This window comes from Streptomyces sp. NPDC018045, from assembly GCF_044327445.1.
In the GTDB taxonomy this organism is placed as follows: domain Bacteria; phylum Actinomycetota; class Actinomycetes; order Streptomycetales; family Streptomycetaceae; genus Streptomyces.
On sequence record NZ_JBIRFL010000001.1, the window covers coordinates 114,349 to 229,691 of the forward strand.

Genomic DNA, 115,343 nt, shown 5'->3' on the forward strand with positions numbered 1-115,343 from the left:
GGCGCGGCCCTGCTCTTCCTCATCCCCGCCAAACTCGACTTCCTCCAGGACTACCAACTGCTCCTGTTCGGCCTCGCGCTCGTCCTGCTCATGCGCTTCCGCCCTGAGGGCCTGATCCCCGACCGCAGGAAGCAGCTCGAATTCCACGAGACCGGCCAGCTCGACGTACCCGATACGCGCCTGCCCGACGGGGACCAGGCCCTCGGCGGCGGCACCCAGGCGAAGGCGTGACGAGACCATGACCCCACCCACGGCATCCACCAGCACCGCCGACACCGTCCTCGAAGCCGCCGGCGTGACCATGCGCTTCGGCGGCCTGACCGCCGTACGCGGCGTCGATCTCACCGTCCGGGCCGGCGAGATCGTCGGCCTCATCGGCCCCAACGGCGCCGGAAAAACCACCTTCTTCAACTGCCTCACCGGCCTCTACGCCCCCACCGAAGGCACCGTCACCTACCGGGGCACCCGCCTCTCCCGCAAACCCCACCTCGTCACCGAAGCCGGTGTCGCCCGCACATTCCAGAACATCCGCCTCTTCGCCAACATGACTGTCCTGGAAAACACCCTCGTCGGCCGCCACACCCGCACCAAAGAAGGGCTCTGGTCCGCCCTCCTGCGCGGCCCCGGCTTCCGCAAGGCCGAACGCTCCTCGACGCAACGCGCCATGGAACTCCTGGAGTTCACCGGACTCGCCGCCAAACGCGACCACCTCGCCCGCAATCTGCCCTACGGCGAACAGCGCAAGCTGGAGATCGCCCGCGCCCTCGCCAGCGACCCCGGCCTGCTCCTCCTCGACGAACCCACCGCCGGCATGAACCCCCAGGAGACCCGCGCCACCCGGGACCTCGTCCTCGCCATCCGCGACCAGGGCACCGCCGTCCTCGTCATCGAGCACGACATGCGCTTCATCTTCAACCTCTGCGACCGCGTCGCCGTCCTCGTCCAGGGCGAGAAGCTCCTCGAAGGCACCTCCGAAGTCGTCCAGGCCGACCAACGCGTCATCGCCGCCTACCTCGGTACGCCCTTCGAGGACGCCCCCGGCGCCGAGGAAGCCGCCGAAGTACGGGCCGCGGAGGAACAGGCCCGCGCCGCCGGCCACGGCCCCGGCGCCCGGGAGGACACCGCCCGCACGGACTCCCCGCCCGAAGGCCGCCCACCGGGCGACTCCGCACCCGGACACTCCGCCCCGGAAGGAGACGCCCGATGACCACGCCCCCACTCCTCCAGGTCGAGGGCCTGCGCGTCGCCTACGGCAAGATCGAAGCCGTCAAGGGCATCTCCTTCACCGTCGAAGCCGGCCAGGTCGTCACCCTCATCGGCACCAACGGTGCCGGCAAGACCACCACCCTGCGCACCCTCTCCGGCCTCCTCAAACCCCTCGCCGGGAAGATCAGCTTCGACGGCGCGCCACTCACCGGCGTCCCCGCCCACAAGATCGTCGAACGTGGCCTCGCCCACTCCCCCGAAGGCCGCCGCCTCTTCCCCCGCCTGACCATCGCCGAGAACCTCAAGCTCGGCGCGTTCCTGCGCAAGGACCCGGCCGGCATCGAGGCCGACATCCGGCGCGTCTACGACCTCTTCCCCATCCTCGGCGAACGCAGCCGCCAGGCGTCCGGCACCCTCTCCGGCGGCGAACAGCAGATGCTCGCCATGGGCCGCGCCCTGATGTCCCGGCCCAAACTGCTGATGCTGGACGAGCCCTCCATGGGCCTGTCCCCCATCATGATGCAGAAGATCATGGACACCATCCGCGAACTGCGCACCCGAGGCACCACCATCCTCCTCGTGGAGCAGAACGCCCAGGCCGCCCTCTCCCTCGCCGACCACGGCCACGTCATGGAAACCGGCACCGTCGTCCTCTCCGGCACCGGCCAGGAACTCCTGCGCGACGAGTCGGTACGCAAGGCGTATCTGGGCGAGGACTGACCGGGGGCACCGGGCACTGCGCGCATCGCGGATGAGGAAAGGGCGTACCGGCCGGCCGCCGGTACGCCCTTCGCACAGGAAAGGAGGAGCTACTCCTTCCCTTCCTTCTCCTTCTTCTGCTTCTTCTCCTCGGCGTCCTCGATGACCGCCTCGGCGACCTGCTGCATGGACAGCCGGCGGTCCATCGACGTCTTCTGGATCCAGCGGAAGGCAGCCGGCTCGGTCAGCCCGTACTGGGTCTGCAGGACGCTCTTCGCCCGGTCCACCAGTTTGCGGGTCTCCAGCCGCTGGGTGAGGTCGGCGACCTCCTTCTCCAGCGTCTTCAGCTCCGTGAAACGGCTCACGGCCATCTCGATCGCCGGCACCACGTCGCTCTTGCTGAACGGCTTGACGAGGTACGCCATGGCCCCGGCGTCCCGCGCCCGCTCCACCAGTTCGCGCTGCGAGAACGCGGTGAGCATCAGGACCGGGGCGATGCTCTCCTCCGCGATCCTCTCCGCGGCGGAGATCCCGTCGAGGACCGGCATCTTCACGTCCAGGATCACCAGGTCCGGACGGTGCTCCCGGGCCAGCTCCACGGCTTTCTCACCGTCCCCGGCCTCACCGACGACGGTGTAGCCCTCTTCCTCCAGCATCTCTTTGAGATCGAGACGGATGAGGGCCTCGTCCTCGGCGATGACCACACGGGTCGTCTGCGGCGGGACATGCGACTGATCGTCGTCGGCGACGGGCTGCTCGGGCTCGGCGGCGCTCACGGGTCTCCTCGTTCCAGGCAGGTGGTGCCCTTGTAGCCTACCTAGCGGCACCCTCTGACACGTACACGGTATGCTGCTGACAGCCCACCCCGGCCGGGTTGGTGGAATGGCATACACGGATGTCTCAAACACATCTGCCCGAAAGGGCTTGCGGGTTCGAGTCCCGCACCCGGCACCCCATCGCGAAGCGGCCTTTCCCGTTCGCGCGCCGTATCCCGTTTTCACTCCACGGGATCAACGCATCACGCCGAGTCATGGCAGGTCGGTCCATGACTCGGTCCTCCCCCTCACGGCGCTCTCCCCCCTCCGGTCAGTCCGCAGCGACACCTGGGCTGCCCGTGTTCCCGGTATTCCGATGGACGCCCGTGCCGGCCCGAAGCACCGGCCGCCCCTAGGCCGACGAGTCGTCCTCACCGATGCGGTGGACGCGGACGAGGTTGGTGGAGCCGGCCACCCCGGGTGGGGAGCCGGCGGTGATGATGACGACGTCGCCGGGTTCGCAGCGGCCGATGCGCAGGAGTTCTTCGTCGACCTGGGCGACCATCTCGTCGGTGGAGTCGACCTTGGGGCCGAGGAAGGTTTCCACACCCCAGGTGAGATTGAGCTGGGAGCGGGTGGCCGGTTCGGGGGTGAAGGCGAGGAGGGGGATGGGTGAGCGGTAGCGGGACAGGCGGCGGACGGTGTCGCCGGACTGGGTGAAGGCGACGAGGAACTTGGCGCCGAGGAAATCGCCCATCTCGGCGGCGGCGCGGGCGACGGCACCGCCCTGGGTACGGGGTTTGTTGCGGTCGGTGAGCGCGGGCAGGCCCTTGGCGAGGATGTCCTCCTCGGCCGCGGTGACGATGCGGGCCATGGTGCGTACCGTCTCGGTGGCGTACTTGCCGACGCTGGTCTCGCCGGAGAGCATCACCGCGTCGGTGCCGTCGATGACGGCGTTGGCGACGTCGGACGCTTCGGCGCGGGTGGGCCGGGAGTTCTCGATCATGGAGTCGAGCATCTGGGTGGCGACGATGACCGGCTTCGCATTGCGTTTGGCGAGTTTGATGGCGCGCTTCTGGACGATCGGGACCGTTTCCAGGGGCATTTCGACGCCGAGGTCGCCGCGCGCGACCATGATGCCGTCGAAGGCGGCGACGATGTCGTCGATCGCGTCGACGGCCTGGGGCTTTTCGACCTTGGCGATGACGGGCCGGAAGCAGTTCTCCTGGCGCATGATGCGGTGGACGTCGTCGATGTCGTCCCCGCTGCGGACGAAGGACAGGGCGATGATGTCGGCGCCGATGCGCAGGGCCCAGCGCAGGTCTTCGCAGTCCTTCTCGGAGAGGGCGGGGACGGAGACGGCGACACCGGGGAGGTTGAGGCCCTTGTGGTCGGAGACCATGCCTCCTTCGACAACCTCGGTGTGGACCTCGGTGCCGCGGACGTCGGTGACCTGGAGGGTGACTTTGCCGTCGTCGACGAGGATGCGCTCGCCGGGGGTGACGTCGTCGGCGAGCCCTTCGTAGGTGGTGCCGCAGCAGTGGCGGTCGCCTTCGACGCCGGGGCGGACGGTGATGGTGAAGGCGTCGTCGCGTTCGAGAAGTACGGGACCTTCGCGGAACCGGCCGAGTCGGATCTTCGGACCTTGAAGATCCGCGAGGATGCCGACGCTGTGGCCGGTCTCCTCGGAAGCTTTGCGTACCCGCTCGAACCGCGCCTCGTGGTCGGCGTAGGTGCCGTGGCTGAGGTTGAAGCGGGCCACGTCCATTCCGGCTTCGACGAGTGCCTTGATCTGCTCGTACGAGTCGGTGGCGGGTCCCAGTGTGCAGACGATCTTTGCTCGGCGCATGGTTCCGACCCTACGACCTACTCATAGGTAGGGAACTGTGGGGAAGTGACTGCCCAACGGCCTTTGCGTGAAAGGCTCTTGACAAGTAGTTGAATGCGCGGAGCGGCGCTCCTATGAGCGGATAAGCGGGGGCTCGCGAGGTGCGGAGGCCCCTGCGGCGCCAGTGGTTCGGAGGTTCGAGCCATGTGGGGTCGCCAGGCGGCGCCCGTGGGTCACAGAGTGGGGCGCGTCATCGTGAAGCGGGCGTTGATCTGTGCGTACACCTCTTGGCGTGCGGGTTCCAGGTCGAGTGCGGGGGCGCTTTCAGCCGCGCCGGCTCCCCCGTGGGCGACGGAGCGGAACGCGCCGCCGGGGACGGGCATCGGGGAGGCGTCGTCGGCGCCGGTGTCGGCGAGTTCGAGGACGGCGTCGAGGCGGGCGCCGAGGGCTTCGGCGTATTCGCGGGCGCGCTGGACGGCTTCGCGCACGGCCTGCCGGCGGGCTTCGCGGTGGGCGGGCGAGTCGGGGCGCAGAGCCCACCAGGGGCCGTCGACGCGGGTGAGGTCGAGGTCGGCGAGGCGGGTGGTGAGTTCGCCGAGGGCGGTGAAGTCGGCGAGGGTGGCGGCGACGCGGACGCGTCCGTGGTAGGCGCGTACGCGCTCGTGGCGGCCTTTGGCGGTGATTTCGGGGGTGACGGAGAAGGCGCCGGTGTCGAGCTTCTCGACGGCGTCGCCGTAGCTCTTGACGAGGGTGAGGACCTGGTCGTTGCGGTGGGTGAGGTCCTTGAGGGTGGCGGCGCGGTCGGTGCCGCGGGCCTGGACGGTGATGTCGATCCGGGCGATCTCGGGGTCGGCCTCGATGCGGGCCTCGCCGTGGACGGCGAGGCGGGGTGCGTCGGGGGTGCCGTACGGGAGGGTGGCGGGCCGAGTGTCGGGGTCGGTCATGGGGGCAGCCTGGCACGGGGCGGGGGGTTTGTCAGGGAGGAGCCGGGCGGGCGGTCATCTGATCGCAACCTGTGAGGGCTGTTGCGGGTGGGGCTGCTGAGCCAGAATCTACGCGCGTTGTCCATGAGTGTCGTGGTGCTCGTCGGTTCCGTCGCCGTCGCCGCGGCCCGCTGTCGTGTTTCGTCGAAGGAGATGTTCATGCCGCTCGGGCGCAGGAAGTTCCTGGGGAGTTCGGTCGCCACCGGTGCGGGGGCCGCCCTCATCGGTACGGCGGCGCCGTCGGCGGCGGCCGCCCCGGTGTCCGGTGGCGGGGCGCGGCCCGCGCGGCGTTACGCCTTCACGGTCATGGGGACCACGGATCTGCACAGCAATGTCTTCAACTGGGATTACGCCGCCGACGCGGAATTCGACGACAAGGACCACAACGATGTGGGGCTGGCGAAGATTTCCACGCTGGTGCGGCGGGTCCGGGAGGAGAAGGGAGCCCGCAATACGCTGCTGATCGACGCGGGTGACACGATCCAGGGCACCCAGCTCGGGTATTACTACGCGAAGGTCGATCCGATCACCGGTCCGAACGGTCCGGTGCATCCGATGGCGAAAGCGATGAACGCCATCGGTTACGACGCGGCGGCGCTCGGCAATCACGAGTTCAATTACGGACTGGCGGTGCTGCGGAAGTTCGAGGAGAGCTGCGACTTCCCGCTGCTGGGGGCGAACGCGGTGGACGCGAAGTCGCTGCGGCCGGCGTTCCCGCCGTACTGGATGGCGCGGTTGTGTACGCCGTGCGGCGGTCAGGTGAAGGTGGCGGTGCTGGGGCTGACGAATCCCGGGGTCGCCATATGGGACAAGGCGCATGTGCAGGGGAAGCTCGCGTTTCCCGGGCTGGAGGAGCAGGCGGCGAAGTGGGTGCCGAAACTGCGGTCGATGGGGGCGGATGTGGTGATCGTGGCGGCGCATTCGGGGACGAGCGGCACGTCGTCGTACGGGGACCAGCTCCCGTACGTGGAGAACGCGGCGGCGCTGGTGGCGGAGCGGGTGCCGGGGATCGACGCGATTCTGGTGGGGCATGCGCATGTGGAGGTGCCGGAGCGGCGGGTGGTGAACCGCGAGACGGGGCGTGCGGTGGTGCTGTCGGAGCCGTTGAAGTGGGGGCAGCGGCTGACGCTCTTCGACGTGGAGCTGGTGCGGTCGCGGGGCCGCTGGTCGGTGGAGTCGGTGTCGGCGAAGGTGCTGAATTCCAACACGGTGCCGGAGGATCCGCGGATCACCCGGCTGCTGCGTTCCGAGCAACGGAAGGTGGTGGCGTACGTCAATCAGGTCATCGGGCGGTCGAAGACGGAGATGACGGCGGCCGAGGCGCCGTTCAAGGACACGCCGGTGCTGGATTTCATCGCGTTCGTCCAGGCGGAGGCGGTACGGAAGGCGTTGGCGGGGGGCGCGTACGCGAAGCTGCCGGTGCTGTCGCAGGCTTCGTGTTTCTCGCGTTCGGCGGTGGTTCCGGCAGGACCGGTGACGATCCGGTCGATGGCCGCGCTGTATCCGTTCGACAATACGCTGGAGGCGCGGATTCTGACCGGGAAGCAGGTGCGGGAGTACCTGGAGTTCTCCGCGCGGTATTACGTACGGACGCCGACGGGCGGTCCGGTCGATCCGGCGCACCTGACGAACGCGGACGGTATTCCGGATTACAACTACGACGCGGTGAGCGGGGTGTCGTACGAGATCGACATCGCGCGGGAGCCGGGGCGGCGGATCACGAAGTTGTCGTTCGAGGGGAAGCCGGTGGCGGACGACGCGCGGTTCGTGCTGGCGGTGAACAACTACCGGGCGAGCGGTGGCGGCAATTTCCCGCATGTGGCGCGGGCGCCGCAGGTGTGGTCGACGTCGGAGGAGATCCGGAATGTGATCATCGGGTGGGTGCAGGAGACCGGGGAGATCGACGGGGCGCGGTTCGCGTCCGTGGACTGGCGGCTGACCCGGGACGGGGTGCCGGTGTTCTGATCAGGGCCCGGTGTCGGGTCCCGGCCCGGTGTCCGATTCCGGCTTGGTGCTCGGCGGCCCAGGTGTCCGTAGGGGCGGAGCCTGGGCCGTGCCGGTCAGGGGTTCTCGATGAGGGTGGAGGTGGGGCGGGGGATGTCGCCGAGGCCGCGGGGCGGTGCGGGGCGCAGGCCGAAGGTGGTGAAGGCGGTGCGTGACGGGAGGGGGTAGACCGTGCTGTCGGTGAGGGAGTTGAGGATGGTGGCACTGCGCCAGGCGGAGAGACCGAGGTCGGGGGTGCCGACGCCGTGGGTGTGGTGTTCGGCGTTCTGCACGTAGACCGAACCGGTGACGCAGGGGTCGAGGAGGAGTCGCTGGTCGGCGTCGATGCGGGGGCGGCCGGCGGCGTCGCGGCGCATGTACGGGTCGAGGGCGGCGAGCAGGGTGTCGGTGCGGGCTTCGCGGTAGCCGGTGGCGAGGACGACGGCATCGGTGGTCAGGCGGCTGCGGGCGCCCTGGTGGGGGTGGTCGAGGTGGAGTTCGACCTTGGTGGTGCCGACGCGGCCCGCGGTGCGGACGGTGACGCCGGGGGTGAGGGTGGCGTCGGGCCAGCCGCCGTGGAGGGTGCGGCGGTAGAGCTCGTCGTGGATGGCGGCGAGGGTGGCGTGGTCGATGCCCTTGTAGAGCTGCCACTGGCCGGGCAGGAGCTGGTCGCGTACGGGTTCGGGGAGGGCGTGGAAGTAGCGGGTGTAGTCGGGGGTGAAGTGTTCGAGGCCGAGTTTGCTGTATTCCATGGGGGCGAAGGCGGCGGAGCGGGCGAGCCAGTGGAGGCCTTCGCGGCCGGTGCGGCGGGCGCGCAGCAGGTCGAGGAAGACCTCGGCGCCGGACTGTCCGGCGCCGATGACGGTGATGTGGTCGGCGGTCAGCAGGCGTTCGCGGTGGGCGAGGTAGTCGGCGGCGTGCAGGACGGGGACGGCGGGGGCGTCGACGAGGGGTTTGAGGGGGTCGGGTACGTGGGGGACGGTGCCGATGCCGAGGGCGAGGTTGCGGGCGTGGGTGCGGCCGAGGGCTTCGGCTTCGCCGTCGTCACCGAGCTGGGTGTAGTCGACTTCGAAGGCGGCGCGGTCGCTGTTCCAGCGGACGGCGTCGATCTGGTGCCGGAAGTGCAGACCGGGGAGGTTTTCGCTGACCCAGCGGCAGTAGGCGTCGTATTCGGCGCGGTGGATGTGGAAGCGTTCGGAGAAGTAGAAGGGGAAGAGGCGTTCCCGGTACTTGAGGTAGTTCAGGAAGCTCCAGGGGCTGGCGGGGTCGGCGAGGGTGACGAGGTCGGCGAGGAAGGGGACTTGGAGGGTGGCGTCCTCGATGAGGAGTCCGGAGTGCCAGTGGAAGGCGGGGCGCTGGTCGTAGAAGGCGGTGCGCAGGTGGGTGAGGGGCTCGGCGAGGGCGGCGAGGGAGAGGTTGAAGGGGCCGATGCCGATGCCGGCGAGGTCCAGGGGTTCGTCGGTGTCGGCGGGTGGCCGGGTGGTGGCGGGGCCGGGGTCGGGGGGCCGGGTGCTGGTGGTGCGGTGGCCGGCGGGGGCGGGGTGTCCGGGGTCCGGGGACGGCAGTTGGAGGGTGACGGCTTCGGGGTGGGGGGTGGTGCTCATCGGGGGGTGTGGCCTTCCACGAGTTTGAGGAGCGAGGCGAGGTCGTCGGTGGTGGTGTAGGGGTTGAGGAGGGTGGCTTTGAGCCAGAGGCCGGTGGGGGCGGTGGCGCGGCCGAGGACGGCGCGGCCGTGGTGCAGGAGGCGGCGGCGGATGGTGGCGACGGTGGTGTCATCGGCACCGGTGGGGCGGAAGAGGACGGTGCTGAGGGTGGGGCGGGAGTGGAGTTCGTAGGCGGGGTGGTCGTCGATGAGGCCGGCGAGGGTGCGGGCGGCGGCGAGGGTGCGGTCGACGAGGTCGGCGAGTCCCGTACGGCCGAGGGCCTGGAGGGTTACGGCCATCTTGAGGATGTCGGGGCGGCGGGTCGTACGCAGGGAGCGGCCGAGGAGGTCGGGAAGGCCGGCTTCGGTGTCGTCGTCGGCGTTGAGGTAGGCGGCGCGGTGGGTGAGCGGGGCGAGGTCGGTGGTGCGGGGAACGGCGAGGAGGCCGGCGGCGACCGGCTGCCAGCCGAGTTTGTGCAGGTCGAGGGTGACGGTGTGGGCGCGGTGCAGACCGTCGAGGAGGGGACGGTGGGTGGTGCTGAACAGGAGGGGGCCGCCGTAGGCCGCGTCGACGTGGAGACGGGCGCCGTGGGCGCGGGTGAGGTCGGCGAGGGCGGGCAGCGGGTCGATGGCGCCGGTGTCGGTGGTGCCGGCGGTGGCGCAGACGAGGACGGGGGCGCCGCGTGTGCCGGGGTGGCAGAGGCCGGTGAGGGCGGTGTGGAGGGTGTGGGGGTCGAGGGTGCCGTCAGGGGTGGGGAGGGTGAGGGGTTCGGGGAGGCCGAGGAGCCAGGCGGCGCGGTGGATGCTGTGGTGGGCGTTGGCGCCGCAGACGACGCGCAGGGGCTCGGTGTGGTGGGTGCGGGCGTGCTCGCGGGCGAGGAGGAGGCCGAGTTGGTTGGACTCGGTGCCGCCGGTGGTGACCAGGGCGTCGGGTTGCTCGTCCTCGGGTGTGCGTCCGGGGCCGGCGGGCGTGTCGGATCCGTACGGGCGGGCGGGGATCGCGGGCGCGGGCGGTGTGGGCGGGCGCGCGGCGCCTGGCGGTGGGCCGGTCTCGTACGGGTGGGGCGCGGCGTCGGGGCCGTACGGGTAGACGAGCGCGGCGAGTTCGCGGGCCGTGCGGGCTTCGAGGGCGGAGGCGGCGGGGGCCTGGTCCCAGGAGTCCATGGACGGGTTGAGGGCGGCGGCGGCCAGGTCGGCCGCGGCGGCGAGGGCCAGCGGGGGGCAGTGCAGGTGGGCCGCGCAGTGCGGGTCGGCGGGGTCGGCGGCACCGGCGGCCAGGGCGTGGACCAGGGCACGCAGCGCTTCGTGGGGGCCGCGGCCGGTCTCGGGAAGGACCGGCCCGGTGGCCTCCCGCAGCCGCGCGGCGACGCGGCCGGGGCCGCCGGCGGGCAGCGGTCCGCCCCGGGCTTCCGCTCCGTCGCGCAGCGCGTCGAGGACGGTGCCGAGGAGGGGCCGCAGGGCGTCGGGGCCTGCGGCTCCGCCGGCGAGGGGCGGGGTGTTCATGGGCGGTCCTTCGGGTGCGCGACAGCGGGCACACCACAGACTGGCCGGGGCCGGGTGGTGTGCCTGCCGAGCTGAGCGAGCTCAACCCGAAAGGGGTACTGATGTGCTGGGCGGGGCGGTGATGATCGGATTGCCTGCTATGCAGTCCGTACGGCCTGACCGGCGGGGCCGGAGCCCGGGGTCGGGGCGCGACGGGCGGGCGCCGGATCCTTTCCTCCCGGGCGCCCGCCGGGACCGCCGCCGGCCCGGCGCGTGTCACGGCCCGGCGGGTCCGCCGCTCCCCCGCTCCTCGCTGCCCCGTCGGGTCCGCCGCCGCGCGTGAGCCGCCGCTACGCGCCCCGTACCCGGAGTGCCCTCCCCAGATCGTCGAGCTGGTCGATGAGCTTACGGCGCAGGGCCGGGGACGGGTCGGCGGTGCGCAGGCACTCCTCGCCCAGTCGGAGGGTGGTGGTGTCGACGAACGGGGTGGGGAAGGCGTAGCGGCCGGCGGACTCGGCGAGGGCGGGGCCGCGGCGGGCGGCGAGGGCCACCGCGTCGGGGAAGTACCGGGTGACGTACGGGCGCACCAGGTCGAGCTGTTCGGGGGCCCAGAAGCCGGCGGCGGTGGCGTTGAAGAGGTAGTTGGACAGGTCGGTCTGCTCGTCGGTGGCGAACAGTGCGTCCCAGGCGGCCCGCTTGGCGGCGGGGTCGGGCAGGGCGGCGTGGCAGGTGGCGGCGCCCTGGCGGCCGGTGGCGCTGGGGTCGCGGGCCAGTTCGTCCTCGATGGCGGCCGGAGTGGTGGCGCCGAGGACGGCGAGCCGGCCGAGGATGCGCCAGCGCAGCTCCGGATCGAGGACGGGGCCGCCGGGGACGCTGCCGCCGGAGAGCCAGTCCTGTATGCCGTCGGGGGTGGTGGCACTGTCGATGAAGGTGCGGACGGCGGCCAGGCGCAGTCCTTGGCCGTCACCGTTCTCCGAGCCTTCGGTGCGGCGCAGGATGTCGCGGGCGACGGTGCCGAGGGTGGTCAGGGCGGCGGGCCGGTCGGCGGCGGGGAGGTAGCGGTCGGCGATCTGGGTGCGGGCGAAGGTGAGGGTGCCGGAGACGATGGCGATGTCGGTCTCGTACGGAAGGTGGGCGCGGGCGGCGTCCAGGTAGGCGGCGGGCGGCAGCTCGCCGTCGCGGACCATGTCACGCGCGGCGTTCCATACGACGGCGCGGGTGAGGGGGTCGGGCAGGCCGGAGAGCGCTGCACGGGCCGTGTCCCAGGAGGTGGGGTCCAGACGGATCTTGGTGTAGGTGAGGTCGCCGTCGTTGAGGAGGACCAGGGCGGGGCGGGGGCCCGGACCGGTGTGGAGGCGCTGCGGGGCGCCGGACCGCGCGCCGGTGTGTGCGGCAGTATGTCCGCCGGCGTGTGCGGCGTCGGCGTCCGGTGCGGTGGCGGGGCCACCGGGGGACGGTGCGGCATCGGAGGCCGGTGCCGCACCGGAAGCGGGTGCGGCACCGGACTCGCCGGGAGGCGGTGTGGTCCCGGGGGACGGTGCGGCATCGGAGGCCGGTGCCGCACCGGCGGAAGCCCGCGCCGTGTCCTGGTCCTCGGGGCCCGGTGCGGGAATGTCCCAGGCGAGGTGGTCGCGGGCGACGAGGCGGGCGGGGTCGGTGGGGTCGCGGTCGTACAGTCCGGCGGTGAGGTGGTGGGGGCGGCTGCCGTCCCGGTCGACGCGCAGCGTCCAGCCGCCGTCGGGTGTGGTGCCGAGAACGGGGGTGAGGGTGTCGACGCCGGTGGTGCGCAGCCAGCTTCCGGCCCAGGCGGGCACGTCGCGGTCGGTGGCCCGGGCGAGGGAGTCGACGAAGTCGGCGAGGGTGGCGTTGCCGAAGCGGTGGCGGGTGATGTGGTCGTTGACGCCGGCGAGGAAGTCCTTCTCGCCCATCCAGGCGACGAGCTGGCGCAGGGCGGAGGCGCCCTTGGCGTAGGAGATGCCGTCGAAGTTGAGGAGGGCGGAGGCCGTGTCGGGCACGTCCTCGGGGGCGGGGGCGACGGGGTGGGTGGAGGGGCGCTGGTCGGCGTCGTAGCCCCAGCTCTTGCGGGCGATACCGAAGTCGGTCCAGGTGTCGGTGAAGTGCGTGGCCTCGGACAGGACCTGGTAGCCCATGTACTCGGCGAAGGACTCGTTGAGCCAGATGTCGTCCCACCACGCGAGGGTGACGAGGTCGCCGAACCACATGTGGGCCATCTCGTGGGCGATGACCATGCCGCGGGACTGGCGTTCGGTGTCGGTGACGGCGGAGCGGAAGACGAAGTCCTCGCGGAAGGTGACCAGGCCGGGGTTCTCCATGGCGCCCGCGTTGAACTCGGGCACGAATGCCTGGTCGTAGGAGTCGAAGGGGTAGGGCTCGTCGAAGAGGGCGTGGTAGCGGTCGTAGCAGCGGCGGGTGATGTCGAGGATCTCTTCGGCGTCCGCGGTCAGGTGGGGGGCCAGGGAGCGGCGGCAGTGGATGCCGAAGGGCAGTCCGGCGTGCTCGGTGCGGACGGTGTGCCAGGGGCCGGCGGCGACGGCGACGAGGTAAGTGCTGATGGGCGGGGTGGGGGCGAGGGCCCAGCGGCCTTCCGCGCCGTCGTCACGGGTGGCGATGCCGTTGCCCAGGACGGTCCAGCCGGGGGGCGTGGTGACGGTCAGTTCGAAGACGGCCTTCAGGTCGGGCTGGTCGAAGGCGGCGAAGACGCGCTGGGCGTTGTCCAGGAACAACTGGGTGTAGACGTAGGTCTCACCGTCCACGGGGTCGGTGAAGCGGTGCATGCCCTCACCGGTGCGGGAGTAGGACATGGCGGCTTCGAGGCGGAGTTCGTGGTCGCCTTCGGTGAGGCCGGGCAGCGGGAGGCGGTTGCCGTCGAGGGTGGCCCGGTCGAGGGGGTGGCCGTCGAGGGTGGCGGAGCGCAGCTCGTGCGGTGCGACGTCGATGAAGGTGTCGCCGGGGGTGCGCGCACCGAAGCGGACGGCCGTGCGGGACACGAAGTGGTCGGGGCCGTGGGTGAGGTCGAGGTCGATCGCGTAGCGGTGGACGTCGAGGAGTCGGGCTCGGGTCTGCGCCTCGTCGCGCGTCAGTGCGGGCATGTCCTCATGCTGCCGTACGGCACTGACACCGCGCACTCGGCCCGTGCTTTTCCCGGCCGGGCCACGCCCCGCGCGTGGGCCGCGCGCCCCGCCGCCGGCTCGTGGCCGAACCGTGGCCGGGCCGGTTCAGCCGATCCGCGGCGGGTCGTCGGGGTCGGGTACGCGGGTGGACCAGCCGCCGGGGACGCTGTGCCCTTGGAGGGCGCGGAAGCGGACGGGCGCGGTGCCGACGCGGCGGGTGAACAGGCGGCTGAAGTAGGCCGGGTCGGTGTAGCCGACGCGGCGGGCGACGGCGGCGACGGGGAGTTCGGTGGCGGCGAGCAGCTCCTTGGCGTGACCGAGGCGGATGGCCAGGAGGTAGTCCTTGGGGCTGCACCCGGCGCCGCGGCGTACGGCGGTGCGCAGGGCGGCGGGGGTCATGCCGTGGCGGGCGGCGTGTTCGGCGACGGTCAGCGGCAGGAACGCGTCGCGGGCGAGCGCCTGGAGCACGGGGTCGCCGGCCGCGTCGGTGTCGGCTCGGGCGCGGCGCAGGGCGACGAGGAGCTCGTGGACGGCGGCGGCGGTCTCGACCTCCAGGAGGGGGTTGCCGCGGTGGGCGGCGCGGGTGATGCGGCCGATGGCGGTGCGGGCGGCGGCGGTGTCGGCGAGCGGGACGAGGGGGCGGTCGGGTTCGATGTAGCCGAGTTCGGTGTAGGTGGTGGCGGCGGGGCCGGTGAAGTCGACGAAGCTCTCGTCCCATCCGGTGTGCGGGTCGGCGCCGTAGTGGTGGGGGACGCCGGGAACGAGCCACAGGAGGGCGGGGGCGGTGACCGGCGTCCGGGTACCGTCGGGGCTGGTGAACCAGCCGCGGCCGGCGCCGACGACGACGGCGACGTGGTGGTCGAGGACGCGCGGGCCGACGGGTGGCAGGGTGCCGTGCTGGAGCCCGACACCGAGGCACACCAGGCCGAGCCGGTGGTGGGCCGGGCTGGGCGTGAAGTACCGCATCCAGGTGTGGTACATGCGGGCGTCCTCCCGTCTCCTCGTGCGGGCCTTCTCGTGTCCGTCTTCTCGTGCCGGGCCGTGTCCGTGCGGGGCGGCACGGGGTGCGCACATGGCGGGCCGCCGCGTCCGTACGACGGGCCGCCCGTTCCCGTAAGCGGCGGACCACCATGCCCGTACGCGGCGGGTCACCGAGCCCGTACACGGCGGGCCGCCATGTCCGTACCAGCTCGGAGGCTGTCGCTTTCTGCCCGGCGCGCTTCCTTCCTGTCATGTTTTCTGCCCGGTCCGGTACCTGCTCCGTCCAATCAACGTCGATCTTTGTCCATGGACCCGCGCGCCGCCAGAGGTGAGGGTGAGCCGAAGGCCAGGTGGGCGGAGGGGACGGGCGGCGTGGGCGAGTTCGTGGTGGGCGGGCGGGAGTTCGAGCGGGACGGGCGGCCGGTGCGGCTGCTGTCGGGTGCGCTGCACTACTTCCGGGTGCACGAGGCACAGTGGGGGCACCGGCTGGCGATGCTGCGCGCCATGGGCCTGAACTGCGTGGAGACGTATGTGCCGTGGAACCTGCACGAGCCGCGGCCGGGCGCCTACCGTGACCCGGAGGCGCTGGGCCGCTTCCTGGACGCGGCGCACGCGGCGGGGCTGCTCGCGCTGGTCAGGCCGGGTCCGTACATCTGCGCCGAGTGGGAGAACGGCGGGCTGCCGCACTGGCTGACCGGCCCGCTGGGACGGCGGGTGCGCACCCGCGACCCGGAGTATCTGCGGGCGGTGGACGCGTGGTTCGGGCGGCTGCTGCCGCAGGTGGTGGCGCGGCAGTACGACCGTGGCGGTCCGGTGGTGATGGTGCAGGCGGAGAACGAGTACGGGTCGTACGGCAGCGACCGGGAGTACCTGGCGCACATGGTGGACCTGCTGCGCGACCTCGGGGTGGGCGTGCCGCTGTTCACGTCGGACGGTCCCGAGGACCACATGCTCACCGGGGGCTCTGTGCCGGGTGTCCTGGCCACGGCGAACTTCGGTTCCGGGGCGCGGGGGGCGTTCGCGGCGCTGCGCCGGCATCAGCCGGACGGTCCGCTGATGTGCGGGGAGTTCTGGTGCGGGTGGTTCTCCCACTGGGGTGACGCGCCGGTGGCACGCTCCCCGGAGGACGCGGCGGAGGCGCTGCGCGAGATCCTGGAGTGCGGTGCGTCGGTCAACGTCTACATGGCGCACGGCGGGACGAACTTCGGCGGGTGGGCGGGGGCGAACCGTTCCGGCGAGCTGCACGACGGGGCTCTGCGGCCCACCGTCACGTCGTACGACTACGACGCGCCGATCGACGAACGCGGGCGCCCCACGGAGAAGTTCCGCCGCTTCCGCGAGGTGCTGGCCCCGTACGCCCCGGGTCCGCTGCCCGAGGTCCCCGTACCGCCGCCGGTCCTCGCCGCACCCGTACGGGCCGAGTCCGGCGGGTGGGCGCCGCTCGCCGACGTGCTGGACGCGCTCGGCGGGCCGGAGGTGACGGCGGGTGTCCCGCCGGCGTTCGAGGAGCTGGACGTGGACCGGGGCGTGGTGCGGTACCGCTTCGAGGTGCCGGGGCCGCGTGGGCCGTTCCCGCTGCGGGTGACGGGGCTGCGCGACCTGGCGGTGACGTACGTGGAAGGGGTGCGGGGGCCGGACCTGGCCGAGGAGGAGGCGGAGATCGGTGCGGCGGTGACCGGGCCCGCCACCGTGGAGCTGTGGGTGGAGTCACTGGGGCGCGTCAACTACGGTCCGCGGCTCGGTGAGCCGAAGGGCCTCACGGGTGGGGTGCTGCACGAGCGGCAGTATCTGCACGGCGTACGGGCGCGGGGGCTGCGGCTGGACGCGCTGGAGGACGCGGCGGCCGTGGGGCGGGTGCCGTTCGGGGACGTCGGCGGGTGTGCTTGCGGTGCCGGGCGGCAGCGCCCCCTCACCGGCGAGCAGCCGGGCCTGTACCGGGCCACGCTGCCGGTCCCCTCCCCCGGTGACGCCACGCTCGAACTGCCCGGCTGGAAGCGCGGCTTCGCCTGGATCAACGGCTTCTGCCTGGGACGCTACTGGGCGACGGGGCCGCAGCACACCCTGTTCGTCCCCGGCCCGGTGCTGCGCCCGGGCGCCAACGAGCTGCTCCTGCTGGAACTGGCGGGCGCCCCCGCCCTTGAGGGGAAGCGGGCGGGGGCGCCTCGCCTGGTGCCCTGACGCGCGGGTCCGCCGCGCCCGGGCGGACCGGGTTCCGGTGCCCGGCGGGTCAGGCCTCCCGTACCTCGAAGGTGTCCAGGACGAACTCCGCCTTGCCGTCGTCGCCCGTCTTGCGCAGCCCCACCCACGCCTCGCCGCTCTCCGGTGCGGTGAACTCGTAGGTGTGCGTGGTGGGCCGGGTGGCGGCGGGCAGCGGGATGCGGCTCAGTTCGCGGGCGGCCGGCTCGTCGGTGGCCGTGACCCAGGCGTACTGGCCCGCCTTCTCGTTCTGGTGGCGGAAGCTGACCCGGTAGCGGCGTCCGGGGACGAAGCGCACGGTGTGCGGCACGGTCCGGTAGACCAGGCCCTTGTTCTCGCCACGGGACTTCAGGGACTGGCCGCCGTCGATGACGTCGTCGACGGCCTTGCCGTTCCAGCCGCGCTGGGTGAACGGCGCGTGCCGCTGCGCTATGTGCGTGCGCGGGTCGGTGACCTGCCCCGCGTCGCCCTTGACGAAGGGGCCCCAGCCCTGCGGTACGTGCTCGAAGTCCTCGTACGCGACGGTGCCCGGCCGGCGGGCGGGAACCGCGGCGACCACCCGCACGTTGTCGAATCGAATACGCGGAGTGCCCGCCGCGGCGCGGAGGGTGAGGGTGACGGGACCGCCGCCCTCGGGGACGGTGAAGGGGGTGAACATCCGTTGGAAGCGGGTGCCGTGCTTGCGGTCGGCGGCGACGAAGTTCCCGGCGGTGGAGGTGTCGGTCCAGTTGGCGGCCGTGACACCGTCGCCGGTGCGTACCTCCAGCGTGGCCCGGCGCCGCTCGCCCGGCCGCGCGCCGACCTCCACCTGCACGGAGGCCGCGTAGGTGCCGGGCGCCAGGCGGGTGAGCCGCTGGCCGACGGCTGCCGCGCCGCCCGCTTCGATGACCAGTTCGTAGTCGCCGAGCGCGCTCGGCCGGACGGTGGCGGGCCCGGTGACCTGCCAGGCGTCGAGGGTGCCGGAGTGGAAGCCGGGGTCGGCGAGCGGCGTGCCCTCGCCCCAGCCGGGCCCGCTCCGGCCCGCGCCGTGGCGCTGCCCGGGACCGCTCCTCCGGCCCCAGCCGCGGCCGCCCTGGGCCGGTGCGGGCCGTCGGTACAGGACGTACGGCACTCCGGCCGCGGCGGTGACGGTGATCTTCCCGTCGCGTACGGCCAGCCGCTGCGGACGGCTCCTGCCCTGGTCGGTGAGCCGGTAGAGGTACCCGCTCCGGGCGCCGGACCAGCCGCGCGGCAGCGTCCAGGTGGTCGTGCCGCCCTCGGGGTTGTAGTGGTAGAGCTTCTCGGGGTCGGTGGCCCGGCGGGGTTCCCAGGGCAGCAGGTAGGTGCCGCCGTCGTAGACCAGGCGTCCGTCGGTGGTGATGCGGCGGACGCCGCCGCTGTCGGTGACGCTGGTGGCGGTCGGCCCCTCGAAGGTGATCTCGTGGTCACGCCAGGTGCGGACCGGGTATGCCTGGAGGTATTTGGCGGGCAGCGCGTCGACCCAGATGATCGCGTAGAAGGCGTGCCAGTCGGTCTTGCCGACCCAGCCCTCGAAGTTGCCCATCCGGGCGCCGCCCAGCAGCGTGGGCCACTTGTTCGCGAACACGTCCTTCTGGTGGTTGCGGATGAAGCGGATGAGCCGGGAATTGATGCCGCGGGAGGTGTCGCCGCCGTAGTCGGTCTCGTTGGCCCAGTGCGACCACAAGGCGGAGCGCTCCAGGCCGTGGCCCCATTCGGTGGTCACCTGCCAGCCCTGGTCGCGCAGGTGACGCTGGAGGCGGTCGGAGTTCCAGCCGGACTCGCGGAAGACGTCGATGTAGAGGGTGTTCAGGGCGGGGTCGGTCTCGTCGCGCAGATGCCGGAAGCGGCGGACGATGTCGCCGGAGACCAGGTCGCGGCGGGCGTCGATGCGGTAGGACTGGTCGAGCCAGTCCCACTGGGCGTCGTTTTTGTCGACGAGGGTTTCGGAGAAGGCGTGCGCCACGGGGTAGGACTCGGTGGCGTTGACGTGGACGGCGAAGTCGCTGTGCCACGTCTTTCCGGCGCGCAGCAGGGTGTTGAGGTCGGCGAGGCCGCCGGCGCGTTCGTTGTGGTTGCCGCCGTAGTCGGGGTGGGCGGAGTCGTGCCCCTCGGACTGGTAGCCCTTCAGGAGGGTGAACTGCCGCAGGCCGTCGGTGGCCAGCGCGATCCGCTTGACGTTGTCGAGGGTGGCCAGAAAGGGGTTGGTGGCCTGGCTGGCGAAGTTGAAGGGGATGTGGGCGACGACACGCAGGTGCTGGTCGTCGGCGCCGAGCGGGCTGACCATGATGTCGCGCAGCGCGATGGCCGCGTCCTGCCAGTCGGCGGTGCCGTCGCCGTTGCGGTCGCGGGTGAGGACGACGGTGGCGTACGGCAGGGGTTCGGTGTCGTCCAGGGGCGCGGTGGCCGCGCGGTGGGTCCACTGGCCGCAACCGAGGCGCGCGTAGCGGTGGCCGCCGCTCGCGGTGGTCTGCCGCCACAACCGCCCGTTCTCCCAGGTGGTGGCCCCGCTGGGCGTGTCGTACACGGTGTTGGTCTCGATGGCGGCGGCCACTCGGCCGGTGGCGGCGACCGCGTACGCGCAGCCGGCGGGCGCGGTGTCCACGGGGGTCGCCGGGGTGATCCGGACGAGGGTGTCGCCGCTCCCGGCCTTGTTCAGGTCGATGCGGGCGGTGAGGACGGCGGCGCCCGGCTGATCGCTGCGGACGCTCAGCAGGGCGAGCCCGGGGATCTGGAGGGTGCCCACGCGGAGGGCGGGGGTGTCGGCGATCCTGGTGACGCGCCAGTCGACGCGCCATCCGCTGACGGTGATCTCGGCGTCGATCTCGGTACCGCCGTCGAAGGCGAGGGTGTAGGCGATGCGCCCGGCGGCCGGGCGGGAGGTGACCCGGGGCGTGCGGGCGGTGCCGTCGACGAGGAGCTGGGTGACCGGGTCGGGCTGGCCGTACAGGACGGCGCCGGTACCCCGGTCGGTGTAGGAGAGGACGCGGGGGAAGGCGGTGTCGACGCGGACCTCCAGCGCGCCGGACCGCAGCACCGCTGCACCGGCCCGGGGCCGCGGGAGCGGGCCGGTGCTGTCGGCATACGCGCTGCCGCCGCCGAGCGGAAGGGCGCCGGCGATCCCGGCGAGCGCGGAGCCGATGACGATCTTCCTGCGGGTGGGGCCGGGCTCCGCGCCTTCCGTCGCGTCCTGCCGTGTTCCGGTGTCGGCCGGCTGCTCCGCGCCTGTCGGTCCGTTCACGTGCGCTCTCCGTCCTTCGCGCCGACTCTGCCCGTCGCGGGACAGGCTGCTGGGTGCGCGGCAGGCACGCCCATGGACAAAGGGGCGGGAGGTGTTGGACTAACGGGGCGACGGGGCGGGGCCCGGGGCTCGTACGGGTCGGCTGCCGCGGACGGCCGAGGCAGCCCGCCCGGCCCACAGGCTCAGCCCTCCTCACACCCCCCGTCCTCCCCCACCCCCGCGGCCCCCGACGGCAGTACCGCCCGTACCTCCCATCCGCCCTCCGGTGCGGGGCCCGCGGTGAGTCGGCCGCCCATCGCTTCGGCCCGTTCGGTCAGCCCGGCCAGGCCGAAGCCGCCGCCGCGGGCCTGTTCGGAGAGGCGGGCGGGGTGCCTGCCGTCGTCGGTGATGCGCAGTTCCAGGCCGGACGGTACGGCGCGGAGCCCGATACGTACGGCGGTGGCGTCCGCGGCGTGCTTGCTGACGTTGGTGAGGGCCTCGCGGACGATGCGGTGGACGGCGGCCGCGACCTCGGCGGGGACCGTCTCGTCGAGGCCCTGGTCGATGTGCAGGGTGACGGGCGGGCCGGTGCGGGCATACGTCTCGGTGAGGGCGCGGACTTCGGCCAGCCCGGCGAGCGGCCGGCTGCGCGCGGTGCCCTCCCGCAGGACGCGGACCAGGCGGCGCATCGCGCTGAGCGCCTCGCCGCCGGAGGCCTCGATCCGTTCGAAGGCGGCGTCCGCCCGGGGTCCGCTGAGCGAGGTGAAGCGGGCGGCGCGGGCCTGGACGACGATGCCGGTGACGTGGTGGGCCACCAGGTCGTGCAGTTCGCGGGCGAGTTCCAGGCGTTCGGCGGTCCGTACGGCGGCCAAATCCCGCATGCGCTGGGCGTCCTGCCAGCGCAGGATCATCGAGTAGGCGCTGACGACGACGGTCAGCACACCGTAGACGACGGTCCACAGGCCCAGCCGGACGTCACGCATCGGGGCGAGGACGCAGGCCAGGCCCAGCATGGGGCCGAGGACCGCGGCGGTGCGGCCGGGCGCGTGGTGCACCACGCCGGTGAGCAGGACCAGCAGGGCGACGCCTTCACCGAGGCCCCACACCTCCAGGGCATGCTGTCCGGCGATCAGGATGACCGAGGCGGTGAGGGAGACGCAGGCGGCGGTCCAGGCGCGGACCCGCGGCGGGATCCGTGCCTGGGGTACGGCGCACAGGCAGACGACGACGGCGGCGGCCACGACGGTCGCGTGCGGGCGGGTGGGCTGGCGGGCCAGCGCGACGGTCTCGAAGCCGACGAGGAAGAGCAGGACCGCGGCGAGGGCGGTCTTGGCGGCGGTGGCCTTGCGCGGGTGGGCGCGGGCCCACCCGGACATCGGGCTCACGGTACGGCCGGTCCGCCGCCGGGGCCGCTCGCGGCGAGCCCGCTCTCCCAGGCCCAGGCGGCGATCTCGACCCGGTTGCGGGCGTCCAGTTTGGTCTGGACGTTGGCGAGGTGCGACTTGACGGTGGACAGCGAGACGTAGAGTTCGGCGGCGATCTCGGCGTTGGTCCGGCCGCGGGCGAGGGCCCGTACGACGTCCTGCTCGCGGTCGGTCAGCGGCTCGGTGAGGGTGCGGGTGGTGCCGCCGGCCGCCGTGGGGGCGAGTTCGCGCAGCAGCCGTACGGTGATCGCGGGCGAGACCAGGGCGTCGCCGGCCGCGGCGGCGCGTACGGCCTCCACGAGCATGGCGGGGCTGGCGTCCTTGAGCAGGAAGCCGGAGGCGCCGCCGTGCAGCGCGGCGTGCACGTACGCGTCGAGGTCGAAGGTGGTGACGATGACGATGCGCGGCTTGTGCGCGGTCTCGGGGTGAGCGGCGGCGCGCTCGGCGATCCTGCGGGTGACCTCCAGGCCGTCGATCTCGGGCATCCGGATGTCGAGCAGCAGGACGTCGGGGCGCAGCCGCTCGACCGCGGACAGGGCCGCCGCGCCGTCCACGACATCGGCGAGGACCTCGATGTCCGGCCGGCTCTCCAGGATCATCCGGAAGCCCGTCCGGACCATCTCCTGGTCGTCCGCGATGACCACGCTGATCGCCATGTGTCCTTCGCCCTGTCCGTGCGCCGTGCGCGGCAGCGGTCCGGGCCGCTCCCGCTGTTTCCCATCTGACCTGCGATGATCGCGGCCCGCAACCGCTGGGATGGCCTTGCCGGTGTCACCGGCGGGCGGCGCGTACGGCCGGGTGGCTGTCGCGGTGCGGGGGCCGGCAGCAGGTGGGCGGGCGCGGGTACGCGGGGCCGGTGCCCGCGCAGCCGCGGTGCCGGGGGCCCCGTGCGGCACAGTCGCCGCCGGTGCGGGTGGCACCGTCGCGGACGGCGGTGTGGCCGACGGCGGTGGGGGACGCCGTGGGGCCGTCGGTCCGGAGGCTGTGTCCGTGGCCGCCGAGCAGCAGCCAGGTGACGGCCGCGGCGGAGGCGGCCAGCAGCAGGGCGGCGGTCGCGGTCGCCCGGTGGTCGCCGGCGCGGGCCGGGCCGCGGGCCGGGGTCTGCGGGGTGCGGCGGGAGCGGGGCTCGGTGGTCACGCCGCCCACGCTAGGAAGGGGACGTGCGGGCGGGCATCGGCTTTCCGGCCATGTGTCGGCGCCCGTGCCCCGGCCGAAAGGACGAGCCGGGTCCCTCTTCGGTAGGACCCGGGGCCGGGGTGCGCGGCCGCGCCCCGGTGCCGTGCGGCTCCGGGGCGCGGCGTGCGCGCTCTGTGGTGGCCGTCAGCCGGCCAGGCCGTCGGCCGCCTTCTTGATGTCCGCGGCGAAGGTGCTCACCTCGGTGTAGACGCCGGGCTTGCCGGGCCGGGCGCAGCCCTCGCCCCAGCTCACGATGCCGACCTGGAGCCACTGGCCGGCGTCGTCCTTGCGGAACATCGGGCCACCGGAGTCGCCCTGGCAGGTGTCGGTGCCGCCGGTGTCCAGTTGGCCGGCGCAGATCTCCTCGCCGGGGGTGAGCTGGTCGCCGTAGGCCTTCTTGCAGGTGGCGTCGTCGACGAAGGGCACCTTGGCCTTGAGCAGGTGGCGCTGCTGCTGGCCGCCCTCCTTGTCGGCGCCCCAGCCGGCTATGTCGAACTCGCCGGTGGTGAGCTTGTCGTCCGTGGCGATCTTCAGGGTCGGCAGGTCGATGGGCTTGGCGAGCTTGATGAGCGCCCAGTCCTTGCCCTTGCCGTTGTAGCCGGGGGCCTGGAGGACCTCGGTGGACTTGACGCTGACGGCCTTGGGGTCCTCCAGGTCGACCACGCCCGCGGTGGCGGTGATGGAGGTGTTGGGGCCGCTGCCGTCCACGCAGTGGGCGGCGGTCAGCACGATGTCCTTGGCGTAGAGGGCGCCGCCGCAGCCCATCGACAGCCGGACCATGAAGGGGAATTCGCCCTGTTCGGCCTTGGTGCCGCCGACGATCTTGGTGTGTACGCCGTCGGGCTGGGGGGTGGGGGCGGCGTTGGCGGCGGCGGGCTGGAGGCTGACGGCCGCGAGGGCGACGGCCGCGGTGGCGGTGGCTCTCTTGAGGTGCTTCAGGTGGCTTCGCAACGGGCTTCCTTTCGTGGGGGGTTGCACGTCGATGTCAGGCCCATGCCAACGCGAGAACCGGAAAGGGCCGCCGAAAGACCGCGCGGGAAAGTCGGCAGCACGCCACAAGGCGTCCGGACCCAGTGGGGATGAGCCCGCAAAGCACCCTTGGATTATGTGGAGTCGACGATCACAGTGGCAAGGGTGTACATCTGACCAACTCCTGTTCTACCCACGCCTCGTACGCCCCATACCGGACGTTCCCGACGAGACGTACAGTGGTCGGGTGGCGGCGACGGGAAGGCCGGGCGGTTCCGGCGGGGACATCGAGCACGGCTATCCGCATCTGGACACGGTCCGCGCGGCCCTCACCGCGCTCTACAAACGCCTCTCGACCGACACGGTGCACGCCTTCGGAACGAGCGTGCTGCCCGCGGAAGTCGCCTTCGACGACGACGAGGAGCTGTACGCGGGCGCGCAGCGGGTGGCCCACGCCCTGGTGCGGCACCTGCGGCTGCCCGACGCCCGGGTGATCGTCGCCTTCCGCGAGATGGACCTCGCCGCCAACGTCGAACTGACCGCGGGCCCCGAGTACTTCGTCGAGCTGAACGCCCGCTTCAAGTCCCACCGCCGGGACATCGGCGCCGCCCTCGCCCACGAGGTGATGCACGTCTACCTGCACCGCCTCGACCTGTCCTTCCCCGGCACCCGCGACAACGAGATCCTCACCGACACCGCCACCACCTACCTGGGCGCGGGCTGGCTGCTGCTCGACGCGTACCGCGAACACGGGCCGTTCTCGCAGAAGCTGGGCTATCTGACCCCGGAGGAGTTCGGTTACGTCCTCGCCAAGCGCGCGCTGCTCTTCGACGAGGACCCGGCACCGTGGTTCACCAGCCCACAGGCGTACGACGCCTACAAGGCGGGCCTGGCGCTGGCCCGCCGCGACGCGCGGCAGCCGCCGCTGGCCGCGGCCGGCTGGGCGGACCGCCGCCGCTACGCCAAGGACCGGCGCGCGGCCCGGGACCCGCGGCACGCCGGACGGCCCGGCGGCCCGGCGGCGGGCGGTGGCTACGCCTTCGAGGGCAACGCGCCGCTGCGCGTGTCGTTCCCCTGCCCGACGTGCCGCCAGCGCATCCGCGTCCCCGTGCGCGGTCCGCTGCGGGCCCGCTGCGCGCTGTGCCGTACGGAGCTGGAGTGCGACACGTGACGGCGCGCGCGGCGGGCCCCTGACCGGGCGTCAGTCGTGGCAGACGACCTTGACGGCCCCGGCCCCGTGGTGGGCGCGGTCCCGGCCCGGCGAGTGGTTGTCGCCCCGGTCCATCAGCTTCACGCCGATCTTGTTCTGATGCACCGGGAAGGTGCCCGCCGACTGCCAGCTCCCCCGGTGCGCGACCTGGTCGACGACGAAGCCGCCGACCTTCGTCCCCGGGTTGAAGGGGTCGGTGAGCACCTGGTAGTGGGTCGGGCTGCCCTGGACGTCACGTTCGCTGGGGCCGCTGGGGACGTAGACCGACACCTGGCAGCTACGGGACTGCGGGCCCGGCTCCCACCACCACATGATGTTGTTGTCGGTGTCCTTGTTCGGGTCGCCGGACATCGGTACGGACGTGAACTGACCGCTGCAGCCGCCCTCGCGGGTGCTGCCGCCGGTGAGGCCGTACCAGCCGACGCCGACCTCGCCGTGCACACCGGCCTGGTGGTACCCACCGCTCGGGGGCGTCGGGCAGCCCGGGCCCGCTATCCCCTCGTAGGTCACCTTGGCCACGCGCGGCGCGGCGGGCTTCTTGGGCTCGGACTTCGGGCTCTTCTTGGCCGACGGGGTGGGCGCGGGAGCGGCGGGCGACTTCGCCCCGCCCCCCGGCGAGGGGTCACCGGCCTTCTTGCCCGGTGCCTCGCCGGGCGCCTTGCCGGGCTTGGCCGTCGGCAGGGGCGAGCCCGTCTTGGTCTGCTGCGGCTGCTTGGCGGCGACCGCCTGCTCCTGGCCGTCACCGAAGCGCACCTGGGAGACGCCGAGGGTGGCGAGCGCCACCGCGCCGACGCCGACGCCGGCCAGGACGGGCAGGCCCAGGGCCGTCTTCCACACCCGGCGGCCGGGTGCCAGGCCGCGCTTCGGGGTCCGCGCGCCCTTGGCGAAGGTCTCCGCGAAACCGGACCCGGACGGGTCGGACGCACCGGAGCGGTCCGGTCCGGCGCTCTTGTTCGGCTGTGACAACGGGGGTTCCTCCTGGGGGGTGGTCGGGGTGTCGGGCCGGGCCCGGCGGGGCGCTGGTCAGGCCCGCTGGACGGGCCCGCCGGAACCGGACGGGTACGGCTGCGGCCCGGCGCCGCCTTGCGGCGCCGCCTGGGGCCCGTCCTGGGGCGGTACGGCCAGTTCCGGTACGTCCAGTTCGGACAGGGTCCGCAGGTCCGCCTCGGACGGCGCGTCGTTCTCCGCGACGCGGTACGCCTGCCGTTCGGTCATCGCCTGGAACGTCTGCCGGGCGGAGCGCCCGTTGCCGAACCGGCCGTCGCGCGGGACGTGGTCGAAGTAGCCGACGAGGGTGTCGCGGGCCGCGTCGGTCAGTTCGTACTGGTGGGCCGCCGCGTGCTGTTCCACGATCCGCACCAGGTCCTCGGTGCCGTAGTCCTCGAACAGCAGCGTGCGGTTGAAGCGGGAGGCGAGGCCGGGGTTGGAGTCGATGAAGTGCTCCATCTCCACCGGATACCCGGCGACGATGACGACGACCGCGTCGCGGTGGTCCTCCATCAGCTTCACGAGGGTGGCGATGGCCTCCTGCGCGAAGTCGTTGCCGCCCGAGGCGTGCGCGGGCGCCAGGGAGTACGCCTCGTCGATGAAGAGCACGCCGCCCATCGCCTCCATGAAGACCCGCTGGGTCTTCGGGCCGGTGTGGCCGACGTACTCGCCGACCAGCGCGGAGCGGTCGGCCTCGACGAGGTGGCCGCGCTCCAGCAGGCCGACGGCGGCCAGGATGCGCCCGTAGAGCCGGGCCACCGTGGTCTTTCCGGTGCCGGGGTTGCCCGCGAAGACCAGGTGGCGGCTGAGCGGCGGCGCGGCCAGCCCGGCCGCCTCCCGGCGCTGGACCATGCGCATCAGCTTGACGAGCGAGGCGACGTCCTGCTTGACGCGCTCCAGGCCGATCAGTTCGTGCAGTTCGCCGAGCAGGTCGTCGAGGTCGGCCTCGGTGGGCGGGACCGTCGTCGTGGTGCCGTCGCCGGACGGCGCGCCGGCGGACTGCGTGGCGGTGGCGACGGCCGCGGCCTTGGCCGTGACCGGCGCGAAGGGCGCGGGCCACCGCGCGTCCGCGACGCGCCAGGAGACGCAGTCGCGTACGTCCGGCTCGGCGCCGTCCTCGGCGCTCAGGTCGGCCTCGGCGTCCTGGACGCGGATCCGGCTCAGGACGGGGGCGGCCGCCTCGCCCAGGTGGACGGCGGGGAAGCCGGGCCCGGTGATCTCGCAGTCCTCGAAGGAGCCGGCGCCCTTGGCGTCGACGATCAGGCCGTTCTTGCCGGGGCGGACGATCCGTACGGACCGCACGTCGGGCGCGGCGCCCGCCGCCACCACCATGCCGGACCCGGCCGCTTCGGTGATCTCCACGTCCTCGGCCCGTACGGTGGCGCCGCCCTGGAAGACCAGTCCGGCGGTGCCGGCGCGCAGGATCCGGCCGCCGGCCAGTTCGGCGTCGCCGCCGCCGAAGGTCAGTCCGGCGCGTTCGGCGTCGGTGACCGTGCAGCCGGTCAGCCGCACGGTGCCGCCGGAGGCGGCGACGACGCCGTTGCGGCAGCGTACGACGGACAGTTCGGCGGCTTCGGCGGCGGCCGCGCCGGACAGGTCCAGGCCGGACATGCCGCAGTCGGCCAAGTGCACTTCGGTGAGGGTGAGGCGGCTGTCGGCGACGGCGTGCAGTCCGTGTTCGGGGGTGTTCCCGGCGCGCAGCCGGGTCAGCGTCAGCTCGGCGCCGCCGCCGGCGTGCACGGCGCTGAACCGGCAGTCCGTCACCTCGCCGTCGGTGAGCAGGACGGTGGCGGAGCCGGTGGCCAGCAGGCCGTTGGCCGTGGAGCCGCGTACGGTCGTGCCGCGGGCCTCCAGCCGGGCCGTGCCGTGGGCGGTCAGGGCCGCGGCGGCGGTCCGGACGATCCGGGTGTCGGCCAGCCGTACGCGGGCCCGCTCCCCCGCGGTGGCGCCGGAGCCGGCGCCGTCGCGCAGCACGCAGCCGTCGAGCACGGCGTCGCCGGACCCGGCGACGTGCAGGGCGTCCGCGCCCGCGCCCGCCAGTTCGCAGCCGTACAGCAGCAGTCCGCCGCGGGCCTGTTCGGGCACGGGCGCGTCCGTCGCCTCGTAGGGGTCGCCGTCCCGCGGCACCGGCGAGGAGTCCAGCACCCGTACGGCCTCGCCGCCGCAGTCCCGTATCCGGCAGTCGACGAGCAGGGCCGCCGACCGGTCCTCGAACAGCAGCCCGCTGCGGCCCACGCCGTCGATCAGACAGTCGCGCAGCACGATGTGCGCGTCCTCGCGGACGCGCACTCCGGAGCCGGTGGCGCCCTTGATGCGGGTGCCGGTCAGCTCCAGCCGGGAGTCGCCGCCCACCACCACACCGGTGCCCTGGGCGCCTTCGAGGACGCAGTCCGTGAGCCGGACCGCGCCGGTGGTACGGATCAGCGCCCCGGCCAGGGCCGCGCCGGTCAGGCGGGCACCGGTCATGGTGAGCGCGGCCTCGCGCAGCACCTCCAGGCGTCCGCGGTCGGTGCCGCCGCCGTGCCAGTGCGTGACACCGCCGGACAGCAGAACGGCGGGCCGGTCCGCGGCGCCGCCCCGTACGGTCAGCCCGTGCAGCGTCAGCCGCGCGCCGGCCAGGACTTCGAGTACGGGGGCGTCGCCGCCGGGGGTGGCCAGGGTGACGCCGCCGTCCGCGGCCCGCAGGGTCACGTCCTGGTCGACGCGGAGCGACTCCTCGTACGTCCCGGCGGCGACGCGGACCTCGTCGCCGGGCGCGGCGGCATGCAGCGCGGCGGCCAGGGTGGCGTGGGCACCGGGGCGGCCCGGGGCCACGTGGTGTACGGCGGCGCCCGCGCCGGCCCGGTCGGTGGTCATTGGACGTCTCCCATGAGCGTGTCCTCGTCGCCGGGCGGGTCGGCCCGGCCGTTGCCCTTGCGCGGGCGCTTGTGGTCGTCGTCGCCGCTGACCGACCCGTCGGGGCTGCTGCGCCCGCGCTTGCCGCCGGCGTCCGGGGCCGGGCCGGTGTCGACCACGCTCCAGTGGCCGCCGTCCGGATGGTGCACCGTATCGGTACTGGTCGTCCAGACGATCTCCACCGGGGGCGGCAGCCGCTTGATCCTCTTCGGGAGGTTGTCGGGCCTGACGGTGGTCATGCTGCCGTCGGCGAAGGTGATGTGCAGTTCGCGGCCGAGGGCGTTGGTGTAGCGCTGGAGGGCGAGGTTCTCGGCCGCGGTCCTGGCGGCCCGGCTGCCGGAGCCGTTCAGGCCGTCGGGAAGGAAGTCCTCGCGGCGCAGCCGTCCGGTGGCCACGGCGATGGACAGTTCCTGGGGCGTCATACCGATGTCGCCGTGGTCCCTGAGCACGCCCTTGATCATGTTTTCGATCGCGGTCTTGGAGGCGGTACCGCCGCGTCCCAACTGGCCCCGTACCCCGCGCAGGATCTCCTCCGGGGTCGGCAGGCCCAGGTGGCCGGGTGCGGTCTCGAAGGCGTGGAGCACCGAGGTCGGCGACGTCCGGCGCGACGTGTGCACGATGGCGTAGTCGAGCAGGTCCAGGAACCGCGAAGCGTCCTCGTTGTGGGCGTAGCCGTGGGTGACGAACCGCAGGTCCTCCTGCCGGATGCCGGCCCGTATCGCCGGTTCGCCGGGCAGCGGGGCGGAGACGTTGCGCCCCAGCGGGTTGGCGTCCGTGCCCATGGTGTCGCTCAGCCGCGCGGCGATGTCGCGGGGGCCCTCCTGATCCGGGCTATCGACCGGCCGGAACGGGTTGTCGCGGTCCGCCGCCGTCGGGGGCAGCTTGAAGCGGTCGTCGCGGACGTCCGCCAGCTCCAGCCCGCGCTTGACGTCCTTGTTCTCGACCAGCCGTTCCACCTGTGCCAGTCCGGCGTGGTCCTGGAGCAGTTTCCCGCTCTTGCCGTAGAGCCCGGCCATGACCCGGGACAGGTCGGTCGGGATGGCCGCCTTCTCGTACTCGGCGACGAAGGCCGTACCGCGGTCGGGCAGGGCGTGATTGCCGGCCGCGATGACCCGCTGGGCGCCGCGGTCGGTGATGCCGTCGTCCATCCGCTTGAGCCAGTCGTCCTGGCTCTCGCCCGGCAGCCGGGGGAAGTCGGCCTCGGTGAGCCGCGGCAGGGTGGTGTCCAGCTCCCAGGCGTTGAAGTTGTTCAGCGCGCGGCTCATCTGGTGGAACTCGGCGCCCCGCGGGCCGAACCGCAGCGGCGTCCAGTTGCCGACCGGCACGGAGTCCACCAGCGTCGCCGAGGCGTCCACGAACAGGTTGGGCTCGGGCGCGTACGGCAGCAGCGGGTGGCCGGCGGTGATGCCGACCCGGGCGCGCATGTCCGCGCGGACCCGGGCGGCGAAGATCTCCCGGTGCTCCGGCGTGACCCGCAGTTCGCCCGGCAGGCGCGGCGTCTCCACCGCCTTGGCCTTGCCCTTCCCCTTGCCCTTGGACCCGCCCGGGCCGGCGGCGGACGACGGTCCGGCGTCGTCCGCGGGCAGCTTGTTCACCGCGGTCTGCGCCTTGGGCGCCGCCTTCGCCTCCTCCTCGGCCAGATGCGCGTCGGTCTTGACCAGGAGCGGGTCGGGCAGGCCGCCGCCCGGCGGGTCGGGCACCCGGTAGCCGCCGGTCATCATCAGCGGGCGCAGCGGCGGGGCGGCCGACGGCTCCCCCGCCCGTTCGACACCACGCATCTCGAACTTCTTCTCGAAGTAGTCGAAGATGTGCCGGCCGCTGGGCACCGTGTGCGGGAAGTTGTCGAAATCCATGAAGGCGATGTACGGATGGGTACGGCCGCCCTCGGCGCCGCCGTCCATCATGGCGTGGATCATCGACCTGCTGGCCGGGCTGGTCATGACGGTGTTGCGGACGGTGCCGTAGGGGAACTTTCTGCCGGGCCAGCCGACACCGACGACGGCGAGCGGGAAGTCGGCGTGCACGTCGTCCAGGACCCGGTTCACCGCGGCGTTGACGCGGCCGATCTCCCCCGCCGGACCGTTGACGCCGACGACCACGCCGAACCGCCCGTCGAAGCTGTCCGGCATGTTGGTGCGGACCGCCCGCAGGAAGTCGCGGAGCTGGTCGGCGCCGAAGTCGTCGACCTTGACGACGGCGTTGACGACATAGGAGACCGGGCGTCGTTCGTCGAGGCTCTGCCGCAGGTTGGCCAGGTACTCCGCGTCGGACAGCGGCCGCTGGCTGTGTCCGTGGAGGTCCCGGAACGCGGAGTTGACCCGGATGTCTCCGGTGGTGGTGCCACGGCTGAGGTCACGGTCCCACCGCAGCCCGGACAGGGTGTGGTTGCCGCCGGCCGTCTCGATGTCGTACGAGCCGCGCGGGGTGCCGGTGGGCCGGTGCGGCGCGCCGCCGAGCGGAGCGACGTACTTCCCGCGCCGCGCGCGGTCGATGGCGACCGCGGTGTTCGCGTCGTCGATCTGCTGCCGGATGGCGTCCGGGTCCATGCCCAGCTCGCCGAGCCGGTCCTCGGCCTCGGTGAACCGGGCGCGCTTGACGTCCAGGTCGTCCAACGCGCCGCGGGCCGTGGCGGACGGCTTGGACGGGCCGGGCTGTCCGCCCTCGGGCGGGAGCTCGTCCACCTTGCGCTCGGCCCATGCCAGGTCGATCGACGCGCGTTCGTACCGCTCCCAGGCGGCGAGCCGCAGTCCGGCCTGCGGCCCGCCGGTACCGCCGGTGATGATGTCGTGCCGGTTCGCGGACCGCTCGCCGATCCCGGAACCGGGTTCGGAACCGAGCCGTACGGGCGGCGGCGCCGTGTCGCCCGCCTCCCAGTGCCCGGGGCGCGGGCCGCCGTGGTCCGGGACCCAGGTCAGGTACAGCGGCGGGCCCGGCCTGCGGGCGTCGACGCCGACCGTGTGGGTGGAGCCGTCCGCGCCCCGGATCTCCAAGGGCCGGTTGAACGCCTGGGCGTAGCGCTCCAGCATGATGTGCTCGACCGGCCCGAGGTGCGACACGTCCGGGCTCAGGCGTCCGGTGACCAGGCCGACGGTCAGCGCGCGGCCGTCGATGCCCCGTGTGTAGGCGTCGTTGATCAGGTCCTCGACGCCGCCCTTGCCCATCTGCCGCTGCATCTGCGTCAGCAGCGCCTGGGCGTCCGGGATCGCGCCGGGCGTGATCCTGGGTCCCTTCGGGCCGTACCCGCCCGCGGGCGGTTCCGGGAGGGCACGCAGCAGCGAGTCGTGCGGCAGACCGCCCTGGGGCAGCACCTCGGCGATCACATAGTTCTGCAGCCGCTTGTACGCCGCCTCCTCGGTGGCGGTGGCCACCGCATGGCTGACGAACCGCTTCTCCGCCGGCACGATGCCCACCACGAGCCCGTCCGCGCGGCCCGGTACGCGGATGGAGATGTGCAGGCCGAGGGTGTTGCCGTCGCCGCCCAGTCCGGCGCCCAGCCGGTTGAGGGTGGCCCGGGGGTGTTCGTTGAACCCGGGCCGCCGGCCGTCGATGCCGATGGGCTTCAGCGGGTCGTCCCGGAACCCCTGCTCCGGCGTCTTCCCCTTCAGCAGGTCGTCGCGGATCTTCTTGATGTTCGTGTCGTCCTTGGCCCGCGACATGTTCGGGTCCAGGTCGAAATTGTCCCGGGCGAAGACGTGCTCCACCACGTTCTTCGGGGTCAGGTGCTCCTGCGGCATGTTGCCGACGCCGCCGGCCTTGCCGTGCTTGTAGTAGCCGGACATGAGGCGGGAGAGGTCGGTGGGGACGGCGCCGCCGACGAAGTCGGCCACGAACGCGGTGCCGCGGTCGGGCAGCGCGGAGTTGGCGGCGGCGATGTCCCGCGCGACCGCGTTGCCCGGGACGTCCGGCAGGGTCTGGTCCAGTTCCCAGGCGTTGAAGTGGTTCAGCCGCTCCCGCAGCCCCTTGTACTCACCCGTGCCGCCGCCGAACCGCACCGGCCGCCAGACGTCCCCGGCCAGCTTCACGTCGTCCACCATGGTGATGGCGGCGTCCACGAAGAGGTTCGGCTCGGGCCCGTACGGCAGCAGCCCGTGGAAGCCGGCCATCAACGCGCGGATGCGCATGTCGGAGTCGACGACGGACGCGAACTTGTCCACGTCCTGCTGGGTGAAGACCATGCCGTCGGGGGTGTCTCCGCGGGTCTTGGTCGCCTTGATCAGGTCCGCGACCGAGCGGTCCACCGCGACGCCGTCGACGGTCACCGTCTCGCCGGTCTTCCCCGGCACCCGGTAACCGCCGGTCATGACCAGCGGGCGCAGCGGTGCGGTGTCGGGAACGTCCGGAACCACCACGGAGTCGTCGGCCGCCTTCGCCGCGGCTCCCGTGTCGTCGGGGAGCTTCTTGGCCCAGTCGTCCACGGCGCCGCCCGCGCCGAGGTTCAGCTCCCGGTCGAAGTGGTCGAAGACGTGCCGGCCGCTGGGGACGGTGTGCTCGTAGACGTCGAAGTCCATGAAGGCCCAGTACGGGTGGCTGGGGCCGCCCGCCCCGCCGCCGTGCATCATCGAGTGCGCCATCGACCGGGCCGCCGGGCTGGTCATGGTGGCGTTGCGGATGGTGCCGTAGGGGAACGTGTCGCCGTAGAAGGTGGTGGCCACCATCGCCAGCGGGTGGTCGAAGTGCACCGAGCCGAGGGCGTCGTCCATCGCGCGGTGGATGGCGGCGAGGTCCTCCAGCTTGCCGTTGACGCCGATCACCACGCCGAGGCGGCCGTCGTAGCCCTCCAGGCCGCGGGTGATCGAGTTGAGGAAGTCCTGGAGCCGGCCGCCCCCGATCTCGCCGTACGAGACGATCGTGTTGACCACGTAGGACAGCGGCCGGCCCTCTCCCGTGCTGGCCCGCATCCAGCTCAGGTAGTCCTCCGCCGCGAGCGGCTGGTGGCCCGCGTACGGCAGGTCGCGGAAGGACTGGTTGACCAGGGTGCGGCCCGCCCCGTACGTGCCCGGCTCGGGCCACAGGGCGTGCGGCGCCCGCGGGTCGGGGGACCAGTCGTGCGGCCCGAGCGGCAGCGGCTCGCCGGAGTGCGGGGCCGGCGCGCCGCCGAGCGGACCGACGTACTCGCCGCGCTGCGCACGGTCGACGGCGATCGCGTGGTTGGCGTCGTCGATCTGCTGCCGGATGGCGTTCGGGTCCATGTCCAGTTCGCCGAGGCGGGCCTCGGCATCGTGGAACTCGGCGCGCTTGACGTCCAGGTCGGCGAGCGCGTCGACGGCCGCCGCGGACGGCTGGGACGGGCCGGGCCGGTCCGCCGTGGGCGCCAGTGCGTCCGCCTTGCCCTGGGCACGGGCCAGGTCGGCCGAGGCCTGCTCGTACCGCTCCCAGGCACCGAGCCGCAGCTCGGCCTCCGGCCCGCTCGCGCCACCGGTGACGATCTCGTGCCGGGCCGCGGCCCGCTCGCCGATGCCGGAACCGGGGGTGTGGCCGAGCCGGTCCTGCGCCGGGGGCCGCGGGACGTGCGTCTCCGGGACGGGCCCGAAGTCCGCGGAGTCGGCGAAGTCGGCCTTGGCCTTGCCCTTGTCGATCGTCGGGACCGGCTCGAAGTCCGCCTCGCCCTTGCCCTTGTCCGTCGTCGGGACCGGCTCGAAGTCCGTGGAGCCCGCTGTGCCCTTGCCCTTGTCCACGGGCGGCACCGGCTCGGTGTCCGCGAGGTCCGCCGTGCCCTTGCCCTTGTCCACGGACGGGACCGCCTGCGTCTCCGGCCGCGGGTGCGGCCGCGGTCCGCCGCCGAGGCCGTGTTCGCCGAAGATGCCGCCGGTGAGGGCGTTGATCTGGGTGCGGGTGCGCGCGGCGTCGATGCCCAGCTCGTCCAGCTTGGCCTCCGCCTTGGCCACCTCGGCGCGCTGGACGCCCAGGTCGTCCAGGGCCTCGGCCAGCGCGGGCGAGGGCTCGCCGGCGGTCACGCCGGGCGGCGGCGCCAGCTCGTCCACCTTGCGCTCCGCCTTGCCGAGCTGCGACAGCGCGTTCTCGTACCCGGCCCACGCGTTGAGCTTGGCCCCGGCCTCCGGGCCGACCGAGCCGCCCAGGATCAGGTCGTTGCGGACGCGCAGGCGGTGGTTCATGGCCGCGGCGCCCGAGAAACCACCGAAGCGGCTGCCGGGGGGCGCGGTGACGGTGCCGGGTTCCTTCGCCCCGGGCGCGGGGGTGGGCGTCTCGGCCTTCGGCGCGGGTACGGGCGTCGGGGCGGGCGCGGTGTCGGTGGCCCTCACGGCGGCCGGTACGCCGGCGGCGGCCTCGTCCACCGCCTTCGCCGGGCCGCCCGGGTGGGCGATCAGGTCGAGGACGCTGTTGTCCGCGGGGCCGGTGGCGCCGCGGGCCCCCGCGCCGTCCAGGTCGGGGAGGGCGGACACGCCGGAGGGGCTGCCCGGGGTGGCGCTCCGGCCGGCGGCCGGGACCGGCTTGCGGTCGCCGCTGTCGAGCAGGCTCATCGCCAAGTCGTGTTCGTTGACGGCGGGTTGGGGCGTCACCTTGGCCGGGACACCGGTGCCGGTGGCCGCGGCCTTACCGGTTTCCGGGGTCTTCAGCCGCAGCGGGTCCTGCGCCCCGGCCGCCACCGGTACGTCGACGGGGCCCTTGGCGAGGTTACGGGGCGGGGGTACGGCGCCCACGAGGGCGGACAGGTCGCCCGGCGCGCCCACCCCCGTCGGCCGAATCGTTTCCGCGACGCCGTGCGCGCCCGGTACCTGCGTGGCGCCGCCGGGCACGTGCTGCGTACCCACCAGGTTCTGCGTACCCGGAAGATTCTGCGGGCCCGTCAGGTTCTGCGTACCCGGCGTGTCCACCCGTGCGGGAGCCCCGGGCACCGTATGGGCCAGGTCGTCCGCGGTGAACGTGCGCGGCGCCGCGTCGCCGATGCGGATGCTGACGCCGTCCCCGTGGAAGGCGGTCACCGCCACGTCGCCCGAGGCCAGTGCCTGTAGCTCGGGGAAGGTCATGTCCTCCAGCGCCTCGCCGTGCCCGATCGCGCCGCGGGCCATGGAGTGGCCGTCACCGATGCCGTGGACGAAGCCGCTGTCGAACGAGACCTCCGGGACGTGGACGTTGGTGGCCTCCGTCCCCACGTGCGCGGCCGGGGACGCCACGTGGGTGTCCTTGAGCAGGTCGATGGCGGTGTCGGCGGACAGCAGCAGGTTGTTGTCCATCCGCACGTGTCCGGCCGCGAAGTCGGTCCGCTGGATGAGCTGCGTGGCGCCGGAGCCGTGCACGTCCGGGACGCTCAGGCCGTTGTCGAGCGTGGTCATGCCCGGCATGCCGGGGGTGGTCACCAGCGCCGGCTGCTCGAACCGCACGCCGGTGTGCGTGAAGGAGCCGCTGGGCACGGTGATGCCCTGCGGCATGTGCACACCGGTGTGCGGCACGTTCACGCCGGCGTGCGTGACGGTGCCCAGCCCCTTCGGCGTCAGGCCCCCCGGGGTGCCGGGGAGGGTGAGGTTCAGGCCGCCGTGGCCGAACGAGCCGAGACCGTTGGGGACCAGGTTGCCGACACCGTTGGGAATCAGGTTGCCGACACCGTTGACGGGGAACGTCCCCGGCCCGGCCGGCCGGAACGCTCCCAGCCCGTCCAGGGTGAAGCCGCCGATCCCGTTGGGCATGGCGGCACCCGGGAACCTGGTGAGCCCGCCCGGTGAGACGGTGGGCAGGTGTACCGGCGGGAAGGAAACGCCGGTGAAGCCGCCGGGCACGAAGTGCAGACTCGACAGGTCCACGAAGCTGCCCGGCACGACGTGCGTGCCGATCCCGCCGACGGGCCGGAACGGCACCATCGCGCCGCGTACGTCGAAGGTGCCGATGGGGACGCCGTTGCGCAGCGCCGCGTCCGTACGTCCCGCGTTGGCCAGCAACTGGTGCAGGTCCGGCTGCTTGATGCCCAGCACCCGTTCGGCGAAGGCGAGCCGCGCGGCGCCACCGAAGCCCAGCACGCCCATCTCGGTGAAGTCCAGCGGCACGACGGTGGCCACGCCCGCCCGGCCGAGCCGCTCGAAGTTGACCTTCGCGTACGCGCCGATCTTGCCCCAGTCGCCGCTGACGCCCTTGGTGACGTCCGCCCAGTCCTTGGAGACGGTCTTGACCAACGACTCCCAGCCGCCCTTGCCGAGGTTTCCCAGTCCCTTCACGCCGTTGACGACGTTGAAGGCGGGGAGCGCGTGGATGCCGAGCACGATCGGCGCCACCACGAACTTCGGCACGCCGTGCAGCGAGGAGAAGTGGCCGATCTCCTTGATGATGTTCTTCCCGGCGCCGGCGATGCCCTCGACGCCGCCCTTGAGGACGCTGCCCAGGCCCTTGATGATGGAGCCGACCGGCAGCGCCTTGGTGGTGGGGAAGAGCACGCCGAGGAAGGCGAGTCCGAGTTCCAGGCCGCCGGCCTTGCCCTGGCTGAAGTCGACGATGGTCTTGATCAGCAGGACCGCGTTCATGCCCCAGGCGAGGACCGCGAGGACGCCGCCGGTGAAGATGGCGATGACCGACAGGACGATGGTCAGCCACTGGAAGACTTCCCAGAACAGGTCGCAGTCGCTGACCGGCTGGACCATCAGCGATCCGGCCGACGTCAGCGCCTTGTCCAGGGCGCTCGCCGCGCTGCTGAGCGTGGTCTTCGCCTCGTCGGCCCGGTCCTTGTGGGTCTGGCGTTGCGGATCGTCCTCGTCCAGTCCCTGGGCGGCGGTCAGTGCGGCGTCGGCGTCGGACTGCGCGTCGGTGACGGCGGTGGCGTACTTGCGCAGCGCCGCCTCGGCCTGGTGGAAGGACTCCTCGACGTGGCCGACGAAGTTGTGCAGGTGGTCGTCGACCATGTCGCGCAGTTGGTCGGCGGTCTTGCCGATGAAGCGCTGTCCGTCGCCGGCGGTCTGCTGGAGCGCTTTGAGGCCGTTGTTGATGGTGCCCGCGTGGGTGGCGAGGTCGCGCATCGCGTCGGCGATGGTGGTGATGGCGGAGGCGTCCCCCGGGGTCGGGTCGCCGTCGAGGCCGAGGGCCCCCCAGTCACCGGGACGCGTAGCCAAGCCTCTTCCCTTCGCGCAACAGACCGTTCACTCGTGTCACGGCCGGCGCGCTCCGCGCACCCGGCTCATGGGACACCACACCTACGTTCACGTATCAGCGGCACGATCGGTTCATCGTGTGAACGACATCACTTCGCGCCGCTTCCGCGGTCCGGGGATGAACCGATCCGCTTCCGGTTGCGTTTGACCATGCGAGACGTAAGTGATCTCCGAACCGCGCGAGGGGTGTGACCGTGTCCGACATAGCCGTTGACTACGAGCTGCTCAACGATGTCGCGCAGAAGTCCGGCAAGCTGAAGGACGAGGTCAAGCAGGCCCGCGAGAGCAAGCAGGAGTACTCGGTCGACGAGGTCGGCTCACGGGTGGCCGTCGCGGCGATCCGCAAGTACTACTCGACGTGGAAAGGCTCCTTCAAGCGCTCCGAGGAGAAGCTGGAAAAGCTGAAGAACCTCTACGCCGGCGTGGCGCAGAAGTGGGCCGACTGGGACTTCGACCTGGCCAACAAGGCGGCCAAGCAGAGCGCCCAGATCTCCTCCGACCTGTGGAAGGCCCGCGACAAGGAGTGGAACGCCTGGCACGAGGCGGTCGAGAAGGCCAAGAAGGAGCACCCGGACCTCGACCCGAAGCTGCTGCCGAAGGAGCCCGAGAAGCCCGGTGAGCGTCCCCACGAGTGGACCACCGACGACGGGCACGGCAACAAGACCACCACGACGTACGAGTACGGGCCCGACGGCAAGCCGACGAAGGTCACCACGACCATGGAGACCAAGACCGGCCTGAAGGCGACCGACACCACGAACTACCACGCCGACGGCACCTACGACTCCGAATCGACGGACGTCTTCGGCAGCGTCACCAAGACCACCGGCACCTCGACGATGACCGAGACGCCGGAGCACAAGACCACCACGGACGACTTCACCAGCAAGACGAAGGACACCGAGGGCAGCGAGAGCACCACGACCGGTACCACCACCTCGGTCACCGACCAGAAGACCGGTCACCGCGACACCAAGACCACCTACAAGACCGTCGGTCCCGACGAGGACGGCAACGAGCAGACGGTGAACGGCACGACCCACTCCTCCGTCGACCTCAACGGCCACGAGGTGACCACCACCATCGAGGTCAACGAGGACGGCAGCGGCACCAAGACCGTGGTGACCGACGGCAAGACGGAGGAGTGGACGAGCGACGACGCCGAGGGCGACACCGGCTGGAAGCCGAAGAAGTCCGACGACTGACGGCCCCGCGCCCCGGACCCCGTCCGGAATCTCCACCCATTCCCCACCCATCCCACACCGATCCAGGGAGTCAGCACCATGCCCGCAGGCAACATCAACCTCGACTACAACGAGATCCAGCGCGTCTCCGGCGTGATGAACCAGGCCGTCAACGACATCAACCCGCTGCTGCTGAGCACCAAGTCCACCGTCGAGGGCCTGCTGGACAACGGCATGTTCATGCAGCAGAGCAGCCCGGCGCTGAAGGAGTCGTACAACAACCTCACCGCGTCGCTGCAGAAGGCCGTGGAGAGCATCAACTCCTTCGCCAACCAGTTCAACCAGATCAAGAACAACATCGAGAAGATCGACGCGGACATCGCGGCCGGCACCAAGAAGGCCGGCTGACCGGCCGCGCGACGCGACGGTGCCCCGCCGCCGGACCTCTCGTCCGGGGGCGGGGCACCGTCGTATGTGCCGGTCCGCCGGTCAGCCGGCGTCCCCGTCGCGCAGCACCGTCTCCGGCACCAGCACCGACACCAGCGCGCCGGAGACCGGGTCGACGGTCAGCCCGCGGCCCGGCGTCGGACGGCCGCGCAGCAGGTCGTACGGCACCCGTACGCCGAGGATGTCGCCCTCGCCCGGCGACTGCGGCGACAGCAGCACGCCCTTGCGCACCCGCCGTACGAGGCCGAGCCAGCCGATGCCCACCGAGGTCAGCGTCTCGGCGGTGGCGGCCGCGACCAGGCCGATGCCGCGGTCCCGTCCCGTGGTGGCCACCTCGCGCAGCGCCGCGTCGGCGGCGGGGAGCTGGGAGAGCAGATCGGCGTCGTCCACCAGGACCACGGCGGGCCCCGGTTCGGCGGTCAGCGCCGCGGTCACCTCGTCGGCCAGCGGGTCCGGGTCCTGGATGACCACGGCCCGCGGGTGCCGGGCCAGGCCGCGCAGCGGCGATTCGCGCGGGGTGAGCGCGACCACCCGGGTGCCGCCGGCCAGCAGGGACACCGCGAGGGTGGTGAGCGCGGTGGACCGGCCGCTGCCGGGCGGGCCGCTGATGAGGAAGGACGGCGCGTCGGCCGCGAAGTCCACGCCGATGGCGGACAGTTCGTCGCCGCCGACACCGAGCAGACCCCACAGGGGGCGCCGGTCGGCCGCGGGGACCTTCTCGTACGCGTCGGTGAAGGACACCTGACGGGGCAGGCTCAGCACGCGCGCGGGGCGGCGCGCGGCGGGCACGTCCCGGTCGCGCCGTTCGGCCTGCTCGCCGATCCGCTTGAGCGCCTCGGCCTGGTCGCGGCCGGTGACCGGCGCACCCTCTTCCCGCAGGGCCTGCTCGCCGAGCAGCGCGACCTGCACCTCGGTGGCGCTGCCGCCGCGCCAGCCGCGGCCCTGCGGGACGACGGCCGGCACCTGCTTGGGCGGGACGCCCGCCAGGCTGTACTCGTTGCGGTCGGTCAGCCGGAGCAGCAGGCGCTCGTCGTTGAGCGAGGCGACCTTGCCGGTCATCAGCGCGCGTTCGGACGTGGCGATGACGTGCAGGCCCATCGGCGCGCCCTCGCGCAGCAGCGCGGTCAGCTCCTGGACCGGGCGGCCGCCGTCGTGGTCGCCGAGCAGCGCGGCCAGTGAGTCCCAGCCGTCGATCAGGACGACCACGTGGGCGGGGCGTTCGGCGGGCGGCAGCAGGTTGCGCAGTTCGGTGAGGTTGGCCGCGCCGTGCGAGGTGAGCAGTTCCTGGCGGGCGCTCATCTCGGCGGTCAGCCGGGACAGCAGCCGGCCCAGCCGTTCCAGGTCGGCGCGCGGTACGACGGCACCGCAGTGCGGCAGCGCGGACAGCGCCGCCAGCGCGCCGCCCGCCGCGTCGATGCCGTACAGGTGCACGTCGGCGCTGGAGTGGCGCCGGGCCAGGGCACCGCCGATGGTGCGCAGGACCTGGGAGCGGCCGGAGCGCGGGGTGCCCAGGACGTACAGGTGCCCGAAGCGGGTCAGGTCCAGTTCCAGGGGCTCCTGGCGCTGGGCGCCCGGCAGGTCGGCCAGGGCCCAGGCGACCGGCGCGAGGCGCCCGTCGGCCGGGTCGGGCCGCTCGGGGAGTTCGGCCAGGCTGACGGCGGGCGGCAGCGCGGGCAGCCAGGGGCTGGGCTGGCGCTCGATCTCCAACTGCGCGGCGGCCTCCTGGACCGCGTCCACCAGGGCCGTCAGGTCGGTGGGCGCGTCGCGGTCCTCCATCGCCTCCTGGATGGCATCGAAGAGGTCCGCGGTCTCCTCGGCGGGTTCGGCGGCCGTACGGCCCAGCAGCGACCAGGTCAGTTCGCTGGTCCACACGTCGGCCTCGGCCCGGGTTCCCGCCCGGGCGCCCTGGCCCGCTTCCCCGGCGTCCTGGGGCGCGGCCTGCGCGCCGTCGCGTACGGCGCCGACGAAGGCGGTCTGGAACGGCAGCACCGAGCGGTGCCCGATGCGCGCCAGGGCGCGGCCCGGGGTGTCGCTGGAGATGCTCACCGCGTCGTTGACCTCCAGGACGTCCTGGCTGTCGAGGGCGTCGGTGACACGCAGCGAGATCCGCAGGTTGGTGTTGGCGCGGATGTCGGCGGTGACCACACCGGCCGGGCGCTGGGTGGCGAGCAGCAGGTGCAGGCCGAGCGAGCGGCCGCGCTGCGCGATGCCGACCAGGCCGGGTACGAATTCGGGCACGTCGCGGGCGAGGGTGGCGAACTCGTCGATGATGAGCAGCAGTCTCGGCAGCGGCGCCATCGCGGGGTCGCGGCGGCGCATCGCCCGGTACTCGGTGTGGTCCTTGGCGCTCGCGTCGGCGAGGACGCGCTCGCGGCGGGTCAGTTCGGCGGTCAGTGAGGTCAGTGCCCGCTCGACCAGGTGGCTGTCCAGGTCGGTGACCATGCCCAGCACGTGCGGCAGCCGTTCGCAGCCTGCGAAGGCGCTGCCGCCCTTGTAGTCGACGAGCACGAACGTCATCTCGTCCGGCCGGTTGACCGCCGCCAGGGACGCCACCAGCGTCTGGAGCAGCTCGGACTTGCCGGCACCGGTGGTGCCCGCGATCAGGCCGTGCGGCCCGTCCTTGACCAGGTCGAAGGTGACCGGGCCGGTGTAGCCGGCGCCGAGCAGCACGCCGGTGGAGGCCGGGCGTTTGGTCCAGCGGGCGGCCAGTTCGGCGGCCTGCGGCGGTTCCAGGTTCAGCAGGTCCAGCAGCTTGACGCGGTCCGGCAGGCCGTCGGAGCCGTCGGGGGTGACGTCGCGGACGGGGGCCAGCGACCGGGCGATCCGCTCGCACCAGCCGGTGTCCACCAGGTCGGGCCGGATGCCGGTGAGGTCGGCGCTGCCGGTACGGCGCAGTGTCACCTCGCGGGCGCCGACCGCGCACACGGTGACGCACTCCTCGGGGAGCATCCGCTCCTCCTGGTCCAGGCAGATCAGGAAGACCCGCACGGCCGGGCCCTCCTTGAGCACCTGCACCACGCCGGGCACGTCCCGCAGCCGCCGCGCTCCGTCCAGGACGACGACGAGGTCGGGTTCGGCCAGCAGGGCGCCGCCCATCGCCGACTCCCGGGAGCGGGCCCGGGAGCGGATCGCGGAGACCAGTTCGGAGACCCGGTTGGCGACCGTCTCCGGGTCGTTGCCGACGGTCACGGTGGGCCCGCCGGCGGTCGGCGCGGCGACGCCGCCCTCGCCGGGGCGGGCGTGCGGCAGCCAGCGCACCCACCCCCAGGATGGGGCGCCCGCCGCGTCGGTGAGCACGGTGATCCGTACGTCGCGTGGGCTGTGCAGGATCGCGGCCTGCGCCACCGTCCAGCGGGCCAGCGCCCGGGCGCCGTCGGTCTCGCCCGAGATGCCGACCACGCCGTCCCCGCACAGGTCCACGCCGATCGGCATGTCGGGGATCTGCCAGTTCACCGAGCGGTGGTTGTCCTCGCGGGAGCTGTCCTCGATCGTCAGCAGCGACGCCTGGCGGACGGTGCCGACGCGCAGCAGCAGGTGGTCCGGGTGGCCGCGGCGGCGCTCCCACAGCCGGGCGCCGGGGCCGACGGCCCACATGCCGGCGGCGGCCGGGTCGGGGCCGGCGGCGACCCGCAGGCCGCGCTCGCGCTCGACCATTCCCTTGACGTCCTGCTCCAGCGAGGCGCGCCGGGCGCGGTAGTTGGCGACCGAGGTGAGGAAGTCGCGCCAGCCGCTGCGCTTGGAGCTGATCCAGTTGCCGATGGCGAGGACCGGGCTGAAGAACGCGAACATCAGGTAGAAGTACGAGTGCAGGAAGACGACCATGCCGATGCCCATGAACATCGGCGCGATCACCACCAGCAGCGGGATGGTGCGCCGGGGCGGCGGTACGGGCGGCGAGGGCAGCGTGAACCGCTCCGGCACCAGCGGCGGGACGATCCGCGGCGGCCGGTTGAAGTCCAGGTGGGCGCCGTCCTCGGAGGACGTCACGGCGGCGTCCGCCTCGGTGGGCTCGGCCACCCGCAGCAGGTACGCGCCCAGCCGCAGCTCGCCGCCGAGCGGCCACTCCACCCAGCCTTCGGGGACGGGCCGGTGGGTGTCGGCGTAGGGGTCGGGCAGTTCGGGGGGCGGCGGGGGCGGCAGCGGGGCGGCGTCGGCGCGGGGCCGGGCGGGCGGCGGCTCGGGCACCGACAGGGCCACGTCGGAGCGGTGGCCCGGCGTGGGCCTGCCGCCGGCCGGCGGCAGGCCGTCGGCGGACGGGCGGGCGGCCTGGGTGGCGTCCAGCAGCACGGTGCCGTCCGGGCGGACGGTGATCCGGATGCCCGCGCCGGGCACGTCGCGGCCCCGGAGGCGTACCGAACTGCCCGCTGCCGGGCCGACGGTGTGGGTGCCGACGTCCAGCGGCCAGACCCGCCCGGCGCCCCGGCCGCCGATGAGCTGGAGTTCCACGCGGGGCGCGCGCGGCAGCCGCTCACCGTCGGCGGAACGGGACGGGGGCGGCAGCTCGGCCCGGCCGGGCCCGTAGCCGCCGTCCGGCTCGGGCGGTACGGGGCCGCCGAGGCCGAGCGTGGCACCGTCGCGGATGCCGGTGGCGGACAGCGGCAGGTCGGCGGGGAGTTCGCGGTCGCCGAGGAAGAGGGCGGGGGGCGCGTCGCCGGTGGCGTGGTCACCGGCGAGGCGTGCGGACAGGGCGCCGACGGTGGTCGAGCCCGGAGTGTGCAGGACCAGGTCGCGCCGCTCGGGGGCGGGCTGCGGTGAGCCGGGCCGGGCCGGCGCGGCCGGAGCGAGGGTGACGAAGAGTCTCACGGGGTACGAGGGGTCCGTTCCTGAGGATCGCCGGGGGCGGCGGGGTCGGAGTCGGCGGCGGAGGGGCCGGAGGGGCCGGAGGCGGCGGACACCCCGGCCAGGCCGGGCGGCGCGGCGGCGGCCCGGGGTTCGGCCAGGTCCGGTTCGGCGAAGTCGGCACCGGAGCAGGCACCGGCCGGGGTGCCGGCTTCCGGGGCGCCGGTCGCGGCCGGGTGGTGGCCGGGTGCGTCCGGCCGCCGCGCGGGTACGGGCGCGGGCGCCGCCGTTTCGGGCGCGACCGCCGGAGCGGGCACGCCCGGCCCGGGCTCGGCGAAGTCGGCGTCGGCAGCGGCGGCTTCGCGGGGTGCCGCGCCCTGGTGGGCGGCGTGGCCGCCGTACGGAGGCGGAGCGGTGGGTCCGGCGAGCGGCCCGGGCTCCGGCAGGGGCGCGGCGGTCGCGGCCGCCGGCCGTTCCCATGCCGGCTGGGCGGGGGCCGGAGCGGGCTCGGGCTTGCGCAGGTCCGGCTGCACCGGGGCCGGTTCCCGTACGGGCTGAGCCGGGCCGCCGTGACCGGAGCCCGGCGCCGCGCCCGTATCCGTACCGGCGCCCGGGCCCGCACCCGCGCCCGGCAGGACGCAGTGCGGCGCGCGCAGCCGGCGCCGGACCGCGCGGGCCACGACCGGGCCGAGTGCGGGCGACTCCACGTCCACCCGCGGCCCGGGGCCGAGCAGCCGGCCGTCCGGTTCGGCGTGCAGGACCCAGCAGGCGCCCGGCAGCCGGCCGCCGACGAGCGCGCGGGCGCGCCCCCGTGCGCACAGGTCGGCGAGGCGTGCCGCCTGTTCGGCCGTGGGCGCCCAGCAGGCGACCACCGGCACGTCCGCCCCGGCCGGAACCCCCGGCGCCGCCGCGCCCTCCGGCGCTGCCCACCGGTCCGTGGCCAGCTCCCCGAGGAGTTCGTCCAGCGGACGGCCCGGGAAGCGCGGGTGCACGCCGTGCGCCACCAGGACCGGCGGCCCGTCCGGCATCCGGTCCACCTGCGCCGCCAGCGCCTGGAGCACGCTGCGGGTCACCCGCGTATCGCCCTCGACGGCCAGTGCGGCGGGGCCGCGCAGCCAGTCGACGAGCACCACGCCGGTGGCCTTGCGGTCCACGCCGAGGACGAGCGGCAGCCGTACGGCGCGCCCGTGCGCCGCCGAGGAACCCCGTACCGCGTCGGCGGGCGCGGACCAGGTCCACTCCCCCGGTTCGTCCTTCGCGTCCGTCCAGGGCAGGACCGGGCCGGTGGCACCGGCCGGGTCGCGGCCCGCGACGACGACGTGGACGCGGTCCCGGGCCGGGGCCAGCAGGACGGTCGGCGCGTAGCAGCCGTCGCCCGCGTCCGCGTCCGCGCGGTCGAGCGCCGCGCGGGACACGTCGTACGCGGCCGGATCGGCGAAGTACCCGGCCAGGGTCCGGGCGCAGCGCCGGTGCCGCAGATAGGCACGGAGCGGCGCGGTGAACGCCCGCGCGGTCATCCGGACCTCCCAGGCGATCCGGCGGCAGGTGCGGCGCAGGCCGCCCTGTCTGCGCACGGTCCGGGCGATCAGCCAGATGAGCAGGACGAGGACGACGAGGAAGCCGATGAGGATCAGCCAGGAGGTGCGGTCCGGCATACCGAGGGCCAGTGGCACCGGGAACTGCGCCGGCGCCGTGGCGGCCGCCGTGCCCGGCGGCATCGTGCCCGGGCCGCTCATCCGCGGTCCCGGGCGTCGGGCGCGGCGGCCCGCCGCAGGTGGTGCATCGCGTGGTGCAGCCGGGACTTCACCGTGCCGGGCGGTATGCCCAGCGCGTGCGCCGTATCGGGTCCGGAACAGCCGAGCAGGTATGTGTACACCAGAACCTCTCGATGGGGGCGGGACAGTTGGGCGAGCAACTCCACGACGTGCGTCCGCTCCACGACACGCGCGACCTCGTCCGCCGGGCCGGCGGTCTCCGGCGGCAGCCCGGTCGGCACCGCCGGCCGGGAGCTGTCGCGCCGGCTCCAGTCGATCACGACGTTGCGGGCGACCCTGAACAGCCAGGGCAGGCCCGGTTCCCACCCGGCCTCGCGCCGGGCACCCCGTACACGGCAGAGGTCGCTCTCCAGCCAGGCACGCAGCAGCGTCTCCTGGACGACGTCCTCAGCGCGCTGCGGGTCGGCGGGCAGCAGGCCGGTGACGTACCGTAACAGCGGCTGGCGGTACGTCAGTACGAGGGCGGTGATGCGGTCCTCGGTGAGCGGCCGGACGGATGGCGGGGAGACCGGCGCGGGAGGTTCCGGCGCGGCGGCAGGGCCCCGGGCCGGTATCGCCGGTTCGGTCATCGCTGTGCTGCCTCAGGGGATTTCGGGTCGCCGGTCCGCGGGCCGACCGGGGCGGGTGGTTGCTACTACCACGGACCACACCCTAATCAGCCGTCACGGACCGCGGCAAAGCGCCCCGGGCGCGGGCCGGCGCCCGCACAGGTCCGGCCACGGGCCAGACGGTGCAAGTCTGAACATCCGTACCAATTCCGGCAGGCGCGGCGCCGTCGCGTCAGATCCAGCCCTCCAGCGACTTCAGGAAACCGTCGAAGTCGTCCCGGTGGATGGTGTGCCCGGCGCCCTCGACCGTACGGACCTCGAAGCCGCGCGCCGCCACCCGCTCCTTGTCCGCCTCCGTGAAGAGAAAGCCCTCCCCCGCCACCTGCACCAGGGAGGGGACCACCGGCCGCTCCGGTATGCGCTCCTTGAGGTTGCCGCCGGAGAGGGCGAGCGCCGTGTCGGGGTCCCACACCCCGATCGTCGCCATCTCGATCTCGACGTCGGCCTCCTCCCAGCGCGGGTTGAAGCCCCGCACCATCTGGTGACTGGCGCGCTTGAACTCGACGAACAGCGCGGGGTCCATCGGGCGATCGGTGTTGCCGAGGGTCCAGGCCGGGTCCGAGTAGACGGCGCGGCGCGGGCGCAGCCGCTCGGCCGCCAGCGACAGCGCCAGCGCGCCGAGCGAGTGACCGAGCGCCAGTTCCACGTCCGCGGGCAGGGTCTCCACCAGGTCGTCGGCGAACAGCTCGGCGCCGTAGGGGCCACGCGGGCTGGCTCCGTGGCCGCGCAGGTCGACGGCGATGACGCGGTAGCCGCGTTCGGCCAGCGCGGGGCCCACCCGGCGCCAGGTCCGGTGGTCCGACATGATGCCGTGGACCAGTACCGCGACCCGGTCACCGGTGCCCCACTCGTGGGTGTGTAGCTGCATCGCAAAGCCTTCCTGTTCCGTTCCGCGCCGCGGTCGGGCAGCGCACCGGACCCCATTCTCACCTCAGGGGCGAACGGCCTTTCGCTCCTGACGAAGGCTTCGGGTAAGCCGTCACCCTGCCCGTGGCCCCTGGCCGGGCGTCCGGCTCACAGCCAGTCGGTCTCCGGCGTGGCCTCCTGAAGGGCGCGCGCCGCGCCCGTACGCAACGGTTCCCCGTGCGGTACGCACAGGGCGTCCACGCCGGGCAGCGCGGCCAGCCGCCGGAAGGAGGCGACGGCCGCGTCCCGGTCGACGTTGAAGGGGCCCAGGATGACCCGGCCGTCCGGCCCCACCGCTATGAGATCGCCGGTGAACAGCACACCGGCGGCGGGCAGGTGGACGGCGGTGCTGCCCGGGGTGTGGCCGGGCACGTGGAGCACCCGGGCGGGCTCGGGCCAGTCGTCGAGCAGGTCGCCGTCGTGGAGTTCGACATCCACCCGCACGTGCTTGAGCGGCGGTGTGCCCGCCTCCGCCAGGCCCGACAGCACCTGTTCGATCACGGGCTCTTCGATGGGGGTGAGCACCGGCGGCGGCTCGGGCGTGGTGCCGCTGACGGCCGGCGCGTCCGCCGCGCCCGCCAGGACGCGGGCGCCGGTGGCGGCCACCAGGTCGGCGGCCGAGCCCATGTGGTCGATGTGGGAGTGGGTCAGCACGATCTGCCGCAGCGCGTCCGGCTTCCCGCCGAGTCGGGTCACCGCCTCCAGGATCGCGGGGGCCGAGCCCGGGACGCCGGTGTCGACGGCCGCGAACCCGCCGCCGGACAGCCGTACGAGGTAGACATGGCCCACCGGGAACGGCAGGTGCCACACGTCGGGGACGATCGGGAGGGGGCCGGAGGGAGCGCGGCCGGCCGCGGAAGAGGTCGTCAGGTCCGTCATGACCCGGACGCTAGCGGGCGGCCCGCACGAAGCCATCCGCTGTGCGCCCAGGGCGGATTGTGCGCGCGGCGAACTCCCGCGGCTCCCCCGCCGACCCGCCCCCTGCCCTTACCCCTGTTCCCGCCCTTGCTCCCGGAAGGCCGGCAGCGCGAAGACCCGCTCCTTGGCCGGCTCGTCCATGATCTCCACCAGGGGCAGCACCGCGTCCCACAGGTCCTGCTTCTCGACCTCCAGCACCATCGCGTCCAGTTCCGCGTCCGGCAGCGCCCCGGCCGTGTCCGCCACCACCTTCCGGGACTCCGGCGGCAACGCCCCCACCAGCGGCAGGAACTCCGCCCACAGCCCGGTCGCGACCACCGCCCGCACGACCGCGCCGAGCACCTGGGCGTCGCGCAGCGACGGCAGGGCGGCGACCGCGCGCCGGTCCGCCTCGGACAGCAGGGCCACCAACGGCAGCAGCGACTCCCACAGCTCCTGCTCGTGCACGGTACGGACGAGCCCGTCCAGCCGTACGGGGTCCTGGCGGGCGGCGAGGGCGGCCACCCGGGCACGCCGCTCCGGCCCGGCCAGTCCGGCCACGGCCAGCGCCTCGGGCCACAGGCCGTTCCCGGCCGCCGCCACCACCGAGGCCAGCCGCTCCTCACCCATCAGTTCCAGGATGGCGTCGAGGCGTTCGGGCATGTCGATGAAGAAGCCGACGCGCAACACCACCTCGTCGTCGACGGTCCGCAGGATCCTCTCCAGGGCCCGGTCGCGCAGATGGCCGACGAAGCGCCCCATCGTCAGGTGATCGCCGCGTTCGGCGAGGGCGACGGCGATACGGACCACGAGGTCCTCGTCCAGCCGGTCCACGACCCCGGCGATCCGGCGGGGGTCCAGGTGGCCGCAGGCCTCGGCGGTGAAGGCGACCGGCAGCTTCTCGATGATGTCGGCGGCGCGCCCGGGCTCCAGCCGCCCGGCCACGGAGGCGGCCAGCCGGGGCCCGAGGGCCTTCTGGGAGATCGCGGCGGCGACACCGGCCGGTACGAGCTTGGTGGCGGCGGCGATCCGGTCGAGCATGTCCGGTACGTCGTCGAAGAGCGCGTCGACGGTACGGGCGCGGAGCTGCCGTACGTCCTCGGCGGGCAGCCCGTGCAGGAAGCCGAGCTGTTCCGGCAGGACGTCGAGAAGCTGGGCGATCTTCTGTGCCTCGGCGCGGTTGCTGAGTGTGTCCATGGGGACCACCGTTCGGTCAGCGGAAGAGGATGCGGCGGACGGGGCCGCGGGCCAGCGCGGGCACCAGCTTCAGGGCTTCTTCGGCCGCGTCGTTGAGGCCCGTGGCACGGCTCTCCTTACGGGCGCGCAACGCGCTTGTCAGCACGCCGAGTTCTTCGGGCGCGGCGGCGGCGAGGCCGGGCGGCGCCGGGGCGCCGAGCGCTTCGGTCAGCGCGCGGAACGCCTCGCTGTGCCCGCCCGCGCCGGTCCGTGCGGCTGTACTCGAACCTGTACCCACCAGTCCTCCCGGGGTGCGGCTACGACGGCTGCCCAGCAGCGTCGTTCCCGGCTGACTTTTAGTCAATAGCGTGGACACGGCGGACCGCGGCCTCCCCCGGTACGTCGGCCCCTTCACCTGCGCGCCACGCCCTAGGCTCGGCCGCATGAGCCCTTCCATCGCCACCAACACCCGCGTGGACCTCGACGGCCTGCTGGAGTTCGCGCGCCCCCGGCACCGCGCGGTCCTGCTCACCCGGCGTTCCGACGGCACGCCGCAGGCATCGCCGCTGACCTGCGGCGTCGATGACTCCGGGCGCCTGGTGATGGCGACGTACCCGGAGCGCGCCAAGGTGCGCAACGCCCGCCGGGCGCCCTCGGTGAGCGTGCTCGTGCTGTCCGACGAGTGGAACGGCCCCTGGGTGCAGGTCGACGGCGAGGCGGAGATCCTGGACGCGCCGGACTCGGTCGAGCCGCTGGTCGAGTACTACCGCACCATCGCGGGCGAGCACCCGGACTGGCACGAGTACCGCGCCGCGATGCTCACGCAGGGCAAGTCGCTGATCCGGGTGACGCCGCTGCGGTGGGGGCCGATCGCGAAGGGCGGCTTCCCGGCCCGCCTCGTCGAGGGGGCGGGCCGGGAGGAGGACCAGGAGGGCGCGGCGGGCCGGAAGGGCACGGGCCCGGACCGGGAGAGGGCGGGCCGGGAGGGCGCGGCCGGTTCCGGGGCGGACGCCGCCGAAGGCTGACGGCCGCCCCGCACCCCCTCTCCCCCCGCTCGCACCGCCTGATCACCGGGTCTTGTACGCCCCTCCGTTCACGTCCAGCACCTGGCCCGTGATATGCCGGGCGCCCTCGGACGCCAGGAACGCCACCGCTGCCGCGATGTCCGCCGGCCGCCCCGCCCGGCCCGTGGCGGTCGCCTCCACCAGCCCCGCACGGCTCTCGTCGGAGAGCTGGTCACGGAAGAACTCGGTGTCCTCGATGTAGCCCGGTGCGACGACGTTGGCGGTGATGCCGCGCGGGCCGAGCACGTCCGCCAGGTCGAGGTTCCAGGTGGCGAGCCCGGCCTTGGCCGCGCCGTACGCGCCCAGGGAGCCCGCCCCGCGCGCCGCGGCGATCGAGCCGATGTGCACGACGGCGCCGCCCGGGGCGAGCCGGTCCTCGACGGCCTTGGTGGTCAGGACCGCGGTGAGCAGGTTGGCGTCGAGGTTGGCCCGGAAGGCCGCCGCGTACGAGGCCAGGCCGGCCCCCGGAGCGGCGTCCAGGTCGGTGTTGCCGCCGGCGTTGTTGACCAGGACGTCCAGCCGTTCGGGCAGTGCGTCCAGGAGGCGGGCCAGCGCGGCGGGGTCGGTGTGGTCGCAGACGACGGCCCGCGCGCCGGTCTCGGCGGCGGCCTTCTCCAGCGGGGCCGCGCGGCGGCCGGTGACGGTGACCGCGTCGCCCTGCTCGGCGAAGCGACGGGCAACGGCCAGGCCGATGCCGGTGGCGCCGCCGGTGACCAGGATGGTGCGTGACATAAGGTAACTCCTGACGTCATTCATTCAGGCCTAAATTTAGATCTGAACGTAACACTCCCAGGAGGGCCCATGGCAAGCGCGGATGTTCCGTACCCCGTCCAGGAGATCGCCGACGCCTGGGAACGCGAACGCCCCGGCACCCCGGTTTCCTCCATCGGGATCGTCACGCCGATCTGGCGGCTGGCCAAGCTGCTGGGCGACGACCGGCGCCGGGTCCTCGCCCGCGCCGGGGTGGACATCGCCACGCTGGACCTGCTCAGCGTGCTGCGCCGCGCCGGGGACCCGTACACCCTCAGCACCCGCGAACTGGCGGCCCGCTCCATGGTGACGGCCGGCGCCGTGTCGCAGCGTGTCGCCCGCGCCGAGCGCGAAGGGCTCGTCGTGCGCCGTCCGGGCGAGGGCCGCCCCCGCACGGTCTGGGTGGAACTGACCCCGGCCGGGCACGAACTGGTCGAGCAGACCGTGGACCAGGTCCTGCACCGGGAGGCCGAACTCGTCTGCGGCCTGACGCCGGACCAGCAGGAACAGCTCACGGAGCTGCTGCGGATCCTCCTCCAGGACGTCCAGACACGGCTCGGGGACGACCGGATCACGCAGGTGGGCGCCTGAGGAACCGATCACACAGGCGGGCACCCGACGGCCGGATCACACGTGGGCACCGGACTCCCGGGCCCGTACCTGCGGCGATGAATGCGGCGCCTGCCCTCCGGTCGGGGAGGTGGACAGGCGCCGCGGTGTTCCGCACGTCGTTGTGCGGGACATCTGTGAGCCGGCCCGCTACACGGTCAGTGCGCGGTCCGTCGGCTTGATGGAGGCGGGCAGCGCGCTGGCGCCCGCGAGGTAGCGGTCCACACCGCGGGCGGCGGAGCGGCCCTCGGCGATGGCCCAGACGATCAGCGACTGACCGCGTCCGGCGTCACCGGCAACGTACACGCCGGGGACGTTGGTGGCGAAGTCGGCGTCGCGGGCGATGTTGCCGCGCGCGTCCAGCTCCAGCCCGAACTGCGACACCAGGCCGTTCTCCTGGTCGGTGCCGGTGAAGCCCATGGCCAGGGTGACGAGCTGCGCGGGGATCTTCCGCTCGGTGCCCGGCTTCGGCTCGGGACGGCCGTCCTTGAACTCCACCTCGACCAGATGCAGCCACTGGACATGGCCGTCCTCGTCGCCCTCGAAGTGGGTGGTGGAGACCGAGTACAGCCGCTCGCCGCCCTCCTCGTGCGCGGAGGTGACCTTGTAGAGCATCGGGAACGTCGGCCACGGCTGATCCGGGTTCCGCTCGTCACCGGGCTTGCCCATGATTTCGAGCTGGGTGACCGAGGCCGCGCCCTGGCGGTGCGCCGTGCCGACGCAGTCCGCGCCGGTGTCGCCGCCGCCGATGACCACGACGTGCTTGCCCTCGGCGGTGATCGGGGTGACGGTCAGATCGCCCTCCTGCACCTTGTTGGCGAGCGGCAGGTACTCCATCGCGAAGTGGATGCCGTTCAGCTCGCGCCCGGGGACGTTCAGGTCGCGGGAGGTGGTGGCGCCGGCGGCGATCACGACGGCGTCGTAGCGCTTGCGCAGCTTGGCGGCGTCGATGTCCCGGCCGATCTCCACCTCCGTACGGAACTTGGTGCCTTCCGCCCGCATCTGCTCGATACGGCGGTTGATGTGACGCTTTTCCATCTTGAACTCGGGGATGCCGTAACGGAGGAGACCACCGATACGGTCCGCGCGCTCGTACACGGCGACGGTGTGACCGGCCCGGGTCAGTTGCTGGGCGGCGGCCAGGCCGGCCGGCCCGGAACCGATGACGGCCACGGTCTTGCCGGACAGCCGCTCCGGCGGCTGCGGGGTGACGTCCCCGCTGTCCCACGCCTTGTCGATGATGGTGACCTCGACGTTCTTGATGGTCACCGGCGGCTGGTTGATGCCCAGCACACACGCCGACTCACAGGGGGCGGGGCACAGGCGACCGGTGAACTCCGGGAAGTTGTTGGTCGCGTGCAGCCGCTCGCTGGCGGCCGTCCAGTCCTCGCGGTAGGCGTAGTCGTTCCACTCGGGGATGAGGTTGCCCAGCGGACAGCCGTTGTGGCAGAAGGGGATGCCGCAGTCCATGCAGCGCCCGGCCTGCTTGCTGATGATCGGCAGCAGCGAACCGGGGACGTAGACCTCGTTCCAGTCCCGGACGCGCTCCTCGACGGGGCGGGTCTCGGCGACCTCGCGGCCGGTGGTCAGGAAGCCCTTGGGGTCAGCCATTGATCGCCGCCTCCATCATCTTCTCGTGGGTCTCGGACTCGGAGAGCCCGGCTCGCTCGGCGGCGTCCTTGGCGGCGAGCACTGCCTGGTAGGTGGCCGGAATGACCTTGCTGAAGCGGGCCAGCGCGGCGTCCCAGTCGGCGAGCAGCTTCGCGGCGACGGTGGAGCCGGTCTCCTCCTGGTGGCGGCGCACGACGTCGTGCAGCCACTGCCGGTCCGTGGCGTCCAGCTCGGTGGAGACGGCGGCGGTCAGCTCACGGTTGACGTTGGCCGGGTCCAGGTCGATCACGTACGCGATGCCGCCGGACATGCCGGCCGCGAAGTTGCGCCCGGTCTCGCCCAGGACGACGGCGTGGCCGCCGGTCATGTACTCGCAGCCGTGGTCACCGACGCCCTCGGACACCACCGTGGCACCGGAGTTGCGGACGCAGAACCGCTCGCCGACCCGGCCGCGCAGGAACAGCTCGCCGCCGGTGGCGCCGTAGGCGAGGGTGTTGCCCGCGATGGTCGAGTACTCGGCCAGGTGGTCGGCGCCGCGGTCCGGGCGGACCACGATCCGGCCGCCGGACAGGCCCTTGCCGACGTAGTCGTTGGCGTCGCCCTCCAGGCGCAGCGTGACGCCGCGCGGCAGGAACGCGCCGAAGGACTGGCCCGCCGAGCCGGTGAAGGTGATGTCGATGGTGTCGTCGGGCAGGCCCGCGCCGCCGAACTTCTTGGTCACCTCATGACCGAGCATGGTGCCGACGGTCCGGTTGATGTTCCGGATCGCCACCTGCGCCCGTACGGGCTGCGCGGCCTCGGCGGTGTCCGCGGACAGCGCGTCGGCGGACAGCTTGATCAGCTCGTTGTCGAGCGCCTTCTCCAGGCCGTGGTCCTGGACGGTGACCTGGTGGCGTACGGCGCCCTCGGGCAGCTCGGGCACGTGCAGCAGCGGGGCCAGGTCCAGGCCCTGCGCCTTCCAGTGGTTGACCGCCTTGGAGGTGTCGAGCAGGCCGGCGTGGCCGATCGCCTCGTCGAGCGAGCGGAAGCCCAGCTCGGCCAGGATCTCGCGGACCTCTTCCGCGATGAACCGGAAGAAGTTGACGATGTATTCGGCCTTGCCGCTGAACCGCTCGCGCAGCGTCGGGTTCTGGGTGGCGATGCCGACCGGGCAGGTGTCCAGGTGGCAGACCCGCATCATGACGCACCCGGAGACCACCAGCGGCGCGGTCGCGAAGCCGTACTCCTCGGCGCCCAGCAGGGCGGCGATGACCACGTCCCGGCCGGTCTTGAGCTGGCCGTCGGTCTGCACCACGATCCGGTCGCGCAGGCCGTTGAGCAGCAGCGTCTGCTGTGTCTCGGCCAGGCCCAGCTCCCAGGGGCCGCCCGCGTGCTTGAGGGAGGTCAGCGGGGAGGCGCCCGTACCGCCGTCGTGACCGGAGATGAGGACCACGTCCGCGTGTGCCTTGGAGACGCCCGCGGCGACCGTGCCGACGCCGACCTCGGAGACCAGCTTCACGTGGATGCGGGCCTGCGGGTTGGCGTTCTTCAGGTCGTGGATGAGCTGGGCGAGGTCCTCGATGGAGTAGATGTCGTGGTGCGGCGGCGGCGAGATCAGGCCCACGCCGGGCGTCGAGTGCCGCGTCCTGGCGACCCACGGGTAGACCTTGTGGCCGGGCAACTGGCCGCCCTCGCCGGGCTTGGCGCCCTGCGCCATCTTGATCTGGATGTCGTCGGAGTTGACCAGGTACTCGCTGGTCACGCCGAAGCGGCCGGAGGCGACCTGCTTGATCGAGGAACGGCGCGCCGGGTCGTACAGCCGCTCCGGGTCCTCGCCGCCCTCACCGGTGTTGGACTTGCCGCCGAGCTGGTTCATGGCGATGGCGAGGGTCTCGTGCGCCTCCTGGGAGATGGAGCCGTACGACATCGCGCCGGTGGAGAAGCGCTTGACGATCTCGGAGACGGGCTCGACCTCCTCCAGCGGCACCGAGGGGCGGTCGGACTTGAAGGAGAACAGGCCGCGCAGCGTCATCAGGCGCTCGGACTGCTCGTTCACCCGCTCCGTGTACTGCTTGAAGATGTCGTAGCGGCGCGAGCGGGTGGAGTGCTGGAGGCGGAAGACCGTGTCCGGGTCGAACAGGTGCGGCTCGCCCTCGCGGCGCCACTGGTACTCGCCGCCGATGTCCAGCGCGCGGTGGGTGGCGGCGATGCCGGTGGCCGGGTACGCCTTGGCGTGCCGGGCGGCGACCTCCTTGGCGATCACGTCGAGGCCGGCGCCGCCGATCTTCGTGGTGGTGCCGTGGAAGTAGGCGTCCACGAAGGACTGGTCCAGGCCGACGGCCTCGAAGACCTGCGCGCCCCGGTAGGAGGCGACGGTGGAGATGCCCATCTTGGACATGACCTTCAGGACGCCCTTGCCGAGCGCCTTGATCAGGTTCTTGATCGCGGCCTCGGGGTCGCTGTCCTTCGGCAGGAACGTGCCGGCCCGGACCAGGTCCTCGACGGACTCCATCGCCAGGTACGGGTTGACGGCGGCGGCGCCGTACCCGATGAGCAGCGCGACGTGATGCACCTCGCGCACGTCACCGGCCTCGACGAGCAGGCCGACCTGGGTGCGCTGCTTGGTGCCGATGAGGTGGTGGTGCACCGCGGCGGTGAGCAGCAGGGACGGGATCGGCGCGTGCTCGGCGTCCGAGTGCCGGTCGGAGAGCACGATCAGGCGGGCGCCGTCCTCGATGGCGGCGTCGGCCTCGGCACAGATCCGGGCGATCCGGGCGGCCAGTGCCTCGCCACCGCCGGAGACCCGGTACAGGCCGGAGAGGGTGACGGCCTTCATGCCGGGCATGTCGCCGTCGGCGTTGATGTGGATGAGCTTGGCCAGCTCATCGTTGTCGATCACCGGGAAGGGCAGCATGACGCTGCGGCAGGAGGCCGCGGTCGGCTCCAGCAGGTTGCCCTGCGGGCCCAGCGAGGAGATCAGCGAGGTGACCAGCTCCTCGCGGATGGCGTCCAGCGGCGGGTTGGTGACCTGCGCGAAGAGCTGGGTGAAGTAGTCGAACAGCAGCCGCGGACGCTCCGAGAGGGCGGCGATCGGCGAGTCCGTGCCCATCGAGCCGATCGGCTCGGCGCCGGCCTTGGCCATCGGCGCCAGGATGACGCGCAGCTCCTCCTCGGTGTAGCCGAAGGTCTGCTGGCGGCGGGTGACCGAGGCGTGGGTGTGCACGATGTGCTCGCGCTCGGGCAGGTCGGCCAGCTCGATCAGGCCCGCGTCCAGCCACTCCTGGTACGGGTTCTCGGCGGCGAGCTGCGCCTTGATCTCGTCGTCCTCGATGATGCGGTGCTCGGCGGTGTCCACCAGGAACATCCGGCCGGGCTGCAGGCGGCCCTTGCGCACGACCCTGGCCGGGTCGATGTCCAGCACGCCGACCTCGGAGGAGAGCACCACCAGGCCGTCGTCGGTGACCCAGTAGCGGCCGGGGCGCAGGCCGTTGCGGTCCAGGACCGCACCGACCTGGGTGCCGTCGGTGAAGGTGACACAGGCCGGACCGTCCCAGGGCTCCATCATCGTGGAGTGGTACGCGTAGAAGGCCCGCCGCGCCGGGTCCATGGAGGCACTGTTCTCCCACGCCTCCGGGACCATCATCAGCACCGAGTGCGGCAGCGAACGGCCGCCGAGGTGCAGCAGCTCCAGCACCTCGTCGAAGGAGGCGGAGTCGGAGGCGTCCGGCGTACAGACCGGGAACAGCCGCTCCAGGTTCTCGCTGTTGCCGGCGGCGTCCGCGAACAGCTTGCTGGCGAGCTGCGACTCGCGGGCCCGCATCCAGTTGCGGTTGCCCTGGACGGTGTTGATCTCGCCGTTGTGGGCGACGAAGCGGTACGGGTGGGCCAGCGGCCAGCTCGGGAAGGTGTTCGTGGAGAAGCGGGAGTGCACCAGCGCGATCGCGGTGGCGAACCGGCGGTCGGACAGGTCCGGGAAGAACGGCTCCAACTGCCCGGTCGTCAGCATGCCCTTGTAGACGATGGTGCGCGCCGACAGCGAGGGGAAGTAGACGCCCGCCTCGCGCTCGGCGCGCTTGCGCAGCACGAACGCCTTGCGGTCCAGGGCGAGGCCGGTCTGCTTGCCGTGCCGGTCCGCGACGAAGAGCTGGGAGAAGGCGGGCATCGTGGCGCGGGCGCCGTTGCCGAGCAGTTGCGGGGCCACCGGGACGACCCGCCAGCCGAGGACGTCCAGGCCCTCCTCGGACGCGATCGTCTCGATCCGTGAGACGGCAGCCGCGGCGTCCTCGGCCACGGACGGCAGGAAGGCGATGCCCACGGCGTACGCGCCGGCGGCGGGCAGGCCGAAGGTGACGCTCTCGCGCAGGAAGGCGTCCGGGATCTGGAGCAGGATGCCGGCACCGTCGCCCGAGTCGGGCTCGGAGCCGGTCGCGCCGCGGTGTTCAAGGTTGCGCAGGACGGTGAGGGCCTGTTCGACCAGTGCATGGCTGGGCTCGCCGGTGAGGGTCGCCACGAAGCCGACGCCGCAGGCGTCGTGCTCGTTGCGGGGGTCGTACATCCCCTGCGGGGCGGGGCGCCCGTCCATGGGCGACCAGGGGGCGGCGCTGGCGCTGCCGGTGGTCGCGGAGTGCGTGGACGCGGAACGCATCGGCTCTCCCAACGTCGTCGTGGCAATGGGGGTACCTCCCAGGCCGTCAAGGCTCTGGGGGAAGGTGCCGAGGGGCGACGTTGGCCCTCCGCGAAATTTCGTGCAGGTTACAGGATGGCTCGCTTCTCAAGAAGCGGATAGAGCCTTCCAGAATGCGGACACCACTGGTGGCGGTGGACCGGGGACGCGGGCGGACGGATCAGCCTCCACCGGCGTCGTGCGCGCCGTTTTCGAGCAGGCGACATTGCCCGCAACGCTTGGGCCTTATGCCCGGCCCCCGGCGAGACGAAACCGCCGAGTAACGCTTTGATTATGCGTGGGCCCGCATGGCGCCGCACGAAGCGTCACCCTACGGCCGTACCGAACAGGGCGCCCAGGACGTACGTCACACCCGCCGCCGCGCCACCGAGGGCGAGCTGCCGCAGGCCGCTGAACCACCAGGACCGCGCCGTCACCCGTGCCACCACGGCCCCGCACCCGAAGAGCCCCACCAGCGCCAGCAGCACCGCGGGCCACAACCGGGAGGCGCCCAGCAGATACGGCAGCACGGGCAGCAGGGCCCCGAGCGCGAAGGAGCCGAAGGACGAGACGGCGGCGACCGTCGGCGAGGGCAGGTCGGACGGGTCGATCCCCAGCTCCTCGCGGGCGTGGATCTCCAGTGCCTGCTCCGGGTCCTTGGAGAGCTGCCGGGCCACCTCACGGGCCAGCCCCGGCTCCACGCCGCGCGACTCGTACAGCGCGGCCAGCTCCTCCAGCTCGTCCTTGGGGTGCTTGCGCAGCTCGCGCCGCTCGATGTCCAGCTCGGCCAGGACCAGCTCCCGCTGGGAGGCCACCGAGGTGTACTCGCCGGCCGCCATCGAGAAGGCGCCGGCGGCCAGGCCCGCGAGGCCGGTGATGATGATGGTCTGCTGCGAGACCGCGCCGCCGGCGACACCGGTCATCAGGGCGAGGTTGGACACCAGTCCGTCCATCGCGCCGAAGACGGCCGGGCGCAGCCAGCCGCCGTTCACGTCGCGGTGGGTGTGGTTGTCGCGGTGGGCTATGTGCGTGGGCGCCGAAGCGTCCATGACATCCATGACGGACATATGGGGACCCGTTCCCTTCTCGCGAGGTGTGGGCCGATGGCGGCGCTTCCCCCTCCAACATCTCGAAGCTATGTCCCGATCACCGCGCCGCGCTAGCAAGGAAGGCCGAACTTACCGCGCTGACCTGCGGGTTTGTGGACGGGGTGAGCGGCGGTGAGGGGTGGATCACACCGAGCGGAACGGCGGGGTGCGGAAAACCGCATTCAAGACTGCGGAAAACCTCAGTGCGGGCGGGGTAGCGGAGCGGGATTCTGTAAACGTTTTCAGTAGCCGGTGTGCGAGGGGGCGGTGGAGATGGGGCCGAAGGCGGACGAGCGGGAGTACGGGAGCGGTGGGGCGGGGGCATGGCGCGGCGAGGAGTCGGGAGCGCGCGAGGAGTTGGGGCCCGGTGGGGAGTCTCAGGCTCGGCGCGGTGGGGAGTTGCGGGTGCGGCCCGGTGGGGAGTCGGGGGTGCGGGCCGGCGGAAGGGTGGGGGGCCGGGGCGGTGGTGGACCAGGGGCGGGGCCCGGCGGGGCGCCCACCGTGGAGACCATCGCGGCGCGGGCCGGAGTCTCCATCGCCTCCGTGTCGCGGGTGCTGAACGGCCACGGCGCACGCCCCGACACGGTCACCCGGGTCGAGCGGGCCGCCGCCGAGCTGGGCTACGTCGCCAACGCCGTGGCCCGCTCCCTCAAGGGCGGCCGCTCCATGCAGCTCACCTTCGCGATGCAGGACATCGGCAACCCCGCGTATGTCTCCATGGTCCGCGAGATACAGGCCGTCATGAAACCGGCGGGCTACCGCCTGCTGCTGCACTCCACCGACGCCGTCGTGGAGGACGAACTCGCCGTCCTGCACAGCCTCGCCGACCGTACGAGCGACGGCCTGATCCTGTGCCCGATCCGCGTCACACCCCGGCACCTTGAGGCCCTCGCCCGGGCGGCCCGCCCGGTCGTCGTCATCGGCTCGCTGCCCGACGACACCCCGCACGGCCCGCTCGTGGACAGCGTCCGCGCCGACTCCGTGACCGGCGCCGAAGCCGCCGTACGCCATCTCGTCGAAACGGGCAGACGCCGCATCGCATTCATCAACGGGCCGGCCGACACGGTGCCCGGCCACCACCGCGCCCTCGGCTACCGCACCGCGCTGGAGTCCTCCGGCATCGAGCTGGACCCGGCCCTGACGGCGACCACCGACTTCACCGTCGAGGCGGGCTGCGCCGCACTGCACGGCCTGCTCGGCGCCCGGCCCGACATCGACGCCGTCTTCTGCGCCAACGACCAGCTCGCCCTGGGCGCTTCGCAGACACTGCACGCCCGTGGCCTGGCCATCCCCGGCGACGTCGCGGTGGCCGGTATGGACGACACGCTCCTCGCCCGGGCCGGGTGGCCACCGCTGACCAGCGTGGACCTGGGGTCGGCCGAGCGCGGCCGGATCGCGGCGCGCATGATGCTGGACCGGCTGCGCGAGCCCGTGGACGCACCCCGCGCCCCGGCCCGCCGCGCAACCGTCCTGCCCCGCCTGATCGTCCGCGCGTCCTCCATTCCGGCCCCTTTCATATGACATCCGGCCGGGGTGTGCCGCCCCGGCCGGATCTTCCGTTTCTGAGCCGCATGTCAAGCGGTCGCATCGCGGTGGGGCCGCAATCAGGCCGCGCTGGGGCCGCATTGGGGCCGCGTTGAGGCTGTGCTGGGGCCGCGCTGTGGGTTGGTTGGGGTTGGTTGGGGGCGCGTTGGGGTCGTATGGCGCGGTCCGTGCCGTACGGGTTCGCCAACCCCCACCCGTTGCCCGCGCCTTCACACCGCCTCCCTGCCCCTGCCCCGGTCCCTGCCCCCAGCCCCTCCCCCGCCCATCCATCCATCCGCCTACCGTCAACCGCTCAACAGATCGGCACGCACATGAGCGCACTGCACCTCCCGCTTCCGAACCCTCCGTCGGCCCGGCGCCCGCTGCTGCGCCCTGTTCCGCCGTCCCGGCCCGAGTGTCCAGCCGGCCTGCGGGAGCACGCCCGTGGCGCCCTGCTCGGCCTCGCCGTCGGCGACGCGCTCGGCGCCCCCGCGGAGAACATGAAACCGTCGCAGATCCGCCAACGCTGGGGCCGTATCGAGGGCTTCGTGACGGACGATCCGGCCGGCACGGACGACACCGAGTACGCCATCTTCTCCGGACTGCTGCTGGCCGAGCACGGCTCGTCCCTCACCGTGACGCATGTCGAGGCGGCCTGGCACCAGTGGATCGCCGACCTCGACGAAGGCCCGTTCCGCGGCGCCGGTTTCAGCGAGCGAGGCACCCTGGAGAACCTGCGCCGCGGCCTGGCCGCGCCCATCTCGGCCCAGCACCGTCACGCCTGGAGCGACGGTCTGGCCATGCGCGCCGCGCCCTTCGGCGTCTTCGCCGCCGGCCGCCCCGCCGAGGCCGCCCGGCTCGTGGCCGTGGACGGCACGGTCAGTCACGAGGGCGAGGGCATCTACGGGGGCCGGGCGGTGGCCGCCGGTGTCGCCGCGGCGATGGTGGCCGGGTCCACGGACACCGTCGTCGCCGCGGCGCTGTCCGTGGTGCCCGAGGACTCCTGGACCGCCCGGTCACTGCGCCGCGCGGTCGCCGCCGCCCAGCGCTCCCGGCTCACCCCGGACAGCACCCAGCTCGGCACCGAGCGCGCGGTCCGCTCCGCCGTCGTCATCGGCGGCTATCCGTGGACCGATCTGGCGCCCGAGGCGGTGGGGCTGGCCTTCGGCGCGTTCACGGCGGCCCGGGGCGATTTCAGCGCCTCGGTGCTGACCGCGGTCAACATGGGCCGGGACGCCGACACGACAGCAGCGGTCGCGGGCGCCCTGGCGGGCGCGTTGGGCGGCGCCGGAGCCGTCCCTGAGGAGTGGGCGCGGGCCATCGGCCCGGTCCGCGGTAGCTGCCTTCCGTCCATGGCCGGCTATCACGTCCTGGACATCGCGGAGTTGCTCACTCCCCTCCCGGACGAGGTGACGGCGTCATGACCCGCGAGCCACGCCCTGCCGAAGAGCACCGAGGCGCGCCAGGGACCGCTGCCGACCTACTCGCCGGGGCCGCCGTCCCACCGTCGGCTCCCCCCGATGCGGACACTTCGCCGATCACCCATCCGCCCCCACGGCTCACCGTCACGGAGCGGTACGCCGCCCCGTTACGTGCCGCCGCTCACCCGCCCTCCGAGGTGCCCGCCGTCCCCCGCCGTATCGAGGGGCTGCTGCTCGGGCTGGCGGCGGGGGACGCCGCCGGATGGCCGGCCGCGCGGCACCGGGCGGCACGGATGCCCGAGTGGACCCGGCGGCTGACCCGGGAACTCGACACGTTCGCCGAGCAGAACGCGACGACCACCCTGCCCGTCCCCATCGCCCTCAACCAGCCGCCGGAGCCACTGCGCCTGGGCCCGTCGGACGACGCCGAGTGGGCGGCCTTCACCGCGGAGGCCGTGCTGACCGCCGCGGGCACCCCACTGGGCGGCCTCGGCCGGGACTGCCGGATGCATACCGCCATCGACCTCGCGTGGAACGCGCTGGCCGACGAGATCGCCGCGGCCGCCGAGCGGGCGCCGGAGGTCGAGTCGGCAGTGCTGCCCCTGCGGGCCCGCATCTCCGTGCGGGCCGGGCTCGGCAACCTCGCCGCCGGACTCCGCCCGCCGGCCACCGGCCACGACAACCCGCACTTCTTCGACGACGCCGCCTGTGTACGGGCTGTGTGCTGGCCGTGGCCCACCCCGGCGATCCGCTCGCCGCGGCCGAACTGGCGGAGGTCGACGCCCGGTACACCCAGGACGGTGACGGGGTGCACGGCGCCCGGGCCATGGCCGCCGCCGTCGCGGCGGCGCTCGGCGGCGCCACGGCGGACGCCTGCGCCGACGTGGCGCTGGGCCAGTTGCCGGAGGGCACGGAGATCCGCCGCAACGCCCTGCACGCGGTACGCCTCGCGCGCGCCGTGGCCGCGGACCGCCCCGGCCCCGCCTCCGGCGACGCGTTCGCCCTCGTGCCCACCCTGGAGCACGAGATCGTCGATCACGTCTACAGCTACGGCATCGCCGCGGCCGAGACCGTTCCCGTGGCGCTCGCCCTCGGTGTCGCGGGCGGCGGACGGCCGGCCGAGGCCGTGCCGGCGGCCGCCTGTCTGTCCCGTGTCGCCGACTCGGCCCCCGCACTCACGGGCGCGCTGACCGGCGCGATCAGTGGTGCGCCCGGCGTTCCCGGCAGTTGGCGCGACGCCTGCCGGATCCTCTCGGGCTGCGCGCTGCCCCGGCTGGCGGGCATCGACCTCGTCGATCTGGCGGCCCAGCTCGCCCGCTCGGACCTGACCGCGCCCGGCCTCGCCCCGCTCCCACCCGGCACCCTCGGGCCCGGCCCCCGTACGTCGCAACCCCGTCCCGGAAGGACTGAACGGTCATGACGTATCCCGCCTCCCCCGCCCCACAACCGGACACACCCCAGTCACAGATTCGCCCACCGGCACCGGCACCGGCACCGGCAGTGACGCAGGCAGCAGCGGGCGCGCCGGAATCGGCATCCGGTCCCGTAGCAGGGCCCGCGTGCCCCTCACTGGAGGACCGGGCGGTCGGCTGCCTGGTCGGGGCCGCGGTCGGTGACGCCCTCGGCGGCCCGGTCGAGGGCTGGACCCCGGAGCAGATCGCGGAGCGACACGGTGGCCGCGTCACCGGCATCGTCGGCCCCTTCCACGCGGACTGGCGCACCGCCCGCCCCCTCGCGCCGTACCACAAGGGTGACGGGCACGTCACGGACGACACCCTCATGACCCATGCGCTGGTGCGGGTCTACGAGAAGGTCCGCGACCACCTGGACGCGTACGCCGTCGCCGAACACCTCGTGCCCGACCTGATCGGCGCGCCCCGGTGGATCCCCGAGCTGGAGGCCGAGGCGCTCCCGCTGCACCGCCTCTTCCTCGCCGAGAAGTGGCTGGTGGCCCGGCTGCACTACGGGCACGTCGATCCTCGCGAAGCGGGTGTCGGCAACATCGTCAACTGCGGCGCGGCGATGTACATGGCACCGGTCGGCATCGTCAACGCCGGTCATCCCGAGGGCGCTTACGCGGAGGCCGTGGACATCGCCGGCGCCCACCAGTCCTCGTACGGACGGGAGGCCGCCGGGGTCTTCGCGGCCGCGGTGGCCGCCGCCTTCAAACCGGGGGCCACACCCGCCTCCGTGGTCGACGGTGTACTGCGCCTCGCCAAGGACGGGACCCGCGCCGCCATGGAGGCCGTCTGCGAGGTGGCCGGGCGGTACGGGGACTTCGAGGCCGCGTTGGCGCCCCTGCGTACGGCCGTCGCGCCCTTCGACACCGTGGGTCCCGTCTACCGGGAGCCGTCCCTCGGGGCGCGTCGCCCGTCCCGGCTGCACTCCATCGAGGAACTGCCGATCGCGCTGGGCATGTTGCTCGTCGGCGCGGGCGACTTCCGCCGTACGGTGCTGGGCTCGGTCAACTACGGGCGGGACTGCGACTCCATCGCCACCATGAGCGGCGCGATCGCGGGCGCCCTGCGCGGTGCGCGGGCGGTTCCCGCGGAGTGGGGCGACGACGTCTCGCGGGCGAGCCGGCTCGACCTGCGCGCCCCGGCCGTGGCGCTCGCCCAGGTCGCCCGCGAGGTCTTCGCGAGGGACCGGCAGCGGCGCCTCGACCACGAGCACGCCTTCGACGCGATCGCGGGTGGGTGATGGCCCGCCGGCAGCCGGGCGAGCCCCCGGACCAGCGGCCCGGGGCCCTGCGCCTGTCCTGGGTACAGCCCGAGGACCTGGTCGGGCACGAGTTGCGGCAGGCCGCCGAGGACGGGCGCGACGCCTCGGCCGTCGAACACCGCTGGCGCGCGGCGGGCGGCCACCCCGCCCCCGACCGGTCCGGCGCCTCGCCCCGCCCGGTGGACCCGAGCCTGCGCACCCTGGCCGGCCGGCTGCTCGACGAACTCGCCGCGCTCCCGTCCCCCTTGGCCGACGACGAACCCACCGACCTCCCCGCGATCAAAGCGGCCTGCCCCGACTGGCCGCCCGCGCCCACCCCGGCTCCCGGCACCTCGCCCGTCCCCGGACCGCCCGGCCCGGCCGATTCCCGCGAATCGCCCGAATCGCCTACACATCCCGGAACACTCGAACCACCTGGACCACGCGCATCACTCAAACAACCCAAACCGGCCTCCAGTCCCTCCGAACAGCCCAGCCCGCCCGGTTCTCTCCGAGCCCGTCTGGAAGCCGCCTGGCTGGGTCGGGCGGCCGGGTGTCTGCTCGGCAAGCCGGTCGAGAAGCTGCCGCTCGCCGGAATCCGCGCGCTCGCCCAGGGCACCGGCAACTGGCCGTTGCGCGGCTGGTTCACCGAGGTCGGCCTGGATCCGGAGATCGCCGCCCGCTACCCCTGGAACATCCGCAGCCGCGCCACCTCGCTGGCCGAGAACATCGACGGTATGCCCGAGGACGACGACCTCGACCACCCGGTGCTCGGGCTGCTGCTCCTCCAGCGCCACGGCCACGGCTTCCGCACCACCGACGTGGCCCGGCTCTGGCTCGACGAACTGCCCGCTGGCCGGACGTTCACGGCGGAGCGGGTGGCGTACCGCAATCTCCTGGACGGCATCGAGCCTCCGCACACGGCCTCCTACCGCAACCCCTTCCGGGAGTGGATCGGCGCGCTGATCCGGGCGGACATTTTCGGCTGGACCCGCCCCGGCGACCCGGCCGCGGCGGCGGAAGCCGCCTGGCGGGACGGGACGCTCACCCATACCGCCAACGGCGTGTACGGCGAGATGTTCGCGGCGGCCGCCATCGCCCGGGCGGCGGGCGGGCGCACGGACGTGCACGGCTGCCTGCGGGCCGGGCTCGCCGTCGTACCGCGACGGTCGCGGCTGGCCCGGGCCGTTCGGTTCGGCATCGAGGCGGCGCACGCCGAACCGACCGGGACCGCCGCCGGGTTCGCGGACGTCGTCGACCGGCTCCACCGCGCCTTCGGCCACCACCACTGGGTGCACGTCCTGCCCAACGCGGCGCTGCTGGCCGCCGCCCTCACACACGCGGACGGCTCCTTCTGCGGCTCCGTGTGCCGGGTGGTGTCCGGAGGCTGGGACACCGACTCCAACGGCGCGACGGCCGGTTCGATCGCCGGCCTCCTGGCGGGGGCGCCGGACGCGCTGCCCTCCCGCTGGACGGCACCGCTCCGCAACCGCCTCGCCACGACCGTCAGCGATCTGAACGGCATCGGCTTCGACACGCTCGCCGCCCGTACCGCGGAGCTGGTCGTCAGCCGTACCGCCGACCGACGACCACGAGGCACCGGCCCTTGAGCACACCCCACCCCCGGCTCGGCCCATCCCCCGAAGAACGCGAGGCACACCATGCGACAACAATCGCCCGAGAACCGACCTTTCTCCACCGCCTCCAGTCGGGAGGGGGCCCTCACCCCGGACGCCAACCCGGATCCCGCCCCGGCGTGCCCCGCTCCCGGGCCCCTCGCCGGGCTGCGGGTGCTCGACCTGGCGACGCTGTTCGCCGGGCCGCTGGCCGCCACCCTGCTCGGGGACTTCGGGGCCGAGGTCATCAAGGTCGAGCATCCGCGGCGGCCCGACCCGTCCCGTGGGCACGGCCCCGCCAAGGACGGGGTAGGCCTGTGGTGGAAGCTGCTCGGCCGCAACAAGAAGACCGTCACCCTCGACCTCGCCGCCCCGGGCGGCCGGGACGTCCTCCTGGAACTCGCCGCCGCCGCGGACGTCGTGATCGAGAACTTCCGCCCGGGCACCCTGGAGAAGTGGGGCCTGGGCCCGGCGGAGCTGGCCGCCGTCAATCGGGGGCTGGTGCTGGCCCGGGTCACCGGGTTCGGCCAGTTCGGGCCGTACGCGCACCGTCCCGGTTTCGGCACCCTCGCCGAGGCGATGAGCGGGTTCGCCGCGCTCACCGGCGAGCCCGACGGCCCCCCGACGCTGCCGCCCTTCGGGCTCGCCGACTCCGTCACCGCGCTGACCACCGCGTACGCCGTGATGGCGGCGCTGCGCGGCCGGGAGAGCACCGGCCTGGGCCAGGTCGTGGACCTGGCGATCATCGAGCCGATGCTCACGGTCCTCGGCCCGCAACCCATCTGGTACGACCAGCTCGGCCACGTCCAGCCGCGTACGGGCAACCGCTCCGCCAACAGCGCGCCACGCAATACCTACCGCACCGCCGACGGCGCCTGGCTCGCCGTCTCCGCCTCCACCCGGTCCGTCGCGGAGCGGCTGCTGCGCCTGGTCGGCCACCCGGAGTTCGTCTCCGAGCCGTGGTTCGCGACCGGGTCGGGGCGGGCCGGGCACGCCGACGAGCTGGACGCGGCGGTGGGCGGCTGGATGGCGCGGCACGACCGGGACGAGGTGGTGGCCGCGTTCGAACGGGCCGAGGCGGCGGTGGCGCCGGTCTGCGACATCCGCGGGGTCATGGACAACGAGCAGTACCGGGCGCTGGGTTCCATCACCGAGGTCCCCGACGACGAGCTGGGCGCGGTCCGGATGCAGAACGTCCTCTTCCGTCTCTCCGCGACGCCCGGCGCCATCCGGTGGGCGGGCCGCCCGCACGGCGCGGACACGGACACGGTGCTCTCCGGCCTGCTCGGCCTGTCGGCGGCGCGGATCGCGGCGCTGCGTGCGGACGGTGTCGTATGACCGCCCCCACCGCCCCGGCCACTGCCTCGTTCGCCGTCCCGCCGCTGACCTGGCTGTACGTACCGGGTGACCGTCCGGCGGTGGTCGTCAAGGCGCTGGCGTCCGGGGCCGACGCGGTGGTGATCGACCTGGAGGACGCGGTCGCCGCCGACCGCAAGCCGTACGCCCTACGGGCCACCGCCGAACTGCTCGCCGAAGGCCGCCCCGTGACTCCTGCCTCCGCCCCCGGCCCCGCCATCCACGTCCGGGTCAACGCGCTCACCGGCCCGTACGCCGCGACGGAGATCCGGGCCCTCGCGGCCCTGCCCGCGCTGGCCGGCCTCCGGCTGCCCAAGGTGAACGGATCCGCCGACATCCACCGCGCCGCGGCCTGGGCGGCCACGGCCGGCCCCGGAACCGCGGGGCCCGGAAGCATTGCCCCCGGGAACGCGAACCCCGACCATGCGAACCCCGACCATGCGAGCCCCGGAGGCGCCGCCCCCGGAAGCGCCATCCCGGGGAGCGCCAACCCCGGGAGTGCGGCCCCTGGAGGAACGGCCCCCGGACGGGCGGCTCCGGAACCGATGGCCCCGGGCCAGACGGCCCCAGAACAGCCGTCTTCATGGCAGACAGCCCCAGAACGGACGTCCCCAAGGCAGACAGCCTCAAAACGGGCGGCCCCAGGAAGCCCAGCCCCCGAAAGCCCGGCAGCGGTTCCGCCGCTGCACGCGCTGCTGGAAACCGCCCTGGGTGTGGAGAACGCCTTCGCCGTCGCCACCGCGCATCCGGCGCTGTGTGGCCTCTCCCTGGGCGAGGCCGACCTGCGGGCCGAGTTGGGGGTGCGGGACGAGGACGGGCTGGGCTGGGCCCGCGGCCGTACGGTGATCGCCGCCCGCGCGGCCGGGCTGCCGCCCCCACCGCAGTCGGTCTTCCCCGATGTCCGCGACACCGAGGCGCTGGCGCTGTCCTGCGCACGGGGCCGGGCCCTGGGGTTCCTCGGCCGGGCCGCGCTGCACCCGCGCCAGTTGCCGGTGATCGAGCGGGCCTACCTGCCCACCGCCGAGGAGGTCGCGAGAGCCATGGAGACGGTGCAAGCGGCAGCCGCCGGCGCCGGTGCCTGCGCCCTGCCCGACGGCCGTTTCGTCGACCCGGCCGTGGTCGCCGCCGCCCGCCGGGTCCTCACACTGGCGGCCCGCGGGCCCCGATGCGGGGAGGAACGGTGAGCCCGCCGGACACGGCGGAGGCCGTCCCGACCCCGCTGGGTCCGGACGGCCTCCGTCGAGCTCCGGTGGTGCGACGCGGTGCGTCAGGACTTCTTGCCGCTCCGGCCCCCGGGCCCGGCGTCCTTCGTCAGCTTCGCGGCGCCATTGGCCACGCTCTCCTTGCCGCTGCCCGCGGCCTCGGGAGCCGCCTTGGTGCCCGCGGCCTCCTTGTCGCGTTCGCCGCCGGAGGTCTTGGCACCCGCCGTGGCCCCGGCGGTCCGCGCCTTCGCGCCGTCCGTCTTCGCCCCGGCGTCGTCCGCGGCCAGTGCTCCCGGCTCGACGACCTCTTCGCGGCCCGGGATCTTCTTCGTGGAGACCACGATGTAGACGACGGACAGGAGGAGACCGATGAGCGCGGTCCACACGTTCAGGCGCAGGCCCAGGATGTGGTGGGCCTCGTCGACCCGCATGTACTCGATCCAGGCGCGGCCCGCGCAGTAGGACGCCACGTACAGCGCGAACGCCCGCCCGTGCCCCAGCTTGAAGCGCTTGTCCGCCCAGATCACGAGCAGCGCGACACCGATGCACCACAGCGACTCGTAGAGGAACGTGGGGTGGTAGGTGCCGCCGACCCGGCCGATGGACGGGTCGTCGCTGATCTTCAGCGCCCACGGGAGGTCGGTGGCGCGGCCGTAGAGCTCCTGGTTGAACCAGTTGCCCCAGCGGCCGATCGCCTGGCCCAGGGCGAGGCCGGGCGCCAGCGCGTCCATGTACGCGGGCAGCGGGATGCCGCGGCGGCGGCAGCCGATCCAGGCGCCCACCGCGCCGAGCGCGACGGCGCCCCAGATCCCGAGGCCGCCCTCCCAGACCTTGAAGGCGTTGAGGGGGTGGCCGCCCTTGCCGAAGTACGGCTCGTACGTCGTGATGACGTGGTAGAGGCGGCCTCCTACGAGCCCGAAGGGCACGGCCCACACGGCGATGTCCGCGACGGTCCCGGAGCGGCCGCCGCGCTGGATCCAGCGCTTGTTGCCGAGCCAGACGCCGATGAAGACGCCGATGATGATGCAGAAGGCGTAGCCGCGCAGCGGGATCGGCCCGAGGTGCACGACGCCCGTGGAGGGGCTGGGAATGAATGCGAGGTCCATGGCAGGGACGACGCTACCGCGCCAGGTGGGCGCGGCGACAACCCACCCGGCTACGGCTGTGTAACGACCGTCACTGCCGACGGTCGGTTACGGACCCGGTCGAAGGCCGGAACGGAGGCAGTGGCGGCAGCCACCGGACACCGCCTTGAGCACGGACGCGCGCCCGAGGCCGGGTGCCCGGCCGGGGACGGGTACGCGCCCGAGGACGCGTACGCACGCGAGCCCAGGTACCGAAGCGGCCGGACGCGGCACCGAACCGACACCGCGGCACGCCCGGCCGAGCCGACATCACGCCCGAGCGTCCCGACGCCACACCCGCGCGAGCCGACGCCGCGCCTCAGCAAGCCGACGCCACACCCGACCAAACCACCGCCGCACCCCGGCGAGCCGACAGCACGCCCGGCCAAGCCGCCGTCCCACCCCAGCGAGCCGATGCCAGGTCCGGCCAAGCCAATGCCGGACCCGACCAAGCCGACGCCACACCCAGCCGAGCCGACCTCACGCCCGACCGCATCGGCTCCACCCCGGACCGCATCGGCTCCTCCTCGGACCGCATCGACCCCACCCCGGACCGGCCCGGCAGTGTGCCGGGCCGCCACCTCACGGCGCCGGAACCCGGGCCGGCCCTCCTCCCGTGTGCTCGGCCCCAGCGCTCTGCCCCTGCCCGTCGCTGTGTCCCTGCCCGGCCCTCTCGCCCGCGCGGGACCCGTGCCCGGTATCTGCTCCCTCTCCGGCACCGGCGCCCTGCCCGGTGCCGGCCGAGGCGCCCGCCGACTGCCCGCCGCCGTGGCCCGCGCCGGCCGAGGCACCGGCCGGGCCGGCGCCCGTTTCCGCCTTGCCGCTGCCCGACTTCGCACCGGACGGCTTGCCCTCGGGGGACCCGCCGCTCGCCTTCTTGTCCTTGGCCGCGGCCCGCACCTTCTGCTTGAGGCCGTCGGGGGTGAGGTCCTTCTCGTCCGCGAGGTTCTCGCCGTTCAGCAGGACCGTCGGGGTGCCCCGGTAACCGGAGTTGGTGAAGGCGCCGTTGGACTTGTACACGAAGTCCGTGTAGGTGCCCTTCTCGACGCACTGGGTGAAGGTGTCGCTGCCCAGCCCGTTCACCTTGCCGGCGAGCTGGATCAGATACTTCTTGTCCGCGAACCGGTCCTGCTGCTCCGGTGGCTGGTTCTCGAACAGCACGTCGTGGTATTCGCGGAAGCGGCCCGCGTCCTGGGCGCAGAGCGCGGCGTTGGCGGCGGTGACCGATCCCTTGCCGCCCATGCTGCCGTCGATGATCGTCGCGAGGTGGTAGTCGGTCTTGAGCAGCCCGGCGTCCTCCAGCTCGTGGATGGCGCCGCGGAAGCCCTTCTCGAACTGGGCACAGGCGGGGCAGCGGAAGTCCTCCCACACCGTCAGCGTGGACGGGGCCTCCTTCTTGCCGACCGGCACCGCGGGCTTGTCGCTGTCCCGGGTCCCCTTGGGCAGGGCCACCTTGCCACTGCCGGAGTCGTCGCCCGAGGAGGCGGCCCAGACGGCGACGCCGCCGGCGACGGCCAGCACCGCCACCACCGCTCCGGCGACCTTGAATTGGCGGCCGCGCCGCTCGCGCGCCTTCTCCTTCGCCCGCTGGGCCTGAAGCCGCTCACGGGCACTGCTCTTTTTGTCTTGATTGTTCTGGCTCACGCCCCTGAACAACGAAGCGGAGGGGCGCCCTCGCACCCCTCCGCCGCGTTCTTCGTCCTAACGAGGGACAGCCCCGCCGAGCACCGGCAGCACGCCCGACCGTACAACCGGCCAGAAGACCAGCCGCGCGACCGGCTGCACGACCAGTCGCGCGACCGACCTCACAACCGCCCTCACCACCCCAGGAGCTGCCCCGACACCACCCGGGCCGGGCGTCACCCGCGCTTGCGTACGCCCGCCGCCAGGTCACCGGCCAGTGCGCGGACGCCCGCGAGGCCGGCCTCCAGGTCGTCCCCGGCGTCCAGCAGCCGCTTGACGAAGGCCGACCCGACGATGACCCCGTCCGCGAACTGCGCGACCTCGGCGGCCTGTTCGGCGTTCGAGACGCCGAGGCCGACGCAGACCGGCAGGTCGGTGGTGGCCCGGGTGCGCCGCACCAGGTCCTGCGCCTCGCGGCCGACCGACTCACGGGTGCCGGTGACACCCATCAGCGAGGCCGCGTACACGAAGCCGCTGCCCGCCTCGGTGATCTTCGCCAGGCGTTCGTCCCGGCTGCTCGGCGCGACCACGAAGACGGTGGCCAGACCGTGCTGTTCGGCGGCCGCGCGCCACACCCCGGACTCCTCGACCGGCAGGTCGGGCAGGATGCAGCCGGCCCCGCCCGCGGCGGCCAGGTCGGCGGCGAAGCGCTCGACGCCGTACGCGTCCACCGGGTTCCAGTACGTCATGCACAGCACCGGCGCGCCGGTCGCCGCGTGCACCTCGCCGACCGTGCGGATGACGTCCTTGATCTTGACGCCGCCGCGCAGCGCGATGTCGTCGGCGGTCTGGATGACCGGACCGTCCAGGACCGGGTCGCTGTGCGGCAGCCCGATCTCGACGACGTCGCAGCCGCCCTCGATCATCGCAGTGACGGCCCGTACGCCGCCGTCCACGGTCGGGAAGCCGGCCGGCAGGTACCCGACCAGCGCGGCCCGGTTCTCGTCCCTGGCCGCGGCCAGGGTGCTGCTGAGCAGCCCGACGTTGCCCGCCATCACTTGCTCCCCTCGTCGTGCGCGCCGAGCGCGGTGTCCGTGGCGTCGGTGTCGTCGGCCTCCACCGCGTCGTCGGCGGGCGCCCCGTACAGCCCGAAGTAACGGGCCGCGGTGTCCATGTCCTTGTCGCCGCGCCCGGAGAGGTTGATCAGGATCAGCCCGCCCTTGCCCAGCTCCCGGCCGATCTCCAGCGCGCCCGCCAGCGCGTGCGCGCTCTCGATGGCCGGGATGATGCCCTCGGTCCGCGAGAGCAGCCGCAGCGCCTGCATCGCCGCGTCGTCGGTGACGGCGCGGTATTCGCCGCGGCCGGAGTCCTTGAGGTAGGAGTGCTCCGGGCCGATGCCCGGGTAGTCCAGTCCGGCGGAGATCGAGTACGGCTCGGTGATCTGCCCGTCCTCGTCCTGCAGGACGTAGGAGCGGGAGCCGTGCAGGATGCCGGGGGTGCCCTCGGTGAGGGTGGCGGCGTGCTCACCGGTCTCGACGCCGTGGCCGCCGGGTTCGCAGCCGACGAGCCGTACGGAGGCGTCCTGGAGGAACGCGTGGAACAGGCCGATGGCGTTGGAGCCGCCGCCGACGCAGGCGACCGCGGCGTCCGGGAGGCGCCCGGTGCGCTCCAGGATCTGGCGGCGCGCCTCGACGCCGATGACCCGGTGGAAGTCGCGGACCAGGGCCGGGAAGGGGTGCGGTCCGGCGACCGTGCCGAAGAGGTAGTGGGTGCGGTCGACGTTGGCCACCCAGTCCCGGAACGCTTCGTTGATGGCGTCCTTGAGGGTGCGGCTGCCGGACTTCACAGCGATGACCTCGGCGCCGAGCATCCGCATCCGGGCGACGTTCAGGGCCTGCCGTTCGGTGTCGATCTCGCCCATGTAGATGGTGCAGTCGAGGCCGAAGAGGGCGCAGGCGGTGGCGGTGGCCACGCCGTGCTGGCCCGCGCCGGTCTCGGCGATGACGCGGGTCTTGCCCATGCGCTTGGTGAGCAGCGCCTGGCCCAGCACGTTGTTGATCTTGTGCGAGCCGGTGTGGTTCAGGTCCTCGCGCTTGAGGAAGACCCGGGCGCCACCGGCGTGTTCGGCGAACCGCGGCACCTCGGTCAGCGCGCTGGGCCGCCCGGTGTAGTTGACCATCAGGTCGTTCAGCTCGGCGGCGAAGGCCGGGTCCGCCTTGGCCTTCTCGTACTCGGCGGCCACCTCGTCCACCGCGGCGACCAGCGCCTCGGGGATGAACTTGCCGCCGAAGTCGCCGAAGTAACCCCCGGCGTTGGGGACCTGACCCTCCGGGTCCGGGATGAAGAAGTCAGAAGACATCCGACGTACTCCTCGATCGGGGCAACTGCCCCGGAAGTATGGATATACGGGCATCACTGTGCGGTGCGCCCCTGTCCGACGCGCTCCTCGCGCGGCTGCGGCGGGGAAACGGAACGGCGGAACGGCGGGACGGCGGGACGACGGAAGCTGCGGAAGCGCTGCGCGCGCCACGACCGACGGACGGCCCGTCCGGAACACCCCGCCGGACAGGCAGGACGCCGGACGGAACGGCACAGGCCGACAAGGCGAGAACGAGCGGACACCAGAGACGGAACCCCCGTACGGGGATCAATCACCCGGGCCCGGCACAGAGTGGCTACAGCGCGCCGTGGCGGCGCCATCGCCGGCCGTTGATCTGGCCCGGCTCCGCGCCGATGTGATACCTGACCCGCCGTCCGCGCACCCGGCGGGCCGGCGCCCGGCAGCCGCGCGGCCGGCACCCGCGCCCCAGCGCCGCGTGCGGATCACGCGCGGCACCGGCCGCGGTGAGCACGCCCGCCGGCCCCGGGAGGAGTCCCGGGCCGGGGCGGTGGAGGCGGGCGGTGGTCATGGGGAGGGTCAGCCCCGTCCGTGCCGGATGGCCGGGTGGGAGCCGGCCGCGACCAGGTCGGCGACCGCGGTCTTCGGGTCCTTGCCGGTGACCAGCGACTCGCCCACCAGCACGGCGTCGGCGCCGTCGTTGGCGTAGGCGATCAGGTCGTGCGGCCCGCGCACACCGGACTCGGCGATCTTGACGATGTGGTCCGGGATCTCCGGCGCGATCCGCGCGAAGTTCCCGCGGTCCACTTCGAGGGTCTTCAGATTGCGGGCGTTGACCCCGATGATCCGGGCGCCGGCGTCCACCGCCCGCTGGACCTCTTCCTCGTCGTGCACCTCGACCAGCGGCGTCAGCCCGATCGACTCGGCCCGCTCGATCAGCGAGACCAGCGCCTCCTGCTCCAGCGCGGAGACGATCAGCAGCGCCAGGTCGGCACCGTACGCACGGGCCTCCCAGAGCTGGTAGGCGGTGACGATGAAGTCCTTGCGCAGCAGGGGGGTGTCGACCCGGGCCCGTACGGCCTCCAGGTCGGCGAGCGAGCCGCCGAACTTCCGCTGCTCGGTCAGTACGGAGATGACCGCCGCGCCGCCCGCCTCGTAGTCGGCGGCGAGGCCGGCCGGGTCGGCGATGGCGGCGAGCGCGCCCTTGGAGGGGCTGGAGCGCTTGACCTCGCAGATCACCGTGACGCTGTCGCCCTTGAGGGCCGCGACTCCGTCCTGGGCCGGGCGCGCCTTGAGGGCCCGCTCCTTGAGCTCGTCGAGGCCGACGCGCGCCTGCCGCTCGGCGAGGTCGGCGCGGACTCCCTCGATGATCTCGTCGAGCACACTCACGCGAGCGGCCTCCTTCTTGAGCGGGGGAGGGTGACAGTCGCCCTCCGGGCCAGTGTCACCCCGTCAGGCTCTCCGATGGTATCCGGCGAGGGGCGAAGGACTCGCATCCGGTTGACGGTGGTCCCACCACGTGGACGGACGCGCTGCGCCCCGGTCAGGAAAACAGCAGGTCAGGGTGAGTTTTTGCGCACAGCGGCAGGGAGCCGCCGGTCTTGATCCACAGACCTCGAAGCGCTTCCCGCGCCCTGTCCGGACGCGGCCGGGAAGCGGAGAGCGGCCTTCCCCCGGGCCGCCCCGAACCGGACCCCGTTACGGAGTCAACCCTTCCGCGAACGGAAGATTGCGCACGACGGTGAAGACGAGCAGCAGCCCGCCCAGCGCCCACCAGTGCACCGCTCCGGGCCGCGGGCCCGCTGTCGGGAGCCCGCGTGCCGCCCGTACGGTCCAGGCGACCCAGAAGAGCGCGAAAGCCGCGTAACCGGCGACCGCCAGCAGGTTCGCTCCGGCGGCCGTGGCGAGGTCACCGTGCGCGACGGCGTGCGCGCTGCGCAGCCCGCCGCAGGCCGGGCAGTGGATGCCGGTGCGGGCGAGCAGGGGGCAGGCCGGGTAGTGACCGGGCTCATTGGGGTCGACGAGCGCCACGAAGGCGAAGGAGGCGACGACGGCCGCCAGCACACCGAGCGGCGCCGCCATCCGCCGGGCGGGGCCGGACATCCTGCGGCGGCGGGCGAGCGCGGAAACCGGTCCACCGGCCGGGGCCACGGGTTCACTCACGTGGCGATTGTGCTGCCGTACGGGCGGGGACGCAGCCCGCCGGCGGCCGTACGGGCGACCGGGCGGTCCCCGATGGCCCCGCAGGCGCACAGCCGGCCCCTCGGCCGTCGTACGGACGCCCCCGGCCCGCCCCGTCCCGCACGGACGACGGCGCGGCCCCGGGCCTCCGTACGGGCGGTGCCGCCGGGGCACCTCCGCGTACGGGCCGCGTGGCCGCGCCGTCGTAGGATCCGCTGTCGCCGGGCCGGGCCCGGCGGGGACTCAGCCCTCCTGCGGCCGGGCCTTGGCCTGGCCGTGGGCGGTCGCGCCCTTCTTGCCGCCCTGGCCCATGCCGGCCACCCGCATCACGCCGCCGACCACGGCGCCGAGGCCGATCAGGACCATGCCCGCCCAGAACCCGGGCACGTTCGCCAGCACGATGAAGACGCCGGCGACGCAGAAGCCGATGAACGAGATGATGACGCCGGTCCAGGCGGCGGGAGTGTGTCCGTGGCCACTGCTCGACATGAGTGCTCCTCGTAGCTTTTTCGCGCCTGAGTCGGGGCGCGGTGATCCCTCGCCGTCCATTGTCCCCGATGGCCGGGGTGCGGCCACTACCGGGTCGGGTCCTCGCCCCGGTCCAGCGACTTCCACATCTCTTCCGGGCGGTCCGGGTCGGCGGACGAGGAGCGGCGCGGGCCGCGGGGGGCCGCGCCGGCACGCTCGTAGCGCCCGGACATCGCGGGCCAGTGGCGCCCGTACAGCAGCGCCAGCACCCCCGCCACCAGCAGCAGGAGGCCACCGACGACCGCTGCCCAGGGCCAGAAGGTGTGCGAGACGTCCTGGACGCCGGCGTCGGACAGGCCGGTCGCGGTGGCCGCCTTCTCGCGGAGCGCCGCGGTGTCGGAGAGGCCGAGGTACGCGCCGACGACGGTGCCCAGTCCGCTGAGGGTGAGCAGCACGGCGACCGCCGTGCGACCCGCCCCGCGCACGGCGAAGAGGGCCACCAGGGCGGCGAGGCCGACGATGGCGAGCGCGCCGGGCACGCCCGTCACGTCCTGCCCCGACGCGGTCTGCGGAAGCTGTCCCTGGGCGACGACGGCGGTGGCCTTGGCCCAGGTGCGGCCGGAGGCCAGCAGCACGACGGCGGCACCGGCCGCGCCGGCGATCAGCGCGAGGGCCAGGCTCTTCCCGCTGTGCGCGGGCTTGGCCGACGGCGACACGGTCGCGCCGGTGCGGGAGTGGTCTACGGCAGTCACGCCCACCACTGTACGGAGGCGGCCCGCCCGCCGTCCGCGCGCGGTCCCCCGTCCCGTGAAGGCCCTGCTCAGGCCCCCAGTCCGTGGGCCGTGTGCACCGCCCGCAGCACGGCGGCCGCCTTGTTGCGGCACTCCGTGTCCTCCGCCACCGGGTCGGAGTCGGCGACGACGCCCGCGCCCGCCTGGACGTACGCGGTGCCGTCGCGCAGCAGCGCCGTACGGATCGCGATGGCGGTGTCGGAGTCGCCGGCGAAGTCGAGGTAGCCGACACAGCCGCCGTACAGGCCGCGCCGGGTCGGTTCCAGCTCCTCGATGAGCTGCATCGCGCGCGGTTTGGGAGCTCCGGAGAGGGTGCCGGCGGGGAAGCAGGCGGTGAGCACGTCGAAGGCGGTGCGGCCCGGCGCCAGCCGCCCGGTCACCGTGGAGACGATGTGCATGACGTGGCTGTAGCGCTCGACGGACATGAAGTCGACGACCTCGACGCTGCCGGGTTCGCAGACCCGGCCCAGGTCGTTGCGGCCGAGATCGACGAGCATCAGATGCTCGGCGCGCTCCTTGGGGTCGGCCATCAGCTCGTCGGCGAGGGCCTGGTCCTCGGGGACGCTCGCGCCGCGCGGCCGGGTGCCCGCGATGGGGTGCAGCGTGGCCTGCCCGTTCTCGACCTTGACCAGCGCCTCGGGGCTGGAGCCGACGATGTCGATGCCGTCCTCGAAGCGCAGCAGGTACATGTACGGGCTGGGGTTGGTGGCCCGCAGCACCCGGTAGACGTCCAACGCGGAGGCAGTGCAGGTGGTTTCGAAACGCTGCGAGGGCACGACCTGGAAGGCGTCACCCGCGCGGATGCGCTCCTTGATGTCCTCGACGGCGGCCTGGTACGACTCGCCGCCCCACAGCGCGGTGTACGGGGGGAGTTCGGAGGGCGGCAGGGCCGCGGCGCTCGCGGGGGCCGGGCGGGCCAGGTCGTAGGCCATGGCGTCCAGGCGGGCCACGGCGTCCGCGTACGCCTCGTCCACCCCGGTCTCCAGGTCGTTGTGGTTGATGGCGTTGGCGATCAGCAGGACCGTGCCGTTCCAGTGGTCCAGTACGGCCAGGTCGGAGGTGAGCAGCATGGTCAGTTCGGGCAGCCCGAGGTCGTCCGTGGTGCTGTCGCCGATCTTCTCCAGCCGGCGCACGATGTCGTAGCCGAGGTAGCCGACCATGCCGCCGGTGAACGGCGGCAGGCCCTCGCCCTCGATCAGGTCGCGCGGAGTGTGCAGCGCCTCGATGGTGGCGCGCAGCGCGGCGAGCGGGTCGCCCGAGGTGGGCACGCCGACCGGCGGGGTGCCCAGCCAGTGCGCCTGCCCGTCGCGCACGGTCAGGGTGGCGGCGCTGCGGACGCCGATGAAGGAGTACCGGGACCAGGTGCGGCCGTTCTCGGCCGATTCGAGCAGGAAGGTGCCCGGGCGTTCGGCGGCCAGCTTGCGGTAGAGGCCCACCGGGGTGTCACCGTCGGCGAGCAGGCGCCGGGTGACGGGGATGACCCGGCGGTCCTTCGCGAGCGTACGGAAGTTCTCCAGGTCTGGCGTGGCGGTGCCCGTGGTTCCCGAGGTCATGGCGCGGAGCCTACTGCCCTTCCAGGAGCACATCCTCATCGAAGCAGGTACGGGCTCCGGTGTGGCAGGCCGCGCCGACCTGGTCGACCCGGACCAGAACCGTGTCCGCGTCACAGTCCAGGGCGACGGACTTCACGTGCTGGACGTGGCCGGAGGTGTCGCCCTTGACCCAGTACTCCTGGCGGCTGCGGCTCCAGTACGTGCAGCGGCCGGTGGTGAGCGTGCGGTGCAGCGCCTCGTCGTCCATCCAACCGAGCATCAGCACCTCACCGGTGTCGTACTGCTGGGCGATGGCGGGGACCAGACCGTCGGCGTCCCGCTTGAGGCGGGCGGCGACGGCCGGGTCGAGCTGGGAATCCAGGACGCGGCTGCTCATGGGTCCATTGTGCCGGGTGCCGGGCGGCGGGTGCGCCGGGGGCTTCGCGGGCGGCTGGTGTGCCGGGGCCTCGCGGGCGGCCGCCGTGCCGGGTGCTCCGCCGGCGGGCCGGTGCCCCGAGGGCTTCGCGGGCGGCGCGCGCGGGGCGGGTGAGGTACGGCATCCTGCCTCCATGACCCGCCAGCCGCCGCCTCCGGACGCCGACCGCACGGCGAAGGTCGCGTCGGCGGTGCTGTTCGCGGTCTTCACCGCCGGGCTGCTGGTCGCCGCCGTACTGCTGCTGCGGAGCTGACCGCGTACGGCGGCCGCGGCGCCTGCCCGGTACGCGTCGCGTCACCGGCGGCCCTGGCCGGGCCACCGTGTCCCGGCGGCCCGGCGGCAGTCCCACGCCGCCCTGTCCGGTCCTGGCCGGTGTCGCGCGTGGCGCCGTGGCACCCGCCGTTCCCCGGTCGTAGGCTGGTCACATGTCGACCCATGCGAAGCGTGAACGGCTGCTCCTTGCCGACCTGTTGGAGGGCGCCGGGCCCGATGCGCCGACGCTGTGCGAGGGCTGGACCACCCGGGATCTCGCCGCACACGTGGTGGTGCGCGAGCGCCGTGCGGACGCGGCCGGGGGTCTGCTCGTCAAACCGCTGGCCGGCCGCCTGGAGCGGGTGCAGCGGGAGTTCGCGGCGAAGGCGTACGACGAGTTGCTGCGGCTCATCCGGACCGGCCCGCCCCGTCTGTCGCCGTACGCGCTCAAGCAGGTCGACGAGGCGGCCAACACCGTCGAGTTCTTCATCCACTCCGAGGACGTCCGGCGCGCCCGGCCGGATTTCACACCGCGCGAGCCGGACCCGGTCTTCGCGGACGCGCTGTGGTCGCGCCTGGAGAAGGCGGCGCGCGTCCTGGGCCGGAAGTCGCCGGTGGGGCTGGTGCTGCGCCGCCCGGACGGCCGGACGGCGGTCGCGCACCGCGGCGCGCCGGTCGTCACGGTCACCGGGGAGCCCGGGGAGCTGCTCCTGTTCGCGTTCGGGCGGCAGGCGGTGGCCGATGTCCAGCTCGACGGGGACAAGGACGCGGTGGCCAGGGCGCTGGAGGCCGAGCTGGGCCTGTAGGGCGTCCGGGGGTCCCGCCGGCCCGGGCCGCGGCCGGGCGGCCTCACATGATCCGCACGACCGCGTGACCGTGCGGACCACGCGGCCTCGCATGGCCGAAAACCGCCCCCGCCCGGGCCACGGCGGGGGCGCCGAGCGGCCGGAACGCGTCAGTCTCCCGGCTGTTCCAGCCCCAGGTGGGTCATCAGGATGCGCCGGAGTTCGCGGGCGGCCCGGGGCGGCGAGACGTCCCCCCGGTGCGCCACCGAGACCACCCGGTGCATGTCCGGGGTGGCGAAGCGGGTGACGCGCAGCCCGGAGCGTTCGGCGACCATGCTGGGGACGACCGCGACGCCCAGGCCGGCCCGGACGAAGCCCAGCACCGCGTCCATCTCGCCGCCCTCGACGGTGAAGACCGGCTCGAATCCGGCCGCCCGGCACGCCGCCGTGGTGAACTCCCGCAGGTCGTAGCCGCGCCGGAACATCGCCAGCGGCCGGTCCCGCAGGTCCTCGACGCGCATCCGCCGGCCGCCTCCCACCGGGGCCGGGCGGTCCGGCGCGGAGACCACGACCAGTTCCTCCCGCAGCAGTTCGGCGGTGGCCAGCGCCGGGGCCTGTTCCGGGAGCGGCGTGATGATGAGCGCGAGGTCCAGTTCACCGGCCGCCAGGACGCGTACCAGGTCCTGCGAACCGTCCTCGTGGACCACCAGCTCCACGCCCGGATACGCGGCGTGGAAGACGCTCAGGACGTCCGGGACCAGGCTCGCGCACAGACTGGGCGGCGCGCCGAGCCGCAGCCGGCCGCGCCGGAGCTGCGCGACCTCCTGCACCTCGCGCCGGGCGGTCTCGGTGTCGGCGAGGACACGCCGGGCCAGCGGCAGCAGGGTGCGGCCCGCGTCGGTGAGGGTGATGTGGCCGCGCGCCCGGTGGAAGAGATCGGCGCCCAGCTCCCGTTCCAGGGCCTTGATCTGCTGCGACAGGGAGGGCTGTGCGACGTGCTCGCGCTCGGCGGCGCGGGTGAAGTGGCGGGTGTCGGCGACCGCCACGAAGTAGCGGAGCTGCTGGAGCTGCATATGGCCGATGATAGGCGGCGATAGGGAAAGCCTATGGACATCAGCCGTTCCATGTCTTGGACTGATGGGCCGGTCGGTCCTTACCGTCAGGACTCATGGCACTGGACACCCGGACAGAACGACGGCCGTCCTTCGCGGGCCTGCTGTGGCACTCGACCGTCGGCAAGAAGACCGCGATGGCGGTCAGCGGCGTGGTGATGCTGCTGTACCTCGTCGCACACATGCTGGGCAACCTCAAGATCTTCTTCGGCTCCGACGAGTTCAACGGCTACGCGCACTGGCTGCGGACCGTCGGCGAGCCCTTCCTGCACCACGAGTGGTTCCTGTGGATCGCCCGGGTGGTGCTGCTGGCCGCCGTACTGACCCACGGAGTGGCCGCTTTCCAGCTCAGCCGCCGGGACCTCAAGGCACGGCCGAGCAAGTACGCGCACAAGAAGGCACGCACCAGCTACGCCACCCGCACCATGCGCTGGGGCGGCGTCATCCTCGCCCTGTTCATCGTCTGGCACATCCTGGACCTGACGACGCTGACGGTGAACCCGCGGGCCGAGGCCGGGCATCCGTACCAGAATCTGATCGCCTCCTTCGACCGCTGGCCCGTCACCACGCTCTACATCGTGGCGATGCTCGCCCTCGGCCTGCACATCCGGCACGGGTTCTGGAGCGCCGCGCAGACGCTGGGCGTGGGCAGCGCCGCCCGCGACCGGGCGCTCAAGACCGTCGCCAATCTCCTCGCCCTGGTGCTGACGGCGGGCTTCGTCGCCGTACCGGTGGCCGTCGTGACCGGAGCAGTGAGCTGACCATGACCGAGTACAGCCAATACACCGCGTACGCGACCGGGGAGCCGGTCGCCGACACCAAGGCGCCCGCGGGCCCGGTCGCCGACCGCTGGGACACCCGCCGCTTCACGGCCAAACTGGTCAACCCGGCCAACCGCCGCAAGCACACCGTCATCGTCGTCGGCACCGGCCTGGCCGGCGGCTCGGCGGGCGCCACGCTCGCCGAACAGGGCTACCGCGTCGTGCAGTTCTGCTACCAGGACTCGCCGCGCCGCGCCCACTCGATCGCCGCGCAGGGCGGCATCAACGCGGCGAAGAACTACCGCAACGACGGCGACTCCGTGCACCGGCTGTTCTACGACACCGTCAAGGGCGGCGACTTCCGGGCCCGCGAGTCCAACGTGCACCGCCTGGCGCAGATCTCCGTCGAGATCATCGACCAGTGCGTGGCACAGGGCGTGCCGTTCGCCCGCGAGTACGGCGGCCTGCTCGACACCCGTTCCTTCGGCGGCGTCCAGGTCTCCCGTACGTTCTACGCCCGCGGCCAGACCGGGCAGCAACTGCTGCTCGGCGCCTACCAGGCGCTCTCCCGGCAGATCGCGGCCGGCAACGTCGAGCTGCACCCGCGCACCGAGATGCTGGACCTGATCGTCGTCGACGGCCGCGCCCGCGGCATCGTCGCCCGCGACCTGGTCACCGGCCGGATCGACACCTACTTCGCGGACGCCGTCGTCCTCGCCTCCGGCGGCTACGGCAACGTGTTCTACCTGTCGACCAACGCCATGAACTCCAACGCCACCGCCGTCTGGCGCGCCCACCGGCGCGGCGCGTACTTCGCCAACCCCTGCTTCACCCAGATCCACCCCACCTGCATCCCGCGCACCGGCGACCACCAGTCCAAGCTGACGCTGATGAGCGAGTCGCTGCGCAACGACGGCCGCATCTGGGTACCGAAGGCCAAGGGGGACACGCGCCCGCCCGCCGAGATCCCCGAGGACGAGCGCGACTACTACCTGGAGCGGATCTACCCCTCCTTCGGCAACCTCGTCCCCCGCGACATCGCCTCCCGCGCCGCCAAGAACGTCTGCGACGAGGGACGCGGCGTCGGCCCCGGCGGCCAGGGCGTCTACCTGGACTTCGCGGACGCCATCGCCCGGATGGGCCGCAAGGCCGTCGAGGAGAAGTACGGCAACCTCTTCGACATGTACGAGCGGATCACCGCGGAGAACCCGTACGAGGTGCCGATGCGGATCTACCCCGCCGTGCACTACACGATGGGCGGGCTGTGGGTCGACTACGACCTCCAGACCACCGTCCCCGGCCTGTTCGCCGTCGGGGAGGCCAACTTCTCCGACCACGGCGCCAACCGGCTCGGCGCGTCCGCCCTCATGCAAGGTCTGGCCGACGGCTACTTCGTGCTGCCCTCGACCATCAACGACTACCTGGCCCGCAACCCGCACCACGACGAGGTCACCGCGGACCACCCCGCCGTACAGGAAGCCCTCGCCGAGACCGAGGACCGGCTGCACCTTCTCCTGTGCGTCGACGGCGACCGCACCCCCGACTCCTTCCACCGCGAGCTGGGCGAGCTGATGTGGGAACTGTGCGGCATGGCCCGCACGGAAACCGGCCTGCGCAAGGCGCTCGACCGCATCCCGCAGATCCGCGAGGAATTCTGGCGCCGCATCAAGGTGCCCGGCACCGGCGAAGAGTTCAACCAGTCCCTGGAGAAGGCCAACCGCATCGTCGACTACCTGGAACTGGCCGAGTTGATGTGCCTCGACGCGCTGCACCGCGCCGAGTCCTGCGGCGGCCACTTCCGCGAGGAGTCGCAGACCCCGGACGGCGAGGCCGAGCGCCGCGACGAGGAGTTCTCCTACGCCGCCGCCTGGGAGTTCACCGGCACCGGCCGCGCGCCCGTCCTGCACAAGGAAGACCTGGTCTTCGAGTACGTCCACCCCACCCAGCGGAGCTACGCATGAGGCTCACCCTGCGCGTCTGGCGGCAACGCCACGCCGACGCCGACGGCGGCATGACCACCTACGACGTGGACGGCATCTCGCCCGACATGTCCTTCCTGGAGATGCTCGACACCCTCAACGAGGAACTCATCCTCAAGGGCGACGACCCGGTCGCCTTCGACCACGACTGCCGCGAAGGCATCTGCGGCGCGTGCAGCCTCGTCATCAACGGCGAGGCGCACGGCCCGGAGCGCACCACCAGTTGCCAGCTCCACATGCGGTCCTTCGAGGACGGCGACACCATCGACGTCGAACCGTGGCGCGCGGCGGCCTTCCCCGTCGTACGGGACCTGGTCGTCGACCGTTCCGCCTTCGACCGGATCATCCAGTCCGGCGGCTACATCACCGCGCCGACCGGCGCCGCGCCCGAGGCGCACGCCACGCCGGTGCCGAAACCGGACGCCGATGCGGCCTTCGAGCACGCGGAGTGCATCGGCTGCGGCGCCTGCGTGGCGGCCTGCCCGAACGGCTCGGCGATGCTGTTCACCTCGGCGAAGATCAACCACCTCAACGCCCTCCCGCAGGGCGCGCCCGAACGCGGGACGCGGGTCCTGGACATGGTCGCCACGATGGACGAGGAGGGCTTCGGCGGCTGCACCCTCGCCGGGGAGTGCGCCACCGCCTGCCCGAAGGGCATCCCGCTGTTCAGCATCACGAGCATGAACCGGGAGTACGTACGGGCGGCCCGCAAGGGCAGGCGGTAGCACGGCGTTCCGTCCGGACCCCGGGTGTCCGCCCGGTCACCGGCCGGCGGCCGCTCAGTCGAACGCGCCGTGCCGGCGCAGCCAGGCCATCGGGTCGACCGCCGACCCGTAGGCGGGGGTCGCACGGACCTCGAAGTGCAGATGCGGTCCGGTGACGTTGCCGGTGGCGCCGGACCGCCCGATGCGCTCACCGGCGCCGACGGCAGCGCCCGGGGCCACCCGGATCTGCGAGAGGTGTGCGTACTGGGTGTACGAGCCGCTGTGGTGGCGGATGACGACCTCGTACCCGAACGCGCCGCCCCAGCCGGCCTGCACGATGGTCCCGGCGCGGGCGGCGCGGACGGCGGTGCCGACGGGTACGGCGAAGTCCTGCCCGGTGTGCCCGTGCGCCCAGTGGCTCCCGCCGGCCCCGAACCCGGCGGTGAGCGTGCCGCCGCGCACGGGCCGGACGGCGTCACCGGCCGCGGCGCGCACGGCGGGCCGTTCGGCGGAGCGCGCGGCGCGCCGCTGCGGTGTCGCGGCCTTACCGCTCAGCTTCAGTTTCGTACCGACCCTGATCAGGTCAGGATCACCGCCGACCGCCGAGCGGTTGCTCGCGTACAGTTGCGCCCAGCCGCCCCGCACGCCCTGCTCGGCGGCGATCTCGGAGAGGCTGTCCCCCGGGGCGACGGTGTACGTCCCGCCGTCCGCGGCGGAGGCGACGGACGCGCCGACGACCGGCAGCGCGAGGGTGGCGGCCGCGGTCGAGGCGCGGGTGAGTAATCGCCCCGCGCCTCTGGGGCGGCGGGGTGCTCGGTGACGGCCGGTCGGGGAGAACATCATCGCGGGGCGTCCTTCCGGTGGGCATCCGGGATCCGAACGCGAGCACGGTATGGACCCCCTGCCCATGAACACAAGCACCACGGAAGAATCGGACAGCGACTGTCCCGATAGGCCCGTTACGCGCGGCAGCCCGCGCGGTCACTCACCGCGCGGGCCACGCCGGGTCATGCCTTACTTCACTTTCCAGTCACGCAGACGCAGCGCCGTTTCCAGCAGACCGGCCTCACCGCTGCGCAACTCGCGCACCAAATTCACCATCGCGCCCAGCGGTGGAGCGACCGGTTCACCGGAGTCCGCCATGTACGTCTCGGCGCAGGCCGCCCCGATGGCGGCGTTGTAATCCGAGAACGGCTGGAGAAGCAGCGCCGTGTGCAGGAAGCTGGCGGCTCGGGTGGCCGTTTCCTCGTAGTATGTCTCTCCCGCGAAGCGTTCGTACTGGTGACGCTGGGCCATGCAGTAGAGGGCTCCCCAGTCCCGTACGGGGGTGTTCTCGGGCGAGACCTCGATCTGGACGTTGAGGATCCACCCGGCGTCGACGCAGAGGATCACCGCATGCCTTCCGGGAAGGCCTGCTCGAATTCCGCCTTGTACTCCAGCGCCTTCTTCGTGGCCCCTTCGACGAACCGCTGCTTCTGCCGCCGCCGTACCACGCTTTCCGTCAGTATCCCGTGCGCCAGCCGCTTGATCGCGACGCCCTGCTCCTTGGCCTCGGCGCGCAGCTCGGACAGCTCTTCCTCGGTGAACTCGATCGTGATTCCAGGCATATGCGCAGGCTAGACCCGACGCCCCGATGATCACTACCAGGTTCGCTACCAGGGGTGAACCGAATGCGCGTCACCCCACGCGCGCCCCTCACCGCACCGGGTGCCCCGCCCCCCGCAGCGTCTCCTTGACCTCGCCGATGCGCAGGTCGCCGAAGTGGAAGACGGAGGCGGCGAGCACCGCGTCGGCGCCGGCCTCGACGGCGGGCGGGAAGTCCGCGAGGCGGCCCGCGCCGCCGCTGGCGATGACGGGGACGGTGACGTGCCGGCGGACGGCGGCGATCATCTCCGTGTCGTAGCCGTCCTTGGTGCCGTCGGCATCCATGGAGTTCAGCAGGATCTCGCCGGCGCCCAGCTCGGCCGCGCGGTGCGCCCATTCGACGGCGTCGATGCCGGTGCCGCGGCGGCCGCCGTGCGTGGTGACCTCGAAGGAGCCGGTTTCGGTGCGGCGGGCGTCGACGGACAGGACCAGGACCTGGCTGCCGAAGCGTTCGGCGATCTCTCGGATCAGGTCGGGACGGGCGATGGCGGCGGTGTTGACGCCGACCTTGTCCGCGCCGGCGCGGAGCAGCTTGTCGACGTCCTCGGGGGTGCGTACGCCGCCGCCGACCGTCAAGGGGATGAAGACCTGTTCGGCGGTGCGGCGGACCACGTCGTACGTCGTCTCGCGGTTGCCGGAGGAGGCGGTGATGTCGAGGAACGTCAGCTCGTCGGCGCCCTCCGCGCCGTAGACCTTCGCCATCTCGACGGGGTCGCCGGCGTCGCGCAGGTTCTTGAAGTTGACGCCCTTGACGACCCGGCCGTTGTCCACGTCCAGGCAGGGGATGACTCGGACCGCCAGGGTCATGTGCTCGTGGCCTCTCTGAATGCTTCGAGTTCGACTTCGACCAGGACGCGCGAATCGACAAAGCCGGAGACCACGATCAGGGTCGCGGCGGGCCGTACGGCGTCGAAGAGTTCCTTGTGGGCGCGGGCCGCCGCGTCCACGTCCCGCGCGTGGGTCAGGTACATACGGGTGCGGATGACCGCGCCGGCCCCGAGCCCGAACGGCTCCAGGGCCGTCAGCGCGTTGGTGAAGGCGACCTTGGCCTGCTCGTACGGATCGCCCTCCCCGTACAGCACGCCGTCGACCAGTGGCATCGTGCCGGCGACCAGGACGCGGTCGCCGGCCGCCACGGCGCGCGCGAAACCGATGGACTCTTCCCAGGGACTGTCGGTCTGCGCGCGCTCGATGGTCATGACGACACGGCCTCCAATGCCTCTTCCAGGGTGAACGCCTTGGCGTAGAGCGCCTTGCCGACGATCGCGCCTTCCACACCCTCCGGCACCAGTGTGGCGATCGCGCGCAGGTCGTCCAGGGAGGAGACGCCGCCGGACGCGACGACCGGCTTGTCGGTCGCGGCGCAGACGTTGCGCAGCAGGTCCAGGTTGGGGCCCTGGAGGGTGCCGTCCTTGTTGATGTCGGTGACGACGTAGCGGGCGCAGCCCTCGGCGTCCAGGCGGGCCAGCGTCTCGTAGAGGTCGCCGCCGTCGCGGGTCCAGCCGCGGCCGCGCAGGGTGGTGCCGCGTACGTCCAGGCCGACCGCGATCTTGTCACCGTGCTCGGCGATGACCTTGGCGACCCACTCGGGGGTCTCCAGGGCGGCCGTACCGAGGTTGACGCGCTTGCAGCCGGTGGCGAGCGCGGCCTCCAGGGAGGCGTCGTCGCGGATGCCGCCGGACAGTTCGACCTTGATGTCCATGCGCTGGGCGACCTCGGCGATCCGCGCGCGGTTGTCGCCGGTGCCGAACGCCGCGTCGAGGTCGACCAGGTGCAGCCACTCGGCGCCCGCCCGCTGCCAGGCCAGCGCGGCCTGCAGCGGGTCGCCGTAGGACGTCTCGGAGCCGGACTCGCCGTGCACCAGGCGGACCGCCTGGCCGTCGCGGACGTCGACGGCGGGGAGGAGTTCGAGCTTGCTCATCGCGGAGGGTCCTAGAGGGTCTGGGTCCAGTTGGACAGAAGCTGGGCGCCGGCGTCGCCGGACTTCTCGGGGTGGAACTGGGTGGCCCACAGCGGGCCGTTCTCGACGGCGGCCACGAACGGCTCGCCGTGCGTGGCCCAGGTGACCTGGGGCGCGCGCATGTTGGGGTTGCCGACCTCCAGCTCCCAGTCGGCCACCGCGTAGGAGTGCACGAAGTAGTAGCGCTCGTCGGCGGGCAGGCCCGCGAACAGCCGGGAGCCCTCCGGGGCGCGCACCGTGTTCCAGCCCATGTGCGGGACGACGTCGGCCTTGAGCGGGCCGACCGTGCCGGGCCACTCGTCCAGGCCCTCGGTCTCCACGTCGTGCTCGATGCCGCGGGAGAAGAGGACCTGCATGCCGACGCAGATGCCCATGACCGGGCGCCCGCCGGACAGCCGGCGGCCGATGACCCAGTCGCCGCGGGCCGCGCGCAGGCCCTTCATGCAGGCGGCGAAGGCGCCCACACCGGGGACGAGCAGGCCGTCGGCGTTCATCGCCTTGTCGTAGTCACCGGTGATCTCCACCTCGGCGCCGACATGGGCGAGGGCACGCTCGGCGGAGCGGACGTTACCGAAGCCGTAGTCGAAGACAACGATCTTCTTCGCGGGCGTGGCGGTCAATTCCACACCTCCAGCCGCAGGACGCCGGCGACCAGGCACATCGCCGAGCCGATCCCCAGCAGGATGATCACGCTCTTGCCCATCCCCTGCTTCCAGAAGGAGTAGACCCCGCCGAGCAGGAAGAGGCCGAGGACGATGAAGACGGTGGACAGGCCGTTCACAGCGCTCCCTTGGTGGACGGGAGGATGCCGGCGGCGCGCGGGTCGCGCTCGCTGGCGTAGCGCAGCGCGCGGGCCAGCGCCTTGAACTGGCACTCCACGATGTGGTGGGCGTTGCGCCCGTAGGGCACGTGGACGTGCAGGGCGATCTGCGCCTGCGCGACGAAGGACTCCAGGATGTGCCGGGTCATCGTGGTGTCGTACGTGCCGATCATCGGCGCGATGTTCTCCGGCTCGGTGTGCACCAGGTAGGGGCGCCCGGAGAGGTCGACGGTCACCTGGGCCAGCGACTCGTCCAGCGGGACGGTGCAGTTGCCGAAGCGGTAGATGCCGACCTTGTCGCCGAGGGCCTGCTTGAAGGCGGCACCCAGCGCGAGGGCGGTGTCCTCGATGGTGTGGTGGGTGTCGATGTGCAGGTCGCCGTCGGTCTTGACCTTGAGGTCGAACAGGCCGTGCCGGCCGAGCTGGTCGAGCATGTGGTCGTAGAAGCCGACCCCTGTCGACACATCGACCTGGCCGGTGCCGTCGAGATCGATCTCGACCAGCACCGAGGTCTCCTTCGTGGTGCGCTCCACGCGCCCAACGCGGTTCATCGGTTCTCCTTCAGTACTGCACGGACCGCGTCGAGGAACGCGTCGTTCTCGGCCGGGGTTCCCGCGGTGACCCGCAGCCAGCCCGGTACCCCGTTGTCACGGACCAGGACGCCCTGATCGAGGATCGCCTGCCAGGCGGCGTGCTGGTCCTCGAACCGCCCGAACTGGACGAAGTTGGCGTCGGAGTCGACCACCTCGCAGCCGGCCGCGCGCAGCTCGGCCACCAGCCGGTCGCGCTCGGCCTTGAGCTGCTCGACGTACTTCAGGAGCGTATCGGTGTGCTCCAGGGCGGCGAGCGCGGTGGCCTGGGTGACGGACGAGAGGTGGTACGGCAGGCGGACGAGCTGGACGGCGTCGACCACGGCCGGGTCGGCGGCGAGGTAGCCCAGGCGCAGCCCGGCGGCGCCGAACGCCTTGGACATGGTGCGCGAGACGACCAGGTTGGGGCGGCCCTCGATCAGCGGGAGCAGCGAGGGGCGGTGGCTGAACTCGCCGTACGCCTCGTCCACGACGACCAGTGCGCCGCCGGTGTCCGCGCGGGCCGCCTGCGCGGCCTCGTACAGCGCGAGAACCGTTTCGGCGGCGACGGCGGTGCCGGTCGGGTTGTTGGGCGAGCAGACGAAGACCACGTCGGGCCGCCGCTCGCCGATGACCGCCACGGCCGCCTCGACGTCGATGGTGAAGTCGTCGTTGCGCGGCCCGGAGAGCCAGCCGGTGCCGGTGCCGCGCGAGATCAGGCCGTGCATCGAGTACGACGGCTCGAAGCCGATGGCGGTACGGCCCGGCCCGCCGAAGGTCTGGAGCAACTGCTGGATGACCTCGTTGGAGCCGTTGGCGGCCCAGACGTTGGCCTTCGTGACCGCGTGGCCGCCGGTGCGCGTCAGGTAGGCGGCCAGCTCCGTGCGCAGCTCGTCCGCGTCCCGGTCGGGGTAGCGGTTCAGCTCGCGGGCGGCCTCGGTGACCCGCTCGGCGATCCGCCGCACCAGCGGCTCGGGCAGCGGGTAAGGGTTCTCGTTGGTGTTCAGGCGTACCGGCACGTCGAGCTGCGGCGCGCCGTAGGGGGACTTGCCGCGCAGCTCGTCCCGGATGGGAAGGTCGTCGATCTTCGTCACGTGCTCGCTCACTCGCCCTGCGGGATCTTCCAGTCGAACCTGGCCTTCAGCGCCGCGCCGTGGGCCGGGAGGTCCTCGGCCTCGGCGAGGGTCACCACATGGTGGGCGACCTCGGCCAGCGCGTCGCGGCTGTAGTCCACGACGTGGATGCCGCGCAGGAACGACTGGACGGACAGGCCCGAGGAGTGGCAGGCACAGCCGCCGGTGGGCAGGACGTGGTTGGAGCCGGCGCAGTAGTCGCCGAGCGAGACGGGCGCGTACGGGCCGACGAAGATCGCCCCGGCGTTGCGGACCCGGGCGGCCACCGCGGACGCGTCGGCGGTCTGGATCTCCAGGTGCTCGGCGCCGTACGCGTCGACGACCTTGAGGCCCTCGTCCACGCCGTCCACCAGCACGATCGCGGACTGCCGGCCGGCCAGCGCGGTGCTGATCCGCTCGGTGTGCTTCGTGGCGGCCACCTGGGTCTTCAGCTCGGTCTCGACGGCCGCGGCCAGTTCGGCCGAGTCGGTGACCAGGACGGCGGCGGCGAGCGTGTCGTGCTCGGCCTGGCTGATCAGGTCGGCGGCGACGTGCGCGGCGTCGGCGGTGGCGTCCGCGAGGACCGCGATCTCGGTGGGTCCGGCCTCCGCGTCGATGCCGATGCGGCCCTTGAGCAGGCGCTTGGCGGCGGCGACGTAGATGTTGCCGGGGCCGGTCACGAGGTTGACCGGGCGGCACTCCTCGGTGCCGTACGCGAACATGGCGATCGCCTGGGCGCCGCCGGCCGCGTACACCTCGTCGACGCCGAGCAGGGCGCAGGCGGCGAGGATCGTCGGGTGCGGCAGGCCGCCGAACTCCGCCTGCGGCGGGGAGGTGACGGCGACGCCGTCGACGCCCGCCTCCTGGGCGGGCACCACGTTCATGACCACGGACGACGGGTAAACCGCCAGGCCACCGGGTACATACAGGCCGACGCGCTCGACCGGGACCCAGCGCTCGGTGACCGTGCCGCCGGGGACGACCTTGGTGGTGACGTCCGTGCGGCGCTGTTCGCGGTGGACGATCCGGGCGCGCCGGATCGACTCCTCCAGGGCGGCCCGTACGGCCGGGTCCAGCTCCGCGAGCGCCCGCTCCAGCGCCGCTGCGGGCACCCGTACGCGCTCGATGGCCACCCCGTCGAACCGATGGGCGTACTCGATCAGCGCGGCCGTCCCGCGATGGCGCACGTCCTCGCAGATGGGCCGCACCTTCTCCAGGGCGGCTTCCACGTCGAACTCGGCACGGGGCAGCAGGTCGCGCAGGGCGCCACCCTCGGGGAGGGCGTCACCGCGCAGATCGATTCGGGAGATCACCCCTCCAGTGTCTCAGACCCGTTCCCGGGCCCGAGCGCCCGTATCAGTCGGTGGTACACAGCAGCGGGACCCGCGCCGGGGCCGGCGGGACCACCCGCCACAGCCGGTCGAAGGACCGGCTTGAACCGGCCCTCACGGTTCGTGTTCAGGTGGTCACGCAGCGGGAATGGGGTTCGTACGGGCGTACGGAGTGACGGGGTGGACGTCCGAGGGACGGGAAGCGGCAGCACCCTTCGGAGCCCGGCCGGCTCGCGCGGTGAGTGTGTGACACGCGGCGGCGGCCGGGCGGCGTGCGGAAACGGTTGGACGCGGGCCCCGCGCAGGCGGGACCGTACGGACCCGCTCGGGGGAGCGGGGAAAGGGGGACAAGCACGGTGACCACGCCGGAGGAGGGCGACGCACCCGCGGAACTGATGCTCAATCCCGCCGAGTGGGGCATGTGGCAGGCGTTCCGCAACGGCAGCACCTGCGACCTGCGCACCGGCGACCCGGCCAGGGACGACCCGCACGGGCAGTTCCGGTGGGGCCCGGAGCGCCGGGTGCGCGCCCGGATCGTCGCGCTCCTGCTGCTGGAAGGGCCGCCCGCACAGCCCGGGCGGGTCTCCGCCCTGAAACTGGCGGGCGCGTACATCACCGACACCCTCGACCTCGCGGGCGGCACGATCAAGCCATTCGTCGAGCTGCGCGACTGCCGCTTCCAGAACGAGGTCGTGCTGCCCGAGAGCCGCTTCACCACCCTGCGGATGGTCGGTTGCGCGATCCCCCGGATCGAGGCGGCCCGGCTGCACACCGAAGGCGATCTGCACCTGCCGCGCTGCGTCGTGCGCTCCGGCATCCGCCTGACGGACGCGCACATCGGTACGGACCTGCTGCTCAACCAGACGGTGGTGCACAAGGACCGGCAGGGCCGCTCGGTGATGGCGGACGGGCTCACCGTCGCCCAGGACCTCCAGGCCGAGATGATGGAGTCCTACGGCGAGCTGTCGCTGCGCGGCGCGACCATCGGCGTGTCGCTGAGCCTGCGCGGCAGCCGGCTGAGCAATCCGTACGGGCGCCGCGCCCTGAACGCCCCCCAGATGACGGTCGAGCGCACGCTGTACCTGACCGGCGCCGGCCTGGCCAGCTCGCCGTTCTCCAGCGCCACCGCCACACCCCCGTACGGCATCGCCCACACCCCCACCCGCGGCACCCGCATGCAGCGCTTCGAGTGCGAGGGCGGGATGCGGCTGGACGACGGGCGCTTCGGCGACGCCGTCGACTTCGAGCAGGCGCGCTTCATCATGGAGGCCGACCAGGAACTGTCCCTGCGCCGCATCCAGACCCCGGAGCTGCGCTTCCTGGGCGAGCGGCCGCAGCGCGGGCGGGTCATCCTCTCCGGCGCGCGAGTCGTCAACCTGGTCGACAAGGCGGCGAGCTGGCCCGGGCTCGGCGGCCTGTGGATGGCCGGCTTCAACTACGAGACGCTCATCCCGCGCGGCCACTTCCCGCTGTCCCGGCGGCTGGAGTGGGTGGCCGCCGCCACGCCGGAGTATGCGCCGGAGCCGTACGAGATGCTGGCCACCGCCCTGCGCGGCAGCGGCGAGGACTCCGACGCGCGCGAGGTGCTGCTCGCCAAGCAGCGGCGGCGGCGCGAGACGCTGCCGTTGGCCGCCAAGCTGTGGGGCTTCCTCCAGGACTGGACGGTGGCGTACGGCTACCGTCCCGGGCGGGCCGCGGTGTGGATGGTGATCCTGTGGGCCCTCGGCACGGTCTACTTCGCCCAGTCCCCGCCCCCGGCCCTCAAGCCCGGCGAGGCGCCGCCCTGGAATCCGTACCTCTACTCCCTGGACCTGCTGCTGCCGGTGATCGATCTCTACCAGGGCTCGTCGTGGAAACCGGACGGCGGCTCCCAGTGGGTGGCCGCGATCATGATCCTGGCCGGTTGGGTGCTGGCGACGACGGTCGCGGCGGGCGCGTCGCGGCTGCTGCGGCGGCAGTAGGAGCGCGCGGGGGCGCGCGGGGCGGGCCGGGCTCCGGCCCGGAGCCGCAACCGGCCCGGGTCTCGCGCGGAGGCCGGTCCGGGCCTCGCACCAGGGATGACAAGGGTCTGCTGCGGGGGTGATCCGGATCCGTTCCGGGGCCGTACTCCACCGGAATCGGGCCCGTCGCCCCCTCCCCCGGGGACCCGGATCGCGGGGCGCGAACCACTCCCGCCTCCACAGGCTCTAGGCTTACGGGCTGTGACCTCCGTGCGCCTACCGCTCTTCCCGCTGAACTCGGTGTTGTTCCCGGGACTCGTCCTCCCGCTCAACGTCTTCGAGGCGCGGTACCGGGCGATGATGCGCGACCTCCTCGCCCTGCCCGAAGACGAACGCCGTTTCGGGGTCGTCGCGATCCGCGACGGCCGCGAGGTGGCGCCCTCCGCCCCCGGCCTGCCGGACAGCACGGCGCTGCCCGCCGACGGGCCGGGCGCGGGCTTCGGCCCCGACCCGATCAGCGCCTTCCACACCGTGGGGTGCGTGGCCGACGCGGCCACCATCCGCGAGAAGAGCGGCGCCCCCGGCCCGGCCCTCGCCTCCGACGAGGGCGCCGAGGCCGGCGCGGACGCGGCGCTCTCCCCCGGCGCCGGACCCGACGCCGCCGGGTACGAGGTGCTGGCCACCGGCACCACCCGCTTCAAGCTGCTGTCGGTGGACGCCTCGGGCCCGTACCTGATGGGCGAGGTGGAGGAGCTGGCGGAGACCGAGGGCGAGGGCGCCGGCGCGCTGGCCTCCGGTGTCGTACGGGCCTTTCGCACCTACCAGAAGCGGCTGGCCTGGGCGAACGAACGCACGCTCGCCGGCGGTCAGGACCTGCCCGACGAGCCGTCGGTGCTGTCGTACCTGGTGGCGGCCGCCGCCGTGCTCGACATCCCCGCCAAGCAGCGGCTCCTGGAGGCGCCGGACACCGCGGCCCGGCTCACGCAGGAGCTGAAACTCCTTCGCCAGGAGACCGCGGTGATCGGTAAGCTCCCGTCGCTGCCCGCGGTGGACCTGACCCGCCACCCGACCAGCCCCAACTGAGCGCGGGGCGGCCTCCGCCGCTTCCGTCCCCGTCACCGTCCCCGTCCCCGTACCGACGACCTCACGAACGAGCCGAGGCGCGACGACCTTGTCCAAGAAGCCGAAGCGGACCAAGCAGCCGAAGAACGGGAAGCAGCCGGCCGGCGGCACCCCGGCGACGGTCGCCCTCACCGAGGCGGGCGTCGACTTCACCCTCCACGCCTACGAGCACGACCCGGCCGCCGCGTCGTACGGCGAGGAGGCCGCCGAAGCGCTCGGGGTCTCCCCCGACCAGGTCTTCAAGACGCTCCTCGCCGAGGTGGACGGCGCCCTGACCGTCGCCGTCGTACCGGTCTCCGGCTCCCTCGACCTCAAGGCGCTGGCCGCCGCGGCCGGCGGCAAGCGCGCCGCCATGGCCGACCCGGCCGCCGCGGAGCGCAGCACCGGCTACGTACGCGGCGGCATCTCGCCGCTCGGCCAGCGCAAGCGGCTGCGTACGGTGATCGACGCGTCGGCGGCCGCACACGGGACGGTGTGCGTGTCGGCCGGGCGCCGCGGGCTGGAGGTCGAGCTGGCACCCGCCGACCTCCAGCAGCTCACGGAGGCGACGCTCGCGGAGATCGCGCGCGGCTGAGGCGCGCGCTGCCCGGTGCCCACGCGACGGGGACCGCCCCACGAGCCGCGCGCCGTGCGCCGCGCGGCCGGATCCGCCCCGTACGCCCCCGCCGTCACGACGCCGGGCCTTTACGCCCGCCCCGTCCTCCGCTACGACCCGTGGAGGAGGTACGCCCATGTCGAAGAAGACCCGCAAGCGGAAGTGGCGCATCAAGAAGGGCAAGGCCAATCACGGGCGGCGGCCCGCCTGAGGAAGCGGAGCGGCCCGGCACGTCGCACGCGGCCCCGTCAGCCGTCCGAGGGCGGCGGGGCCTGCTGCGCTCCCTGGAACCACTCCGGCTGCGGCGGCTCCGGGTCGCGGGGGCCGAAGAGGCCGGTCAGCAGCAGGTGGGTGATCATGGCGCCGACCGGCCAGGCGAGCAGCGCGCCCTTGGCCTGGAGGCGCAGCGGCGCGTCGAACGGCACCCCCTTGCCGACCTCCGCCGCACGCTCCGCCAGGTCCGACGTCGGGCCCAGCCAGATGCCGAACCGCCAGGCCACCACGGAGCCGAGCAGTCCGCCCACCACCAGCGCCACCACCAACGGGACGCCCCCGCCCCTGCGGAAGAGGAACGCCCCCGCCGCGCACACCACCCCGAAGCCGAAGGCCGACACGATGAAGGTGCCGTCCCCGCCGATGGACTCCTCGCCCTCGACGTTCTTGAGGTAGACGTTGCCGCTGCCGTCCGCGATCAGCGGGACGTGCGGCGCCAGCCACGCCCACAGGGCGCCCAGCAGTACGCCGCACACCGTCACCACGAGCGCGATCAGCGCCGCCTCGCGCAGTTCACGGCGGAGTTCGGCCCGGTCCTGCACGGCGGACCCCCCGGAGGTCGGATGGCCGGACGACGCCCCGGCCGGACCGGCCCAGGGGTTGTACGCGTGCTCGGGCGGTTGATTCTCGTGCGGCGTCTGCGGTGCGGTCACCCTGTCATCGTGCCAGGTGGGCACGGTGCCGGTGTCGGCAGGACGGCTCCGCGGCCGGTTCCGGCCGGTCTGCCCGGACCGTCCGCCGGTCCGTCACCGTACGGCCGCCCGGCGGTACGCCCACGTCGCCACGGCCAGCGACAGGACCCCCACCGCCGCGCAGACCCCCAGGTCGGCGAGGACCGCCAGCCAGTCGGGGCGGGCGTCGAATCCGCGCGCCAGGGCCTCGACCCCGTACGTCGACGGCAGCAGGTCCCGCGCGTACGAGATCGGCGCGGGCAGCCGGGCGGCCGGCAGCACACCCAGCAGCAGGGCCGCGGACATGCCCAACTGGCCGCAGAGCGTGGCCAGTTCCGGCCGGGGCGCCAGCAGGCCCAGCGCGGCGCCGAGCCCGGCGAGGGCCGCCCCGGCCAGCGGGATCACCGCGATCAGCACCCACAGGTTCGCCATCGGCAACTGGAACAGCAGACAGCCGGTCACGGCCGTGACGACGGTCCCCGGCGCGGTGAACGAGGCGTACGCGGCGGCCGCGCCGAGCACCACCGCGGCAGGCGGCACCGGCAGCGTGGCGTAGTGGTCGAGCCCGCCGCTGGCCCGGAGCTGCCCGAAGTACTGGGCCAGCAGGTTCAGCGCCACGAACGCCACGACCAGCACGCTGGAGCCGGCGACGACGGCCCGCGCCGCGTCCCCGCCGTCGACCACGCCGCGCATCAGGATCATGATCCCGACCGACTGGAAGGTGGCCACGAACAGCAGCGGGATACGGGCGACCCGGGCCCGCGACAACTGGGCCCGGTACACGGCGGCGAGCGCGGGCAGCAGCCGGGCCGCGGGCGCCAGCGGCGCGGCGGCCGGGCCGTCCGCGTCCGGCCGCGGCCCGGCGGCGCTCCCCGGCCCAGGGGCGGGCCCGGCGGCCGGCGCCGCCGTCCGCGCCTTCGCCTGTGCCTCCGCGGGAACCACGCTCACGCCTTCACCAAGCCTTCCTCCGTACGGCCCCCCAGCGCGAGATACACATCTTCCAGGCTCGGCGTCGCGAGCGTGAAGTCGTCCAGGGCGGCGAAGGCCGGGCCGGCCGTCACGGCGGCCACCGCCTCCCGCGCCCGGTCCGGGGCCAGCCTCAGCGTCCAGCGGCGCCCGTTGGTCCGCGCGGCCTCGCCCAGGGCGGCCACCTCGGGCACGTCCAGCGGTGCCCGCTCCCGCCACACCAGCTCCAGCCGGACCTCTTCAGCCACCAGGTCCTTGAGCCCGCCGGGCGTGTCGCAGGCGATGACCTTGCCCCGGTCGATCACGGCGACCCGGTCCAGGACGCTCTCCGCCTCGATGACGTTGTGGGTCACGAGCAGCACGGTGGCGCCGCGTTCCGCCCGGCGCCGGTCCACGGCGGCCCACACGGCGCGGCGCGCCACCGGGTCCATGCCGGTGGTCGGCTCGTCCAGCACCAGCAGCGGCCGCTCCCCGACCAGTACGGCGGCGAAGCACGCGAGGCGGCGCTGGCCCCCGGAGAGCCGCTTGAGCGGGCGCCCGGCGATGTCCCCGAGCCCCAGCTCCGCCACGACCTCGTCCCGCTCGGCGCACGCTTGCCGCGCCGTCAGGCCACGCAGGCGGCCGGTGGTCTCCACGGCGAGCGCGACCGTCATCTCGTCCAGGGCGCTCGACTCCTGGCCGAGGTATCCGAGCAGGCGCGAAGCGCGCTCCGGGTACCGGACGAGGTCGTGCCCCAGCACGTTCACCCGGCCGGAGTCCGGCCGCAGCAGTCCGGTGAGCTGCCGCACCAGCGTCGACTTGCCGGCCCCGTTCGGCCCGAGCAGCCCGAAGATCTCTCCCCGGCGCACGTCCAGACTGATCCCGTCACTGGCCCGCACGGCCGGCGCCCCCGCCGCTCCCCGCCGCCCGCGCACCGCGGGGTACGTCTTGACCAGGTCCCGCACGGCACACACCAGCTCGCCGCACTCCACCCGCTTCGCACCCATCCTCACGAGCAACGAGCGTACGCGCTCCCCGGCCCACGGCTGTCCGCACCCCCTGTACGTGGCGGGCGACGTCCACCGGATCACCGGCGGGTCCCGGAGCTCCACCGCGTACCACGGGCACGGGCATCACCACCAGGCGAGACGTCCGCCCGGGCGAACGAAGTGCCGCGGCGCGGGCCCCGCTCCGCCGCCCCTACTCCCCCACCGGCACGTGTGACGCCGCCGTCCGCAGATCCACCTCGCGCCAGAACCCGGCGCGAATCGCATAGCGATCATGCTCGTCGATCTGGTCGTCCTTGTGGGCGAGCAGCCCGAAGCGGGCCGCGTACCGGAGGAGTTCGCCGTCGATACGGTGCGGAATCCGGGGGTACTCCGTGGAGATCTGCTGGAGATGCGTCGTATCGGACAGCCGTTCCGTCCAGCGGCGGGCGAAGACCTGCCCCACTTCGAAGGGGTCACCGCTGACGGCCGTGATGTCCTCTTCCCGGTCGGCCCAGCGCTGCTCCGCGCTGGTGAGCTGGGCGAGTGTCGGGAGTGAGGCGGTTTCGGGCGGTTCGCCGACCGGGCCGCCGCGCTCGACCCACCCCTTGTCGGAGGACCAGCGCAGCGTCGCGCTGGGCACGGGAGCCGGCGTCGCGGTGGCCCCGCCCGGTCCGGCGCCGGGACCCCGGTTGAGGTCGGCGAGGTCCTTCGGGGTGGGGACCGGTGTGCCCTTGCCGCCCGCCGTTCCGCCTTCGCCGTCCCGTTCGGCGGCGCCCGGCCGGGCACACGTCCCCGTGGCGTCCGCGCGCTCCGCGGAGGCGGGCGCGGGCCGCGCCGTACCGTTCGCGGCGCCGCGCTCGCGGGCGGCCGCCCGCTCCGCGTCGTGTGCGGCGGAGGCCGCGGCCGCGGCGGCCGCGACGGCGGACTCGGGCAGCGGCGCCGAGAGGATGGCGGCGATCTCGGGGCGGGGCGCGGGCGGCGGCGCGCAGGGGCCGCCGAGTTCCTTCAGCCGTACGGCGCGGGTGATCCACGCCCGGTCGAGCACCCGCCGTTCGTCGGCCTCGGCGACGAGGTCCTCGGACTGGTTGTAGTCGCCGTCGGCGGCCTGTACGGCCCACAGGTGCACGGCGACGCCGTGCTCCTTGGCCGACATCAGGCCGGGCAGCAGGTCGCCGTCGCCGGTGACCAGGACGATGTCGGAGCAGGCCCGGTTGCGGGCCAGTTCGGTCAACTCCGCGTGCATCGCGGCGTCGACGCCTTTCTGTGCCCAGCGGCCGTCGCTGCGGGTCAGCGCGCCGAGCCGGACGGTGACCCGGGACATGACGCGCAGCCGCCGGTGCTCGGGCTGCGGCACGCGGTCGGGCGCGCCGTCGAACCAGTAGATGCGCAGCAACGGCCGTTCCGTGTCGGCTTCGGCACGCTGGCGCAGGCCCTGGATGAGGGCGGCGTGATCAACGGTGATCCGGGACCGGGTGGGCTCCCCGGCGAGCAGGCTCGCGGCGGCGCCCAGCAAGTATCCGGCGTCCACCAGGACGACGCAGCGATCCACGTTCCACCCTCTTTCCTGAGGTGCTGAAGTCGGACGCCCCCCGGCTCGGCCTGTGGCACGAGGTTTCCTCCTGCTTTACCTTCGAGTCTGCCCGACCGCGCGGGGGTTAACTGCCGGAACTCGATCATCGGCGTGGCGGATTCGGCGCCAGGGGCGAACACACCACGTGACGCGGCGCATTACTCACGGTAATTGTCCGAAATGCGCGCATCAACGGCGCGTGTAAGCCTGGTCACGGCCCCGATCCCAGGATCCCCCTCAGGAGGCACGGTCATGGCCAAGAACAAGAATCGCGACCGTAATCAGCAGCAGAAGGGCACCCAGACCACCGAGCGCAACCGCCAGGACGCGGAGCGGTCGGCGATGGAGGCCCAGGCGTCGACCCCGTCCGTTGAGGCGACCCCGCGCGACGTCGCCCGTAAGCATCAGCGCCGTTTCGGTCACAACTGATCTTCGCCGCACAGCAGTAGAGGGGCGCACCCGCTTGGGGTGCGCCCCTCTTGCGCGCTAAGCGCCCACGACGGAACCATCCCGCGCGCGAGAAGAAATAGTTGCGCCGTGCACGCTACTCACGGAGAGGCCCGGCTCGCACCACGCCTTCCTCCCGGCCACCGCCCCGGTCCGCGCTCTGGTCGCCCCGGCCCGCGTGCCGGCCGCCGCCCGGCCCGCGTGCCGCTCGGGCATACGGACTCCCGGCCGTACGACGTCACCAGGCGCGGTGGTGCCGGGGCGCGGGCCCGGCGCGGGCCCCCGGCACCGGCCGTCCGGCCGCGTCAGCCCGCCAGGCAGGACGGCCCCAGCAGCACCTTCAGATCGCCGAAGAGCGACGGGTCCGGCGTCACCCGGTGCCGGTCCAGCCGGAGCACCGTGGTCTTGCGCGTCCCCTGGAGCTTGATCCGTACCTCGGTCGCGCCGCGGTGGCTGGTGAGGACCTCGCCCAGCTTCTCCACCAGCGGGGGCGTGACCTTGACCGTGGGGATGGTGATCGTCACGGGGGCGTTGGCACCGGCCTCCGAGAGGTCGGGGACCATCATCTCCATGGCGACCAGCCGCGGGATGTCCTCGCGCTTGTCCAGGCGCCCCTTGACGAAGACGACGGTGTCCTCGACGAGTTGGGTGGAGACGAGCTGGTAGGTCGCCGGGAAGAACATGCACTCGATGGAGCCGGCCAGGTCCTCGACGGTGGCGATGGCCCAGGCGTTGCCCTGCTTGGTCATCTTGCGCTGGAGGCCGGAGATGATGCCGCCGATGGTGACGATCGAGCCGTCCGCGTAGTCGCCGCCGGTGAGCTGGGAGATCGCCGCGTCCGCCTTGTCGGACAGCACATGCTCCAGGCCGAACAGCGGGTGGTCGGAGACGTACAGACCGAGCATCTCGCGCTCTTGCGCGAGCAGGTAGGTCTTGTCCCACTCGATGTCGGAGAACTCCACGTCCAGCCCGAAGCCGGGCGTGTCCTCGGAGCTGTCGTCACCCATGCCGCCGAAGAGGTCGAACTGCCCCTCGGCCTCCTTGCGCTTGACCTGCACCACGTTGTCGATCATGGGTTCGTAGTGCGCGGTCAGGCCCTTGCGGGTGTGCCCCATCTCGTCGAAGGCGCCCGCCTTGATCAGCGATTCGGTGGTGCGTTTGTTGCACACCACTGCGTCGACCTTGTCGAGGTAGTCGGGGAAGGAGGTGTACTTCCCCTTGGCCTTGCGGCAGCGGATGATCGAGTCGACGACGTTCTGGCCGACGTTGCGGACGGCGGTGAGGCCGAAGAGGATCACGTCGTCACCCTGGGCGGCGAAGTTCGCCAGGGACTCGTTCACGTTCGGCGGGAGCACCTTGATGCCCATGCGGCGGCACTCGTTGAGGTAGACCGCCGACTTGTCCTTGTCGTCGCGCACCGAGGTGAGCAGCGCGGACATGTACTCCGCCGGGTAGTTCGCCTTCAGATAGGCGGTCCAGTAGGTGACGAGTCCGTACGCGGAGGAGTGCGCCTTGTTGAACGCGTACCCCGCGAAGGGGACCAGCACGTCCCACAGTGCCTGGATCGCCTCGTCGCTGTAGCCGTTCTTGCGGGCGCCGGCCTGGAAGATCGTGAAGTTCTTCGCCAGCTCCTCGGGCTTCTTCTTGCCCATGACGCGGCGGAGGATGTCCGCTTCGCCGAGGCTGTACCCGGCGACGATCTGGGCGGCCTTCTGCACCTGCTCCTGGTAGACGATGAGGCCGTAGGTCAGGCCCAGGGTCTCCTTGAGCGGCTCGGCCAGCTCCGGGTGGATCGGGGTGATCTCCTGGCGGCCGTTCTTGCGCTCGGCGTAGTTGATGTGCGAGTTCATGCCCATCGGGCCCGGCCGGTACAGGGCCGATACGGCGGAAATGTCCTCGAAGTTGTCGGGCTGCATCTGGCGCAGCAGCGAACGCATGGGGCCGCCGTCGAACTGGAAGACGCCGAGGGTGTCACCGCGGCAGAGCAGTTCGTAGGTCTTCGGGTCGTCGAGCGGGATCTCCAGGAGGTCCAGGCTGACGCCCTTGTTGGCCTCCACCATCTTGCGGGCGTCGTCCATGATGGTGAGGTTGCGCAGGCCCAGGAAGTCCATCTTGAGCAGACCGAGCGACTCACACTGGGGGTAGTCCCACTGCGTGATCGTCACACCGTCGGTGTGCCGCGTCCACAGCGGGGCGTGGTCGACGATCGGCTCGCTGGACATGATCACGCCGGCCGCGTGCACACCCATCTGCCGGACCAGGCCCTCGACGCCCTTGGCGGTGTCGATGACCTTCTTGACGTCCGGCTCGTTCTCGTACATCCCCCGGATCTCGCCCGCCTCGCTGTAGCGGGGGTGCTGCGGGTTGGTGATGCCGTCCAGGTCGATGCCCTTGCCGAGGACGTCGGCGGGCATGGCCTTGGTGAGGCGGTCGCCCATGGCGTAGGGGTAGCCGAGGACGCGGGCGGAGTCCTTGATGGCGTTCTTCGCCTTGATCTTGCCGTACGTGCCGATCATGGCGACCTTGTCCTCGCCGTACTTCTCGGTCACGTACCGGATCACTTCGACGCGCCTGCGCTCGTCGAAGTCGATGTCGACATCGGGCATCGAGACACGCTCGGGGTTCAGGAACCGCTCGAAGATCAGGCCGTGCGTGACCGGGTCGAGGTCGGTGATGCCCATCGCGTACGCGACGATCGAACCCGCCGCGGACCCTCGGCCGGGACCCACCGCGATGCCGTTGCGCTTGGCCCACATGATGAAGTCGGCGACCACGAGGAAGTAGCCCGGGAACCCCATCTGGATGATGACGTCCATCTCGTACTCGGCCTGCTTCTGCCGGTCCTCCGGGACGCCGGCCGGGTAGCGGCGCTCCATGCCGCGCCGCACCTCCTCCTGGAACCAGGTGATCTCGGTGAAGCCCTCGGGGATGTCGAACTTCGGCATGAGGTCGCGCTTCTCGAACATGCCGGTGGTGTCGATCTGCTCGGCGACCAGGAGGGTGTTGCGGCAGCCCTCCTGCCAGGCGTCCGAGGAATCGATGGCGTACATCTCGTCCGTGGACTTGAGGTAGTAGCCGGTGCCGTCGAACCGGAAGCGGTCGGGGTCCGAGAGGTTCTTGCCGGTCTGGATGCACAGCAGGGCGTCGTGGGCGGTCGCCTCGTGCGCGTAGGTGTAGTGCGAGTCGTTGGTGACCAGCGGCGGGATGCCGAGCTTCTTGCCGATCTCCAGCAGGCCGTCGCGGACCCGGCGCTCGATCTCGATGCCGTGGTCCATCAGCTCCAGGAAGTAGCGGTCCTTGCCGAAGATGTCCTGGTACTCCGAGGCGGCCTTCAGGGCCTCGTCGAACTGGCCGAGGCGCAGCCGGGTCTGCAGCTCACCGGAGGGGCAGCCGGTGGAGGCGATCAGGCCCTCGGACCACTGGGAGATCGTCTCCTTGTCCATCCGGGGCCACTTCTGCAGCCAGCCTTCCTTGTACGCGTCGGAGGAGAGCTTGAAGAGGTTGTGCAGGCCGGTGCTGTTCGCCGCCCAGATCGTCTTGTGCGTGTAACCACCGGAACCGGAGACGTCGTCGCGCTTCTGGTGCGGCTGGCCCCACTGGATCTTGCGCTTGGTCCGCCGCGACTCGGGCGCCACATACGCCTCGATGCCGATGATCGGCGTGATGCCGGCCTTCTGGGCGGAGTGGAAGAAGTCATAGGCGCCGTGGAGGTTGCCGTGGTCGGACATGGCGATGTGCGTCATCCCCATCTCCTTGCACGCTTCGAACATGTCCTTCAGCCGCGCGGCACCGTCCAGCAGCGAGTACTGGGTGTGCACGTGCAGATGCGTGAAGGGCGGCTTGGCCACGGCGGAAGACCTCCGGGAATCAGGGTGGGTGATGCGGCGCCGGGCGCCTCGATCAGGGTGGTGGTCGGGGGCCCCGGGCGAGGGGTGGGACGGTCTCGAAGTCTACGACCCTCCGCCGACAACGAGCGGGGGCGGAGCGGGGTGGGTCCGGCCGCCGGGCGGGCACTCGTGAGTAGCCTCGGCCGTTGGAAGAGGCGGCACAACCGTCTGAATCATCCGCTCCAGGAGGCACTTCGCGATGTCGTCCCAGCTCGTCCCGGCGCCGGACGCCGCTCAGCGCGGCGAGGAGATCCTCGCCGTCTTCGACACCGCCTTCGGAGAGCTGCTCGCCGCCGACCCGGCGGCCTTCCGCGTCAAATTCCGGAAGATGGCCGCCTCGGCCTTCGCCTTCTACCGGGGCACGGCCTGCCTCTTCTACCACGACCTCCAGGCGTGGGACGGCGGCCCGGGCGGCGGCCCGTACGAGGACGAGCGCACGGGACAGGTGTGGATCCACGGCGATCTGCACGCGGAGAATTTCGGCACGTACATGGACGCCACCGGCCGACTGATCTTCAATGTCAACGACTTCGACGAGGCGTATGTCGGCCCCTTCACCTGGGACCTCAAGCGCTTCGCCGCCTCCGTCGCGCTGATCGGCTATGCCAAGGCGCTGAGCGACGAGCAGATCAGTGAGCTGGTGAGGATCTACGCCGCCGCCTACCGTGCGCGTATCCACGCCCTGGCCACCGGTGCCAAGGACGACGACGTGCCGCCCTTCACCCTGGACACGGCCGAGGGGCCGCTGCTGGGCGCGCTGCGCGTGGCCCGCTCGCTGACCCGCTTCGGCCTGCTGGACTCGATGACCGAGATCCGCGACTTCGAGCGCCGCTTCACCGCGGGCGGCGGCACGGTCGAGCTGGACGCGGCGACCCGCTACAAGGTCCTGGCGGCCTTCGACGGCTATCTGGAGACGCTGCCCGAGTCCAGCCTGACCCGCCCGGACTCCTACCGCGTCAAGGACGTGGTGGGGCGCCGCGGCATCGGCATCGGTTCAGCGGGCCTGCCCTCGTACAACATCCTGCTGGAGGGCAACAGCGACGCCCTGGAGAACGACGTCGTCATCTACCTGAAGCAGGCGCAGACCCCGGCGGTGTCCCGGCACATCACCGACCCGCGGGTGCGCGGCTACTTCCAGCACGAGGGCCACCGCACGGTGATCTCGCAGCGGGCCCTCCAGGACCACGCCGACCCGTGGCTGGGCTGGACCGAGCTGGACGGCGCCGGCCAGCTCGTGGCCGAGATCTCCCCGTACGCGGTCGATCTGGACTGGTCGGACATCGACGATCCGGCGGAGATCGCGGCGGTCGTCGCGGACCTGGGCCGGGCGACCGCGACGATGCACGCCGCCGCGGACGACGAGAGCGGCCACTCGCTGGTGCCGTTCTCCACCGAGCGCGCCATCGACGCGGCCATCGCCGCCGACGAGGACGGCTTCGCCCGGCTGCTGGTGGACTTCGCGCACGCGTACGGCGCCCGGGCCCGGGCCGACCACCAGACGTTCGTCGACCTCTTCCGCAACGGCCGCATCCCCGGCCTGTGAGCCGGGTCACGGGCCGACGGAGCGGGGGGCGACAGGTTCGCGCCTCTTAGTGCCCACTTACACCGGGGCATGGCAGACTCGACTGCCATGGACATTTCGGCGGCACACCTGCGGGCACTGCGCGCGGCGCTCTTCACGGCGCTGTGCGTGACGCTGTCCGCCTCGGGCCATGTGCTGCTGTCCCGGATGCCGCTGCCGCTGACCACCGTCGCCGCCCTGTCGGCCGCCGTCTTCGCCGTCGCGTACGCGCTGGCCGGCCGGGAGCGCGGCTACTGGCGCATCGCCGCGCTGCTGGTGCCGCTGGAGCTGGCCGCCGACACGGTCTTCAGCGCCGGCCAGCACGCCTGTTACGGGCGGGTCGGCGGCCCGGTCACCGGGCCGCTGCGGTCCCTCGGCGTGAACCTGCTGTGCGGCGGCGGCGAGGTGGGCACCCCCCTGGCGCACCTGTCCGCACAGGACCGGACACCCGTCGCGACCTGGCTGCTGCTGCTCGCCGTGCACGTCGCGGTGGGGCTGCTGGCGGCGGTCTGGCTGCGGCGGGGCGAGCGGGCGCTGGCCCAGGTGCTGGGGGCGGTGACGGCGTTCGCGTTCCGGCCGCTGCTGCTGGCGGTGGCGGCCGTCCGGGCGCTGCCCGTACCGCACCGCCCGGCCTCCCGCCCCGCGCGTACCGAGCCGGCCCCGCGGGCCGCCCCGCTGCTCGTGCACTGCGTCGTACGGCGTGGACCGCCCTGTTCCCTCGCCGCGTAGCCTTCGGGCCGCGGCTCATGGACAGGCACCCGTTCACACCTTTCCCAGGAGCAGGACAGTCATGAGCAACCGCAACAGCCAGGCCAACAAGCAGGCAGCCCGCGAGCGGCTGCGCGCCGAGCGCGAGCGGCAGAAGAAGAAGGAGAAGGTCCGCCGGCAACTGACCGTCGGCGGTGCGATCGTCGCCGTGCTGGCGGTCGCGGGCGGCATCGGTGTCGCCGTGGCCAAAACGGGCGGCGGCTCCGACAAGTGGGCCGAGGCCGCGAGCGCCAAGCTGGCCCAGCCGGCCAACACGTCCGGCAAGAACGGCACGGACATCGTCATCGGCAAGAAGGACGCGAAGCACACGCTGTCGCTCTTCGAGGACGCCCGCTGCCCCGGCTGCGCGAGCTTCGAGCAGAACGTCGGCGAGACGATCCAGAAGGACCTCAAGGAGGGCAAGTACAAGGCCTCCATCCACCTGGGCACCTTCCTGGACAACAACCTCCGGGGCACCGGCTCGAAGAACGCGCTCAGCGCGCTGGGCGCCGCGCTCAACGTGAGCCCGGACGCGTTCCTGAAGTACAAGGAAGCGCTGTTCTCGAAGGAGTACCACCCCGAGGAGACCGGCCCGGACAAGTTCGCCGACAACGACTATCTGCTCAAGATCGGCGACACGGTGCCCGCCCTGAAGGGCAACGCCACGTTCCGGGACGCCGTGAAGGCCGGTACGTACAACCGCTGGGCGATGGAGATGTCCGAGGCCTTCAACGGCTTCAAGGACGTCAAGAGCACGCCGACGGTCAAGCTGGACGACACGGTGCTGGGCACCGACTCCGCGAGCGGCAAGGCCGCCCCGTCCACGCCGGAGGCGTTCACCGCGCAGGTCGACAAGGCCATGAAGGGCTGATCGCGACTCTTCCCTGAGCCCCGGACCGAAGCTTTCCGGAGTCTCGGTCCGGAGCTCCGGCGGACGGCTTCCACGGCCGGCGTGCGTACCGCGCGCCGGCCGTCGCCGTACCCGGTCCGCCGATGCCAAATCTTGACCCGGCAAGTCGCCGTGCCCATGGCAGACTCCGGGCATGGAGCGGACCGGGGCACGGCCGGGGGCGCCCCCGGGTGCCCCATTGCGCGCGGCTCGCGCCGCGGTGTTCACCGCGCTGTGCGTGACGCTGTCCGCCGCCTCGCACGTCCTGCTCACCCGCACCCCGGTGGCGCCGGCCACGCTCCTCCCGGTCGGCGCGGCAGTGTTCGCCCTCGCGTACGTCCTGGCGGACCGCGAGCGCGGCTTCTGGCGCATCGCCGGGCTCCTCGTCCCGGTGGAACTGGCCGCCGACACCGTCTTCACCACCGGACAGCACACCTGTTACGGGCCGGCCGGCGGCCCGGTCACCGGGCCGCTGCACTCGGTCGGCGTGGATCTGCTGTGCGGCGGCGAACCGGGCACACCGCTCGCCCGGGAAGGGGGCCTTTCCCATGCCCTTCGGGCGATGGCGGCGGCTCACCCCGGGCTTCCCGTGCCGCCGGCCGGTTCGCCGGCGCTCCCCTGGCTGCTGCTCGCCGCGCACATCGCCGTCGGGCTGCTGGCCGCGGCCTGGCTGTGGCGCGGTGACGCCGCGCTGGCCCGGCTGCTGCGTGCCGTGCCGGCGTTCGCGTTCCGGCCGCTGCTGTTGGCGGCCGCCGCGGACGCCACCGGCCCTTACCCGGCGCACCGCCGGATACGGCCCGTACGCCTCCTGCCCCTTCTCCGGCCGCTCCCTCGGCTCGGGCACTGCGTCGTGCGGCGCGGCCCGCCCCGGCTCGCCCCCGCCGCTGCCGCGTACTGACGCGGCGCGCGGGGAGCCCGTACCGCGGCACCCGTACCCCTGGACGCCAGGGCGCGCGGCGCGCCCGTACAGCGGGGGTTCATGACGGCACGTACCAAGGCAATTCGGGACAGGGAGTCGGTAAGCACCATGAGCGACCGCAACAGCCAGACGAGCAAGCAGGCGGCCCGGGAACGTATCCGTGCCGAGCGGGAGCGGCAGAAGAAGAAGGAGCGGATCCGCCGGCAGTTCGTCGTGGCGGGCTCGGTGATCGGTGTCCTCGTCGTGGCCGGCGGCATCGGCTTCGGGATCATGAAGGCGAACGAACCCACCGGCTGGGAGGCGGCCAAGGAGGCCGACCTGGTCAAGCCCGCGCACACCAGCGGCAAGGACGGCACCGAGATCGTCATCGGCAAGCCGGAGGCGAAGGAGACCCTGGAGGTCTTCGAGGACATCCGCTGTCCGGCCTGCGCGGGCTTCGAGCAGAGCGCGGGCCCGGCCCTCTTGAAGGGCATGGAGGACGGCCGCTACAAGATCCGCTTCACCATGTACACGTTCATCGACGGCGGGCAGGGCGGTGAGGGCTCCAAGAACGCGCTCAGCGCGCTCGGCGCGGCCCTGAACGTCAGCCAGGAGGCGTTCCTGAAGTACAAGACCGCGCTGTACGCGGAGAAGAACCACCCCGAGGAGGCCGACGACGCCTACGCCAAGGACAAGAAGCTGATCGAGGTCGCCGATCAGGTGCCCGAGCTGAAGAACAACGAGAAGTTCCGGGCGGCGGTCAACAACGGTACGTACGACCGGTGGACGATGGAGATGACGGCGCTCTTCGGCCGGAAGGGCGTGACCGGGACCCCGGCGTTCCTGCACGGCGACAAGAAGCTGACGCTGCCGCAGGTCCCGCAGCGGCAGATGACCAAGGAGCAGTACCACGAACTCGCCACGGCCAACTTCAACAAGATGATCGACGACGAGTTCGGCCCCGCGAAGAAGTAGCCGCGGGCGCGCGGCACCGGCCCGGCGACCGGCGGTTTACGGGAGGGCGAACTTCCCGCGCGACCCCTCCCGTAGCCCCCTACCCGACAGTAGGGTGATCGGCCGTGACCGATCATGACCAGATATCACGTCGCACCGCCGTCACGGCCGCAGCCGCCTCCGCCGCCCTGCTGCCCTTCGCCACCGCCGGGCCCGTCGCCGCCCGGGCCCGTACGAGCCCGCAGGTCTTCCAGCACGGCGTGGCCTCCGGCGACCCGCTCCCGGACGGCATCCTGCTGTGGACCCGGGTCACGCCCGAGCCCGGCGCGGTGCCCGGCTCGGGCCGCGGCCCGGACACCACGGTGAACTGGGAAGTGGCGGCCGACCAGGGCTTCGGCTCGGTGGTCGCGCGGGGAACCGCGACCACCACGGCCGCCACCGACCACACCGTCAAGGCCGACGTGCGCGGCCTGACGCCGGCCACCGCCTACTACTACCGCTTCACCGTCGATGGCACCCGCTCGCCCGTGGGTCGCACCCGCACCGCCCCCGCGCACGACGCGAAGGCCGCCAACGTCCGCTTCGGTGTGGTCTCCTGCGCCAACTGGGAGGCGGGCTACTTCTCCCCCTACCGGCACCTGGCGGCCCGCCGCGACCTGGACGCGGTGCTGCACCTCGGCGACTACATCTACGAGTACGCGACCGGCGCCTTCCCCGCCCCGAAGAACGTCGTACGCCGCCACTCCCCCACCCACGAGATCGTCACGCTCGCCGACTACCGCACCCGGCACGGCGTCCACAAGACCGACCCCGACCTCCAGGCCATGCACGCCGCGCACCCGCTCATCGCGATCTGGGACGACCACGAGTTCGCGAACAACGCCTGGTCGGGCGGCGCCGAGAACCACACCCCGGGCACCGAGGGCGACTGGGCGGCGCGGATGGCCGCCGCCCGGCGCGCCTACTTCGAGTGGATGCCCGTACGGACCTCCACGGCGGGCACCACCTACCGCCGGCTGCGCTTCGGCAAGCTGGCCGACCTGCACCTGCTCGACCTGCGGACCTTCCGCGACCAGCAGGCCGCGGTGGGCAGCGGGACGGTGGACGACCCGGGGCGCTCGATCACCGGGCGCGCCCAGCTCGACTGGCTCAAGGCCGGGCTGGAGCGCTCCGACACCGCCTGGCGACTGGTCGGCACCTCCGTGATGATCTCCCAGGTCGCCTTCGGGTCCGTACCGGCGCACCTGCTGGCGCCGCTCGCCGAGCTCCTCGGCCTGCCGAAGGAGGGCCTGGCGGTCAACACCGACCAGTGGGACGGCTACACCGACGACCGGCGCGAGCTGCTGACGCACCTGCGCGACCGCGGCATCGACAACACCGTCTTCCTGACCGGCGACATCCACATGGCCTGGGCCAACGAGGTGCCGGTGCGGGCCGCGACCTACCCGGCCGCCCCGCCGGTCGCCACCGAGTTCGTGGTCACCTCGGTGACCTCCGACAACGTGGACGACTTCCTGCACGTCGCCCCGCACACCGTCTCGCTGGTCGGTGTCGCCGCGATCCGGGCCGCCAACCGGCACGTGAAGTGGCTGGACATGGACTCACACGGCTACGGCGTCCTGGACGTGACCGCCGAACGCACGCAGATGGACTACTTCACCGTCTCCGACCGGGCCGACCCGCACGCCACCACCGCGCGGGCCCGCTCGTACCGGACCCTCTCGGGCACCCAGCGGGTGGAGCGGGTCCGGCAGCCGGTGCGCTGACCACCCGCGACCGGGCCCCGCGCACCGTTACAGCGAGTCGAGGAAGCCGAGAGCGACCTTCCAGGCGCTCTCGGCGGCCTCCTCGTCGTAGTCCGGCAGGTCCGGGTCGGTGAACAGGTGTCCGGCTCCCGGGTAGCGGTAGACCTCCACGTCCGCGCCGGCCCGGCCCATCCGCAGATACCAGGCGTTCAGCCAGTCGTGCGGCTCGAACGGGTCCGGGTCGGCGACATGGAGCTGTACGGGCAGCTCGTCGACCGCCGCGTCGTCGGCGATGTCCGAGGTGCCGTGCATCAGCAGCAGCCCACGCGCCTTGTCGTCCGCCAGGGCGAGGTTCTGCGCGACCGCGCCGCCGAAGGAGAAGCCCGCGTAGACCACGCCCCGGTCGGAGTACGGCGCGGCGGCGGTCACCGCGCGGCGCAGCAGCTCGTCCTTGCCGATCTCGTCCTTGATCACCACACCGTCCTCGACGGTGTCGGCGGTCCGCCCGCCGAAGAGATCCGGTACGACGACTTCGTGGCCGGCCTCGCGCAGCCGGTCGGCGGCGGCGTGCACCGCGGGGCGCAGACCGCACACCGAGTGGAGCAGGACAACCGTCGAGGGCGCCGCGGAGGGCGCGGACGACGAGGCGGGCGAAGAGGCCACTGGATTCACTTCCCTGTCATTGGATCGCACTTCCACCATCGTGCCAGTTACGGTCAGGAGGAACCGGCACGAGGCTGACCACAACTAGGAGGACCGAAGTGTCCATGGAGGACGTGCTTCGTCCGCTCATCGTCGTAGGCGGCTCGATAGTCGTGACGCTCCTGCTGGGCTGGCTGGTCGACCTGGCACTGCGCCGGGCCGACACGGCCCGCCCCGACACGCCGCTGTGGGGCCTGCTGCGGCGCTGCCGCGTCCCCCTGCAAGTGGTGCTGGTGACCGCGCTGCTGCGCGGGTTCTACGACAGAACCGGCGTGAAGTTCATCGAGGACCACGAGGCGGGGCTCGGCCAGATCCTGTCCCTGGTCCTGATCGCGGCCGCCGCCTGGCTCGCCATCCGGGCCGCCGCGGCCATCGTGGAGTCCTCGTACTCCCGGTACGCGGCGGGCGCGCGGGACGCCGCCCGGGTCCGGCGGGTCCGAACGCAGGTCACCCTGATCCAGCGGGTGGTCACGGCCATCGTCATCGTCGTCGCCGCGGCCTCGATGCTGCTGACGTTCCCCAAGATGCAGACGGTCGGCCAGTCCATGCTGGCCTCGGCGGGGCTGGTCGGCATCGTGGCCGGTGTCGCCGCGCAGTCCACCCTCGGCAACCTCTTCGCCGGCCTGCAGATCGCCTTCGGCGACATGGTCCGCATCGGGGACACGGTGGTCGTGGACAAGGAGTGGGGCACGGTCGAGGAGATCACCCTGACCTTCCTGACCGTACGGACCTGGGACGAGCGGCGGATCACCATGCCCGTGTCGTACTTCACCAGCAAGCCGTTCGAGAACTGGTCGCGCGGCGGCGCGCAGATGACCGGCACGGTCTTCTTCCACCTCGACCACGCGGCGCCCGTGGAGAAGATGCGTCACCGGCTGCACGAGATCCTGCAGAACAGCACCGACTGGGACGGCCGCGGCTGGAGCCTGGTGGTCACCGACACCACCCCGACCACGATCCAGGTACGCGCCCTGGTCACCGCCCGGGACGCGGACGCCATCTGGTCGGTGCGCTGCGAGGTCCGCGAGCGGATGATCGACTGGCTGCGCGCGGAGCACCCGTACGCGCTGCCGCGGGTCACCACCGCGATCGTCCCGGGCAGCGGGGACGACGCCGACCCGTACGAAGAAGGACGGCACCGGCGGCCGGGAACGCTGGACAAGGGGCCGGGCCTGGACGGCTGACGGCGGGGCGGGGCGCGACGGCGCCCCCCGTCTCGCCACCCGGCCCGCCGCCCTGTTCGCCACCCGGCCCGCCGCCCTACGGCAGCGGCGCGCCCCGCAGGCTGCGCATGTCGAGCTGGCGCAGTACCCGGTCCACGATCTCCGGGTCGGCGCCCGGCTCACTGCGGGCCGACAGCACCTCGTGGCGGGCGGCCGAGAGCATCTCGCCCTGGATGCGCTGCACCTTCTTCATCCGGGTGATGCGCTTTTCGAAGTGATCCCGCCGGTCGTCGTCCACGATGTCCGGCGCGATGCGCGCACCCATGTCGTAGGCGCGCCGGGTGAGCTGCTCACTGATCTCCTCCGGCAGCTCCTCGACCTCCAGGATCTCCTTCAGGCGCCGCTTGGACGCCTTGATCACCCGCACCGCCAGCTCCCGCTCCAGCTTCTCCTCGGTCTCCGAGTCGGCCCGGACCCGCAGCTTCTTGACCAGGGTCGGCAGTGACAGACCCTGGACGACGAGGGTGGAGAGCACCACGGCGAAGGCGATGAAGAGGATCTCGTCGCGGGCCGGGAAGTCCCCGCCGCCGTCGATCTGGTACGGGATGGCCAGCGCCAGCGCGACGGACGCCACGCCGCGCATCCCGGACCACCACATGATCAGGGTCTCCCGCCAGCTCATCGGGATGTCCTCGTCGAAGTCGCGGCGCTTGTGCATCCGCTTGGCCAGCCAGGCGGCGGGCAGCAGCCACAGCAGCCGGACGCCCACCACGACCGCCACGATGGCCGCGCCGACGCCGAGCATCTCGCCCCAGCGGCCGGAGGCCACCTTGATGACGTTGTGCAGCTCCAGGCCGATCAGGCCGAAGGCGACTCCGGTGACGAGGGTGTCGACGATCTCCCAGAAGGTGTAACCGGCCAGCCGGCCCATCACGTCGTCGGCGTCCACCGCGTACTCGGCGAGGAACAGCGCGGTGGTCAGCACCGCCAGCACCCCGGAGCCCTCGAACTCCTCGGCGAGGACGTACGCGACGAACGGCACCAGCAGCGTCAGGCCGATCTGCAGGGTCGGGTCGCCCAGCAGGCCGATCAGCTTGTTGGTGGCCCAGCCGAGCACCAGCCCGACCGCTATCGCGACCACCGCCGACAGGACGAGCGAGCCGACCGCGGAGGGCACGGAGAAGGAGCCGCTGACGGCGGCGGCGAGCGCGACGTGGTAGAGCACGATCGCGGTGACGTCGTTGAACAGCCCCTCGCCCTCCAGGATGGAGACCATGCGGCGGGGCAGCCCCAGCTTGCCCGCGACGGCGGTCGCGGCGACCGGGTCGGGCGGTGCGACGAGCGCGCCGAGCACCACCGCGGCGGCGATCGGCATACCGGGGACGACGGCGTGCGCCACGGCGGCGACGGCGGCCGTGGTCGCGAAGACCAGGGCCACCGCCAGCAGGAAGATGGGCCGGAGGTTGGCCGTGAACTGCCGCCAGGAGGTGCGCTGCACGGCGGCGTAGAGCAGCG

At 72.9% G+C, this 115,343-nt stretch carries 86 protein-coding genes, 1 tRNA gene and 2 pseudogenes (2 of these 89 only partly in view); 33 read left to right on the top strand and 56 right to left on the bottom strand.

All coding sequences use genetic code 11. The features are described from left to right. The 3 genes in view from ACH4EB_RS00460 to ACH4EB_RS00470 are tightly spaced (at most 7 nt apart) and all read left to right on the top strand, a layout consistent with a single transcriptional unit that may run on beyond the window. Nucleotides 1-231, top strand: partial view of a branched-chain amino acid ABC transporter permease gene (locus tag ACH4EB_RS00460; protein WP_398345019.1) — the 3' portion only. It extends 1,629 nt beyond the left edge of the window; 231 of the gene's 1,860 nt are visible here — the last part of the coding sequence; its start codon lies off the left edge, out of view; its stop codon occupies nt 229-231. A 7-nt stretch (nt 232-238) separates the two neighbouring features. Next, entirely contained in the window at nt 239-1,207 is a 969-nt protein-coding gene (locus ACH4EB_RS00465; protein ID WP_398345020.1) for an ABC transporter ATP-binding protein, read from the top strand. Beyond that, entirely contained in the window at nt 1,204-1,926 is a 723-nt protein-coding gene (locus ACH4EB_RS00470) for an ABC transporter ATP-binding protein (RefSeq protein ID WP_398345021.1), read from the top strand. The genes ACH4EB_RS00465 and ACH4EB_RS00470 overlap by 4 nt, the downstream gene beginning before the upstream one ends. 89 nt (nt 1,927-2,015) lie before the next feature. On the opposite strand, the gene ACH4EB_RS00475 is transcribed toward ACH4EB_RS00470, so the two are convergent. After that, on the bottom strand, nt 2,016-2,681 hold the full coding sequence (locus ACH4EB_RS00475; protein WP_398345022.1) for an ANTAR domain-containing response regulator: 666 nt from the start codon (nt 2,679-2,681) through the stop codon (nt 2,016-2,018). A gap of 92 nt (nt 2,682-2,773) precedes the next feature. Here ACH4EB_RS00475 and ACH4EB_RS00480 point away from each other — a divergent pair. Further along, nucleotides 2,774-2,856 (top strand) — tRNA-Leu (locus tag ACH4EB_RS00480). Nucleotides 2,857-3,072: 216 nt separating this feature from the next. On the opposite strand, the gene pyk is transcribed toward ACH4EB_RS00480, so the two are convergent. Continuing rightward, nucleotides 3,073-4,509, bottom strand: coding sequence for a pyruvate kinase (gene pyk / locus ACH4EB_RS00485; protein ID WP_398345023.1), 1,437 nt, complete (start codon nt 4,507-4,509; stop codon nt 3,073-3,075). A gap of 212 nt (nt 4,510-4,721) precedes the next feature. Beyond that, a complete protein-coding gene (locus ACH4EB_RS00490) occupies nt 4,722-5,432 on the bottom strand; it encodes an SIMPL domain-containing protein (protein ID WP_398345024.1) in 711 nt (236 codons plus the stop codon). Nucleotides 5,433-5,630: 198 nt separating this feature from the next. Here ACH4EB_RS00490 and ACH4EB_RS00495 point away from each other — a divergent pair, with 198 nt between their 5' ends. Next, nucleotides 5,631-7,436 (top strand): bifunctional metallophosphatase/5'-nucleotidase, encoded by a 1,806-nt coding sequence (locus tag ACH4EB_RS00495; RefSeq protein WP_398345705.1) that lies wholly within the window; start codon nt 5,631-5,633, stop codon nt 7,434-7,436. Between the two features lie 95 nt (nt 7,437-7,531). On the opposite strand, the gene ACH4EB_RS00500 is transcribed toward ACH4EB_RS00495, so the two are convergent. The 4 genes from ACH4EB_RS00500 to ACH4EB_RS00515 form a co-directional block, all read right to left on the bottom strand. Next, nucleotides 7,532-9,058, bottom strand: a complete 1,527-nt coding sequence (locus tag ACH4EB_RS00500) for a lysine N(6)-hydroxylase/L-ornithine N(5)-oxygenase family protein (RefSeq protein ID WP_398345025.1) — start codon at nt 9,056-9,058, stop codon at nt 7,532-7,534. After that, complete coding sequence (locus ACH4EB_RS00505) at nt 9,055-10,599, bottom strand: pyridoxal phosphate-dependent decarboxylase family protein (protein ID WP_398345027.1); 1,545 nt, start codon at nt 10,597-10,599, stop codon at nt 9,055-9,057. The genes ACH4EB_RS00500 and ACH4EB_RS00505 overlap by 4 nt, the downstream gene beginning before the upstream one ends. 329 nt (nt 10,600-10,928) lie before the next feature. Continuing rightward, nucleotides 10,929-13,688 (bottom strand): aminopeptidase N, encoded by a 2,760-nt coding sequence (gene pepN, locus ACH4EB_RS00510; RefSeq protein ID WP_398345028.1) that lies wholly within the window; start codon nt 13,686-13,688, stop codon nt 10,929-10,931. A 126-nt stretch (nt 13,689-13,814) separates the two neighbouring features. Then, nucleotides 13,815-14,690, bottom strand: a complete 876-nt coding sequence (locus ACH4EB_RS00515) for a helix-turn-helix domain-containing protein (RefSeq protein WP_398345029.1) — start codon at nt 14,688-14,690, stop codon at nt 13,815-13,817. A gap of 372 nt (nt 14,691-15,062) precedes the next feature. Between ACH4EB_RS00515 and ACH4EB_RS00520 the strand changes: the two genes are divergently transcribed. Further along, nucleotides 15,063-16,868 (top strand): beta-galactosidase family protein, encoded by a 1,806-nt coding sequence (locus tag ACH4EB_RS00520; protein WP_398345706.1) that lies wholly within the window; start codon nt 15,063-15,065, stop codon nt 16,866-16,868. Between the two features lie 49 nt (nt 16,869-16,917). Here ACH4EB_RS00520 and ACH4EB_RS00525 read toward each other — a convergent pair whose 3' ends face one another. The 5 genes from ACH4EB_RS00525 to ACH4EB_RS00545 all read right to left on the bottom strand — a co-directional run bounded on the left by ACH4EB_RS00525 (nt 16,918) and on the right by ACH4EB_RS00545 (nt 23,654). After that, on the bottom strand, nt 16,918-20,124 hold the full coding sequence (locus tag ACH4EB_RS00525; RefSeq protein ID WP_398345031.1) for an endo-alpha-N-acetylgalactosaminidase family protein: 3,207 nt from the start codon (nt 20,122-20,124) through the stop codon (nt 16,918-16,920). A gap of 182 nt (nt 20,125-20,306) precedes the next feature. After that, a complete protein-coding gene (locus ACH4EB_RS00530) occupies nt 20,307-21,479 on the bottom strand; it encodes a sensor histidine kinase (RefSeq protein WP_398345032.1) in 1,173 nt (390 codons plus the stop codon). Nucleotides 21,480-21,484: 5 nt separating this feature from the next. Then, the gene (locus ACH4EB_RS00535; RefSeq protein WP_398345033.1) at nt 21,485-22,183 is read right to left on the bottom strand and encodes a response regulator; all 699 of its coding nucleotides are present in this window, start codon (nt 22,181-22,183) and stop codon (nt 21,485-21,487) included. Nucleotides 22,184-22,298: 115 nt separating this feature from the next. Next, nucleotides 22,299-22,664, bottom strand: a complete 366-nt coding sequence (locus ACH4EB_RS00540) for a hypothetical protein (protein ID WP_398345035.1) — start codon at nt 22,662-22,664, stop codon at nt 22,299-22,301. Between the two features lie 183 nt (nt 22,665-22,847). Next, the gene (locus ACH4EB_RS00545; protein ID WP_398345036.1) at nt 22,848-23,654 is read right to left on the bottom strand and encodes a S1 family peptidase; all 807 of its coding nucleotides are present in this window, start codon (nt 23,652-23,654) and stop codon (nt 22,848-22,850) included. Between the two features lie 265 nt (nt 23,655-23,919). Here ACH4EB_RS00545 and ACH4EB_RS00550 point away from each other — a divergent pair, with 265 nt between their 5' ends. Continuing rightward, nucleotides 23,920-24,843 carry a hypothetical protein gene (locus tag ACH4EB_RS00550; protein ID WP_398345037.1) on the top strand — a complete coding sequence of 308 codons (924 nt, stop codon included), beginning with the start codon at nt 23,920-23,922 and terminating at the stop codon, nt 24,841-24,843. Nucleotides 24,844-24,873: 30 nt separating this feature from the next. Here ACH4EB_RS00550 and ACH4EB_RS00555 read toward each other — a convergent pair whose 3' ends face one another. The 3 genes from ACH4EB_RS00555 to ACH4EB_RS00565 are packed head-to-tail and all read right to left on the bottom strand — an operon-like array spanning nt 24,874 to nt 37,814. After that, nucleotides 24,874-25,848: a hypothetical protein gene (locus ACH4EB_RS00555; protein WP_398345038.1), complete on the bottom strand. Its 975-nt coding sequence runs from the start codon at nt 25,846-25,848 to the stop codon at nt 24,874-24,876. A 57-nt stretch (nt 25,849-25,905) separates the two neighbouring features. Further along, nucleotides 25,906-28,725, bottom strand: a complete 2,820-nt coding sequence (locus ACH4EB_RS00560) for a right-handed parallel beta-helix repeat-containing protein (RefSeq protein ID WP_398345039.1) — start codon at nt 28,723-28,725, stop codon at nt 25,906-25,908. Beyond that, nucleotides 28,722-37,814: a putative T7SS-secreted protein gene (locus tag ACH4EB_RS00565; RefSeq protein WP_398345040.1), complete on the bottom strand. Its 9,093-nt coding sequence runs from the start codon at nt 37,812-37,814 to the stop codon at nt 28,722-28,724. Before ACH4EB_RS00565 ends, ACH4EB_RS00560 begins: the two co-directional genes overlap by 4 nt. 233 nt (nt 37,815-38,047) lie before the next feature. Between ACH4EB_RS00565 and ACH4EB_RS00570 the strand changes: the two genes are divergently transcribed. Both ACH4EB_RS00570 and ACH4EB_RS00575 read left to right on the top strand, forming a co-directional pair. Continuing rightward, nucleotides 38,048-39,058: a hypothetical protein gene (locus ACH4EB_RS00570; RefSeq protein WP_398345041.1), complete on the top strand. Its 1,011-nt coding sequence runs from the start codon at nt 38,048-38,050 to the stop codon at nt 39,056-39,058. A gap of 78 nt (nt 39,059-39,136) precedes the next feature. Further along, entirely contained in the window at nt 39,137-39,445 is a 309-nt protein-coding gene (locus tag ACH4EB_RS00575) for a hypothetical protein (RefSeq protein WP_398345042.1), read from the top strand. Nucleotides 39,446-39,526: 81 nt separating this feature from the next. Here the strand turns inward: ACH4EB_RS00575 and ACH4EB_RS00580 are convergent, their stop codons facing one another. The 7 genes from ACH4EB_RS00580 to ACH4EB_RS00610 form a co-directional block, all read right to left on the bottom strand. After that, nucleotides 39,527-44,287: an FtsK/SpoIIIE domain-containing protein gene (locus ACH4EB_RS00580; protein WP_398345043.1), complete on the bottom strand. Its 4,761-nt coding sequence runs from the start codon at nt 44,285-44,287 to the stop codon at nt 39,527-39,529. Further along, entirely contained in the window at nt 44,284-45,999 is a 1,716-nt protein-coding gene (locus ACH4EB_RS00585; RefSeq protein ID WP_398345044.1) for a hypothetical protein, read from the bottom strand. Before ACH4EB_RS00585 ends, ACH4EB_RS00580 begins: the two co-directional genes overlap by 4 nt. Then, nucleotides 45,996-46,607: a sigma-70 family RNA polymerase sigma factor gene (locus ACH4EB_RS00590; protein ID WP_398345045.1), complete on the bottom strand. Its 612-nt coding sequence runs from the start codon at nt 46,605-46,607 to the stop codon at nt 45,996-45,998. Before ACH4EB_RS00590 ends, ACH4EB_RS00585 begins: the two co-directional genes overlap by 4 nt. A gap of 211 nt (nt 46,608-46,818) precedes the next feature. Further along, complete coding sequence (locus ACH4EB_RS00595; protein WP_398345046.1) at nt 46,819-47,514, bottom strand: alpha/beta fold hydrolase; 696 nt, start codon at nt 47,512-47,514, stop codon at nt 46,819-46,821. A 146-nt stretch (nt 47,515-47,660) separates the two neighbouring features. Further along, a complete protein-coding gene (locus tag ACH4EB_RS00600) occupies nt 47,661-48,431 on the bottom strand; it encodes an MBL fold metallo-hydrolase (protein ID WP_398345047.1) in 771 nt (256 codons plus the stop codon). Nucleotides 48,432-48,539: 108 nt separating this feature from the next. Next, nucleotides 48,540-49,646 carry a hypothetical protein gene (locus ACH4EB_RS00605; protein ID WP_398345048.1) on the bottom strand — a complete coding sequence of 369 codons (1,107 nt, stop codon included), beginning with the start codon at nt 49,644-49,646 and terminating at the stop codon, nt 48,540-48,542. A gap of 16 nt (nt 49,647-49,662) precedes the next feature. Beyond that, nucleotides 49,663-49,923: a hypothetical protein gene (locus ACH4EB_RS00610; protein ID WP_398345049.1), complete on the bottom strand. Its 261-nt coding sequence runs from the start codon at nt 49,921-49,923 to the stop codon at nt 49,663-49,665. Between the two features lie 145 nt (nt 49,924-50,068). Here ACH4EB_RS00610 and ACH4EB_RS00615 point away from each other — a divergent pair. Beyond that, nucleotides 50,069-50,533 (top strand): annotated as a pseudogene (locus tag ACH4EB_RS00615) (PPOX class F420-dependent oxidoreductase); the annotation flags it as partial. A gap of 159 nt (nt 50,534-50,692) precedes the next feature. On the opposite strand, the gene ACH4EB_RS00620 reads toward ACH4EB_RS00615, so the two are convergent. Then, nucleotides 50,693-51,421: an SDR family NAD(P)-dependent oxidoreductase gene (locus ACH4EB_RS00620; RefSeq protein WP_398345050.1), complete on the bottom strand. Its 729-nt coding sequence runs from the start codon at nt 51,419-51,421 to the stop codon at nt 50,693-50,695. 69 nt (nt 51,422-51,490) lie between these two features. Here ACH4EB_RS00620 and ACH4EB_RS00625 point away from each other — a divergent pair, with 69 nt between their 5' ends. After that, a complete protein-coding gene (locus ACH4EB_RS00625; protein ID WP_398345051.1) occupies nt 51,491-52,030 on the top strand; it encodes a MarR family winged helix-turn-helix transcriptional regulator in 540 nt (179 codons plus the stop codon). 168 nt (nt 52,031-52,198) lie between these two features. Here the strand turns inward: ACH4EB_RS00625 and ACH4EB_RS00630 are convergent, their stop codons facing one another. From ACH4EB_RS00630 to ACH4EB_RS00640, 3 genes are all read right to left on the bottom strand, one after another. After that, nucleotides 52,199-53,659 (bottom strand): glutamate synthase subunit beta, encoded by a 1,461-nt coding sequence (locus tag ACH4EB_RS00630; RefSeq protein ID WP_398345052.1) that lies wholly within the window; start codon nt 53,657-53,659, stop codon nt 52,199-52,201. Continuing rightward, complete coding sequence (gene gltB, locus ACH4EB_RS00635; RefSeq protein WP_398345053.1) at nt 53,652-58,283, bottom strand: glutamate synthase large subunit; 4,632 nt, start codon at nt 58,281-58,283, stop codon at nt 53,652-53,654. Before gltB ends, ACH4EB_RS00630 begins: the two co-directional genes overlap by 8 nt. Nucleotides 58,284-58,627: 344 nt before the next feature. Further along, on the bottom strand, nt 58,628-59,359 hold the full coding sequence (locus ACH4EB_RS00640; RefSeq protein WP_398345707.1) for a VIT1/CCC1 transporter family protein: 732 nt from the start codon (nt 59,357-59,359) through the stop codon (nt 58,628-58,630). Between the two features lie 531 nt (nt 59,360-59,890). On the opposite strand from ACH4EB_RS00640, the gene ACH4EB_RS00645 reads away from it, so the two are divergent. From ACH4EB_RS00645 to ACH4EB_RS00675, 7 genes and pseudogenes are all read left to right on the top strand, one after another. After that, on the top strand, nt 59,891-60,910 hold the full coding sequence (locus tag ACH4EB_RS00645; RefSeq protein ID WP_398345054.1) for a LacI family DNA-binding transcriptional regulator: 1,020 nt from the start codon (nt 59,891-59,893) through the stop codon (nt 60,908-60,910). Between the two features lie 335 nt (nt 60,911-61,245). Continuing rightward, nucleotides 61,246-62,337, top strand: coding sequence for an ADP-ribosylglycohydrolase family protein (locus tag ACH4EB_RS00650; RefSeq protein ID WP_398345055.1), 1,092 nt, complete (start codon nt 61,246-61,248; stop codon nt 62,335-62,337). Between the two features lie 59 nt (nt 62,338-62,396). Then, nucleotides 62,397-63,754: pseudogene (locus ACH4EB_RS00655) on the top strand (ADP-ribosylglycohydrolase family protein); the annotation flags it as partial. Further along, on the top strand, nt 63,751-65,034 hold the full coding sequence (locus ACH4EB_RS00660) for an ADP-ribosylglycohydrolase family protein (RefSeq protein ID WP_398345056.1): 1,284 nt from the start codon (nt 63,751-63,753) through the stop codon (nt 65,032-65,034). The pseudogene ACH4EB_RS00655 and the gene ACH4EB_RS00660, both read left to right, overlap by 4 nt. Then, the gene (locus ACH4EB_RS00665) at nt 65,034-66,644 is read left to right on the top strand and encodes an ADP-ribosylglycohydrolase family protein (protein WP_398345057.1); all 1,611 of its coding nucleotides are present in this window, start codon (nt 65,034-65,036) and stop codon (nt 66,642-66,644) included. The genes ACH4EB_RS00660 and ACH4EB_RS00665 overlap by 1 nt, the downstream gene beginning before the upstream one ends. Before the next feature lie 51 nt (nt 66,645-66,695). Beyond that, complete coding sequence (locus ACH4EB_RS00670; protein ID WP_398345058.1) at nt 66,696-67,988, top strand: CaiB/BaiF CoA transferase family protein; 1,293 nt, start codon at nt 66,696-66,698, stop codon at nt 67,986-67,988. After that, nucleotides 67,985-69,190 (top strand): aldolase/citrate lyase family protein, encoded by a 1,206-nt coding sequence (locus tag ACH4EB_RS00675; RefSeq protein WP_398345059.1) that lies wholly within the window; start codon nt 67,985-67,987, stop codon nt 69,188-69,190. The genes ACH4EB_RS00670 and ACH4EB_RS00675 overlap by 4 nt, the downstream gene beginning before the upstream one ends. A gap of 83 nt (nt 69,191-69,273) precedes the next feature. On the opposite strand, the gene lgt is transcribed toward ACH4EB_RS00675, so the two are convergent. The 11 genes from lgt to hisI all read right to left on the bottom strand — a co-directional run bounded on the left by lgt (nt 69,274) and on the right by hisI (nt 79,662). After that, a complete protein-coding gene (lgt, locus tag ACH4EB_RS00680) occupies nt 69,274-70,314 on the bottom strand; it encodes a prolipoprotein diacylglyceryl transferase (protein ID WP_398345060.1) in 1,041 nt (346 codons plus the stop codon). A gap of 600 nt (nt 70,315-70,914) precedes the next feature. Then, on the bottom strand, nt 70,915-71,976 hold the full coding sequence (locus ACH4EB_RS00685) for a DsbA family protein (RefSeq protein WP_398345061.1): 1,062 nt from the start codon (nt 71,974-71,976) through the stop codon (nt 70,915-70,917). A 215-nt stretch (nt 71,977-72,191) separates the two neighbouring features. Beyond that, nucleotides 72,192-73,010 (bottom strand): tryptophan synthase subunit alpha, encoded by an 819-nt coding sequence (gene trpA / locus ACH4EB_RS00690; protein WP_398345062.1) that lies wholly within the window; start codon nt 73,008-73,010, stop codon nt 72,192-72,194. Further along, nucleotides 73,010-74,314: a tryptophan synthase subunit beta gene (gene trpB / locus ACH4EB_RS00695; RefSeq protein WP_398345063.1), complete on the bottom strand. Its 1,305-nt coding sequence runs from the start codon at nt 74,312-74,314 to the stop codon at nt 73,010-73,012. Before trpB ends, trpA begins: the two co-directional genes overlap by 1 nt. A gap of 316 nt (nt 74,315-74,630) precedes the next feature. Next, nucleotides 74,631-74,864 (bottom strand): tryptophan biosynthesis modulator TrpM, encoded by a 234-nt coding sequence (trpM, locus tag ACH4EB_RS00700; RefSeq protein WP_398345064.1) that lies wholly within the window; start codon nt 74,862-74,864, stop codon nt 74,631-74,633. A gap of 8 nt (nt 74,865-74,872) precedes the next feature. Then, nucleotides 74,873-75,682, bottom strand: coding sequence for an indole-3-glycerol phosphate synthase TrpC (gene trpC, locus ACH4EB_RS00705; protein WP_398345065.1), 810 nt, complete (start codon nt 75,680-75,682; stop codon nt 74,873-74,875). A 309-nt stretch (nt 75,683-75,991) separates the two neighbouring features. Further along, a complete protein-coding gene (locus tag ACH4EB_RS00710; RefSeq protein ID WP_398345066.1) occupies nt 75,992-76,456 on the bottom strand; it encodes a DUF2752 domain-containing protein in 465 nt (154 codons plus the stop codon). A gap of 261 nt (nt 76,457-76,717) precedes the next feature. Further along, complete coding sequence (locus ACH4EB_RS00715; protein ID WP_398345067.1) at nt 76,718-76,963, bottom strand: HGxxPAAW family protein; 246 nt, start codon at nt 76,961-76,963, stop codon at nt 76,718-76,720. An 86-nt stretch (nt 76,964-77,049) separates the two neighbouring features. Further along, the gene (locus ACH4EB_RS00720) at nt 77,050-77,694 is read right to left on the bottom strand and encodes a TIGR02234 family membrane protein (protein WP_398345068.1); all 645 of its coding nucleotides are present in this window, start codon (nt 77,692-77,694) and stop codon (nt 77,050-77,052) included. 68 nt (nt 77,695-77,762) lie between these two features. Then, nucleotides 77,763-79,286 carry an anthranilate synthase component I gene (locus ACH4EB_RS00725; RefSeq protein ID WP_398345069.1) on the bottom strand — a complete coding sequence of 508 codons (1,524 nt, stop codon included), beginning with the start codon at nt 79,284-79,286 and terminating at the stop codon, nt 77,763-77,765. Nucleotides 79,287-79,296: 10 nt separating this feature from the next. After that, nucleotides 79,297-79,662 carry a phosphoribosyl-AMP cyclohydrolase gene (hisI, locus tag ACH4EB_RS00730; protein WP_398345070.1) on the bottom strand — a complete coding sequence of 122 codons (366 nt, stop codon included), beginning with the start codon at nt 79,660-79,662 and terminating at the stop codon, nt 79,297-79,299. A gap of 464 nt (nt 79,663-80,126) precedes the next feature. Here hisI and ACH4EB_RS00735 point away from each other — a divergent pair, with 464 nt between their 5' ends. Then, a complete protein-coding gene (locus ACH4EB_RS00735; protein WP_398345071.1) occupies nt 80,127-80,759 on the top strand; it encodes a TIGR03085 family metal-binding protein in 633 nt (210 codons plus the stop codon). Between the two features lie 149 nt (nt 80,760-80,908). On the opposite strand, the gene ACH4EB_RS00740 is transcribed toward ACH4EB_RS00735, so the two are convergent. Further along, entirely contained in the window at nt 80,909-81,811 is a 903-nt protein-coding gene (locus tag ACH4EB_RS00740; RefSeq protein WP_398345072.1) for a LysR family transcriptional regulator, read from the bottom strand. A 95-nt stretch (nt 81,812-81,906) separates the two neighbouring features. Between ACH4EB_RS00740 and ACH4EB_RS00745 the strand changes: the two genes are divergently transcribed. From ACH4EB_RS00745 to ACH4EB_RS00755, 3 genes are read left to right on the top strand one after another with little or no spacing between them, the layout of a single operon-like run. After that, nucleotides 81,907-82,611 (top strand): succinate dehydrogenase cytochrome b subunit, encoded by a 705-nt coding sequence (locus ACH4EB_RS00745; protein WP_398345073.1) that lies wholly within the window; start codon nt 81,907-81,909, stop codon nt 82,609-82,611. A gap of 2 nt (nt 82,612-82,613) precedes the next feature. After that, the gene (locus ACH4EB_RS00750; RefSeq protein WP_398345074.1) at nt 82,614-84,572 is read left to right on the top strand and encodes a fumarate reductase/succinate dehydrogenase flavoprotein subunit; all 1,959 of its coding nucleotides are present in this window, start codon (nt 82,614-82,616) and stop codon (nt 84,570-84,572) included. After that, entirely contained in the window at nt 84,569-85,315 is a 747-nt protein-coding gene (locus tag ACH4EB_RS00755) for a succinate dehydrogenase/fumarate reductase iron-sulfur subunit (RefSeq protein WP_398345075.1), read from the top strand. Before ACH4EB_RS00750 ends, ACH4EB_RS00755 begins: the two co-directional genes overlap by 4 nt. A gap of 54 nt (nt 85,316-85,369) precedes the next feature. On the opposite strand, the gene ACH4EB_RS00760 is transcribed toward ACH4EB_RS00755, so the two are convergent. The 11 genes from ACH4EB_RS00760 to hisD all read right to left on the bottom strand — a co-directional run bounded on the left by ACH4EB_RS00760 (nt 85,370) and on the right by hisD (nt 92,712). Next, nucleotides 85,370-86,137: a M23 family metallopeptidase gene (locus tag ACH4EB_RS00760; protein WP_398345076.1), complete on the bottom strand. Its 768-nt coding sequence runs from the start codon at nt 86,135-86,137 to the stop codon at nt 85,370-85,372. A 171-nt stretch (nt 86,138-86,308) separates the two neighbouring features. Further along, on the bottom strand, nt 86,309-86,686 hold the full coding sequence (locus ACH4EB_RS00765) for a hypothetical protein (protein ID WP_398345077.1): 378 nt from the start codon (nt 86,684-86,686) through the stop codon (nt 86,309-86,311). Then, on the bottom strand, nt 86,683-86,901 hold the full coding sequence (locus ACH4EB_RS00770) for a hypothetical protein (RefSeq protein ID WP_398345078.1): 219 nt from the start codon (nt 86,899-86,901) through the stop codon (nt 86,683-86,685). Before ACH4EB_RS00770 ends, ACH4EB_RS00765 begins: the two co-directional genes overlap by 4 nt. Before the next feature lie 88 nt (nt 86,902-86,989). Then, on the bottom strand, nt 86,990-87,745 hold the full coding sequence (hisF, locus tag ACH4EB_RS00775) for an imidazole glycerol phosphate synthase subunit HisF (RefSeq protein WP_398345079.1): 756 nt from the start codon (nt 87,743-87,745) through the stop codon (nt 86,990-86,992). Then, the gene (locus ACH4EB_RS00780) at nt 87,742-88,137 is read right to left on the bottom strand and encodes a Rid family hydrolase (RefSeq protein WP_398345080.1); all 396 of its coding nucleotides are present in this window, start codon (nt 88,135-88,137) and stop codon (nt 87,742-87,744) included. Before ACH4EB_RS00780 ends, hisF begins: the two co-directional genes overlap by 4 nt. Continuing rightward, nucleotides 88,134-88,859, bottom strand: coding sequence for a bifunctional 1-(5-phosphoribosyl)-5-((5-phosphoribosylamino)methylideneamino)imidazole-4-carboxamide isomerase/phosphoribosylanthranilate isomerase PriA (gene priA / locus ACH4EB_RS00785; protein ID WP_398345081.1), 726 nt, complete (start codon nt 88,857-88,859; stop codon nt 88,134-88,136). Before priA ends, ACH4EB_RS00780 begins: the two co-directional genes overlap by 4 nt. Nucleotides 88,860-88,870: 11 nt before the next feature. After that, nucleotides 88,871-89,518, bottom strand: coding sequence for an imidazole glycerol phosphate synthase subunit HisH (gene hisH, locus ACH4EB_RS00790; RefSeq protein WP_398345082.1), 648 nt, complete (start codon nt 89,516-89,518; stop codon nt 88,871-88,873). Beyond that, nucleotides 89,515-89,679 carry a hypothetical protein gene (locus ACH4EB_RS00795; RefSeq protein ID WP_398345083.1) on the bottom strand — a complete coding sequence of 55 codons (165 nt, stop codon included), beginning with the start codon at nt 89,677-89,679 and terminating at the stop codon, nt 89,515-89,517. Before ACH4EB_RS00795 ends, hisH begins: the two co-directional genes overlap by 4 nt. Then, nucleotides 89,676-90,269 carry an imidazoleglycerol-phosphate dehydratase HisB gene (gene hisB, locus ACH4EB_RS00800; RefSeq protein ID WP_003984418.1) on the bottom strand — a complete coding sequence of 198 codons (594 nt, stop codon included), beginning with the start codon at nt 90,267-90,269 and terminating at the stop codon, nt 89,676-89,678. Before hisB ends, ACH4EB_RS00795 begins: the two co-directional genes overlap by 4 nt. Beyond that, entirely contained in the window at nt 90,266-91,381 is a 1,116-nt protein-coding gene (locus ACH4EB_RS00805) for a histidinol-phosphate transaminase (RefSeq protein WP_398345084.1), read from the bottom strand. The genes hisB and ACH4EB_RS00805 overlap by 4 nt, the downstream gene beginning before the upstream one ends. 8 nt (nt 91,382-91,389) lie before the next feature. Beyond that, a complete protein-coding gene (gene hisD, locus ACH4EB_RS00810) occupies nt 91,390-92,712 on the bottom strand; it encodes a histidinol dehydrogenase (RefSeq protein WP_398345085.1) in 1,323 nt (440 codons plus the stop codon). Between the two features lie 374 nt (nt 92,713-93,086). On the opposite strand from hisD, the gene ACH4EB_RS00815 reads away from it, so the two are divergent. The 3 genes from ACH4EB_RS00815 (at nt 93,087) to ybaK (ending at nt 96,366) form a co-directional block, all read left to right on the top strand. After that, entirely contained in the window at nt 93,087-94,691 is a 1,605-nt protein-coding gene (locus ACH4EB_RS00815) for an oxidoreductase (protein ID WP_398345086.1), read from the top strand. A gap of 240 nt (nt 94,692-94,931) precedes the next feature. After that, nucleotides 94,932-95,753, top strand: coding sequence for an LON peptidase substrate-binding domain-containing protein (locus ACH4EB_RS00820; protein ID WP_398345087.1), 822 nt, complete (start codon nt 94,932-94,934; stop codon nt 95,751-95,753). 88 nt (nt 95,754-95,841) lie between these two features. Continuing rightward, the gene (gene ybaK, locus ACH4EB_RS00825) at nt 95,842-96,366 is read left to right on the top strand and encodes a Cys-tRNA(Pro) deacylase (RefSeq protein ID WP_398345088.1); all 525 of its coding nucleotides are present in this window, start codon (nt 95,842-95,844) and stop codon (nt 96,364-96,366) included. Nucleotides 96,367-96,635: 269 nt separating this feature from the next. Here ybaK and ACH4EB_RS00830 read toward each other — a convergent pair whose 3' ends face one another. The 4 genes from ACH4EB_RS00830 to ACH4EB_RS00845 all read right to left on the bottom strand — a co-directional run bounded on the left by ACH4EB_RS00830 (nt 96,636) and on the right by ACH4EB_RS00845 (nt 100,814). Continuing rightward, nucleotides 96,636-97,313, bottom strand: a complete 678-nt coding sequence (locus ACH4EB_RS00830) for an ABC transporter permease (protein ID WP_398345089.1) — start codon at nt 97,311-97,313, stop codon at nt 96,636-96,638. A gap of 93 nt (nt 97,314-97,406) precedes the next feature. Next, nucleotides 97,407-98,279, bottom strand: coding sequence for an ABC transporter permease (locus tag ACH4EB_RS00835; protein WP_398345090.1), 873 nt, complete (start codon nt 98,277-98,279; stop codon nt 97,407-97,409). Further along, a complete protein-coding gene (locus tag ACH4EB_RS00840; protein WP_398345708.1) occupies nt 98,276-99,283 on the bottom strand; it encodes an ABC transporter ATP-binding protein in 1,008 nt (335 codons plus the stop codon). The genes ACH4EB_RS00835 and ACH4EB_RS00840 overlap by 4 nt, the downstream gene beginning before the upstream one ends. A 193-nt stretch (nt 99,284-99,476) precedes the next feature. Then, complete coding sequence (locus tag ACH4EB_RS00845) at nt 99,477-100,814, bottom strand: NYN domain-containing protein (RefSeq protein WP_398345091.1); 1,338 nt, start codon at nt 100,812-100,814, stop codon at nt 99,477-99,479. Between the two features lie 273 nt (nt 100,815-101,087). Between ACH4EB_RS00845 and ACH4EB_RS00850 the strand changes: the two genes are divergently transcribed. Continuing rightward, complete coding sequence (locus ACH4EB_RS00850) at nt 101,088-101,264, top strand: hypothetical protein (protein WP_398345092.1); 177 nt, start codon at nt 101,088-101,090, stop codon at nt 101,262-101,264. Between the two features lie 323 nt (nt 101,265-101,587). Here ACH4EB_RS00850 and dnaE read toward each other — a convergent pair whose 3' ends face one another. Next, nucleotides 101,588-105,130 carry a DNA polymerase III subunit alpha gene (gene dnaE, locus ACH4EB_RS00855; RefSeq protein ID WP_398345093.1) on the bottom strand — a complete coding sequence of 1,181 codons (3,543 nt, stop codon included), beginning with the start codon at nt 105,128-105,130 and terminating at the stop codon, nt 101,588-101,590. Between the two features lie 238 nt (nt 105,131-105,368). Between dnaE and ACH4EB_RS00860 the strand changes: the two genes are divergently transcribed. The 6 genes from ACH4EB_RS00860 (at nt 105,369) to ACH4EB_RS00885 (ending at nt 111,984) form a co-directional block, all read left to right on the top strand. Further along, nucleotides 105,369-106,712, top strand: a complete 1,344-nt coding sequence (locus ACH4EB_RS00860; RefSeq protein WP_398345094.1) for a DUF2252 domain-containing protein — start codon at nt 105,369-105,371, stop codon at nt 106,710-106,712. 87 nt (nt 106,713-106,799) lie between these two features. Next, nucleotides 106,800-107,459: a hypothetical protein gene (locus ACH4EB_RS00865; RefSeq protein ID WP_398345709.1), complete on the top strand. Its 660-nt coding sequence runs from the start codon at nt 106,800-106,802 to the stop codon at nt 107,457-107,459. A 61-nt stretch (nt 107,460-107,520) separates the two neighbouring features. After that, on the top strand, nt 107,521-108,348 hold the full coding sequence (locus ACH4EB_RS00870) for a thioredoxin domain-containing protein (protein WP_398345095.1): 828 nt from the start codon (nt 107,521-107,523) through the stop codon (nt 108,346-108,348). 172 nt (nt 108,349-108,520) lie between these two features. After that, nucleotides 108,521-109,264 (top strand): hypothetical protein, encoded by a 744-nt coding sequence (locus ACH4EB_RS00875; protein ID WP_398345096.1) that lies wholly within the window; start codon nt 108,521-108,523, stop codon nt 109,262-109,264. Nucleotides 109,265-109,393: 129 nt separating this feature from the next. After that, nucleotides 109,394-110,239 carry a thioredoxin domain-containing protein gene (locus ACH4EB_RS00880; RefSeq protein ID WP_398345097.1) on the top strand — a complete coding sequence of 282 codons (846 nt, stop codon included), beginning with the start codon at nt 109,394-109,396 and terminating at the stop codon, nt 110,237-110,239. Nucleotides 110,240-110,343: 104 nt separating this feature from the next. Then, nucleotides 110,344-111,984 (top strand): alkaline phosphatase D family protein, encoded by a 1,641-nt coding sequence (locus ACH4EB_RS00885; protein ID WP_398345098.1) that lies wholly within the window; start codon nt 110,344-110,346, stop codon nt 111,982-111,984. Nucleotides 111,985-112,011: 27 nt separating this feature from the next. Here ACH4EB_RS00885 and ACH4EB_RS00890 read toward each other — a convergent pair whose 3' ends face one another. Further along, nucleotides 112,012-112,626 (bottom strand): dienelactone hydrolase family protein, encoded by a 615-nt coding sequence (locus ACH4EB_RS00890; RefSeq protein ID WP_398345099.1) that lies wholly within the window; start codon nt 112,624-112,626, stop codon nt 112,012-112,014. 104 nt (nt 112,627-112,730) lie between these two features. Between ACH4EB_RS00890 and ACH4EB_RS00895 the strand changes: the two genes are divergently transcribed. Beyond that, on the top strand, nt 112,731-113,849 hold the full coding sequence (locus ACH4EB_RS00895; RefSeq protein ID WP_398345100.1) for a mechanosensitive ion channel family protein: 1,119 nt from the start codon (nt 112,731-112,733) through the stop codon (nt 113,847-113,849). 76 nt (nt 113,850-113,925) lie between these two features. Here the strand turns inward: ACH4EB_RS00895 and ACH4EB_RS00900 are convergent, their stop codons facing one another. Further along, nucleotides 113,926-115,343, bottom strand: the 3' portion of a protein-coding gene (locus ACH4EB_RS00900) for a Na+/H+ antiporter (RefSeq protein ID WP_398345101.1). Its footprint extends 184 nt past the window's final position; 1,418 of the gene's 1,602 nt are visible here — the last part of the coding sequence; the start codon falls outside the window, past its right edge; its stop codon occupies nt 113,926-113,928.

Bases quoted from the DNA above. Each gene is read 5' to 3' on its own strand.
- priA (WP_398345081.1), bottom strand. From the start codon at position 88,859: ATGAGCAAGCTCGAACTCCTCCCCGCCGTCGACGTCCGCGACGGCCAG.
- ACH4EB_RS00740 (WP_398345072.1), bottom strand. From the start codon at position 81,811: ATGCAGCTCCAGCAGCTCCGCTACTTCGTGGCGGTCGCCGACACCCGC.
- ACH4EB_RS00630 (WP_398345052.1), bottom strand. From the start codon at position 53,659: ATGGCTGACCCCAAGGGCTTCCTGACCACCGGCCGCGAGGTCGCCGAG.
- ACH4EB_RS00470 (WP_398345021.1), top strand. From the start codon at position 1,204: ATGACCACGCCCCCACTCCTCCAGGTCGAGGGCCTGCGCGTCGCCTAC.
- ACH4EB_RS00770 (WP_398345078.1), bottom strand. From the start codon at position 86,901: ATGCCTGGAATCACGATCGAGTTCACCGAGGAAGAGCTGTCCGAGCTG.
- ACH4EB_RS00620 (WP_398345050.1), bottom strand. From the start codon at position 51,421: ATGTCACGCACCATCCTGGTCACCGGCGGCGCCACCGGCATCGGCCTG.
- pyk (WP_398345023.1), bottom strand. From the start codon at position 4,509: ATGCGCCGAGCAAAGATCGTCTGCACACTGGGACCCGCCACCGACTCG.
- ACH4EB_RS00665 (WP_398345057.1), top strand. From the start codon at position 65,034: ATGGCCCGCCGGCAGCCGGGCGAGCCCCCGGACCAGCGGCCCGGGGCC.
- ACH4EB_RS00675 (WP_398345059.1), top strand. From the start codon at position 67,985: ATGACCGCCCCCACCGCCCCGGCCACTGCCTCGTTCGCCGTCCCGCCG.
- gltB (WP_398345053.1), bottom strand. From the start codon at position 58,283: ATGCGTTCCGCGTCCACGCACTCCGCGACCACCGGCAGCGCCAGCGCC.
- trpM (WP_398345064.1), bottom strand. From the start codon at position 74,864: ATGACCACCGCCCGCCTCCACCGCCCCGGCCCGGGACTCCTCCCGGGG.
- ACH4EB_RS00745 (WP_398345073.1), top strand. From the start codon at position 81,907: ATGGCACTGGACACCCGGACAGAACGACGGCCGTCCTTCGCGGGCCTG.
- ACH4EB_RS00670 (WP_398345058.1), top strand. From the start codon at position 66,696: ATGCGACAACAATCGCCCGAGAACCGACCTTTCTCCACCGCCTCCAGT.
- ACH4EB_RS00840 (WP_398345708.1), bottom strand. From the start codon at position 99,283: ATGGGTGCGAAGCGGGTGGAGTGCGGCGAGCTGGTGTGTGCCGTGCGG.
- ACH4EB_RS00660 (WP_398345056.1), top strand. From the start codon at position 63,751: ATGACGTATCCCGCCTCCCCCGCCCCACAACCGGACACACCCCAGTCA.
- ACH4EB_RS00875 (WP_398345096.1), top strand. From the start codon at position 108,521: ATGGAGCGGACCGGGGCACGGCCGGGGGCGCCCCCGGGTGCCCCATTG.
- ACH4EB_RS00560 (WP_398345039.1), bottom strand. From the start codon at position 28,725: ATGACCACCGACCGGGCCGGCGCGGGCGCCGCCGTACACCACGTGGCC.
- ACH4EB_RS00535 (WP_398345033.1), bottom strand. From the start codon at position 22,183: ATGGCGATCAGCGTGGTCATCGCGGACGACCAGGAGATGGTCCGGACG.
- trpA (WP_398345062.1), bottom strand. From the start codon at position 73,010: ATGGCGGGCAACGTCGGGCTGCTCAGCAGCACCCTGGCCGCGGCCAGG.
- hisB (WP_003984418.1), bottom strand. From the start codon at position 90,269: ATGAACCGCGTTGGGCGCGTGGAGCGCACCACGAAGGAGACCTCGGTG.
- ACH4EB_RS00595 (WP_398345046.1), bottom strand. From the start codon at position 47,514: ATGCAGCTACACACCCACGAGTGGGGCACCGGTGACCGGGTCGCGGTA.
- ACH4EB_RS00760 (WP_398345076.1), bottom strand. From the start codon at position 86,137: ATGATGTTCTCCCCGACCGGCCGTCACCGAGCACCCCGCCGCCCCAGA.
- ACH4EB_RS00500 (WP_398345025.1), bottom strand. From the start codon at position 9,058: ATGAGCACCACCCCCCACCCCGAAGCCGTCACCCTCCAACTGCCGTCC.
- ACH4EB_RS00640 (WP_398345707.1), bottom strand. From the start codon at position 59,359: ATGGATGTCATGGACGCTTCGGCGCCCACGCACATAGCCCACCGCGAC.
- ACH4EB_RS00625 (WP_398345051.1), top strand. From the start codon at position 51,491: ATGGCAAGCGCGGATGTTCCGTACCCCGTCCAGGAGATCGCCGACGCC.
- ACH4EB_RS00725 (WP_398345069.1), bottom strand. From the start codon at position 79,286: ATGACCTCGGGAACCACGGGCACCGCCACGCCAGACCTGGAGAACTTC.
- ACH4EB_RS00585 (WP_398345044.1), bottom strand. From the start codon at position 45,999: ATGAGCGGCCCGGGCACGATGCCGCCGGGCACGGCGGCCGCCACGGCG.
- ACH4EB_RS00755 (WP_398345075.1), top strand. From the start codon at position 84,569: ATGAGGCTCACCCTGCGCGTCTGGCGGCAACGCCACGCCGACGCCGAC.
- ACH4EB_RS00530 (WP_398345032.1), bottom strand. From the start codon at position 21,479: ATGTCCGGGTGGGCCCGCGCCCACCCGCGCAAGGCCACCGCCGCCAAG.
- ACH4EB_RS00895 (WP_398345100.1), top strand. From the start codon at position 112,731: ATGGAGGACGTGCTTCGTCCGCTCATCGTCGTAGGCGGCTCGATAGTC.
- trpB (WP_398345063.1), bottom strand. From the start codon at position 74,314: ATGTCTTCTGACTTCTTCATCCCGGACCCGGAGGGTCAGGTCCCCAAC.
- ACH4EB_RS00750 (WP_398345074.1), top strand. From the start codon at position 82,614: ATGACCGAGTACAGCCAATACACCGCGTACGCGACCGGGGAGCCGGTC.
- ACH4EB_RS00600 (WP_398345047.1), bottom strand. From the start codon at position 48,431: ATGACGGACCTGACGACCTCTTCCGCGGCCGGCCGCGCTCCCTCCGGC.
- ACH4EB_RS00865 (WP_398345709.1), top strand. From the start codon at position 106,800: ATGGACATTTCGGCGGCACACCTGCGGGCACTGCGCGCGGCGCTCTTC.
- ACH4EB_RS00590 (WP_398345045.1), bottom strand. From the start codon at position 46,607: ATGACCGAACCGGCGATACCGGCCCGGGGCCCTGCCGCCGCGCCGGAA.
- ACH4EB_RS00650 (WP_398345055.1), top strand. From the start codon at position 61,246: ATGAGCGCACTGCACCTCCCGCTTCCGAACCCTCCGTCGGCCCGGCGC.
- hisI (WP_398345070.1), bottom strand. From the start codon at position 79,662: ATGAGCAGCCGCGTCCTGGATTCCCAGCTCGACCCGGCCGTCGCCGCC.
- ACH4EB_RS00495 (WP_398345705.1), top strand. From the start codon at position 5,631: ATGCCGCTCGGGCGCAGGAAGTTCCTGGGGAGTTCGGTCGCCACCGGT.
- lgt (WP_398345060.1), bottom strand. From the start codon at position 70,314: ATGGACCTCGCATTCATTCCCAGCCCCTCCACGGGCGTCGTGCACCTC.
- ACH4EB_RS00780 (WP_398345080.1), bottom strand. From the start codon at position 88,137: ATGACCATCGAGCGCGCGCAGACCGACAGTCCCTGGGAAGAGTCCATC.
- ACH4EB_RS00850 (WP_398345092.1), top strand. From the start codon at position 101,088: ATGGCCAAGAACAAGAATCGCGACCGTAATCAGCAGCAGAAGGGCACC.
- ACH4EB_RS00515 (WP_398345029.1), bottom strand. From the start codon at position 14,690: ATGTACCACACCTGGATGCGGTACTTCACGCCCAGCCCGGCCCACCAC.
- ACH4EB_RS00870 (WP_398345095.1), top strand. From the start codon at position 107,521: ATGAGCAACCGCAACAGCCAGGCCAACAAGCAGGCAGCCCGCGAGCGG.
- pepN (WP_398345028.1), bottom strand. From the start codon at position 13,688: ATGCCCGCACTGACGCGCGACGAGGCGCAGACCCGAGCCCGACTCCTC.
- ACH4EB_RS00490 (WP_398345024.1), bottom strand. From the start codon at position 5,432: ATGACCGACCCCGACACTCGGCCCGCCACCCTCCCGTACGGCACCCCC.
- ACH4EB_RS00505 (WP_398345027.1), bottom strand. From the start codon at position 10,599: ATGAACACCCCGCCCCTCGCCGGCGGAGCCGCAGGCCCCGACGCCCTG.
- ACH4EB_RS00465 (WP_398345020.1), top strand. From the start codon at position 239: ATGACCCCACCCACGGCATCCACCAGCACCGCCGACACCGTCCTCGAA.
- ACH4EB_RS00575 (WP_398345042.1), top strand. From the start codon at position 39,137: ATGCCCGCAGGCAACATCAACCTCGACTACAACGAGATCCAGCGCGTC.
- ACH4EB_RS00715 (WP_398345067.1), bottom strand. From the start codon at position 76,963: ATGTCGAGCAGTGGCCACGGACACACTCCCGCCGCCTGGACCGGCGTC.
- ACH4EB_RS00860 (WP_398345094.1), top strand. From the start codon at position 105,369: ATGTCGTCCCAGCTCGTCCCGGCGCCGGACGCCGCTCAGCGCGGCGAG.
- hisF (WP_398345079.1), bottom strand. From the start codon at position 87,745: ATGACCCTGGCGGTCCGAGTCATCCCCTGCCTGGACGTGGACAACGGC.
- ACH4EB_RS00880 (WP_398345097.1), top strand. From the start codon at position 109,394: ATGAGCGACCGCAACAGCCAGACGAGCAAGCAGGCGGCCCGGGAACGT.
- ACH4EB_RS00605 (WP_398345048.1), bottom strand. From the start codon at position 49,646: ATGGACACACTCAGCAACCGCGCCGAGGCACAGAAGATCGCCCAGCTT.
- ACH4EB_RS00735 (WP_398345071.1), top strand. From the start codon at position 80,127: ATGTCGACCCATGCGAAGCGTGAACGGCTGCTCCTTGCCGACCTGTTG.